Raw genomic sequence first — 115343 nt, 5'->3', positions numbered from 1 at the left:
TGTTTTAGTATATACAGCACAAAGATTGGCTAATATTTCAGGTGTTGGTGAAATTGTAGAGAAGTTTAGTCGTTGGATAATGGCTGTTATTTATATTGGTTTAGGGTTATTTATTATTATTGAAAATAATACAATTCAAACAATAATATCAATAATATGAATGATACGGGCATTTGAGTATCTGACAAACCTTCGGCTTGCTTCTTCAATACAAGATACAACCCTGTCCGCCCAATAAATCCATATCCGAAAGCATCTTCATGCAGAATTAAGCCAAACCATGAATAAGTTTTTCACCCACCCCATGCGGCCGTTTTTCGTCGGTGCGGCGGTGCTTGCTATACTCGGCGCGTTGGTGTTTTTCATCAGCTCCGGTGCCGTCATTTTGAAATGAAACCAAATCAAAGCTGATTGAACCGTCGTCCACTTGGGTACGACCATCACGTCCGCCAGTTGCTGTTGCTGATGTTTTGTAGAAAATTTTCATAATGTTTTCCTCATTTAATGTTGGTTAATATGGTTTGGCGTACCGCCGTTGAAAGTGAGTTCATTATATTGAACGGCAATATTAAGTGTTATATGATTTATCCAAATTACTTGCCTATTCCTACAAAATTATGTTCTCAACTGAAATGATAGAACGATTATTAAAGGTTATTCCACATAACGAACTCTATTCATCATCGATTAAAGGCTTATTTCTTCGCCATTCAGATCAACCATTTTGTTACGAAGGTATTATTCAAGAGCCGAGCATTTGCATCGTGTTAAGCGGAGAACATGAAGTGCAGCTAGGCGAACAATGCTACCGATTTGATAATCAACATTTTATGTTTTGCCCAGTAAACATACCGATGCGTGGCGAGATTAAATATGCAGAGCCGTAAAAGCCGTTTTTAGTGATGTCGATGAAAATTGATATTGAAAGCGTTAGCAAGATTTTATTAGCAAATCCAAACCTTGCAGATGATGTCCAACAGGGCGACGAGGGTTTTGCACAATGGCATTTGGATGAATCTCTCAAAAATGCTGTTGAACGCTTATTACTCTTGCACGAAAATCCAAAAGATATTGAGTTTCTTGTACCCCTTATCCAACAAGAAATATATTATCGACTCCTTACAGGCGAACAAGGTGGCAAATTTAAAGCCATGGTAAGCAATGGATCAAATACCAAAAAAATCGCCCAAGCCACCTACTATCTGCAACAACATTTTAGTGAAACCATCACCGTGGAAACCTTGGCAAATCTATGTGGTATGTCGCTATCTGGCTTTCATAGTCATTTTAAGAAGATAACGAGCCTTTCACCGCTGCAATACCAAAAATCCTTACGTCTAATGGAAGCCAGACGACTGATCGCACAAGAAGGACGAGGTATTACCGAAGCCGCTTACCAAGTCGGCTACGAATCACCTAGTCAATTCAGTCGTGAATACAAACGGTATTTCGGGCATGCGCCGAAAGGGGATATTCAATAGATGTAGATTAAAGATAGATTTAAAAACACCTAAAAATCTGACCGCACTTATTTGATTTCCTTAATCACCTTCGCGGGTACGCCGCCGACCACAACCATGGGCGGTATGTCTTTATTCACTAGCGCACCAGCGGCAATTACGGCACCATCACCAATAGTTACGCCTGCCAAAATGGTCGCGTTTGAGCCGATCCAGACATTTTTGCCAATTCGCACAGGCGCGGGGTAAGTTATGGGGCGTGTGTCCAAACTCAAACCGTGGTTGAGCGTGGCGATATTGACGTTCATGCCTATCATTGTGCCATCGTCGATAAAAATACCACCACGATCTTGAAAAGAACAACCTGTATTGAAAAACACGTTTTTGCCGATATGAATGTTTTTGCCAAAATCTGTGTGAAATGGTGGAAAGCAAATAAAACTGTCGTCCACTGGTAAATCAGTTAATTCACGAAAAAGTGCCACAATTTCCGCTTGGGTGTGAAATTCGCTATTGAGCTTTTGGGTGATTTTTTGTGCCTCAAAGGAGCATTCCAGCAGAGGATTAATCTACTCGGGAATACGCGCATCAAAGGCGTTGCCTTGGCGGCAAAATTTAATAAAGGCTTGTTTGTCTATTATTCCTCCCGTTCAAATTTAATTTGGTTGGATTTCACAAGAGCGGTTAAATCACCTTCAAATTTACCCATATAAATTAAGCTTAGACCTTGTGCATCGTTGTCTAAAAACATGGCAATATTGCCCCTCGGCGCATAATAGGTGATGCCGCCTATGTGCCCTGTATATGCCAGGAGCATTGGGATGTTGACTGCCACCGCTTTTATGCGTGGGTTAGATACCGCTCCGCTGCATTCAAGATAAATCCGCCCCAGCTGAATACATTAAAAATCCCGATTTCATCACAATTGACATTATCTAAAGAGCCTAAAAAATCTATCGCTGTCGAGAAATCTTCGGTGTTGGTTTCTGGCGATTGTACATTGCGTAGTACGCCAGACGTTTACTCTTTCACTGCACCAAATGGATCAATTACAGCAATCGCAGGCAATTTACCTTTTGATACTTTGAGGTACACATTCATAAATGTGATTCCATAATTTCTAAAATGGAATTGTGTAAGGATTCTATATAAGTCTTATATATCAAGAAAATCTATAACATGTTAAAATAACAGTATTTAATCATGCTAATAGGGTAATAGTTATGGCGATAATGGAAGTACAAGATTGGGGCGGAGGTTTAACTCAACATGAGGTTGAGGCCATTGAAAAAATCAAACAGGCTTTTCAAGCTTCTGAAAATAACAAGAAAGTAAAAGGACAGGGATTTGACACATTAAAATCCCTCAAATCAATTTTTCCTTGGAAAGGATACTCGGGCTTTCGTTTTGCTGATGTGAAAGAACGTAAAGAAGGTGAGTTTGATTTAGTTATTGTTACCCATTGCAATGTACTGATTATTGAATTGAAACATTGGAATGGAACAATTATTTGCCGTCAAGATAAATGGTATTTGAACGATAAAAATATGGGGCGTTCTCCTGTTTCTATTACTCGAAGCAAACAATTTATGCTGGAAAAGAAATTGGATCAATTCAAACAACAATTTACCAATAAAGGCTTTCGTCCGCAGATCCATTTTTTGATTGTAATGACGGGCAATGCAGATTTTAGCCAACTACCGGACAATGAAAAATTGCACGTTGTAACATTAGCTGATTTTTTGCAATTAAAAGATGAAAAACAATTTAACGCACGCTTCCGTCCACATCCTGATAGCAAAACTTTAAACCAGGATTTTGAATTGTTTGATAAAAAAATCTTTGGCAGTAATACCATTAAACCGAAAAATATCAGCATTGACGGATATTATGCAGAAGACACGCCTATTTTTTCTCACCCAAAACATATTTATCAAGAATATCTTGCCCAAACCGAAAATAAAAAGCACCAAGACCAAGCCTTATTACGCCGTTGGGATTTCACTAAAATCAACCGCTCTGAAGCTCAAACACCTGACGGGCGTTATCGCCTAGTCAGCCGTGAATACGATGTATTGCACCATATTAAATTAAAAAATAAAGACTTGTATCACGCTTGCTTGAATTACAAATCTACCCCGCCGCAAAAAGGTGAAATCACTGCGGAACATATTGATTTATTTGAGCTGTTTCCACAACAGAAACGTTTTGACCAATTTGTCGGCGGATGCAATGGTGAAAATTTAAGTACGGAACGCCGTTTGGGATTAGTGCAATTATTGTTGGATAAATTTGCCCAGTTACACAAAATCGGTATTGCTCATCGTGATTTGGGCAATCACAGCATTTGGCTGTCGGCAGATGACAAAATTACGCTATCGGGGTTTGCAACCGCCTATTTTTCATCTGAAGAAACGGTTGGCGACATTCGTGAGATTTTGGAAGTCTCCGGCGATTTGGCAAAATCTCATTTTCCACTTTCTGACGGCATCAAACTCACACCATACCAATATGACCTACGTTCTTTGGCAGTTTTAGCATGGCATATCATTCAGGCTAAGCGCATTTCACAAGTCAGTCTTGATGAAATGAAAAATAAATTAGCAAATGAAACCGCATGGTATGCTGAAATTTTGCGTGAGGCATTGTCTGATATACCTTTTAAAAGTGCGGTGGATTTTTTAGATAAATTTAATCAAGCCAAACCTGAACAGGCGGTGGATTTTTCATTTGATTTTACAAAATTAGCGCCATTCACACATGACATCAACCATTCCCGTGCTTATCGTGAAGATGATAATTTTATTTTAGAAACCAGTGAGAAAGAAGTTTACCGTTCCAATGGTTTGTTGGTTAAAGTATGGCTGAACGCAGACCCGCAAACCGATAATTCAAAAGCCAGAGTGGTTTTGAATTGGTTGGAAAATATGGCAAAACTGGCAAATTTGTCGCCTGATTATGTACCGAAAATCCGAGAATTCGGTATTGCAAAAAAATCAGGTTGTCTGTTTGCGGTGAGTGATTTTATTGACGGGCATACTTGGCAAGATATTTGCAAACTTGATTTATTGGATAAACAAAAACAGGCTCTTATCCATCAATTTATTCAAAATATTGAGCATTTGCACAGTTTGGGTTTCACGCATGGTGATTTGAAACCTGACAATGTGCTGGTAACGATTGAAGATGATTCTGTTCAACTGCATATTTTGGATATATTGGATTTTTCGCCAAGTGGGCAAAGCCAGTTCAATACCGAATATTCGCCGGAATTCGATCATCCTACCGAGAAACAACGCGATAATTTTGCCGTGATGAAAATGGCGTGCGAATTATTGGGTGTTGAATGGAATAGGCCGTCTGAAAGTTTTGCTGATATTTCCAAAGCCGTACAGCAAGAATGTTCAGATAGCCAAACTGCGTTTATTTCATTGGCACGTTTTAAAGAGGCTCTCAATCCCAAACCGGCTACGCCAATTATTGATATTACAGTGGGCGGGCGCGAACCTTTTCCATCGATTGAAATTCATCCTGAAAATGGTGAATTGTTTGTTCAATTTGAAAAGAGCAAGCAAGGTGATGTACTGGTGCAATTTATCGGTTTTGGCGGTGTATTAAAAGCATTTTATTCAGTAGAAGATAAACAATTTACTCATGCGTTAGCTCCGATTAGCCGTGATTACATTAGCAAGCGAGATAGAGATAATAGTGTAATGAGCCTAACGCTGGGCTTAAATATCACTTATGGTTCTTATAGTGAAATGGCTTCATTAAACCATTCACTAAAAACTAACGAGCAGTTTATCCATACTATCAACCAATTTATTACTAAACATATTTCCAAACAACCCGAAGAAGGACATATTGAAAAATTTGAAGTTTCTGAAACTGAGATTGTTGATGCTGAAATTGTAGTGCCGGTTATCGAACAACGCCCTAGTATTCAAAAACTTTGGCAGGCAATTTTAGAGACTGAAACCGAAGCTTTACCTTCTATTACTGCCAGCGAAGCATTGCAAAAAACAGAAAATGGGGGCTGTTATATTCCCTATGATGGTGAAATCAGTCCACTAGATCAATTCAAACGGGATGAAGTTGTTGAAGCTATTGGGAAAAGTGAAGATGGAGAAAGAACCTTTAAATATGGTGTGGTAGATATTGCTAAAAGTCAATTGAATGAATTACACATCAAATCCAAAAGTTTGACCAATTATGCAAATAATATTCAAGCAGATACGCCTATTTATTTGCAAAGTAAACAGAACAAGGCTTCTTATACCCGTCGAAAAAACGCATTACAACGTATTTTAGACGGTGAAAGTGCGGTGGAAAATCTAGTGCATTATTTTGATGAACATTGCAACTTGCCGTCTGAAAAATATGAGATTCATGTCAGCGATGAAGAATTTAAACGCTATGACCAGCCTGAAAAAAATGTAAGCCTTAATGAAGCACAACGTATTGCCTTTCAACGTTTGATTGCCAATGGACCATTATCTTTATTACAAGGTCCGCCGGGAACAGGGAAAACAGAATTTATTGCCGCATTTGTACATTATTTATTTGATGTGCAAAAGGTGCGGAATATTCTACTGGTCAGCCAATCACATGAAGCAGTCAATACTGCTGCCGAACGTATCCGTAAACACTGTCAGCGTTTGGGAACAGACTTGCAACTGGTGCGGTTTAGTAATCGCGAAATTGCCGATTCCGAAATATTGGAAGATGTCTTTTCACCCAATTTGGTCGGGCAAAAAAGAGCTCAGTTAAATGTAAACAAGATTAGCAATATCTGTCAGCTTGGTCGTAGCATGAGCCTGCCTGAAAGATATTTGCGCGAGCGAGCCGAATTAGCGTTTGATATTGGCATACAGATCCGCCGTTATCAAAAAATTGTCAATTCATCAAAAAATGAAAACATTGATGAAGATGAAAAACGCTTACGCAAAAAATTAGAAAAAAGCATTAAAGAACAAGCCCAAGAAATGGGGTTGCGTGAATTGCTTGAAATTGACGAGATTCTGCCGAAATTTATCAGTGAATTGGATCATAAACATAATATTCAGCCGATTGAAAATATCCAAGCAGGTAAACTGATTGATTTAACCCAAGATATGCTGGAAGCCCTATCCAACGAACGCACCAATTATGATGAATTTTTGGCTCGTTCCCGTCAGCTTGTGATTGGCACTTGCGTAGGTATCGGACAACGCCATATCGGCATTGCCGATAATCTTTATGACTGGGTGATTGTGGACGAAGCCGCACGTTCTATTTCCAGTGAATTGGCGATTGCCATGCAGTCTGGTACGCGTATTTTGCTTGTAGGTGACCATAAACAACTACCGCCTTTGTATTCAGAAGAGCATAAAAACGCACTTGCCCGCCGATTAGGGATTTCCAAGCGCGGTGAGGAATTAGACCAAGCATTAGGGAGTGATTTTGAACGCGTTTTCCTATCCGAATATGGAAAGCAAACTTGCGCCACACTCAAAACACAATACCGTATGGCTCCAGCAATTGGCAGTTTGGTATCAGAATGTTTTTATGAAAATGTTTTGGAAAACGGCAAAACCGCTAATGATGTGCCAAATATTTATTCTAAGTTACCTGAAAAACTCAAATCTTGCGTAACGTGGTTGGATACGACTTCACTACCGAATGCGTATCATAAAGAAGAAAAAAAAGGTAGTTTATTCAATCGTGCCGAAGCCAAAGAAATTATTAGCTTGCTGCAAAGTTTTCAGAATGACAAAACTTTTATAAACAGTGAAATAATACGAAATTGTTTGGCAAGAAATGAACAAGCTATCGGCGTAATCTGTATGTATGGCGCACAGAAAAAACTGATTCGCGATTTGTTTAATCAAAACAGTTGGAACGATAATTTCCACCGTTTAGTTAAAATAGACAGCGTGGATAGTTATCAAGGAAAAGAAAACCGCGTGATTATTTTGTCGTTAACTCGTCATGATAAAGCATGTAGCACAGGCTTTTTGCATCTACCAAACCGTATTAACGTAGCCCTATCTCGAGCTATGGATAAACTTATTATTGTTGGAGCAAAAACCATGTGGGAACACCCAAAAAACAGCAAAACTCCATTGGCAAAAGTTTTACGTTTTATACAAAAGCAAAATAATCCGCAAGATTACGCAATTAAGATATTAAAAAACGGAGCGAAAAATGAGTAAACAAAACATAACTTACAATCAAATTGATTTTGTGGTTAAGGCTCCGCGTTTTCGCATTGTGTTTTCCTATATGAGCGATAAAGGCGTGGCATTTGTGAGAGAATATTTGCTTCGCTTATTAAAAATCACGCCATGCAAACCTGCACAAATTGCCCAATATTTAGGATTTAACCAATACGAAACCGAAGTTGCCCTCGCTGATTTGGAACAACATAAATGGATTATTTGGCAGGATGACGGCTTGATTGCATTATCGGCAGAAGGGCAGAGACTGTTTCAAGACAGCCAAGACTCTCCCCACATTCCCACTTTAAAAGAATGTGGTGGTGAATATCGTATGGAATTATTAGATAGTAATTTTCTGAAAAAAAACGACTGTGATAAAAATCGCCAGCAAGCCATAGAGTTAGTTGTCGAATCGAAAGTGTTATCAGAAAGTAGTGAAATTGCACGAAAAACATTTCAAAATCGCTTTCGGCAGCTAATGGAAGATGACATCATCAATTTAGATGAGAAAGATATTTCTTTGTATAAAATTGATGCTATTGAACTCAAAGGCGTGCCTGATTATTTCCGTTTTACGCAACAATTTGAATTGCTGCCTGAAACAGGCGAAGCTAAAGAACGCCATGATGTACCGACAGTTACTCACCAAGAAAATATTCAGCAAGCCATTACTGCACAACTGGAGCGATTTGGTCATCATGATAATTTGCGTGAACTGCGTAATAGTATGGCAGAAATTAGTGATGACGATACTTTGAAAGTGCTATTCGGCGGAACATTGGACTTTAACGAATATTTAAAAGTTTATCAGAAGCATGAACAACAAAATGGCTTGTATTTTCTAGGGCAAATTTATCATCAAGAAACCTTGTTCCAACAAATCAATAAAATTTTAGATAAATTAAACAAAAAATCATCTAAAAAACTCTATTGGTTGGCTCCAAGCGATATTTACTGGGGAAAACAACGGAAAATTCATGACAAAATTCAAAATCTAATAGATAAACAAAAAAATGGCTATGATTTCCGTTTATACCTACCTTTGCCTTCCGAACGAAATCGCCATGAAAAACAAGAATGGCTAAATCAGTTTAGGGGTATATCAGATAAAGAACTTTATGGATTCTGTGAAGGTTTTTTAAATGGAAATACTGAAATTCTATTTCTAGAAGATCAATTTGCTGTGGTTTGTTACCATACCAAACTATCGACTTATCCTGTTACATTGCCTATTGGATTTATGACCACACAAAAAAATACAATAAAAAGTATTATTAGTTTGGTAGAGAATTATCTTAAGTCGCCATTATTTGAATATAATGAAGATAGAACTAAGGATTTTGGGTTACTTCATACTTGACTATTACATTAATAACATTTTTTTATAATAATTATGAACAACCGCTTTATTTGGAGAAAGCATGGAACATAAACTTGAGGACATCATTGCGATTTTTAATCAATGTTTTGAAGAAGAATATAATACTCGATTGGTTAAAGGCGGTGATGAACCGATTTATTTACCCGTAAATGATGAAGTGCCTTATAACGCGATTTATTTTGCGCGAGGCTTTTACAGCAGTGCATTACATGAAATTGCCCATTGGTTAGTGGCGGGGAAAGAACGCCGTAAATTAGAAGATTTTGGCTATTGGTATGAGCCGGATGGGCGTTCAGAAGATCGTCAGCGTGATTTTGAAAAGGTGGAAGTGAAGCCTCAAGCATTGGAATGGATTTTAGCCACTGCGGCGGGATTTCGTTATTTTGCCAGTGCGGATAATTTGAATGGTAATCCAGGCGATACGCAACCATTTAAGCAAGCGGTATATGAACAAGTAAAAACCTATGCAGAAAAAGGCTTACCAAAACGTGCCGAAACCTTGCGTCATGCCTTGGCTCAATTTTATGGCACAGAAGATCGAATTGATTTAGCGAAATTTGATGTTACTCGCATCTAAAGTGCGGTCATTTTTAGGCAAATTTTGCGTCTGTCAATTTTTCTTAAAATCGGCTAAAATAGGCCGATTTTATTTTTGGCTTTAACTTTATAAAAATATGAAAGATTCTATTATTGCAAAACTTGAAAGTTTAAAAGAACGTTATGAAGAATTAGAGGCATTGCTAGGCGATGCGTCGGTAATTTCGGATCAGGATAAATTCCGTGCGTATTCTAAAGAATATTCACAACTTGAAGATGTGGTGAAATGTTTTAATCGTTGGAATCAGCTTAATTCTAACATTGCTGAAGCAGAATTGATGTTAGATGATCCTGAAATGAAAGAAATGGCCGAAATGGAAATTGAAGAATCCAAAGCCGAAATTGAAGAAGTGGAGCAACAACTTCAAATTCTTTTATTACCGAAAGATCCAAATGATGAATATAACTGTTATTTAGAAATTCGTGCGGGAACAGGCGGTGATGAAGCGGGCATCTTTGCCGGCGATTTATTCCGTATGTACAGCCGTTATGCTGAAAGTAAACGCTGGCGTGTTGAAATGCTCAGCGCAAATGAAAGCGAGCAGGGCGGTTATAAAGAAGTGATCGTGAAAGTAAGCGGTGATGGCGTGTATGGTCAGTTAAAATTTGAATCAGGTGGCCACCGTGTACAACGTGTACCAAAAACAGAAAGCCAAGGTCGTATTCATACTTCTGCTTGTACTGTTGCCGTTATGCCTGAATTACCTGAATCTGAAATGCCTGAAATCAATCCAGCAGATTTACGTATTGACACCTACCGTTCATCTGGTGCAGGCGGTCAGCACGTTAATACCACAGACTCAGCGGTACGTATTACCCATATTCCAACAGGTATTGTGGTGGAATGTCAGGATGAGCGTTCACAACATAAAAATAAAGCTAAAGCGATGTCTGTATTGGCTTCACGTATTGTTCAAGCGGAGCAAGAACGTCAAGCCGCAGAGCAAGCAGATACCCGCCGTAACTTATTAGGTTCAGGCGACCGTTCCGATAAAATTCGTACTTATAACTACCCACAAGGTCGTGTAACAGATCACCGTATCAACTTAACGCTCTATCGCTTAGATGAAGTGATGAACGGCAAAATTGACGAGCTTATTCAGCCGATTATCACTGAATATCAGGCAGATCAATTAGCGGCGTTATCTGAGAGTAATTAATGACCTATCAACAATGGCTTGCCGATGCTGTGCAAGCCTTAAATCAGGTAAATCCGCCAGAGAATGGCAAAGTTGATGCGTTAGTGCTACTGCAACACGCAACGGGCAAATCGAGAACGCAAATTTTAGCTTTCGATGAGACGGAAATTGATGAAAAAGTGCGGTTAAAATTGACCGCACTTTTAGATCGTCGTTTAAAAGGCGAACCTATCGCTTATATCCTCGGTGAAAAAGAATTCTGGTCCTTGCCTTTAAATGTATCTGAAGGAACATTGATTCCTCGCCCTGATACCGAAATTCTCGTAGAAAAAGCATTGCAAATTGCGTTAGAAAAACTGGAAGAAAATCCACCTCACTTTCGTATTCTTGATCTTGGCACAGGCACGGGTGCTATTGCGTTGGCGTTGGCTTCTGAGCTTTTTCCTATTTGTCAAAAAAAGCATATTCAATTGGATGTTATTGGTGTTGATTTAATGCCAGATGTCGTCAAATTAGCGCAATCCAATGCAGAAAAAAATCAGCTTGATGTGCAATTCTTGCAGAGTCGTTGGTTTGAACATGTTGAAGGGCAGTTTGATATTATCGTCAGTAATCCGCCTTATATTGATGAAACTGATGAACACCTTTCTCAAGGTGATGTGCGTTTCGAGCCTCGTTCGGCGTTGGTGGCGGGTGAAAATGGTTTAGCTGATTTACGTCATCTTATTGAGCAGTCACCAAGATATTTAAAAGATAACGGCTATTTATTGTTAGAGCACGGCTGGAAACAGGGCGAAGAAGTGCGGTCAATTTTCTGGCAAAATCATTGGCAAGGGGTTGCAACCATACGGGATTATGGCGACAATGAGCGCGTAACGTTGGGATATTGGAAGCAGTAATGAAATACGATCAAAAAGCCTTATATGCTGAACTGACTCATTTTTATTTGAGCATTTGTGAGAAAGAGCAACTTGATGAGCCTCGTATAAGAGGGCTTGTAGGTAGCTTAGTGCGTAGAGCTCGCCAAGCTATTCCAGAAGAATGGGATGATAAAGCTAAAATTCATCAATTATTACAGCTATTTTACGGTGACTGGGGCTTTCATTGCGATGCGGACAATTATTTCTATGCCCGCAATTTGTACCTTCCGTATGTTTTAGAAGAGCGTGAAGGCATGCCGGTGAGCCTTGGCGCCTTAATACTTTATTTAGCTGCAAGTTTAAAATTACCGATTTATCCCGTGAATTTCCCGACCCAACTGATTTTACGTGCAGAAGTAGAGGGTGAAGTAGCATTTATTGATCCTTGGAGCGGAAAATATATTTCAGTGGATGAATTGAAAAAACTCTATGAAGGCGCCTTTGGTTTTGGGGCTCAAATTCAACCAGAGGATTTAGCCCGAGCAGATATTCCGATGCTGACCGCACGTTTCCGTCAGCTCGCCAAGAATGCCTTAATTCGTGAAGAGCAAAACGATTTGGCTTTTAATTATATCCAATTCTTGTTAGCGGGAAGAAAAGATCCTTATGATATTCGCGATCGTGGCTTAGTGTTGGCGCAAATGGGCGCTTATCCTTCAGCCATTGAGGATTTAGAATATTTTGTGGATCAATGTCCAAATGATCCCACTTCTTCTCTGTTAAAAACTCAACTTTTAGAACTGAAAGGCGAAGCATTGAAAGATGCCAATGCCATCCATTAAAAAGGAAATATTATGCAAAATAAAATTGTAAAAATTGGCAATATTGATGTCGCAAATGACAAACCCTTTGTGCTTTTCGGCGGGATGAATGTGCTTGAAAGTCGCGATATGGCGATGCAAGTTTGTGAAGCTTACGTGAAAGTGACTGAAAAGTTGGGCGTTCCTTATGTTTTTAAGGCATCTTTCGATAAAGCTAACCGTTCTTCAATTCATTCTTACCGTGGTCCAGGTATGGAAGAAGGTTTAAAAATTTTCCAAGAGATAAAAGAAACCTTTGGCGTGAAAGTAATTACCGATGTGCACGAAATCTATCAATGTCAGCCTGTTGCCGATGTGGTGGATGTGATTCAGTTACCAGCATTCTTAGCTCGTCAAACTGATTTAGTCGAAGCCATGGCAAAAACCGGTGCGGTAATTAACGTGAAAAAACCACAATTCTTAAGCCCAGGTCAAATGGGGAACATTGTAGATAAGTTTGAAGAATGTGGTAACGATAAAATTATCCTTTGTGATCGTGGTTCAAACTTCGGTTACGATAATTTAGTGGTAGATATGTTAGGTTTTGGCGTAATGAAAAAAGTATCTAAAGGTAGTCCAGTTATTTTTGACGTGACCCATTCATTACAATGTCGTGATCCGTTTGGTGCTGCTTCAGGCGGTCGTCGTGAACAAGTGACTGAATTAGCCCGTTCTGGTTTAGCAATTGGCATTGCAGGCTTATTCTTAGAAGCTCACCCAAATCCAAATCAGGCAAAATGTGATGGCCCTTCTGCATTGCCACTTTCGGCATTAGAAGGTTTTGTTTCACAGATGAAAGCCATTGATGATTTAGTGAAATCTTTCCCTGAATTGGATACGTCTATCTAATAGAGAAGTGCGGTTGAAAACAGCGTTGTTTTTGACCGCACTTTTGTTCTGTAAAAGGAGAAAACAATGAATATCGTATTTTTAGACAGCACGGCAATTCCGAAACATATTCCTATTCCTCGTCCAAGCTTTCCGCATAACTGGGTAGAGTATGAATATACTTCCGCAGATCAAACCATTGAGCGAGCCAAAGACGCGGATATTATTATCACCAGTAAAGTGATTTTAAGCCGTGAGGTGTTGCAACAATTACCTAAATTAAAATTAATTGCTATCACCGCAACGGGCACCAATAACGTGGATTTAGACGCAGCAAAAGAATTGGGTGTGGCAGTTAAAAATGTGACAGGTTATTCTGCCACGACGGTACCAGAGCATGTGTTGGGCATGATTTTTGCGTTAAAACACAGCTTGGCTGGCTGGCAACGCGATCAAATCACCGGCAAATGGACTGAGAGTAAACAATTCTGTTATTTTGATTATCCCATTACAGATGTTAAAGGTTCAACGTTAGGCGTGTTTGGAAAAGGCTGTTTAGGCACAGAAGTAGGACGTTTAGCGGAGCTTTTAGGCATGAAAGTCCTTTATGCTGAACATCGAAATGCCACAACTTGTCGTGAAGGTTACACACCTTTTGAAGAGGTGCTAAAACAGGCCGATATTCTGACATTGCATTGTGCATTGACTGAAACAACTAAAAATTTAATCAATCAAGAAACCTTGTCACTTTGTAAAAAAGGTGCGTATTTAATCAATACTGGTCGTGGTCCATTGATTGACGAGCAAGCAGTTTGTGACGCATTAAAATCAGGGCAGTTAGGTGGTGCCGCATTAGATGTGTTAGTTAAAGAACCGCCAGAGAAAAACAATCCACTGATTGAATTAGCGAAAACGATGCCGAATTTAATTATCACCCCGCATATTGCTTGGGCGAGTGATAGTGCGGTAACCACGCTAACGAAAAAAGTGACGCAAAATATTGAAGATTTCGTTCAACAATTAAATCAAAAATAATGAATTTACCTATTTCTTTATATGTCGCTCTGCGATATTGGCGCGCTAAAAGCGCTGATCGTTTTGGGCGACTTGTTGCTAATTTGGCAAGCTTTGGCATCGTATTAGGTGTGATGGCGTTGATTATTGTGCTTTCTGTCATGAATGGATTAGAAGGCTATCAAAAACAGCAGGTGCTTTCGAGCATTCCACACGCGATTGTTAGCCAAGAAACGCCTATTTCAGCAGAAAAAATGCTTGAAAATACGCCGCACTTTGTGCAAAAAGCCGTGCCAATTAATACGACAAATGTTGTGTTTCAAACATCAAAAGGCGTGAGTGCAGGACAAGTAATTGGTATTCAGTCTTTTTCAGATGATCCTTTACTGGAAGGTTTCGATCCTAGCCAATTTAATCAACTTTTACCGCAAGGTGAGTTTAAGTTGATCATTGGTGATAATCTGGCTCAAAAATTAGGTTTAGCAGTGGGCGATAAAGTTCGCTTAATGATTACTGAAAATAGCCAATATACGCCATTTGGTCGTGTACCGATGCAGCGTTTATTTACTGTGAGTGAGATTTACTATGATTATGGCGAAGCGTCAGGCTATGAGGTTTTTGCTAATTTAGCGGATATTGGTCGCCTAATGCGTATTCAACCAGGTGAGGCTCAAGGCTATCGTTTATTTCTGGATGATCCTTTCCAAATCACAGAATTGCCGAGTTATTTTAAAGAGAGTCATATCAGCGATTGGCGTGTCCAAAAAGGGGAGTTTTTCCAAGCAGTTCGTATGGAAAAAAATATGATGGGCTTGTTGATTAGCCTAATTATTGTTGTTGCGATTTCCAATATTGTGACCTCATTAAGTTTAATGGTGGTGGATAAACAAGGAGAAATCGCTATTTTGCAAACGCAAGGTGTCACTAAATCCCAAGTACGTTCGATCTTTATTTATCAAGGTTTATTGGTTGGACTAGTGGGCACATTGATTGGTGCTGTACTGGGCGTATTAATTACCTTAAACCTTGGGGCAATTTTAAGTGCGGTCAATCCTAACGGTGTTTTCTTGCCGACAGAATTGTCCTTTATTCAAATGATGTTTGTCATTGGATTTTCCTTGTTGCTTTCTTTACTTTCTACACTTTACCCCGCTTATCGGGCGGCGAAAGTAGAACCTGCAGATGCCTTGAGATACGAGTAAGTTTTAATGGTAAATGAATGATGGATGAACAATCACTTTTAGCTTTTGATACACAACATATTTGGCATCCTTATTCTTCAGTTTCTTCTGATATGCCGCTTTATGCGGTAGAGCGTGCTGATGGAGTGATAATAACCTTAAGAGATGGTCGTCGTTTGATTGATGGCATGTCTTCTTGGTGGGCGGCGTTGCATGGTTATAATCATCCTCGTTTAAATGCGGCTGCACAGAATCAGTTGGCAAAAATGAGCCATATTATGTTTGGCGGTTTTACTCATGAACCCGCGGTGGAATTAGCTCAATTATTGGTACAAATTTTACCAAATGGATTAGATAAGATCTTTTTTGCTGATAGTGGTTCTGTTGCTGTGGAAGTAGCGATGAAAATGGCTATTCAATATCAGCACGCTAAAGGGGAAGTACAACGGCAAAAATTCGCCACCATTCGTTCTGGTTATCATGGTGATACTTGGAATGCGATGTCAGTGTGTGATCCAACCACGGGTATGCATCATTTATTTCATCATAGTCTGCCTGTACAATATTTTCTTCCTCAACCCAACATTCCATTTAATGAATCTTGGAATGATTGTGTGATGGAACCTTTAGCTGATTTACTTAAGAAAAAAGGTAGCGAAATCGCCGCACTTATTTTAGAACCTATTGTGCAAGGTGCGGGTGGTATGTATTTTTATTCACCAATTTATTTAGTGAAAGCGCAAGCGCTTTGTAAGCAATATGGTGTATTGCTAATTTTTGATGAAATTGCCACGGGTTTTGGCCGTACAGGGAAATTATTTGCAGCTGAGCATGCTGGGATTTCGCCAGATATTATGTGTATCGGTAAAGCCTTAACGGGTGGTTATTTAACTTTATCGGCAACCATTACGACTACTGAAATTGCACAAACTATTTGTCGCGGTGAGGCTAAATGCTTTATGCACGGCCCCACTTTTATGGCAAATCCATTGGCTTGTGCGATTGCGGCAGAATCTATCCATTTATTATTGGAAAGCCCTTGGCAGCAAAATATTCATCGAATTGAGTCTTCCTTAAAACAACAGCTTTCGCCTTTAGCTGAAAAAGATTACGTCAAAGACGTTCGCGTATTAGGGGCGATTGGGGTGGTTGAAATGACAAGTGCGGTAAATATGAAAACTTTAGTCCCACGTTTTGTGGAACAAGGTGTTTGGATTCGACCTTTCGGAAAATTGGTTTATGTGATGCCTCCATTTGTGATTAAAGATGATGAACTTCAGAAATTAACGGAAGGCATGATTCTGGCTTTAACGCAGGAATATGAACATTAGGATGAAAAATGGATGCTTTTAAACAGCAACTGGAAAAGCTTAGCGCGCAAAATCAATATCGTTCAATTCCAGACTTAGTTCATCAAGGACGATATATTACGCGAGAAAATCGCAAAATGCTGAATATGTCATCTAATGATTATTTAGGTTTGGCATCCAATGAAAATTTGCGCCAGTCTTTTTTACAGCGATATGGCGATAATTTCCCTTCTTTTACCAGTTCTTCGTCTCGTTTATTAACGGGAAATTTTCCTGTTTATACCGATCTTGAACAGCTTATTGCTCAACGTTTCCAACGAGAAAGCGCTTTATTATTTAACAGTGGCTATCACGCCAATCTTGGTATTTTACCGGTATTGACGACAACAAAAAGTTTAATTTTGGCAGATAAATTAGTGCATGCCAGCATGATTGATGGCATTCGTTTAAGCCAATGTGAGTTCTTTCGTTATCGTCATAATGATTATGAACATCTAAAGAGTCTGCTCGAAAAAAATGCCGGAAAATTTGACCGCACTTTTATTGTGACGGAATCGGTTTTTAGTATGGATGGCGATGTAGCTGATTTGAAGTATCTTGCTCAATTAAAAAAACAGTTTCCCAATACTTATCTTTATGTGGATGAGGCCCATGCAATAGGCGTTTACGGTAAAAACGGATTAGGTATTGCCGAACGAGATAATGTGATAGCTGATATAGATTTATTGGTTGGCACTTTTGGCAAAGCCTTAGCTTCAATGGGGGCTTATGTCGTCTGTGATCAAATATTAAAAGAGTGTTTAATTAATCAAATGCGTCCATTGATTTTTTCAACCGCACTTCCGCCGTTTAATGTGGCGTGGACTCATTTTATTTTTGAACAATTACCACAACTTTCAAAAGAAAGAACGCATCTTGATCAGTTAAGTGCATTTTTACGCCAAGAAGTGGAGCATAGAACGCAAATAATGCCAAGCCAAACTTGCATTGTTCCCTATATTTTAGGTGAGAACGAAGCAACCCTTACCAAGGCGAAAGATCTGCAAGAACAAGGTTATTATTGCTTGCCGATTAGACCACCGACAGTACCAAAAGGTACATCCAGAATACGATTGTCTTTGACGGCAGATATGACAATAGATGAAGTAAAGCAGTTTGTGGCATGCTTATAAGGAATAATGTGAAAACGAAATTTTATGATCATCAAGGTGAGAATTTAATAGTTTATTTTGCTGGCTGGGGGACACCTCTTGATGCTGTGGCTCATTTGATTTTGCCAACAGATCATGATTTATTAATTTGCTACGATTATCAAGATTTGAAGTTAGATTTTGATTTTTCTGCCTATCAGCAAATTCGTGTAGTGGCATGGTCAATGGGTGTTTGGGTGGCAGAGCGAGTATTACAAGGAATCACCTTACAATCTGCCACAGCAGTGAATGGAACAGGTTTACCTTGTGATGATAGCTTCGGTATTCCTTATATTATTTTTAAAGGTACGCTAGAGAATCTCGCAGAAAATACTCGTTCAAAGTTTGAACGTAGAATCTGTGGTGATAAAGTATCTTTTGAACGTTATCAACAATTTTATGCACGACCATTTAACGAAATTTATCAAGAACTCACCGCACTTTTTGCGATGATTCAGCAGGATAAACGCACAGATCTTATTCACTGGACAAATGCATGGATTAGTTCTCGCGATAAAATTTTTATGCCGGCTAATCAGCACCAATATTGGGTATTGCGTTGTGCGGTTCAGGAAATAGAGGGTGAGCATTATGTGTTTTCAAGATTTACCCACTGGTCGGCATTATGGAATCATTAACTTCCGTAGATAAATCGCGCATTAAACACGCCTTCCAAAAAGCCTTAAATAGCTATGATGAACATGCGTTAATTCAACAAAAAATGAATATTAAATTAATGATGCATTTGCAAGACTATTTGCCAAATGGGTCACTAGATAGCGTTTTGGAACTTGGTTGCGGGTCTGGTATGTTGAGTGCATTGTTGCAAAAACAGATTTCAGCCAATTATTGGTTATTTAATGATTTGTGCGATGTGCGCGCTCTACTCGCTGAAAAGCTGATTCAACCTTTTGATTTTTATTGTGGTGATGCAGAGAACTTTCCTTTTCAACGACAATTTGATTTGATTGCTAGTGCATCAGCTGTGCAGTGGTTCCATCATCCTGTTAATTTTATTTCCCATTGTAAAACAGGATTGAAACTTAATGGTTTATTGGCGATTACGACCTTTGGTGAAGATAATTTAAAGGAGATTCGCCAAATGACGAATGTGGGGTTAAGTTATCCGAATTTATCTCAATGGCAAAATTGGTTAGCCAATGATTTTGATCTTTTATGGCATGACGATGTTAATGTAATACTAGAGTTTGATACGCCATTGGATGTACTCAAACATCTGAAATATACCGGTGTAACAGCGACTAACCAGAAAAATTGGACAAGAAAAAATCTCAACAAATTTATTGATGATTACTTACAGGCTTTTAGGTTGCCATCGGGTAAAGTGCAGTTAACTTATCATCCATTGTTTTTTATCGCACGTTATTCTGGTGCTGGAAATTAGTAAGGCGTATTTATGGGCAAGGTTATTTTTGTATCGGGCATTGATACCGATGTAGGTAAAACGGTTGCAACAGGCATTTATGCTAAAAAGTTGATGGAACAAGGCTTTTCCGTTATTACACAAAAAATGATTCAAACAGGCTGTAAAAATATTGCTGATGATTTGCTTGTACATCGAAAGATTCAAGGCATTGATTTGACGGAAGAAGATTTACAAGGCGACACCAGTCCTTATCTTTTTGAATACCCTTGTTCTCCTCATTTAGCGGCAAAGCTCGAGGGGCGAGAAATTAATGAAAAAATTATTGAAAAATCCACCGCACTTTTGGCAGAAAAATATGATTATGTATTGTTGGAGGGGGCGGGAGGATTAATGGTGCCTTATTGTGACGATGCGACGACGTTAGATTATATCCAGTCAAACAATTACCCTTTGATTTTAGTGACATCGGGAAAATTAGGTAGCATAAACCATACATTATTAAGTTTGGAGGCTTGTCGTTCTCATGGGGTATCAGTGTTAAGCGTAATGTATAACGGTTATCCAGAATACGATCCTATCATTAGTCAAGAGACGCAAGGCTATTTAAAGGGTTATCTTAAAAAATATTTTCCTGAAACGGGATTTGAATGCTTTGGGCGCATTGAAATTTAAGCTCAGGGAAAAGTGTGATAGACTTGAGCAAGTTTTTAATGAGATGATTTGCTGCTAAAGTGCGGTTAAAACGAGTAAAAAATGAATAACTATTTATTAAAATGCGAAAATATCAATAAATTTTATCAAGAAGGTGAAAATCAAACGCAAGTGTTAAAAGGTGTTTCTTTTTCTATGGAACCCGCAGAGTTGGTTGCGATTGTAGGAAGCTCAGGTTCAGGGAAAAGTACTTTATTGCATACTTTAGGGGGACTTGATCAGCCAAGTAGCGGGGAAGTGTTTATTAATGGACAATCCTTACAAAAAACATCGGCTAATGAATTATCTGCTTTGCGTAATCGTTATTTAGGATTTGTGTATCAATTCCATCATTTAATGGCGGATTTTACCGCACTTGAAAATGTGATGATGCCGATGTTGATTGGTCATCAAAATAAAACAGAAGCGAAAGATCGTGCCGAAAAAATGCTAAGTGCGGTGGGATTAAGTCATCGCATTACTCACCGTCCATCAGCACTTTCGGGTGGTGAACGTCAACGTGTCGCGATTGCCCGTGCTTTAGTGAATAATCCATCATTAGTTTTAGCGGATGAGCCCACAGGGAATCTCGATCACAAGACTACAGAAAGCATTTTTGAACTCATTCAACAACTTAACCAAGAGCAAAATATCGCTTTTTTATTAGTCACTCACGACATGGGGCTTGCTGAAAAATTATCACGTCGTTTAGTCATGCAAGATGGTATTTTGAAGGAAGGTGTATAATGAATACGCCATTTTTTATTAGCTGGCGTTATCAACGTGGTAAGCAGAAAAATCCTTTAGTTGCGTTAATTTCAAAATTCTCTGCAATTGGTATCGCCCTTGGTGTAGCAGTGTTGATTGTGGGGTTAAGTGCCATGAATGGGTTTGAGCGTGAATTAAACTCGCGCATTTTGGCTGTCGTGCCGCATGTAGAAATTACAGTAAATCCACAGGGTAATGACCCCACATTAAATCATTGGCAGAAGTTAGCCGAACGTCTAAAAACGAACAAAAAAATTACCGCACTTTCACCTTTTGTGAGTTTTACTGCCTTAGTTGAAAATGGCAATAAACTTAAAGTTGTACAAGTGAAAGGGGTCGATAAACAAGCTGAAGATCAAGTGAGTTCTCTTAGTAAGTTTGTGGAAGGCGATGGCTGGCAAAAATTCGCAGAAGAAGGCGGATTGGTGCTGGGTTCAGGTATTGCCAAAGAATTAGATGTTAAAGCGGGCGATTGGGTGTCGTTATTAATCTCTCAACCAAATGACGAAGATCAAATGGCGCAACCTAATCGTGAGCGTGTTCAAGTGACCGCTATTTTACGTTTAGATGGTCAGTTAGACCATAGCTATGCCTTACTGGCATTACCTCAAGCACAAGAATTAATGGGGTATCGCGAAGATCAAATTACCGGTGTTGAATTGAAAGTGGATGATCCATTCAAAGTACAAGACATGGATTATTCGATGCTAAATGATTATCCTCAACTGCTTTATATCCAAAACTGGGTGGCAAAATTTGGCTATATGTATCGTGATATTCAGCTTATTCGTACGGTGATGTATATCGCTATGGTGCTTGTAATTGGGGTAGCATGTTTTAATATTGTTTCTACCTTAATTATGGCAGTAAAAGACAAGCAAGGTGATATTGCGATTATGCGAACCCTGGGGGCGAATAATGGCTTTATTAAACAGATCTTTATTTGGTATGGTTTGCTTGCAGGGATGAAAGGGTGTTTGATTGGTATTGTGTTAGGTGTCTTACTTGCACTGAATCTCACGCCGATTATTCAAGGCGTCGAGACATTACTCGGAAAGAAACTGTTATCAGATGGCATTTATTTCGTTGATTTCTTACCAAGTGAATTACATTGGTTTGATGTTGTATTAGTTCTCGTGGCGGCATTGGTATTGAGTTTACTCGCCAGTCTTTATCCAGCCAGTCGAGCCGCGAAGTTACAACCGGCTCAAGTGTTGAGTAATCATTAATAAAAAATCAGGGATTAAGTATTTAATCCCTGATTTTTTTATTGTTCAACCATTAATTATTATTGGTTTTCTTTATCTGTTTTTAATAAGCCAGATGAACCTTCGGAATAATCGCGTGGTGGTTCTTCTGATTTACTTTCTGATGAGGCGGTCACTAGCTGTTGAGTAAATAAACCTTTATTGGCAGGTTTATTACCGAGTAAAGCTTCAGAGGAAACCGCGTAATGACGATACAGTTTTTGATAATCACCAATTAAGGTTTTAAATAATTCTGCACTTTCTGCGAAATGTTTTTCAAGTTGTGCTTGTTTATCGCTTAATTGTGTTTTTACTTCTTTTAGTTCAGCTTCGGTTTGAACTTGTTTTTTAACAGACCCTTTTGTTAAACGTAATAACACATAGCCTAAGATTACGCCAACCACAAGCCCAATCACAGCGGCTTGCCATATTTCTGGTATCCATGATTGCATACATTACTCCTTCTTTTGAATTCAGTGTTTAGTGTAAAGGAAAACCGAAAAACTTTCTTTGCGGTTGATCACATTTTGAAAAAGCTGTGCTTACACGGCTGCAATAATAACGATTTCAACTTTCCAATCAGGATCCGCAAGTTTTGCTTCTACCGTTGCTCGGCTTGGTGGATTTTGGCTATCGACCCATTCATCCCATGCTTGGTTAAGTTGAGCATAGTCTGCCATATCTGCAAGGAAGATTTGCGTGGTAAGGATTTTGCTTTTTTCAGAACCAATTTCTGACAATAATTTATCGATCAGTGAAAGGACTTCTTTGGTTTGTTCGTAAGCATTTTCTTTAACTGTTTTTTTCGGTACTTGGCCGGCAAAATAGGCAGTATTGTTATGAATGACTACTTCAGAAAAGCGTTTGCTTGGTTGAATGCGTTGAATCGACATAATGGCTCCTTTTTGATGAAGATAATTCCATTCTAAAGGCGGTTTTAGACTTTGTAAATCAAGAAATTGTGGGATAAAATAACTGAGAATTTTTATCAACTAAAGAGAACTATGAAACTCCTGATTTCGAATCAATATGGCGCTATTGTGATGGCATTATTGCCTTTTGTTTACGGTATGTTATTAGCTTCACCTGTTTGGGCGCATTTCTTTTTGCTTTTAGCTTGGTTCACCATGTATTTGCTGAGTTACCCAATGCTTAGTCTCTTTAAAGGCAAAAATATGGCGGAATATAAAAAGTGGACCGTTATCTATGGTGTTGCAGCTTTTTTATTTGCGCTTCCTGCCATTTTTTATAATTGGCAAATTCTTTTCTTTATTGCCGCCATGTTTCCTTTTGTATTGGTGAGTATCTATTACACTAAGAAAAAAGATGAACGCAATCTTCTCAATGATTTAGCGGGTATTGCGATTTTTGCACTTGCAGGCATGGGATCCTATTATTTTTCTGACCGCACTTTTGACGAGAAAATTTGGTGGGTAGCACTGTATCCAAGTCTCTTTTTTATAGGCACGACGCTTTACGTCAAATCAATGATGCGTGAACGTAAAAATCCGCTTTATCTCAAAGCCTCTATTATTTTTCATGTGCTTTGCGTGCTTGGTTACTTGTTTACTCAACAATATGTCTTGTCACTTGCTTTTGTGCCGGCGTTAATTCGTGCGATTTATTTACCCACCAAGAAACTTTCCGTGAAGCAAGTCGGTCTAATAGAATTCGGAACATCCGCCATTTTTTTGATTATTTTATTGATAGCGACGTTATAAGATGAAGAAATTAGCCAAACTTTTAGTCCTCACCACGCTCACCTTAAGCAGTTCAGTATTTGCCATGAAAACCATTGATTTGGTCGATAAAGCGCAAATGACGGATCAGCAAAAAATGGATCAGGCACAAAAACTGGCTGAGAAACAAGATTGGAAAGCCGTTTTTGAAATTATGTATCCTCTTGCGCTGGAAGGTAATTTACAAGCGCAAAGTAATTTAGGGATGCTTTATAATTTAGGTCGCGGAGTGGATGAAAATAAAGAGTTGGCTTATTGGTGGTTTAGCGAAGCTGCTGAGCGAGGCAGCATTAAGGCTATCAATAATTTGGCAGTGATGTATTTCAACGGCAACAACTATGTGAAACAAGATACCGCTCAAGCGATTAAATTATTTGAAACCAGTGCGACAAAAGATCCTGATGCCATGCTTACATTAGGAGATATATATACCAATCAGAAAGAATTTACCAAAGCTTTTGAATGGTTTCAAAAGGCCGCAAATGCGGGTAGTAATGAAGGAAAATTCCGTTTAGCTCGTTTGTATGAAGAAGGGATTGGAACACAAGTCAACATTGGTTTGGCCAAATTGCTTTATTTGGAAATTATGAATACGGCGAAAAAGGATGAAATCAAAGAAATCGCCAGACAGCGATTACAACGTTTAAGCTTGTATTAAGAAAAAGTGCGGTTGATTTTAACCGCACTTTTTTTATTTCACCTCTGCACCTTTCAACCAGCGTCTGACCCAACTGCGGTTTGGCATCAAATTGTGAATCAGATCTTCGCTCATTGGTAAGGGCTCGCCATAAATTAAGGAAGCCAGTGTTTCACCCAAAAGTGGCGCAGAGGTTAATCCTCGTGAGCCTAATGCGCCGATTAAATAGAGGTTAGGGTAGTTTTCAGCTTGTTCTACTGGTTGTTTACGGCGTCGTAAATTAAACAAATTTTGATATTGTGTTTGCTGAGCAGAAAAATGAGGAACAGCCGCCATCATTGGGGTGAGATCACGTACTGAACAACGCACGCCGATTCGAGCAAGGTTACCCGATGTATCCACTTCTTTTGTCCACTCTTCAGGGATATTTTGCTGAATTTTTTGTTGGTTTTCTTGTTGTTCAGTTAGGCTAAATTCACGAGTCGCATTATCACGAACATGACTTGCGCCAATACAATGACTGGTTTTTGCTTGATCTGCTGGCGTAAGATAGCCGTCATAGCACAACACGGTTTTGAGTTTAAGCAAGTTTTCTGATGTCGGAATTTGGCTCACTTGTCCGCGGACAGGATAGAGTAGGAGTTTTTGTGTTTGCTCGAATTCCGTGAGTTTATGCCCATTTGCTAAAACAACCACTTCATGGCAGAAAGTTTCATTTTCAGCTGTGGTGATTTGCCAACCATTTTTTGTTTGAGAAAGTGCGGTTACTTTTTGTGATGTTTTAATCTGGACGCCTTGTTTCTCCAAAAAGGCAAATGCATGCTGAACTAACTGACGAGGGGCAAGCCAAGCGCCTTGAGGAATAAAACCACCACCAAAAGGTAACGGTAAACCTACTTTTTCGCTTAATTCAGTTTGGCTTAAGGACTGATATAAATCAGAAGGCAAATTCAGCTCAGCGATTTTATTTAATTTACTTTCTGTTTTCTCATTGTAAGCACAAAGCGCGACACCACAGAACTCATGTTCAAATTCGATTTTGTGCTGAATTGCCCATTGTAGGAATTGATGACCATAGGCAAAGGCATGAATATAAAAACGAATATTGCGATCGTTATCATCGCTCAGTTGCGGATAAAAAGCGCCTTGTTTATTGCCGGATGCATTGAGAGCGGTTTGCTCATCTTCGCAATAAATTGTGATTTTAGCCCCACGTTTAACCAATGAAATGGCTGTACAAAGCGAAGCAATTCCACCACCAATAATGGCAATATCTTGCTTGTTTAGATTGGCTGGCTGACTATGAAACCAGGGTGCTGAAAGTGCGGTCAGTTTTTCGTAAGTTTTTTGCCCAGAAAGACATTCTCGCTTTTTACCAAAGCCTTTTCGTTTCGTAATATTAAAGCCTGCATTTTCTAAGCCTTTTCTAACCGCACTTGCCGCAGTAAATGTCGCAAAGGTGCCTTGTGGTTTGGTAAAACGAAACATTTGCTGGTAAAGCTGCTCGTTCCACATATCGGGGTTTTTACTCGGGGCAAAACCATCTAAAAACCAGGCATCAATTTTATCATTCATATAATCGCCAAGCTGTGGCAGATTTTCAGCCACATCACCAAACCAAAGATCTAACGTGGTTTCATTAAAATGAAAACGGTAGCAACCCTGAATGGGATTAAGCCAATGCTGCTGTAACTGCTGAGCAAGGTGAGAAAATTGAGTGTAGGCTATATGGGCTTGTTGTAACGCATCGAGTGGCAAAGGGTATTTTTCAAAAGAGATAAAATAAAGGCGTTTTAAAGGTGAATCTGGATATTTCTGACGAAACTCACGGAATAGCGTGGTCACCGCAAAGAAATTTAATCCAGTGCCAAACCCAGTTTCAGTAATAACAAAGTGGACTTCTTGATAATTAACCCAGCGTTCCCACAACTGATTACCTTCTAAAAACACATAATGGGTTTCTGCTAAACCATCTTGATTAGAAAAATATACGTCATCGAATTTATCCGAAACAGGGGTATTCTCTTCGTTAAAATGAATTTTTGCGTGCTGAATGGTGAACATGTGTTAGCCCTTTTTTGCCTTATCAAACTCTTTTATAATAGCACGGAAATTTTGAGACGGTTAAAACTTAACTGGTCGAACAAATGAATTATTGCTTGCAATATTTTTATTTCATAGTAAATTGCGTTCAGCTAACAACTGTAAGTTGAATTAAATTTCCCCTAAATCATAAGGAATAAAGAATGAAAAGAGCTGTAATTACTGGTTTTGGTATTATTTCAAGTATCGGTAACAACAAAGAAGAAGTTTTGGCTTCATTAAAAGCAGGTAAATCTGGTATTGAAGTAGTGCCTGAGTTTGTTGAAATGAAAATGCGTAGCCATGTTGCGGGCACAATCAAACTTGATCCAAGCGAGCACATCGATCGTAAAGTATATCGTTTTATGGGTGATGCGGCAGCTTATGCATACCTTTCTATGCGTGAAGCGATTGAAGATTCAGGTTTAACAGAAGATCAAGTTTCAAATGATCGTACAGGTCTTGTAATCGGTGCAGGTACCGGTTCAGCGCACAACCAATTAGTCGCTTGTGATGCAGTGCGTGGTCCACGCGGTGTGAAAGCAATTGGTCCTTATGCAGTAACTAAAACCATGGCTTCAAGCGTATCAGCTTGTTTAGCAACCCCTTACAAAATCCGTGGTGTGAACTACTCAATCAGTTCCGCTTGTGCAACGTCTGCACACTGTATCGGTCACGCAGTTGAATTAATTCAATTGGGTAAACAAGATGTGGTTTTCGCGGGTGGTGCGGAAGAATTATCTTGGGAATGTGCAACTGAATTCGATGCAATGGGTGCGGTTTCAACTAAATACAATGATACCCCAGAAAAAGCGTCTCGTGCTTACGATGCAGACCGTGATGGTTTCGTTATCGCAGGTGGTGGTGCAGTTGTAGTGGTTGAAGAATTAGAACACGCATTAGCACGTGGCGCAAAAATCTACGCAGAAATCGTGGGCTACGGTGCAACCTCTGATGGTTACGACATGGTAGCACCAAGTGGTGAAGGTGCTGAGCGTTGTATGAAACAAGCAATGGCAACTGTGGATACCCCAATTGATTACATCAACGTACACGGTACATCAACACCGGTTGGTGATGTAAAAGAATTAGGTGCAATCAAAAATGTATTTGGTGACAAAATCCCTGCTATTTCTTCAACCAAATCAATGACCGGTCACTCTTTAGGTGCTGCCGGTGCACACGAAGCAATCTATACCTTATTAATGTTACACAATGACTTTATTGCACCAAGCATTAATATCGAAACATTAGACGAAGCGGCAGAAGGCTGCAATATCGTGACTGAAACAAAAGAAAATGCTGGTTTACAAACTGTAATGTCAAACAGCTTTGGTTTCGGTGGTACAAACGCAACTTTAGTGTTCAAACGCTATAACGGCTAATTAAAAAACTCATAAAATCTAACCGCACTTTGGGGCTTCCAAGTGCGGTTTTTTCTTATCATCAATTCTTTTCCTTCCACTCCTAAGAGAAAACAACATTTAAAATGTGATCTAGTTCAAATTTCTGAACAAAAGAATAAAATTTTTTTATTTTTATAAAACTCTATATAAAAATGCAATTCTCTTTATTTTTTTACTTTAATCTTTATTTAAAACTTTATTTTTTAATTTGTGTAGATTTTAATGCTTTTAAATTTGTTTTTTTAGACTTTTGCAATGCTAGACAAGTTATTTTCTTTCGGTATGATGTTTCCATTGTTTTGACAACGAATCGTAGTAATAAAAGTGCGGTCAGTTTTAGGAGTAGAATATGAAGAAATTATCCGGTGCGGAAATGGTGGTTCAGTCTTTGCGTGATGAAGGCGTTGAGTATTTATTTGGTTATCCAGGCGGTGCCGTATTGGATATTTATGATGCAATCCATACCCTTGGTGGGATTGAACATATTTTAGTCCGTCATGAGCAAGCTGCGGTACATATGGCTGATGGTTATGCACGAGCGACAGGTAAAGTAGGTTGTGTGCTAGTGACATCTGGTCCAGGTGCAACCAATGCGATTACGGGGATTTTGACCGCTTATACTGACTCGGTGCCAATGGTGATCATTTCAGGTCAGGTAATGAGTAGCTTAATCGGTCGTGACGCATTCCAAGAATGTGATATGGTGGGGATTTCTCGCCCAGTGGTTAAACACAGCTTTATCGTTAAAAAAGCAGAAGACATTCCGGGGATCTTGAAAAAAGCCTTTTATATTGCTTCAACAGGCCGTCCAGGTCCCGTTGTCGTAGATATTCCAAAAGATACGGTAAATCCAACTTTAAAATATCCTTACGAATATCCAAAATCTGTTGAGCTTCGTTCTTATAATCCAACGGTAAATGGTCACAAAGGTCAAATTAAGAAAGCGTTAAAAGCATTATTAGTGGCTAAAAAACCGGTTTTATTTGTGGGTGGTGGTGCAATTGCGGCAGGCTGTCATGAAGAATTAACACAATTCGCACAACGTTTAAATTTACCGGTTACCTCTTCATTAATGGGTTTAGGTGTGTATCCAAGTACCGATAAACAATTCTTAGGTATGCTTGGGATGCACGGGACTTATGAAGCCAATACAGCCATGCATGAAAGTGATTTAATCCTTGGTGTTGGGGTGCGTTTTGATGACCGTACCACTAACAACTTAGATAAATATTGCCCGAATGCAAAAGTGATTCAGATTGATATTGACCCAACCTCTATTTCTAAAAACGTCCCTGTTGCGATTCCAATTGTAGGTAACGCTAAAAATGTATTGGATGAGTTCTTAAGCTTATTAGGTGAAGAAATTGGTTCGCGTCCTCAAAACCAATTAGAAGATTGGTGGAAACAAATTGATGAATGGAAAGTGAAAAAATGCTTGGATTTCGACCGCACTTCAGGTGTCATCAAACCACAGCAAGTGATGGAAGCCGTGTATCGCATTACAAAAGGTCAAGCTTATGTGGCATCGGATGTAGGCCAACACCAAATGTTTGCCGCATTACATTATCCGTTTGATTTACCACGCCGTTGGATCAATTCAGGTGGTGCAGGTACCATGGGTTTCGGTTTACCGGCTGCATTAGGGGTAAAACTTGCGCATCCTGAAGCTACAGTGGTTTGTGTAACGGGCGATGGCAGTATTCAAATGAATATCCAAGAGCTTTCAACAGCGACACAATATGGTATTCCTGTTGTGGTGATTTGTTTGAACAACCACTTCTTAGGCATGGTAAAACAATGGCAAGATTTGATTTACTCTGGCCGCCATTCTCAAACTTATATGAATTCTTTACCGGATTTCGTGAAGTTAGCCGAATCTTATGGTCACGTGGGGATTCAAATTTCGACACCAGATGAATTAGAAAGCAAATTACAAGAAGCCTTCAGCATTAAAAATAAATTGGTCTTTGTTGATATTAACGTTGATGAAACCGAACACGTTTACCCAATGCAAGTTCGCGGCGGGGCGATGAATGAGATGATTTTAAGCAAACCACAAGAGGAGAACGAATAATGCGTAGAATTTTATCTGTTTTATTAGAAAATGAATCCGGTGCATTATCTCGAGTGGTCGGCTTATTTTCCCAACGTGCATTTAACATTGAAAGCTTAACCGTAGCACCTACGGACGATCCAACCCTTTCTCGTATGACGATTGAAGCGGTAGGAGATGAGCAAGTGCTTGAGCAAATTGAAAAGCAACTTCACAAATTAGTGGACGTGTTTAAAGTCATCAATTTGAGTGAACATGATCACGTAGAGCGTGAAGTGTTATTAGTGAAAGTGCGAGCAACGGGTTCATCACGTGATGAATTAAAACGTTTAGCCGACATCTTCCGTGGTCAGATTGTGGATATAACAACAAAATCTTACACTATTCAATTAACGGGTACAAAAGACAAATTAGATGCTTTTGTTGAGGCTGTGAAAGAAGAAAGTACATTACTTGAGATTGTTCGTTCAGGGTTAATCAGTCTTTCTCGTGGAGAGAAGAATATTCTTTAATGATCTCGAAAGTGCGGTTAAAAATGACCGCACATTTTTTAAATGCAAAAAAGGAAGTCATAATGGACTTCCTTTTTGTTTATTCTAAATGAATGTTAAGCTTCTGATTTATTGGTTAATGCGATATATAAGCAAACAACAAAGGAAGGTATTGTAGAAAGAGTTGAAAAATAAAGAAAGTTTATTTTTTTGAAATTGTGAGCGGGATCAATTAATTGATATTAGTAACTTTTAAATCCATCTTCCCAAATGCAATTCCACAATATCAACTAAATGTCGAAGGAATGTGGTGTCTTGGTCGTTGTGGAAACGGTCTGTGTCTCGAGATTTGAAGAGTAAAAGTGCGGTTGGTTTTTGCGGTGTTCCACCTAAACGGCAAATCGCCACAGAGCCGATAGGGAGCTCTTCAGGAAGGAACATCAGGGCTTTTTCTTTATTGGAGAGATCGCCTAAATAGAATTGGCGTAAGCCCATACGCTCTAAGCGAATGAGTTCAAAGGCTTTTCTGTCTAACCAATGTTGTTCAGGAATAGTGCTATTTTTTTTCCAGCTGTCTGTAAAAAGTAAGATTTTGGCACCTTCTAGCTCATAACCTTTTGCCCATTCATCTAACTTTTCATTGATGACGATAAAGTCTTCTGTTTGAAATAGTTTTTTCTGCAAAGGCAGAAGAGCAAAGAAGATATCCGCTTCTTGATGAGCAAGCAGATGAAATTTTTCGAGGAGTTGAGTAAGCGTTTTGATTTGTTCTCGTTGCTGAGCAAGTTGTGCTTCGACTAATGAAATTGTCCCTTCTTCATGGCTATGTGGAATGGTAAGCTGTTGAAGTAGTTCAGGACGATGGATAAAAAAATCAGGGTGATTTTTTAGGTAGTCAGCAATATCTTGTTCAGTCATCAAAAACTCCTTAAAAAATAACCGCACTTGGCTGTGCCAAAGTGCGGTTTATTTTTATGCTATTTTAGGCCGTAAATGGATCGCGTAAAATCATAGTTTGTACACGATCTGGACCTGTTGAAAGGATAGCCACTGGTACGCCAGTTACTTCTTCGATACGTTTGATGTAATCACGGCAAGTTTGCGGTAATTTATTTACATCAGTCACACCAAAGGTGTTTTCTTTCCAACCAGGTAAGGTCTCGTAAATTGGCTCTACGCCTTCCCAATCTTTTGCTGCTAATGGTGCATATTCAACGATTTCGCCATTTGGCATTTTGTAAGCTGTACAGATTTTCACTTCATCAAAGCCATCTAATACGTCTAATTTGGTCATGCAGAAACCAGAAATTGAGTTAAGCTGAATCGCACGGCGAATCGCTACAGCATCAAACCAACCACAACGACGTGGACGACCAGTTACTGCACCAAATTCGTTACCTTTACGGGCAATTTCAGCACCGGTTTCATCGAATAATTCTGTGGTGAATGGACCGCCACCAACGCGTGTACAGTATGCTTTGATGATACCTAACACATAATCAAGGTTACGAGGACCGAAACCAGAACCAGTTGCTACGCCGCCTGCTGTGGTGTTCGAACTGGTTACATACGGATAGGTTCCGTGGTCGATATCAAGCATGGTGCCTTGTGCACCTTCGAATAGGATGTTGTCACCATTTTTACGAGCGGTGTCTAAGATGGTTGTGATATCTGCCACCATGCCAGTAATAATATCGGCTACTGCGAATACATCATTTAATGTTTTTTGATAATCAACAGGTTCTACTTTGTAGTAGTTCACCAATTGGAAATTATAGTATTCAAGGATATTTTTTAATTTTTCAGCAAAGGCTTCGCGATTGAATAAATCGCCCACACGTAAACCACGACGAGCGACTTTATCTTCATAAGCTGGACCGATACCACGACCGGTTGTACCAATAGCTTTTTTACCTAATGCGGCTTCACGCGCGTGATCCATTGCAACGTGATAAGGTAGGATTAATGGACAAGCTTCTGAAATTAATAAACGTTCACGTACTTTTACGCCACGGCTTTCTAATTCGCCCATTTCTTGCATTAATGCAGCAGGAGAAAGCACGACGCCATTACCGATTAAACAGGTCACGTTATCACGTAAAATACCTGATGGAATTAAGCGTAATACGGTTTTTTCACCATTAATAATTAAAGTGTGACCTGCGTTGTGACCACCTTGGTAACGCACCACATATTTAACGCGATCTGTTAATAAATCAACGATCTTGCCTTTCCCTTCATCGCCCCACTGAGCGCCAAGAACAACAACACTTTTTCCCATAATTTCCGCCTTAAGTTTGCGTAAGTTTATAAATCAGACAAACGACTACTTTACTCTTTTTTAGCCGTAATCTCAAATTTTAAACGTAAAAAAGTGCGGTTATTTTTAACCGCACTTTTAGTAAATTTTTTATTCAAACAACGATTTATGTAATGAACGAACCACGTCATCTGCTTTGTCGCTCATTGCGAGCATACAAATGTTATTGGTGCTTGCGCCATAGCTAATCATGCGAATATTATAGCCTTCAAGAGTATCAAAAATACGTTTTGCCACACCTGAAGCAAGGTGTAAATCATTTCCAATTAATGCGACAAGAGATAAGCCTGTATCAACTTTCACAGTGCAGTATTGACTTAATTCTTCTAATAATTCCGGAGAAAGTAATTCTACACCAGATGACGCTGAGCCCGTTTTATCTAAGGTTAATGCAATGCTTACTTCAGAGGTTGTGATCGTATCCACAGAAATTTTATATTTCGCTAAGATAGTGAATACATTCGCTAGGAAGCCTTGTGCATGTAGCATACTGAGACTTGAAAGCGTTAGTAGGGTTTGATCGCGACGTAATGCAATTGCACGGAATGTTGGGCGAGGTTGTGGATCTCGTGTTACCCAAGTACCACCAGCTTCAGGTGCTTTACTTGAACCCACATAAACAGGGATATTACTACGCACAGCAGGAAGCAATGTCGCAGGGTGTAATACTTTCGCCCCAAAGGTTGCCATTTCGGCTGCTTCAGCAAAGCTCATGGTATCAATACGTTGTGCATTTGGTACGATACGTGGGTCAGTCGTATAAATACCCGCTACATCAGTCCAAATTAAGACATCTTTTGCGTTTAATACTTCTGCTAAAAGTGCAGCAGAGTAGTCGCTACCACCACGGCCTAAAGTAGTCGTTTTACCGCCTGGTTCACGCCCGATAAAGCCTTGAGTTATAACTAATTCACCTCGATCGATTAATGGTTTTAATAAATTATCACAGTTCGCTTGAGTTTGTGCATCATCTGGTGCGGCTTTACCAAAGTTATCATTAGTTGCCACTAAAGTACGTACATCAACCCAGGTTGCAGATGTCTGTAATTCTCTTAATACTTCAATGAAAATTTGCGTTGACATCATTTCACCATGACTAATGAGCTCATCAGTTAAAGCAAGTGATGTCGCAAGGCTAGCGGCTTCAGAAAGTGCGGTAATATTTTCTAAGTATTTTTCAATGGCAGGGCGAACACGGCTGTCGTCTTTTAATTCATTTAAAATATTTTCTTGAATTTGGCGGACTTCACCAATTAATTTTGCGCGTTCTTCAGCTTCTACGCCATTGGCTAAGGCAACTAATAAGTTTGTTACACCAGCAGAGGCAGAAAGCACGACAACGCGAGTATTAGGATCTGCAATAACGATTTTGGCACAAGCTTGCATAGCGGAATAGTTAGCGACGGATGTACCACCAAATTTTGCTACCGATAAATGAGACATACGATAATCCTCTAAAATGAAAAAGTAAGATGTTGTGTTTTATGATGGCTATTAGAAATAGCGATTTAAGTAAAAATTGTCAAATAAATATGATAAAAAATCGTATAAAAATCTTTTTATTTAGATCTTTTTTGATTAAACAGGGTAAAAATTAAAGAATAATTAACTATTCAGTAGGCATTGGCAGCGGTTCAGGTGTGCCAAGAAAGTAAGGTTTTACCCCGATAATTAAGTCTAATACAGCTTTTACGCGAGCAAACATTTCGCGGACACGTGTCCCAAAATAAACTTCTGGCTGTTTTGCGGTGAAACAAATGGCATCAATATCGTAATGTTTAGCAATAAGCAGCGCGCGTTCACAATGGAATTTTTGACTGATGATCGTAAAGGAAGGAACTTGGAAAACTTTATTTGCTCGCACAACAGAGTCTAAGGTGCGGAATCCTGCAAAATCTTTAAACATGACGCTTTCAGACACGCCCATTTTACGTAGATCCAAAAACATGGTACGTGGTTCGTTGTATTGAATAGTGCGGTTATCGCCACTTAGCAGTAGATAATCGACTTTATCTTGATCGATTAAGAGTTTTGATGCCTCTAAGCGATAGTCATAATATTTATTGGTTTTTCCTTTGGCGACATATTTGGATGTACCGAGTACTAGTGCATAGTGGCGATGTGGGAGTGTTTCAATGTCTTCATATACGCGATCCTGTACATAGAAACTCACGGCACGATCAATTATGAAACAACTTATTAATGCAACCAAAGAGAACCCCAAGACATAGCTAAGGAGCTTTTTTAAAGGAAGGCTTAACGGACCTAAGAGTGCGGTCATTTTTGATAGCATTTGAGAGAGTAGTTGCATCTAACCAACATACTTAAAAATTAAAGTAAGTTCAAGTGCAATTTATCTAGGAAATGGATAGAATAAAATTTGGCCGTCTAAACGGCTAAAATTTCTTGACAAAAAAAATAAGCTGTTGATAATTGGCGAATCACCAATTTAAAAGGTTATTATTTCAATGGCTGTGCAAAATGCCGTGCTTTTTCAAGACAATCCCCTCCAATTAATATTGGGTGGGCAGCTTTCGCCTATTAATGTCGCGTATCAAACTTACGGTACTTTAAATGCAGATAAAAGCAATGCTGTATTGATTTGTCATGCCTTAACAGGAGATGCTGAACCTTATTTTTATGAACCGAATAAAGATGGTTGGTGGCAAAATTTTATGGGGGATGGTCTCGCATTTGATACATCTAAATACTTTTTTATTTGTTCAAATGTATTAGGCGGGTGTAAAGGAACCACGGGACCAAGCTCAATTAATCCCACTACGGGAAAACCTTATGGCAGTCAGTTCCCGAATATTATTGTTCAAGATATTATTAAAGTACAAAAAGCGTTACTTGACTATCTTGGCATAGCGCATTTAAAAGCAATAGTGGGTGGCTCTTTTGGCGGTATGCAAGCCACACAATGGGCAATTGATTATCCGGATTTTATGGATAACATTGTGAACCTTTGCTCTTCAATTTTCTTCAGTGCAGAAGCCATTGGGTTTAATCATGTGATGCGTCAGGCTGTCATTAATGATCCGAATTTTAATAATGGCGATTATTATGAAGGGACACCGCCTAATCAAGGTCTTTCTATTGCTCGTATGTTGGGAATGTTAACTTATCGGACAGATGTGCAGTTAGCTAAGGCATTTGGACGAGCGACTAAATCTGAAAGACAATTTTGGGGTGATCACTTCCAAGTGGAATCCTATTTGAGTTATCAAGGTAAAAAATTCTTAGAGCGCTTTGATGCCAACACCTATTTGCATTTATTGCGAGCTCTCGATCTGTATGATCCTAGCGTAGGGTATACGGATGTAAAAAAAGCCTTATCTCGAATTAAAGCCTGCTATACATTGGTTTCAGTGACAACAGATCAACTATTTAAATCCATTGATTTGCATAAAAGTAAACAGCTTTTAGAGCAAGCTGGCGTGGATTTAAGATTCTACGAGTTCCCATCGGATTATGGTCACGATGCATTTTTAGTGGACTATACAGCGTTTGAAAATAAAATCCGAAGTGGATTAGAAGGCGAGTTTGAATAAGAACAATAGAAAAGGCGGAAATCTCCGCCTTTTTTGATCTTTATAGATGGCTCACGAAACGTGATAAATCTTTTGGTTTACAGTCTCTTTCTAATTTTTCAGCCGCTGTACCAATTTGTAATAAGGCAACGATCTTATCATTTTTGTCACAACCAAATGCTTCACGTAATTCACGTCCCTCAACGAGAGGACCAGTTGCCCAAAAACTTTCAAAACCAAGAGCATTACCCGTAAGTTGAATCGCATAAGTTGCAGCACCTGCAGTAAGCATTTGTTCCCAACCCGGTACTTTTTTCACTTCATGATTAATTTTAGCAATCACTGCAATGACCATCGGCGCACGGCGTGCAAAATTCTCTGCTTTTTTTAATCGCTCTTCACCTAAATCAAATTCAGTCACCGCTGCTTTGAGTAAGCTTTCCAATTTACTTAAACCTGTGCCTTGGATTACTACAAAATGATAAGGTTCAAGTTTACCATGATCAGGAGCATGTAAAGCGGCTTGAAACATTTGTTCTAATTGCACTTGGCTAGGTGCAGGCGCGGTTAATTTTTTATTCGATTTGCGTTGTGTTAAAAGGGTTAATGCATCCATAGTATTTTCCTTCTTCTAGTTAAGTGCGGTTGATTATAGCATAGTTTTTCATAGGACTTTATGATAGGCTACGCACAATTTTTATTTCTGTTCTAAAGGTTTAATTTCGCATGAATGTCATCTTAAGCGTATTGAAATTTTGTTGTAAAGCGCTCAATTTTATCCGAAATCTTGTGATAAATTTTGTGTTCTTACTGTTTGTTTTAGCATTGATTGTGCTTGTCAGCCTTTTTAGTGATGGTAAGAAAAGTCAAGTTTTATCGGGCGATCAAGGCGCATTATATTTAAATTTAACAGGCTATCTTGCAGATAACACGGAAGATATGCTGAGTTGGCAAGAGGAATTTCAACGTTTAAATAATGAAAAGGTTTCGTATAAATATTCCACGTTTGATGTGGTACAAAGTATTTTATCTGCGAAAGATGATGAACGAATTCGTGGTTTAGTACTGAATTTAAATGACTTTGAAGGGGGCGATCTTCCATCATTAGAGTATGTAGGAAAAGCGATTCAAAGTTTTAAAGAGTCAGAAAAGCCAGTTATTGCTTATGCCGATAATTACACGCAGGCACAATATTTCCTTGCGAGTTTTGCGGATGACATTTATCTCAGTACGATTGGGCAAGTCGGTATTCAAGGTTTGCGTCAGGAAAATCTTTACTTTAAATCTATGCTCGAAAAACTTGAAATCACACCTCATATTTTCCGTGTAGGGACTTATAAGTCCGCGGTAGAACCGTTCTTGCGTGATGATATGTCGCCAGAAGCAAAAGCGAACATGGAAAAATGGCTTGGTGGCATGTGGCAGAATTATATGCAAACATTAATGATTAATCGCCATATTACAGCCAATGATGTGTTGCCGAGTGCACAAAAATATATTAGCGATTTAAAAGCATTAAAAGGTGATGAAACGGCTTATGTGAAGAAACGTCAGTTAGTGACGCAGTTTGCAACAAGATTGGATTTAGATAAAAAATTGACCGCACTTTTTGGTCAAGGTGAAGAGGGCAAAGCCAAATTAGTGGATTTTGAAGATTATTTATCTGATTTAGGCGATCGTTTTTCTGTGGATCCAAATGAAAAAAATATCGTTGCGGTAGTGAATGTCGAAGGGACCATTATTGATGGTGAAAGCGATGAAGAATCAGCTGGTGGCGATACCATCGCGAAGTTATTAAGACAGGCCTACGATAACGAGAAAGTGAAGGCGGTTGTTCTGCGCGTTAACTCACCGGGAGGCAGTGCGTTTGCCTCTGAAATTATTCGCCAAGAAACTGAAAACCTTCAGAAAGCAGGTAAACCTGTTGTGGTATCCATGGGGGGCATGGCAGCCTCTGGCGGTTATTGGATTTCTTCAACTGCCGACTATATCGTGGCAGATAAAAATACGATTACGGGTTCAATCGGGATTTTTGCATTATTCCCAACCTTTGAAAATACAATCAAAAAAATGGGAATGAGTACTGATGGCGTAGCGACAACGGATCTCGCGGAAACGTCAGCTTTAAGTTCATTGGGTAAAAATACACAGGATATTTATCAACTTAGTATCGAAAATGGTTATGATCGTTTCCTAGAGGTGGTAAGCCGTGGTCGTCAATTATCAAAAGATAAAGTGGATAAAATTGCTCAGGGCCAAGTTTGGTTAGGGCAAGATGCACAGAAAAATGGCTTAGTGGATGAATTAGGCGATATTGATGTAGCCATTGATAAAGTGGCCGCACTAGTCAATCAACATCCTGATAAATACATGGATAATTTTAGTGTGCAATGGTTGGTGGATGAAGATAATAGTTTCTTTGCTAAATTAGATCGCAAGCTTAAACAAAAAGGTCAAGCGTTACTGATAAATTGGTTGGGACTGCCACAGGAAGTGTATCAAGTGAAAAAACAACTGAATGTGTTAAGTCAATTTAATGATCCAAAAGGGCAGTATTTATATTGTTTAAATTGTGGTTCAGTTAAGTAATTCGTAAAGTATAAAAAAGGGCGGAATGTAATTTCCGCCCTTTATTTTTATCCAATTAGTTTATTTTTCATTTTTGATATTGGAGAAAATATTTGCCAAAATTGGACCCGATACATTGTGCCAGAAACTAAATAAAGCACTTGGTACTGCGGCAATTGGGTTGAAATGAGCGGCTGCCAGTGCAGCACCTAAACCTGAGTTTTGCATGCCTACTTCAATTGCCACCGCTTTGCTATCTGCAGTATTAAGTTTAAATAATTTCGCTGCAAAGTAACCAATTAAATAGCCTAAGCAGTTATGTAAAACCACTACGCTGAAAATTAATAGGCCTGATTCTACGATTTTATCTTTACTTACTGCTACAACAGCCGCCAAGATTAAGACAATAGAAATAACAGAGACTAATGGCATAGTTTGGCTTGCTTGCTCCACCTGTTTTTTGAAGAGCGCACGAACAACTAAACCTAAGAAAATTGGGAACAATACCATTTTTAATACAGACATAAACATCGCGCCGGCATCAATATCTAACCATTGACTTGCTAATACATAGAAAATAGCAGGGGTTAATACTGGTGAAAGTAAGGTTGAGATTGTCGTACAAGCAACAGAAAGCGCGGTGTTACCTTTCGCTAAATAAGTCATTACGTTTGATGACGTACCACCCGGGCAAGAACCTACAAGAATCACACCAACCGCTAAATCAGCTGGCAAATCAAAGGCTTTTGCTAATCCAAATGCGATGGCCGGCATAATGATAAATTGACCTGCAACACCAATGAATACCGATTTAGGATGTTTAGCTACTTCACTGAAATCAGCAAAAGTTAAGGTAATTCCCATGCCAAACATCACCAAACCTAAAAGGTAAGGAATGTAGGGGGCAAAAATTTTGAATTGCTCAGGGAAGAGAAAGGCGAGAAGAGCAAAAACAATCGCCCATAATGCGAAAGTTTTGCTCACAAAGTTAGTGAGTTTTAATAACGCTTGCATAGTTGCTTTCCTATTTTGTTAAAAAGAATGAAAAGAGCGGTCAATTTTAAAGACGTTTTTTTGAGATGTCTATGCCTAACTTGTTTGACAGAGAATTAGGAAGTCGTTGTTTGCCAAGCATTTTCATCAAGCAATTGACCAAAATGGCTTTCTACAAGTAGGCGAGTAATATTATTTTGAGGATTGGTAAAGATCTCTCTCGGAGTGCCAGACTCGATAATCTCACCTTCATCCATTACTAAAACTTGATCGGCTATATGTTTGATAATGCCTAAATTTTGTCCAACATAAATATAGGAAATGCCTAAATGTTCTTGTAAATCTAAAATCAGATTAAGCAATTGAATACGCACAGAGGCATCTAATGTACTCAATGCATCATCAATAATAATGATCTCAGGTTGAAGAATCAGCGCACGAGCTAAGGCGATACGCTGTTTTTGACTGACCGAAAGGTGTTTAATTTTCAGATTCGTATAATCAGGATAAAGCCCTACCAATGAGAGCGTTTCAAAGATCTTTTCATTGCGAGCCTCTTCATCCCAATCGGTAATTAATCGTAGTGGTGCATCTAAGGCTTGTCCAATATTTAAACGCGGGTTAAACGCTGAATTCGCATCTTGGAAAACCATTCGAATATGCTGTGCGCGATAGTGAAAATCTTCGAATTGTAATGGTAAATCATTAAATAAGATTTTTCCTGAAGCAGGGGGAGTTATCCCTGCGATCATTTTTACTAAGGTCGATTTACCCGAACCATTTTTACCGATAATCGCAAGCGTTTCTTTACGGTTAAGCGTAAAGCTGACGTCTTTTACCGCATAAAATTGCTCAAAACCAAAAAGTTTTGCGGGTTCATCAAAGGTTTTACTGAGATTTTCCACTTGTAATAATGGCATTATTCGTTTCCTTTTGATTCGGTATTTAGCGTAAGCGGTGAAGTTGCAATTTTATCTTTAAACTGCCGTTCTCGAAGATTAATCGGATGATGGCAGGAAAACTCATGCTGTTTAATGCGATATCGGCTTGGCTTTTGAATACATTCACGCTGAGCAAAAGGGCAGCGAGGTCCTAAACGACAGCCAATCGGCATTTGTTCTAAAATCGGCACAGTGCCTTCTAATGTCCCTAATTTGCTTTTAAAACCTAAAGGGCGACTAAAATCGGGAACAGAGTAAAGCAATGCTTGTGTATAAGGATGATGAGGCATTTCTAATATTTGGTCGGTCGGCCCAGACTCTGTATTTTGCCCACAATAAAGAACGGAAATGCTATCACACCATTCACTGATACTTTTAAGATCGTTACTGGCTAATAAAATTGTTGTACCTTGGTTTTGGTTCATACTTGAAAGCAAACGGAAAATTTGCAATGCCGTAATGGACTCCAAAGAATTAGTGGGTTCATCCGCAATTAATAATCGAGGTTGATTCGCCACTGCTACGGCAATCATCACTTTTTGGCCTTCACCTTCAGTGAGCTCATTAGGATAACTCGCCATAATATCTTGGTGGTCTTTAATTCCTACACGGTGCAGTAATTCAATCGCACGACGTTTTTTCCAACCAAACCACTGCCACCAACGGCCTTTAAAGGTCCAGTTTGGAATACTTTGAATAAGCTGTTTACCAATTTTTCGACTTGGATCAAGACAGCTTAATGGGTTTTGGAATATCATTGAAATTTCTTTTCCAACGATTTTTCGACGTTGATTCGGTGTCAGTTTAAGCAATTCAACATCATTAAAACGAAAACGGTCAGCGGTGACAATCCAGTTATCTTTAATGGAATTACTGATTACTTTAGCGATTAAACTTTTACCTGAACCTGATTCACCGACGAGCCCTAGAATTTCCCCTTCATTAAGCGAAAGATTGACGCCGTCCACAATTTTCATGCGACCGTTTGGTGTTTGAATTTCAATATTAAGATTGCGAATATCTAACAGCGCCATGGGTTACTCGTAATATTTATTGATTGCTTTACACAATCCGTTAGTAAAAATAATGCTTAATAAAATGGTGAAAATAATAGCAAAGCCCGGTAATAAAACTGTCCAAGGGGCAAGATAAATCAGCTCTAACGAATCTTTAATCATTGCGCCCCATTCTGGCATTGGACGTTGTGCACCAAGAGAAATAAAGCTGAGTGCCGTAATATCTAAAATAGCGACCACAAATGCACGAGAAATTTCTTGCGTATAGACGACACTAATATTCGGCAAGATTGTCGTTTTTAATAATTCCCAGTTTGAAATACCATCTAATTTCAGTAAGAGTACGTAGTCTTTCTTTAGTTCTTGCTGAATAGCTTGATAAATCGCATGTACAAAATAAGGCAAAATAGCCAACAGAGTGGCAAACATGGCATTTATTAAGCTTGGTTCCATTAACGTGGAAATAATAATAGCAATCAGCAAAATGGGGATAGATAAAAACGCATCAAAAATATGACCTAAGAAACGGGATTTAATCCCTTCTGACATACCGGCAAGAATACCTAATGCGCCGCCAATAATTGCCACAGCAATGACCACTAAAAGAGAGGAACCGAGAGTATATTGTGTCCCCATAATTAATCGACTGAGTACATCACGACCAAGATCATCCGTACCAAAGAAAAAAGCAATACGACCTTTTTCTACCCAAGATGGCGGCATGAGTTCTTCTCCGACAAACTCCATGCTTTCGCTATAAGGCATAATGAGTTTAGGAAAAAGTGCGGTCAAAATCAGAAGACAAAATAAATAGAAACAGAATAATGCCACGCGATTCTGACGGAAAAGCAACCAAATCTGAAAGAAGGAGGTGCTTTCGCGAAATTCATCAGGTTCTCTATCTTGCATACCAGCCCTTCTTATTCAATGGATCTAACACAAACATGAGCAACTTGGCGAAGGTATCAATAATAATGATACAAATACCAATTACAACTACACCGGCAGAAATACTGTTGTAATCTTGTTGGGTTACGGCATCAATCAACCAACGTCCAATTCCTGGCCAGCCTAATACCGTCTCAACCAACATACATTGCGTTAATACTAAGGTAAATACACGCGTAAGTTGTGGAATTAATAACGGAAAAGTATTGCGGAAAACATAACGTCTTAAAATCGCCCATTTTGACCAGCCACGTGTTGCGGCTGCTTTAGCATATTCTTGTTGAAGTAAATAATCTGCTCGTTGCTGAATGATGCGGATAAATTCCATGGTCGGCAGAATACAAAGCACTAATGTAGGCAAGGCTAGATGTTGTAAAACATTTTGTACGATTTTAGTTCGGTAAGGCACATCCACAAACCACACATCAATAATAGGGAAACCCGTGATAGGTTTGATTTCATAGAGTAAATTATATTGCCCAATGGCTGCGATCTCCCAGCTTTGAATCGCTGCTACATAAAGCAAAATTGGTGCAAACCAGAAAATCGGAATAGACAAACCAACATTGGATATACCCTGCAATGTACGTGAAAAAACACGTTGATTATAGACCGCACTTAATACACCGAGAGGAATACCTAAGATACAAGCTAATAAGAGCGCAGTAAAACAGAGTTCTAATGTGGGTGGTAATACCGTAAAAATTAAATCTTTTAAGGATTCTCCGCCGTTATAGGTAATCCCTAAATCGCCCTGTAACAATGATATAAGGTAATGATAATAAGCACTATAAATGTTATTTGTGACAAGATCGGCGTTGAGCGGATCTCGCATTAAAATCACAAAACTTAATACGGATAAAATCAATAATAAAATGCTTACCCAAATCACATGACGGATCGCTGAAACGAGCATTATTTATTCTCCTTATTTTTCATGAAATACAAGGTAGAAAAATTGATGCTACCAAATGGGGTCATCTCAATTCCTTTAACATTGCCGCGTGCGACCAAAAGTCGTTTGACGTTTGCAATTGGCACAATCGGCAACTCATTTAAAATAAGATCTTGCGCATGGTTATATGCTTTAGAGCGCTCATATAAATGATTGGTCGCTAGCGCACGATTCATCATCTTATCAAATTCAGGATTACACCAATTTGATAAATTCGTGATTTCATTTTGCGTATCACAACTTAAAATCGGACGCATAAAACCGTCAGGATCAAGGTTTCCAGCAAGCCAACCCGTTAAGATTAAATCGTAATCTTCAGTGCCTTTGCGTAATTGTTCGATTAAATATGTACGTGTGACTGACCGTACTTTAACATCCACGCCCGCTTTGGCTAAATCCCATTTAATGAGCTCCGCCATTTTAATTGGGGCTGGGTTATACACTTGCTCTTCATTCATCACCCACATATTTAACGTGAGTTTTTTATCGCGTAATGTTTTTTCTGCTTCTGCAGGCTGATAATCATAAGGAAAATCAGGCGTATTAATTGCAGAAGCCCAAGAAATTTCAGGAATAATGTTATTCGCCACCGTTGCTGTGTTGTGGTAAATATTTCGCACAATTCTAAAACGGTTTAAACTTTGCGAAATGGCTTGGCGAATGGTTTTATCCTGCATTAATGGCTTTTGGAAATTAAAAGCTAAATAGGCCAGGTTCATTCCATCTGTAGATTGCAGATAATAGCGATCATCTTTTTCGCTTAATAAACCGAGTTGGCTAACTTCAGGGTAAGAAGCAATTTGGCATTCATTATTAAAGAATTTTATTAAACGTCCCGTACGATCCGTAGAAAGATCCACGATGATATTTTTAATTTTAGCTTCTTTTTTCCAATAATCCTCATTACGAACCAAGCGAACATATTGGTTATAAATGTAATCTTTCACTTGATAAGGGCCCGTGCCAACAGGATGCGTATCCAATTGGGCGAGATTATCATCCGCACTTAATTGATACGCATATTCTTGCGAGAAAATAATAGAGTATTGACTGGCAAGATGGGAAAGAATAGAGGCATCGGGTTCAAACAGATCAATTTTAACCTGATAAGGATTCGTTGCTGTGATACTTTTAATTTTTTGATTCAGCTTAATACTTTCAAAATAAGGAAAGTGTACCTTTTTGGCTTGCTCATGGAAGATTCTATATTGTGGATTTTTATAGGTGACCACATCATCTGAAAGTGTTGGTAGGTAAGTATCATGCCCTAAAACACGATTAATCGAAAAGACCACATCTTCTGCATTAAAGTCACGTGTAGGGGTAAACCAAGGGGTACGATGGAATTTCACCCCTTTACGAAGATTAATGAGGATTTGTTTACCATCAGATGAAAGAGAATAGGATTGTGCTAACACCGGAACAAGCGCTGCACTATGATCTTTAATATCAAACAATTTGTTATAAATTTGTTCCGTCACCACATTCATACTGGTGCCAGCGTCAGCAGTTTGCGGGTTAAAGGAAAAACCCGATGCATTCGTGCAGTATGTTAAGCCGTTTTCTGTCAACATTTTGGGTATGCTTGGCGCGGCTTGTGCCAGATTAATTTGGCTCAACCCACACAATAAAAAACAAAAAGTGACATTTCGACGTAACATAGCTTTATTATTAAAGACCGTTTTGTGATAAATTGAGTGAATTGTAAAATATCTTGGCAAAAATGGCTAGTTATTGGATTTTTAGGATATGTTTAAATCAATTAATCGGGAAATTAATCAAATAATCAATCGTGGATTTGACCGCACTTTACGTTTGGCTGTGACAGGACTAAGTCGAAGCGGTAAAACAGCCTTCATTACAAGCTTAATTAATCAATTGTTACATATTAATCAAGAGGGAAATGCACATCTTCCTCTATTTGAGGCTGCCCGAAATCAATCTATTTTAGCGGTAAAACGTGTGCCTCAGCAGGATTTAAGTATTCCACGTTTTGATTATGAAGCGAATCTCAATGATTTAATGAATAATCCACCACAATGGTGCCAATCTACTCTAGGGGTAAGTGAAACACGTCTTGCTATTCGTTTTGAACGCCAATCGGGCTTACTTCGCCATTTTAAAGAACGTGGCACATTATATTTGGATATTTTTGATTATCCTGGTGAATGGCTATTGGATTTACCTCTGCTGAATCTAGACTTTCAACAATGGTCACTCGAACAAGCCAAAATTACATCGGGTGTTCGCCAACAGTTTGCGCAAGATTGGTTGGATAAACTGAAAAAACTCGACCTAAGTGCGGTCGTCAATGAAGATGTTTTAGCGCAGATTGCAAAATCTTATACTGATTATTTACTTGCCTGCAAAGCAGAAGGAATGCAATTTATTCAACCAGGTAGATTTGTCTTGCCTGGAGAATTAGAAGGTGCACCTGTATTACAATTTTTCCCGTTATTGCATTTGTCCGAGGAGCAATGGCAAAAACTAAAAAGAGAGGCGAAATCCAATAGCTATTTTGCCGTGCTAAATAAGCGATATGATTATTATCGTAATAAGGTGGTGAAAGGCTTTTATGAAAATTATTTTTCTACTTTTGATCGCCAAGTGATTCTAGCGGATTGCTTAACGCCACTGAATCATAGCCAACAAGCTTTTATTGATATGCAAACAGGGCTTAATCAGCTTTTCAAAAATTTCCATTATGGCAAACGCAATTTACTTAATCGCTTGTTTTCCCCGAATATTGATAAGCTCATGTTTGTGGCAACAAAAGCCGATCATATCACGACAGATCAAATTCAAAACTTAATTAGCCTGATGCGCCAATTGGTGCAAGAAGGCGGTCGTCATGTAGAATTTGAAGGAATTGATACAGAATACACAGCAATTGCTGCGATTCGAGCGACAAAGCAAGTTTTAGTTAATCAAAACGGTAAACAAATCAGAGCCATTCAAGGTGTACGTTCTTTAGATAAGCAGCTGATTACACTTTATCCAGGATCTGTACCAAGTAAACTACCTAGTGCAGAGTTCTGGTCAAAACAATCTTTTGATTTTGATTCCTTTGAACCTCAAGTTTTACAGCAAGGTGAAAGCATCCCGCATTTAAGAATGGATGCGGTATTGCAGTTTTTATTGGCGGATAGGTTTGATTGATAGAAAAATCAAATCAATTTAATTGTCAAATACTTAATATAAACCACTATTTTTTTACTGGTATTTAGGTAGAATCAATTCGAGTCTTTCTAAAGTAAAGGAGCTTATGATGAAAATGAAAACTCTCTTAGCATTAGCAATCAGCGGAATTTGTGCTGCTGGCGTGGCAAATGCACATGACCATATGGCAAAACCAGCAGGTCCTTCAATCGAAGTAAAAGTACAACAATTAGATCCTGCAAATGGTAACAAAGATGTAGGGACTGTAACTATTACTGAATCAAATTATGGTTTAGTTTTTACACCAAATCTACAAGGTTTAGCTGAAGGTTTACATGGTTTCCACATTCATGAAAATCCAAGCTGTGATCCAAAAGAAAAAGACGGCAAATTAACAGCGGGTTTAGCGGCTGGCGGTCACTGGGATCCTAAAGGTGCGAAACAACACGGTTATCCATGGCAAGATGATGCTCACTTAGGTGACTTACCAGCTTTAACTGTATTACATGATGGTACAGCAACTAACCCTGTTTTAGCACCACGTCTTAAAAAATTAGATGAAGTTCGTGGTCATTCTATTATGATCCATGCGGGTGGTGACAACCACTCAGATCATCCAGCTCCACTTGGCGGTGGCGGCCCACGTATGGCATGTGGCGTGATTAAATAAGTCGATTCTTAAAGACAAAAAAGTGCGGTCAATTTTGACTGCACTTTTATTTTTTACCGTTTTATTTAACCACTTCCGCAGTATATTCCAATTTGTGAATTGCATTAATCAATTGCTCATCTGCAACTTTCGAATCTTCAACAACAGTCACAGTTCTATCTTTAATGGAGGCTTTAGTGGAAATCACGCCATCAATATTGCGTAACTCTTTATTCACTAAATAAGCACAAAGCTGACAGTTCATTTCTTTTACTTTTAGCACAACTTGCTTTGTTTCTTCCGCCTGTGCGACAGAGAAGGTGAATAATGAAAGCAAAAGTGCGGTCGTTAATTTCTTCATTTTTTGTTCCTAATTAGAAAGCTCTAAAATCCATGGTAAAATTATTGGGTAAGTTAAGAAAAAGATCATGACGATAAATACAATCCAATACAAAACAATGAGCTTTTTACGGGAAATGTATTTGCTGCAAATGATTTTTTTGGAAAACATTAGCAACCAAAAACCGTAGGCAAAGGCACATAATGAAATGATAAGCATCGGAATGCGTAAATAATCATACTCACCTAAGCCTATCAACCAGGTGGATGACACGCCAAATACCAAATAGATTAAAGGCGCAATACAGCACAAGGTTGATGCCACCGCAGCACTTAGCGCGGTGGCAATCGCAACCCAAAAAGATTTATTAGAGCTTTTTAGAGACGTAGTCATATTTAAATTCTTTTGGATTAAATGAATTTAACGGGTCACCAGCGATTTCGGCATACGGATAGCCAAAGTTATTGAGTGGGGCAAGTTCTGGTTGCGGATATAAATCGAAGTCACGCGCATGGTTAAAGCCTACCCAGTTTGCTTCCCAGTTACCGAATAAATATTTAGCAACGGCTTGTGTATCCTTATCGTCAACAGATTTTTTCTCTGCTAAACGCATTTTTGCCACGTCTGCAGAATCAACAGGCACCCAGCCGAATCCAGCAAGGTAGAATTCCGCACGACAATGCTGACCACCGCTTACGTTCGCTACGCCATGTTCATCCGCACTACCGAAAGCACCTTTGGAATATTTGCCCATTTTATCCGCTGCACCTAAACGAATACCAAAAATTTCACGAGCAGGAATACCGCTGGCTCGAGCAAGTGCAACGAAAACAGAGTTAATATCGGTACATTTGCCTTTTAACACACCAGTGGTCAGAATTTTTTCTACATCACCATCGCCACAGCCTAAAACAGAATTATCACGTTCCATATTGTTGACGATCCATTGGTGAATCAACTCAGCTTTTTTCAATGGATTTGTTTCAGTGCCTACAATCTTATCGGCGAACTGTTTCACGATACCATCAGTTTTAATATGTTGAGTGGGTTTCAAATATTCTTGTACATCAACAGAGTAGTGAACATCTTTTGGTGGCTTGTAATTCGTTAATGCACCTTTAACCATAGGTTCACGATCTTTGGTTTCAATCACCATTGTGATTTTTAAATCGCGTTTTTGTGCATCTTTATCCCAAGTTGCAAAGAGCGTTTTCGCACCATATTTGTTGTTTTCTGTCACATAGGCATCCAAATAGTTACCTTCAAAATGGATAGATTTTACCTGTTGATACTCACCATTAAATGGTAAAGGCACCCACAGATTCGCTTGTCCTTGCGAACCTTTTGGCGCAACTAAGTCATAAGTTTGAGTGAATTCATACAGATGAGAATCGGTATTGTAGTTTGGAATGTCGGTATTGGCGTAAGCCATGGAACATGCGGAGAGTACCGCAGTGGCGATAAGTTTCTTCATGAAAAGATCCTTCTTAGTTAACAGTTAAAACTTAACACATTAGATAAACTAATTGTGGACATGACTATAGTAGCTCATTTTATTTTCTAGTCAATATTGCTTTTTTATTTCAGCCATTTAAGATTTGCTAAAGAAATTCGAAGTAAAATACCGTTTCTATTTTTATTGGAAAGAATAATGACAAAACAAATTTTCACACAATCTCAACAACCAGAAGAGGAAGAAATTCTGCCTAAGCAGGAATTTTATAATGTTGAAACAACCATCGATAATGAACCTTTAGAAGGGGAGTTATTGGACGAGCAATTTGAACAAATAGTGAAGCCAAAAGCGAGTGGTTGGAAAACGGTTTTAAAATTGACCGCACTTTTATTTTTAGGGGCGACGGTTGCACAATCTGTTCAATGGATTTGGGACAGTTATCAGAACCAACAATGGATTTACCTTGCTTTTGCGTTAGTGAGTTTTGTGGTAGTGCTGTTTGGTTTATCTGAAATTATCGCAGAATGGCGACGTTTAGTGAAACTCAAAAAGCGTTTGAATTTACAAGAACAAAGTCAGCGATTAATAGGTGAAAGTGCGGTTAAAAATCATCAAGTTTTTTCTGAACAGGATAGCGAGAAAGGAAAAGCCTTGTGTTTATCGATTGCTGATACCTTAAAATTGGATTCGCAACATCCCTCAATTGTCCAATGGGAAAAACAGCTGAATGAAAGTTATTCTGCTCGCGAAGTCACCCATTTATTCAGTAAGACGGTGTTACAGTCTTTTGATCAAAAAGCGAAAAAACTGATTACAAAAATGTCGGCAGAATCTGCTGTGATTGTGGCAATTAGTCCTTTGGCCGTTATTGATATGTTTTTTATTGCGTGGCGAAATATTCGTTTAATCAATAAAATTGCAGCGATTTATGGGATTGAGCTTGGGTATTTTACCCGTCTTCGTTTGCTCAGAATGGTGTTAGTGAATCTTGCTTTTGCCGGTGCGACTGAAATCGTGCAAGATTTAGGGATGGATTGGCTTTCGCAAGATATTACCGCAAAACTTTCTGCACGAGCTGCACAGGGGATCGGCGTGGGAGTATTGACAGCTCGATTAGGCATTAAGGCTATGGAGTTTTGTCGTCCACTGGCATTTGATAAAGCAGAAAAGCCAAAACTTTCTCATGTTCAAAAAGAATTGCTCACGGTAATGAAAGATACGGTGCTAGGCAAGAATAAACTGAAAGAAAAAGAAGAAGTGTAATAAAAAAGTGCGGTTAAAATTGACCGCACTTTTTTGTATAAAAGAGATGATTAAAGTCCCGCTTTCAAGCTGGCCTCAATAAAGCGATCAAGATCGCCATCTAGTACGGCTTGCGTATTACGATTTTCAACGCCTGTACGGAGATCCTTAATACGTGCATCATCTAGCACATAAGAACGAATTTGGCTGCCCCAACCGATATCCGATTTATTATCTTCCATCGCTTGTTTGTCCGCATTTTTCTTTTGTAACTCAAGCTCATACAATTTCGCTTTTAACTGCTTCATAGCTTGATCTTTATTCTTGTGTTGAGAACGATCGTTTTGACATTGCACAACAATCCCACTTGGCATGTGAGTAATTCGCACCGCACTTTCAGTTTTATTGACGTGCTGACCACCCGCACCAGATGCACGATAAACGTCAATACGTAAATCAGCCGGATTGATTTCAATATCAATATCGTCATCAATTTCTGGATAAACGAAAGCCGCTGCAAATGATGTATGGCGGCGATTGTTGGAGTCAAATGGGCTTTTACGTACTAAACGATGAATCCCTGTTTCTGTGCGTAACCAACCGAAAGCATATTCACCACTAACACGAATCGTCGCTGATTTTAAACCCGCCACATCACCATCGGATACTTCCATTAATTCTGTTTTAAAGCCTTTGCTTTCAGCCCAGCGAAGGTACATGCGAAGTAACATTTCTGTCCAGTCCTGCGCTTCTGTACCACCGGAACCTGCTTGTAAATCGACATAACAATCGCACGCATCATGTTCACCGCTAAACATACGGCGGAATTCTAATTTTGCAAGTTGTTGTTCAAGTTCGTCTAATTCAGCAACGGCTTCATTGAAGGTCTCTTCATCTTCAGCTTCAACGGCTAATTCAAGCAGCCCTTCAACATCCTCTAAACCTTGTTCTAAATTCTTGATGGTATCAACCACTTGTTCAAGTGAAACGCGTTCTTTCCCAAGCGCTTGAGCTTTTTCAGGATCGTTCCACACATCGGGTTGTTCTAATTCGGCATTAACTTCTTCTAAACGCTCAACTTTTGCATCGAAGTCAAAGATACCCCCGAAGCACAGATGTGCGCTCGGAAAGGTCGGCGATTTTGTTTTTGATTGGATTAATTTCAAACATAATAAATAAACCTCTATAAGCGGCAGAAGTATAAGTCATTTTCAGTTTTTTGGGTAGTTTGGCTTGCACAAATCATCGATCCATTTATAATTCTAATCTTTGTTGTTTAGATATTTAGGAATAAAAATGAAAAAATTACTGACCGCACTTTTAATCACTGCTTCTGCCACTGCGATGGCGACTGATGCTGAGATTAAATCGAAATTACAAGCATTAGGTGCGAAAAATATTGAAGTGAAAGATTCACCGGTAAAAGGCCTTAAAACAGCGGTGACTGATCAAGGCATTTTATATGTAAGTGAAAATGGTCAATATGTTTTGCAAGGCAAAATGTATGAATTAACAAATAAAGGCCCAGTTGATGTGGCAGGTAAACTTTTAGCGGATAAAGTGAATGCGTTAAAAAACGAAATGATCATTTATCCGGCAAAAAATGAAAAATATGTTGTGACCGTATTCATGGATATTACTTGTCATTATTGCCATATCCTTCATCAACAAGTGAAAGAATATAATGATTTAGGTATTACCGTTCGTTATCTTGCATTCCCACGTGCTGGAATGAATGAAACAGCTCGCCAAATGGAAGCCATTTGGACAGCGAAAGATCCTGTATTTGCATTGAACGAAGCAGAAAAAGGTAACTTACCAAAAGAATTGAAAACACCTAACATTGTGAAAAAACAGTATGATTTAGGTGTACAACTTGGTGTGAAAGGTACGCCAAGTATTGTGACTTCAACAGGTGAAATGCTTGGGGGATATTTAAAACCTCAAGATTTATTAGCTGTGTTACAAGAATCAGCACAATAATTGTTAGTAGTGAGGGCGTATGATATACGCCCTTAAAATATTCATATCATCAAAGCACATATCGAATGTTCCTTTAGTGGTCATTTTTAATAACAAAATACTGTGAAAAAACTCATCAAACGTCGTGAAATTCCTGCCGGAAATCCTGTTTCAGATAATGCATTACTCGATCGTCTCTATCGTTCTCGTCATATCAAAAATAGCCAAGAATTAGACCGCACTTTGCAATCAATGCTGAACCCTAATAAATTATACGGTATTCAACAAGCCGTGGATTTATTGTTTGAAGCTTATCAACAGCAACAAAAGATTGTTATCGTCGGTGATTTTGATGCCGATGGAGCAACCAGTACGGCACTTTCAGTATTAGCTTTGCGTATGCTTGGCTTTACTGATGTGGAATATCTTGTGCCAAATCGTTTTGAGCAAGGGTATGGATTGAGTGTGCCAGTTGCTGAAATGGCAATGGAAAAAGGCGTGCAGTTATTGATGACGGTAGATAACGGAGTATCCTCCTTTGAGGGCGTGGCGTATTTAAAAGAGCAAGGGGTGAAGGTGTTGATTACCGATCATCACTTACCGCCAGAAATACTGCCAAATGCTGATGCCATTGTTAATCCAAATTTGCAACAATGTGATTTCCCTTCAAAATGTTTAGCCGGCGTAGGCGTGGCGTTTTATTTAATGCTCGCTTTGCGTGCTAAATTTCGCGAATTGGGTATTTTTACGGCAGAAACACAACCTAATTTTACTGAGTTACTGGATTTAGTCGCGCTCGGCACAATTGCAGACGTTGTTCCTCTTGATCAAAATAACCGTATTTTAGCTTATCAAGGGTTGATGCGAATTCGTGCGAAGCGTTGTCGTCCAGGAATCATAGCTCTCGCCGAAGTGGCTAATCGGGAAGTTGAAAAACTTTGTTCGGCTGATTTAGGCTTTGCGATTGCACCCCGTTTAAACGCTGCTGGTCGATTAGATAATATGTCTGTTGGTGTGGAGTTATTACTTGCAGAAAGTATGCAAGAGGCTAGAGCGCAAGCCTTAGATTTGGATAGTTTAAATCAAGCTCGAAAAGAAATTGAGCAAGGCATGAAGTTGGAAGCCTTAGAAATTTGCCGAAATCTCACCGCTCTTTCTGATGAATTACCGATGGGGATCGCCTTATTCCAGCCAGATTGGCATCAAGGCGTATTAGGTATTGTGGCTTCTCGTATTAAAGATCAATACCATCGACCCGTTATTGCTTTTGCACAAGATCAAGAAGGTATTTTAAAAGGTTCTGCACGTTCAATTGAAGGCTTGCATATGCGCGATGTATTAGAGCGCATTCATTCCCAACATCCAGATATGATTTTAAAATTTGGCGGTCATGCCATGGCGGCAGGACTAAGCATTAAAGAAAGCTTTTTCCCTGAGTTTCAAAAGATTTTTAATCAAACGGTGCAAGATTGGTTAAATGAAGATCAATTACAAGGTGTGATTTGGACGGATGGCGAACTTCAAGCAAATGAATTTAGTATTGAAACAGCAGAAGTGATAAAATCTGGCGGACCTTGGGGACAAGCTTTTCCTGAGCCTGTTTTTGATGGTGAATTTAAAATTTTTGAGCAACGCGCGATCGGGCAAAATCAAAACCATTTAAAAATGCTCGTAGAGCCTAAAAATGGTGGTCCATTATTAGATGCCATTGCGTTTAATATCGATACTCGGTATTATCCCGATTTATCGATTAAGCAGGCTAAATTTGCTTATAAGTTAGAGATTAATGAGTTTCGTGGAAATCGAAACGTCCAATTATTAGTCGATTATATTGAACCAATTGGTTAATTTATGAAAAAAGTTTGGCAGAATAAATTATTAAAAGGATCCTTTGCAATGATATTGCTGAGTGTGACGAATGTCGCATTCGGTGAAGTCAATGCAAAGGATTTTTCTGCCAAAAATCCACCGCACTTACCACCAGCGAATGTGGCTCAGTTTGAAGATGGTCGAGATTATTTTTCATATCAAGAACCGATTGAACAAGCCAAAAGAAGCGATCGTAAAATTCCTATCCAATTTTTCTTTGATTACGACTGCCGAGTTTGTTCTTCCGCTCAAGATATTTTGCAACTTTATAGCCAAATTCGTCCAAATAAAGTGGCATTAGATGAATACCCGGTTGCTACGAATGAAGCAAAATTTTCAGCGACAATATTTTATACCTTACAGCGTTTAAAAGTAGGTGAGTTATCAGATACGCTGTTATTTGAAACCTCTGAAAAGGCACGTTATACCGAATTATCGTCATTAGATAAGATGCGTGAATGGATAGTCTCGCAAGGAATCAATAAAGCTGAATTTAATAAAGTCGTGCATTCTGCTGAAGTAAAAGAAGATGTGAATAATGCCATTAATTTAACAGAAGAATATGGTGTATTTACGTTCCCTTATGTGGTGGTGGGCGGAAAATATGTTCTCACCGCAAGTACATTATATAACGATGATTATGGCGTCGCGGTATTAGATTTCTTAGTGAATAAACTTGAGCAAGAAAGGAAAAAATAATGAAAATCGGGATTGTTGGTGCGATGGCACAAGAAGTGGAAATTTTATCCCAATTAATGACAGATAAAAAAGAAACGAAAATCGCAAGTGCGGTCATTTTTGAAGGCAAAATTAATGGTAAAGAAGTCGCATTATTGCAATCAGGGATTGGCAAAGTTGCGGCAGCTATTGGCACTACCGCTTTATTGCAATTGGCTAAACCTGATGTGGTTTTAAATACGGGCTCAGCAGGCGGTGTCGCAAAAGGTTTAAAAGTTGGGGATATCGTTATTTCCGATGAAACCCGCTATCACGATGCTGATGTGACGGCATTTGGCTATGAAAAAGGTCAATTACCCGCGAATCCAGCGGCTTTTCTTTCAGATAAACAATTAGCGGATTTAGCAGATGAAATTGCCCAATCACAAGGGCAAAATGTGAAACGTGGTTTAATTTGCTCGGGAGATAGCTTTATTAATAGTGAAGAAAAAATTGCTCAAATTAAAGTGGATTTCCCTAATGTAACAGCAGTAGAAATGGAAGCAACAGCGATTGCACAAGTTTGTCATGCCTTTAACGCACCTTTTGTGGTCGTTCGAGCTATTTCAGATGCAGGTGATGGCGAAGCGAGTATGTCATTTGAAGAGTTTTTACCCTTGGCTGCAAAGCAGTCTTCGGCGTTAGTGTTGGCAATGATAGATAGACTATAGTGCTTTATAATCTGTAAATAAGATGATTAATTTTTGAATAAAACAACAAACATTGTTTAAAAAGGCATAGTTAACTAACTATGCCTTTTATATAAACCCATTAGAATTTATAGTTTAAACTGAGAATATAAGTTCTTCCTCGTGCAAAATTGTAAAGTACAGATTTATCTTTTATTCCGTTTTCGCAAGTATCATTTTTGCTACAAATGGAATCATTTAAGCTTGAATAATATCGTTGAGATGCCGCATCGTTGCCAGAATCTAAAGGATCAACATAACGTTTATCTAGTAGGTTTTGTACTTCTGCTTTGATAATCAAATCTTTGATAGGTTCGTAACTTATATGCAAATCTAAAATAATCGGTTGTTTATTAATTTCCTCTGTTTTCTTAATTGCATAATAAGTTCTTTCATGACTAGTATTTAATTCAAATTCAGAACCGTTAATATAGTCTTCTTGAATGGTTGCCCGTTTGCTTTTCCCATAGTAACGAGCAGCAATACCAACAGTTAATTTTTGATCAAACCAGCGAGAGCCAAGTTCTAATCTTCCATAATCTTTAGGTAACATTGAGATACGAGATAGACCATAACCTTGTTTTAGAATGTCATCTTTTGATGCGTTGTTAGGACGTGGGCTTGCATCTGCATAATTGGTTGGTTGATTTGTTCGTTGATATGAATAAGACAGATTTGCAAAGAAACGTCCCATGTCATAGTTAATTTCTAACTCAACACCGCTTTTTTTCACAATAGGCTTATAATTTTGATGAGCAATGGTAAATCTAAATCCATTATTAGCTGCCCAGTCAGGAACAACACCATCTCTCCACCATACACCATATACATTATGAATATAATTTTTGATGAAACTGCGATATCCCACTAGTTTTAAACCTAGAACATCTTCTTCTGTAAAAACAGCTTTTTTATAGGTATTAAACCCAAGTTGATAGGTTTCAGCTCGCTCAGGTTTTAATGCTGTATTTACGCCAACATCAGAGACTTGAGAGAAGAACATTTCTTGAATATTTGGCATTCTATGTGTGCGCGAATAGGTGAAAAACGGCATAAAATAATCATTGATATCTGCACTAAGTGTTGCTGAGTGATTTATCGCTGTTTTATGTCCTGATTTATGCAAAATCGGTTCATTAATTTGTGTCGGTGTATTTTCGTAACCTACATACTCACCGTTAAATGCATAATGCGTAAAATTGACACTATAATCTAAATGGTAAATTCCTTTAGAAAGTGCGGTATCAAAATAAACAGTTTTAAATTTTTGTTTACCAGAAGGTTGTAAGATCACTGAACGTTGTGGTAATCCGCTTTTGCTCCCTTGGAAGCGGCCTAAATAACTATAGTTTCCTTGAGAGTGTGATTCATTGTTATAAAACAAACTTAATTCTTCTGGAAAACGGTTTTTACTATACTCATTAATAAAGTAGTTAAAGCCCAATGTGGTTTTTAAATCGATTTCTTTTGGCAATAAAAAAGTATAGCTATTGTTAATATCAATAATATTTGCCACATTCTTTGTAATTAATTTATCTTCTACTTGCCAACCAGAAAAGAATGCACCTTTAGGATAAATGGTTTTACCCAAGTTGTGTGCTACCATCAAATTGAGATCAAGATAGCGATTATTATTAAAATTATAATTTAATTGATAATTACGATTTTCAATTTTTCGAGAACCAATTTTATTATCGAGAGTACGAATTTGTGCACCTAAATTATGGCGATCATCACCATATTCAAATTTTAATAAATGGCTACGAGAACGAGATTGCAAACTGCCAGGCTCAATAGGGGCAACACTGTATTGATCCTTATTACGTTCAAATGAGTTATTTGTTGAATCCACATCATTTTGTAATTCGGGGATATCTTTGGGAGGCACACCATTTTCTAATTCTCTCAGAATTTTTTTTCTAGTTTCATTTTTATAAGTATTAAGTTGATAGCTAGATGTATTGTAACGAGGTTCGTTAGGCGTATCTTCTTCACTAATATAATCATAATTTTCTTCTTTTCTTTCTACTCGAGTAATACATCCTGGTGTTCTTGTTTCAGTCACTCCAGTCAATTCATCTGTAGTTGTAATTGGATCTGTATTTCCGTTAAATGTTGGGGTTGGCGCATTGCAAGACCAATGATTTTTGTTTAAATCGGGTGTCCATTGTCCAGCTGAATTTAAAACATAACCTGCATTGTGAAAATAGGCTTCTTTTTCTTTGGCAAGAATATCCTGTCCTAGCGAAGACAATCGTTCTCTTCCACCGATACGATAATCTTGAGAAACCTCTCGTTGACTATAGCCATACACCACACCGACATAACCGCCATTATCAAGCCATTTTCTGCCTGCAGCCGTAGTCATGAAATTTGATTTAGTTTCATTATTACCGGTCATACCTTTTACAATAAGCCCAAATGGTTTGTCATCGGTGATAATATCATTAATGCCTAGTGTTCTAAAATTGGCACTACCAGATAAAGTATTTATACCTGTGGAACCTGAAAAATTACTTTTATTGATATCCACACCGGCAATAAAATTAGGATCTATCGCAGCACCAAATTGAGAGTTACCGCCTGATTGACCTGAATCCATTGAGGTAGAATAAAAAGTTTGCGTTACGCCATCAACCATAGTATTGACTCGACCTAACCCATTTTCACCGCGAATATTAACAGAAACTACACCTGACCCTTTATCTTGTTGAGTAAAAGCACCAGGGATACTTCGAATAACTTGATCGATAGTTTGAGTATTCTTAAATATATGCTCCCTTGTACTTTTAGCTTTTGCTTCTGTGAATGGTTTCTTATCATTAGCCACATTTTTTTCGACCACATTTATTTGATCGAGTATTTCTTCTGTTTGAGCTTCAGCAATATTAATATTCATTGCATTTATTAGGCAAAATGTAACTAAGTTTAATTTTATTTCTTTCTTCATTTATTATCCCCTTGTTTTTTTGAGAAAGATTCTCATTATCCTCTTTTCGGTAAGAGAATTCAAGGGATGAGATCATGAAATTAATATAAGAATTAAAGAATAATTTTCATGTTATATATGATGAAATTTTTAATTCTTCTTTTTTGTTGAAAACATAATAACGATTATTGAAGTTTTTCTTTTTATCGGTAGAGTTTACCTTGACATTATAGGAGAGGATTAAGAGCTGATATTTTTTCTTTAAATTTTATATGAATTATCAATGTTTATTTAGAACTGTGATAGGTGATTATTTTTAACATTTGGCAAAAGAATCTTTAGTGAAATAAATTATTTATGTCTATAATATATCGGTTTTTGAAAAGTAAAAGGATAGAGATGATGGGGATAATTATCACCGTTGATGGTCCAAGTGGGGCAGGGAAAGGAACACTTTGTTACGCATTGGCAGAAAAGTTAGGTTTTACATTGTTAGATAGTGGTGCAATTTATCGCGTGACGGCATTGGCTGCGTTGAAACGTCATGCTGACTTAACCGATGAAGAAGGATTAGCGGAGTTAGCACGTCATTTAGATATTCAGTTTATCCCGAAAAATGGAGAAGTCAATGTGCTTCTTGGTGGGATGGATGTGAGCCATTTAATCCGTACACAAGAAGTGGCGGAAGCTGCGTCAAAAGTGGCAGTTTTTCCTAAAGTGCGGTCAGCTTTACTACAGCTTCAGCAGGATTTTGGCAAAAATGATGGACTGATTGCTGATGGACGAGATATGGGAACCGTGGTTTTCCCAAATGCACAAGTTAAACTGTTTTTAGATGCAAGTGCGGAAGAACGTGCAAAAAGACGTTATAAACAGTTGCAAAATAAGGGAATTAATGGTAACTTTGCGCAGATTTTAGCCGAGATACAAGAACGTGATTTTCGTGATAGAAATCGTGAGGTTGCGCCATTGAAGCCGGCTGATGATGCTTTATTGTTAGATAGTACAACATTGAGTATTGATGAGGTTATTGCTCAAGCGTTAGTTTATATTCAACAAAAAACGTCAATTTCGATTTAACTGTTTATTCAAGGAAGAATAGACATTTATCCTCAACCCCGCATTTTATGGATCTTAATGTGGATGTTATTAACTTAAATTAAGAAGATTATTTATATGTCAGAATCTTTTGCTCAACTCTTTGAAGAATCATTAAAAGGCCTTGAAACCCGTCAAGGTTCAATCGTTAGCGGTACTGTTGTTGCTATTCAAAAAGGCTTTGTACTTGTTGATGCAGGCTTAAAATCTGAATCTGCAATTCCTGTTGCTGAATTCCAAAACGCTCAAGGTGAACTTGAAGTTAAAGTTGGCGACACAGTAAACGTAGCTTTAGATGCAGTTGAAGATGGTTACGGCGAAACTAAACTTTCTCGTGAGAAAGCTGTTCGTCACGAATCTTGGATTGAATTAGAAAAAGCTTACGAAGATAAAGCGACCGTTATCGGTTTAATCAACGGTAAAGTGAAAGGCGGTTTCACAGTTGAGTTAAACGGTGTTCGTGCATTCTTACCAGGTTCATTAGTTGACACTCGTCCAGCACGTGAAGCAGATCACTTACTTGGTAAAGAATTAGAATTCAAAGTAATCAAATTAGATCAAAAACGTAACAACGTTGTTGTTTCTCGTCGTGCAGTGATCGAATCTGAAAACAGCCAAGAACGTGAACAAATCCTTGAGAACCTAGCTGAAGGTTCAGAAGTTAAAGGTATCGTTAAAAACTTAACTGACTACGGTGCATTCGTAGATTTAGGTGGCGTTGACGGTTTATTACACATCACTGATATGGCTTGGAAACGTGTTAAACACCCAAGCGAAATCGTGAATGTAGGCGACGAAGTAACTGTTAAAGTATTAAAATTTGACAAAGATCGTACTCGCGTATCTTTAGGCTTAAAACAATTAGGTCAAGATCCTTGGGTTGCTATTGCTGAAAACCACCCAGTAAACAGCAAATTAACAGGTAAAGTAACTAACTTAACAGACTACGGCTGTTTCGTTGAAATCTTAGATGGTGTTGAAGGTTTAGTTCACGTTTCTGAAATGGATTGGACTAACAAAAACATCCACCCATCTAAAGTTGTAAGCCTTGGCGATACTGTTGAAGTAATGGTATTAGAAGTTGACGAAGAACGTCGTCGTATTTCTTTAGGTTTAAAACAATGCAAACCTAACCCATGGACTCAATTCGCTGAAACTCACAACAAAGGCGACAAAGTTACTGGTAAAATCAAATCAATCACTGATTTCGGTATCTTCATCGGTCTTGAAGGTGGTATCGACGGTTTAGTTCACTTATCTGACATTTCTTGGAATGTTGCAGGTGAAGAAGCAGTTCGTAACTACAAAAAAGGTGACGAAGTTTCTGCAGTAGTATTAGCAGTAGATGCAGTGAAAGAACGTATTTCTTTAGGTATCAAACAACTTGAAGATGATCCATTCAACAACTTCGTAGCTGTTAACAAGAAGGGCGCAGTAGTTTCTGCAACTGTTGTTGAAGCTGACGCTAAAGGTGCTAAAGTTGAATTAGCAGGTGGCGTTGAAGGTTATATCCGTGCAGCAGACTTAACAAATGAAGTTGCAGCAGGTGATGTAGTTGAAGCGAAATATACCGGTGTTGATCGTAAAGCACGTATCGTTCACTTATCTGTAAAAGCGAAAGATCAAGCTGAAGAAGCAGCTGCAGTTGCAAATGTGAATAACAAACAAGAAGATGTTGCTATTCCAAACGCAATGGCTGAAGCTTTCAAAGCGGCTAAAGGTGAATAATTAATTCACATCAATAAGGCTGGGTCATTGACTCAGCCTTATTACTACCAGCTATAATTAACAAGGATTTAGCGGTAATTTATTATGAACTAATGCATTACCTGTAAGTCTTAATAACAAGTTTAAGTATAAATTTAAAGGAGAGTTGACGATGACGAAATCTGAACTAATTGAAAATCTATCAACAAAGCACCCAACTTTATCCGCAAAAGAAGTAGAAGGTATTGTAAAGGATATTCTTGAACTCATTGCACAATCTTTAGAAGAGGGTAATCGTATTGAAGTTCGTGGTTTTGGTAGCTTCTCTTTACACCATCGTCAACCTCGAGTAGGTCGTAATCCTAAAACCGGTGATTCTGTAAAATTAGATGCTAAATCTGTACCGCACTTTAAAGCGGGTAAAGAATTAAAAGATCGCGTAAATGTTTTTGCTTAAACATTCAATCGATATCAATAAAACGACACTTAGGTGTCGTTTTTTATTACAAATTTTGGCATAATGAACCTATTCTTAACAAAGGAGATTGTGATGATTAAATATATTCTTGGGCTCATTATTGTATTGGCTATCGTACTTGTTGCGGTAACTATAGGAGCAAATAATGATCAAGTAATCACCTTTAACTACATTGTTGCTGAAAGCCAATTCCAACTTTCAACATTAGTTGCCATTTTATTTGGCTTTGGATTAATTTTAGGTTGGTTAATTACCGGATTCTTTTACTTAAAATTAAAATTCAAAAATATGTCGTTAGCGCGTCAAGTTAAACGTCAAACATTACAGATTAACGAATTAACGACTACTCGCGATAAGGCAGTATAATGCTCGAATTACTCTTTCTGCTTCTGCCAATAGCCGCCGCTTATGGTTGGTATATGGGGCATCGGAGTGCCAAGAAAGATCAGGAAGATATGAGTAATAAACTCTCCCGTGATTATGTCACGGGGGTCAATTTTTTGCTTTCTAATCAAACGGATAAAGCCGTTGATTTGTTTCTTGATATGTTGCAAAAACAAGAAACAGAAAATGAAATTGAAAGCAACTCTCAATTTGAAGCTGAGCTAACGCTCGGTAACCTTTTCCGTTCTCGAGGCGAAGTGGATCGTGCTTTAAGAATCCATCAAGCCCTTGATCGTAGTCCCAATTATTCTTTCGAACAAAAGTTATTAGCTAAACAGCAACTCGCTAAGGATTTCATGGCGGTGGGTTTTTATGACCGCGCTGAAGCGCTTTACATTATTATGGTAGATGAGCCAGAGTTTGCTGAAAATGCACTGCAACAGCTTTTGGTGATTTACCAAAAAACAAAAGAATGGAAAAAAGCCGTTAATATCGCAGAGAAGCTTGCCAAGATCTCACCTAAAGAAAATAATGTGGAATTAGCACAATGTTATTGTGAATATGCCTTAAGCGGTGAACTTGAAAGTACGGTTGAAAAACGCAGTATTTTACAAAAAGCGCTAAATGTATCTCCAACCAGTGTGAGAGCATCAATGCTGCTTGCTGATTTAAAAATGGCTAATAAAAACTATCGTCAAGCCATTCACTTTTTAGAGAATATTCTTGATCAAAATCCAATTTATATTGGTGAAGTGCTGAAAACGCTCAAATATTGTTATGATGAATTAGGAGAGAGAGATAACTTTGAGTTATTCTTGATTCGAGCAAGTCAGCAGATTAACAATACTAAAGTCGATTTAATGTTAGCAAGCGTGATTGAAGAGAAAGATGGCAAGAGTGCCGCACAATCAAAACTTTATCAACAACTTACTAAACATCCAAGTACATCTATTTTCCACCGCTTTATTCAATTCCAAATTGATGATGCAGAGGAAGGGCGAGGTAAAGAAAGCTTAATTTTGCTACATAAAATGGTCGGTGAGAGAATTAAGCAAAGCTTTGGTTATCGTTGCTCAAATTGCGGTTATCAAACCCATAAATTAATGTGGAATTGTCCTTCTTGCAAACAGTGGGAATCCATCAAACCAGAACATAATTAATTGACACAGTGAGGTAAAATTATGAATAGCAAAGTAATCGTTGCATTGGATTACGAAACGGAAGCACAAGCGCTATCCCTCGTGGATCAAATTGATCCAAGCTTATGCCGTTTAAAAGTGGGTAAAGAAATGTTTACTACACTAGGAACCAGTTTCGTTAAGCAATTGCACGAGCGTCAATTTGATGTTTTCCTCGATCTTAAATTTCATGATATTCCGAATACTGTGGCAAGAGCAGTGCGTTCTGCGGCTGATTTAGGGGTATGGATGGTTGATGTCCATGCTAGCGGTGGTCTGAAAATGATGGAAGAGGCGAAGAAAATTCTCGAGCCTTATGGAAAAGATGCGCCGTTATTAATCGCGGTAACCGTATTAACAAGTATGGAAGATTTAGATTTGTTGCAAATTGGTATTAATTCCTCGCCACTTGAACACGTTTTGCGTCTTGCAAATTTAACACAGCGTGCGGGATTAGATGGAGTTGTTTGTTCGCCACAAGAAGTGGAGATTTTACGTAATACTTGTGGTCCTGATTTTAAATTAGTCACCCCAGGGATTCGTCCAATTGGTAGTGATTTTGGTGATCAGCGTCGCGTCATGACACCAGCAGCAGCTATTCGTTCTGGTTCTGATTATTTAGTAATCGGTCGTCCAATTACTCAAGCTGAAAACCCAGCTGAAGTGCTTCGTTCAATTAATGCATCAATTGAGTAATATGACTGAGAGTACATTAGTTTATTCTACCGAAATTGGTCGAATTAAAGCGCAAAAAGAGCCGGTACAACGCCCTAAGGGTGATGGTGTGGTTCGCATCCAAAAACAGACCAGTGGTCGAAAAGGTGCGGGCGTCTCAGTGATTACTGGGCTAGATTTATCCGATGATGAATTAAAAAAATTAGCCACTGAACTTAAAAAACGTTGTGGTTGTGGTGGTTCAGTAAAAGACGGCAATATTGAGATTCAAGGCGAAAAACGTGATTTACTAAAACAACTTTTAGAACAAAAAGGGTTTAAAGTAAAATTAGCGGGTGGCTAAGATAAAACAAAAAATCCATCTTCAATTGAAGATGGATTTTTTTATGATTAACTTTCCATGAAGTCTGGTTGGTAAGCAAAGAAAATTGCACCCAAGAAACTTAATACAGCAAATACCAGAAATACATTATTTGGATTTGTAGCTTTGCGACTAAAATATTTAGCCGAGAAGAAGATATAAAGCACAAGCATGATGATTTTTATGACCAACCAGCTTTGTAGCTGATAACCGACCAAGAAGAAAATCGTTAAGCCGCTTGCAATTAAAAGTGTATCAACTAAGTGCGGTAAAATTTTTAGCAGTTTAATTGCTTGCCAATCTTTCCCACTTAATTGCATTCCCCCACGGATTATTAATAATCCTAAACTTAAAAATGCACAAACAATGTGCAAATAAACTAACATAATCACTCCAGATGTAAAAAGGAAAGTGCGGTCAAAAGTGACCGCACTTTAATTTCTTATTTTGCAATACGCTTATATTTAATACGATGTGGTTGTGTTGCGGCTTCACCTAAGGTTTTCTTTTTCCACTCTTCGTAGTCAGAGAAGTTACCTTCATAGAAAGTCACTTTACCTTCATCACCGTAATCTAAAATATGAGTTGCAATACGGTCTAAGAACCAACGGTCATGGGATATCACCATGGCACAGCCTGGGAATTCTAAGATCGCATTTTCTAACGCACGTAAAGTTTCAACGTCTAAGTCATTGGTCGGTTCGTCTAATAACAGTACGTTACCACCACGTTGTAGAAGTTTCGCTAAGTGTAAACGACCACGTTCACCACCTGATAATTCGCCCACACGTTTTTGTTGATCTACGCCTTTGAAGTTAAAGCGGCCAACATAGGCACGGCTTGGAATTTCAAAGTTACCAATAGTGAGAACATCTTGTCCATTAGACACTTCTTCCCAAACGGTTTTCTTGTCATCCATTGAATCACGGAATTGATCCACAGAAGCAAGTACAACAGTTTCACCCATTGTAATTGATCCGCTATCGGGTTGTTCTTGGCCTGAAAGCATACGGAATAGGGTCGATTTACCCGCACCATTTGGTCCAATAATACCCACGATAGCCCCTTTTGGAATGCTAAATGATAAATCATCAATTAAAGTACGGTCACCGTAAGATTTAGTGAGATGTTCTACCTCAATAACCTTATCACCTAAACGAGGACCAGGTGGAATAAAGAGTTCGTTGGTCTCGTTACGTTTTTGGTATTCGCCAGAGTTCAGCTCATCGAAGCGTGCCATACGAGCTTTGCTTTTCGCTTGACGACCTTTAGGGTTTTGGCGTACCCATTCTAATTCTTTCGCAATGGATTTTTGACGCGCATTTTCAGCCGCTTGTTCTTGCTCTAATCGTTTCTCTTTTTGCTCTAACCAAGAAGAGTAGTTACCTTCCCAAGGAATACCTTCACCACGGTCAAGCTCTAAGATCCAGCCAGCTACATTATCTAAGAAGTAACGGTCGTGGGTAATCGCCACAACAGTACCTTCGTAGTCATGTAAGAAGCGTTCTAACCATGCCACAGATTCCGCATCTAAGTGGTTGGTTGGCTCGTCTAATAAGAGCATGTCTGGTTTTTCGAGCAATAAACGACAAAGCGCCACACGACGACGTTCACCACCAGATAAATGTTCGATTTTGGCATCCCAATCTGGTAAACGTAATGCATCTGCTGCACGTTCTAATTGGTTATCTAAATTGTGACCATCGTGTGCTTGAATAATCGCTTCAAGGTTTGCTTGTTCTGCAGCTAGTTTATCGAAATCCGCATCAGGATCCGCATAAAGTGCATACACTTCATCTAAACGAGTCAGTGCATTTTTCACTTCTGAAACCGCTTCTTCTACCGCTTCACGCACAGTTTGTTGCGGATCAAGTTTTGGTTCCTGTGGAAGATAACCAATCTTAATACCTGGTTGTGGACGCGCTTCACCTTCGAACTCTTTATCCACGCCCGCCATAATGCGCAAAAGGGTTGATTTACCCGCACCATTTAAGCCGAGCACCCCGATTTTTGCACCAGGGAAGAAGCTTAAAGAAATATCTTTCAAAATATGGCGCTTCGGTGGCACGACTTTGCCGACACGATGCATCGTATATACAAATTGCGTTGACATAATTCTCTCGATGTTATGAATAAAAGTGCGGTTATTTTACTTGATGTTTAGGGAATAAGCTATTTGAAAGGCAAAAAAAACCACCCATATAGGGTGGTAGGAAAGTAGTTTAGCTATATTTATGATTATTTTATTTAGGAACTTTATGAATATCAAGCAATCACTTGACGAAACAGATAGTACATAAATTTCAGTTATAAGGGAAATGCGAATGAATCATTTTTTGATAAAAATCAATAAAATCATAGGATTTTTTACTTTTAGACTGATTTTTATTCGATTTTGATTGGGAACTGCTTGTGATAAAATCTGTCTATTCAATCATTTAGCCACTCTTTTTTCTTATTTATGTTTAAAAAATTACCTCTTGGATTATTGCTGATTTCGCCTTTTTCAGCGCTAGCGCATCCTCACGCATTCATCGATATGCAAACGAAACCCTTAGTGAAAGATAATCAATTAATTGGTTTCTCGACGCAGTGGTTACTTGATGAAGCCAGTTCTTCAGCTGTCCTGTATGATGTGAAACAGGCAAAAGGGGATAAGGCTGCCCAACAGAAATTAGTTGATGAAGTCATGGCGAACGTTGTGAATGAACATTACTTTAGTTATGTCTTTGATAAAGAAAATCATAAAATTAAATACACAAAACACCCTGAAAATTACGGTATGCGTGTGAAAGGGAACGAGGTGGAATATTATTTTGATTTTCTTTTAGCTCAGCCACAGGCCTTGCAAAATAATGAATTTACGCTGATGACTTATGACCGCACTTATTATGTGGCAATGCGGTATGCAGAAACTGGCAAAAGAGCGGTTGATTTTTCATCACTTCCTGCAAACTGCAAAGGCGAGGTGCTGGAACCTAATGTCGATGAAAAAATTCAATCTTACGCATCATCATTGGATAAATCGCAAAAAAATGAAGATGATTCTCTTGGTGTATTGTTTGCGCAGAAAGTAAAAATTAAGTGTGAATAAAAATGAAGTTAAAACTGACCGCACTTTTTATTGGTTTATTAGCGATTATCTTCGCATTATTACCTTGGTTGTTTGTGCAAGTTGCTGATTGGCAAAAAGCCTTTAATCAGTTGATTTCTGAAAATCTCCATCAGATTCAAGCACATTCATCAACGGCAAGATTGTGGTTGATTTTTGCCGCCTTTTCTTATGGTGTATTACATGCATTAGGGCCTGGGCATGGCAAATTTATTATTGCTAGTTATCTTTCTACGCACGAAAGCCAACTTAAAACCAGCGTACGCTTAAGTTTGCTTTCCTCTCTCATGCAAGGTTTTGTCGCAGTTGCAGCAACCTCCATTGTGGTGGTGATACTTAATCTTTCCTCTAAATATTTTAAACTTAGCCAGTTATGGCTGGAACGTAGCGCTCTAATTTTATTAGTGTTGTTAGGGATTTATTGGATTGCTCAAGGCTTGAAAGGTTTAAAGAAAAAACAATCTTTTCGTATTACATCGATCCAATCATTACCAAAACAGATTGGAACAGCTTCGCCTTTTCGATATGAGCAAGGAAAAGTAAGTCAGACACAGTGTAGTTGTGGGCATCAACATTTGCCCAATCATCAACAGCTTAAGCAGTCGGGAGATTTAAAATCTCAGTTATTAGTGATTTTGACTATTGGCATGCGACCATGCAGTGGGGCTATTTTCGTGCTCTTTCTTGCCTATATGCTAGATCTGTATTGGTGGGGAATTTTAGCTACGTTTGCCATGTCTTTGGGTACGGGATTAATGCTTTCGCTTTTTGCAGCGTTAGTACGCTATGCGAGAAATGTTGCGATTCGATTAGGCCATTGGTATGGTTTAGCGGGGTCTAATCAAAAAGGTGAGGAGGCCATGATCAAATGTATTGCGGGCGCAATTATGATCTTTTTTGCACTAAGCTTGTTATATAGCACGATGGAGGCTGTAACAGGTGGCGCAGCCTTGTTTGGTGGGTAAAGAAAAGGGCAGCGTTTGCTGCCCATTTATTTGAAAATAGATTATTCAACCCAAGTAACGATTTCTTCAATTGGTCTACGAGATTTTTTGGTAATGTCTCTCGCACGATAACCAAATGTTGCTGCCACAGATACGCCCCATTCATTTGGATCAAAGAGCCCTTCAGCGGCTAAAACTTCATTCATTTTATCGTAGTTAAAGCCTTCAATCGGGCAAGAATCTACACCAATAGCGGCAGCACCAGTTAGCATATTGGCTAATGCAATGTAGGTTTGTTTGCTTGTCCAGTCAAATAATGCACGCTCGCTTTCTGCGGTTTTCATTTCAACTTCTTGTAAGCCTTTATATTTTGCCAAGGCTTTTTCTAACTGCTCACCTTGTAAACCTCTACGCTCCGCTACATCACGGAAGAAAGGTGTATCATATCGCGCATTTTTCTTAGCAAGAATGATCACTAAATGGCTACAATCATCTAATTGATATTGCATACCCCAGCTAAAAGGTTTGAGTTTATCGCGTAATGCTTTATTTTGAATCACTAAGAACTTCCATGGCTCAGAGCCGACAGAGCTTGGTGATAAACGAGCAAATTCTAAAATTGCCGCGAAATCTTCTTGGCTAATTTTTTTATTCGGATCGTAATAACGTGTGGAGCAGCGATTTTCGAATACCTGAAGCATTTGTTCGCGTGTAATTTGACTCATGTTTTCTTCCTCTTAACATTATCTAATTTGTGATCTTTTGACCGCACTTTAGCGCTCTTTCCAATATCCAATCCACTCTTTGAGTAATTGCATATTTTTCGTAATGGCGCCACCTTGCGGAATAAAATGCATCATATTGAGTCCATAACTGTCAGGCGTAATGCCTTCACCTACACTCGCAGGTAACACATCAAAACCTTGTTGTTGGAACAATAATTTTGCACGCTGCATATGCCATTCATTAGTGACTAAAATAATTTTGTGAATAGCTTCTTTTTCCAACATTTGTTTGGTGAAAAGCGCATTTTCTTTAGTAGTAAGGGCTTTAGGTTCAATCCATTTGGTTGGCACATTAAAGAAGTTTTGGAGTTCTTTTGCAGCAATTTTTGCCTCAATAGCGCCTGTTGGACTCGCCCCTGTAATTAATAATGGCAAGTGTGTTTCTTTTTGCAAGAATGCGGCATAGCGTAAGCGTTCAAGTTGAATACCTGTTGAAGCTAATGGTGCATAAAGCTCTTTGCTATCACGTAAACCACCGCCAAGTAAAACGATCGCTTGAGCTTGTTGATAATCTTGCAGTGTTAAATGATCTTCAGTAATGAGACTGTCTTTAAGTACTTGAGCAGTGTAAGGAATGCTTAAAAGATAGAGTAGAGAGAAACCAAGTGCGGTCGAAATTCGGCTTAATTTTTTGAAATTGAATTTAGCTAGAATAAGTGAAAGTCCCCATAAAATTAAAATATTAAATGGGGGAAGAATCATGGCTGTAATCAGTTTTTTCAATTCAAACATTATTTATCCAATTCAACAAAATCTAGCTCTTTGGTCCATAATTTGGCATAGCTACTATTTTTACCATAAGAGTTATCGCAAACACGATTTGGAATTTCTAACAAGCAAGAGAAAATATGACCATGTAAGCGAGTTGTGGTGACTTTATCATTCGCTAAGAATACTTGTGCAACACGTTTTACAATGCGTAGAGTATAGGCATACCAGAATTGATGGCAAAGATCTTTCGGCCAACCCAGACCAAATTTATTGGCTATTTTACTCATTCGCCAGCTTAATGCTAAAACCACATCATCTTCTGTTGAAAGAATATCTTCCCAGTCTTTTACATTGCTGTTAGCAGACAGTTGAGCAAGGATATTTTTCTCGATATCACTCGCTTCAATATCTTTACGCAAGAAATAAAGTTGTTCGCCAGTTGTGCCTTGTTTCGTTTCCATGGTGCCATAAAGCTGATGCGCCATGTCCGGTGATAAATAAACATGATCAGAAAATTGGGCAAATAGATTCGCGGTTCTTTCGTCACGAGCCAGTAAATGACAATCACTGTGGCTACGGAAAAGTGCGGCTGATTTTTGCAGATTTTCTTCGTGTTTAAAATAAGCAGTTTGTGGCAGCACAATAATGCGATTATTCGGGAAATGCGTCACCATTTCTTCACGGATTTTTTGATGCTGCGGATAAAGATCACCAAAGTTACCGCCACCATGTAAAAGGATGGTGGTGTTTGGTGTAATTTTCGCTTTAACTTCTTCAAGATCTAAATCATATTCGCAACGTTTTAAGGTCACATTAATATGGTGATCTTTAAAAAATTGCTCGGTTCCGTGATAAATCAGCAAATCGCCCACGTTCAAATGAAGTGGGTAGTCGAAATAAAATACGTCGTTTTTATCTTTGATCAGTTCGACAATAGGATTCAGTTTGTTTTTTAAATCAATAAGGAGTTGATTCATTTTTTACTCTTTTCTTTAAATAGCTAAACAAGAAATTTTTTTCTGCTGTGTTTAATCCGAAGATTAAAATGACACAGATTAATACCATTTCTAAAATGATGGATTGTCCAATAAATTCCAATAAAGAATAGCTGCGGGTAGTATCGGATATATAGATGGTACCTAATAGCAGGCCAAACACCACGCCGACATTCACTAAATATGAGACAAATTCTTTGTGGTTAAATTTAATTTTTTTATTAATAAAATATAATCGATAGAGTTGTGAGATGACCATCGTACTAAATTTACCCACAAAGGCAAATACTGGATTATAACCTAGTGTGAACAAATAATAAGCCAAAGGCACCGTACAAAGATCGATTAATGCGACGATGATATTGTATTGTTTTACGGTGGATGTGCCAATGGCTAATGCACTCATCCAAAATGCCCCTGCCATTGCACTGATTAATAAGCAAGCAATAATAGCTTGTACGAGTTGCTCAGTATATTGCGGAAGATGATCACCTAGCCAAAATGTCAGTAAGGTATGGGTGAAATACAATACAGGGGCAGAGAGAATCGCCATTAAATAAAGTGAGTATTTTGAAATACCAAGAATTAATTGGCGATTGCGATCGTAATCTTTTGCCGCATAAGACTGAACCAACTGCGGATTAGCTGCCATTTGGAAATTATTCACAAAGCTGTAAACAGCACCTTCTACTTGTGTTGCAATGGCAACAGCGGCGTTGACTGCCACACCAAAGAATAAGTTTGATACCATATTCAAGCCTTGGGTCGAACCCACATAGGCAACTTGTCCCATGAGCATCCAACCGGAAAAACTCACCATTTCTTTGGTTTTGCTTAAATCTTTATATAAACGGAAATGCGCAGCCTCTTTGAAATAATATTTAGTGAATAACACATAAAGAGAGAGCACAATTAAGCTGACTGAAAGCAATAAGCAGCTATAAGTAACCAACTTATCGTAATGTGTGATATGACTTAAGATAAAGACAGAAGTCAGTTTTAAGATGGTTTCACCTAATCCCAACCAAGCATAGAATCCCATTTTCTCATGAGCAACAATCATGGCATTGAATGGCACCTTGATGATTTCAACGAGGGCAATAATTAACGCTAATTGGTAAACGATGTTCGCAGCTTGCAAGCGTTCAGTGGGAATCACCAATTTGTGATTTAAAAACCATAAACCGACGGTTTCAGCTAACACGAATACGATAAAAATAATGAGTAAGTGATTTAAGATGCTAATATTAAAGACTTTATTGACGCGTTGAATGTCATTCGAGGCTTTTTCTACGTTAATAAAACGTTGAGTAGTGGCGGTCATTGTGCCATTAAAAAAGGAAAACAAGACTACCACACCCATCACAATGTTGTAGATACCAAAATCTTCTACACCCAATACCTGTAATACCACACGAGAGATATACAGCATGGCCCCCATGTTGAAGAGCATTCGGATATAAAGAAATAGCGTATTTTTAGCAATGGTTTTATTTGACATTGTGAAAATGAAATTAGAAAAATTGGGGGAATTATAGGGGGGATTGGGGTGTGTAGCAAGCATTGTGCAAGTTCTAGGCAGTTGTATAAGACTACCAAAAAGAAAAGGCTAAATATAATTTAGCCTTTTGTTATTTAGACGATGCAGACAGCCAAATCCAATTGCTTGTTATGGAACTGATGCAATGTGCCACGATGGCCCACACTCAGAATGATCATATTGGGTAACCGTTCTTTAATCGTTTTATAAAGGATATACTCGGTTGGCTCATCAAGTGCTGATGTGGTTTCATCTAAAAAGACCACTTCAGGCTTCGTCAGTAAAATCCGAATAAATGCCACACGTTGTAATTCACCCGGTGACAAAATTGCTTGCCAATCATTATCCACATCAAGGCTGTGAAGATATTTATCCAAACAACAATCTGCCAGTATTTTTTCCAATTCAGGATGATAAGGATCAATATCTGGATAGCAAATCGCTTCACGTAACGTACCTTGTGGCATATAAGGGCGTTGCGGTAGGAACAAACTGGTCACACAAGGATGCTCCACCAGACCAACTGTTTCAAAAGGATAAATTCCTGCCATCGCTTTTAAGAGCGATGTTTTCCCAGTGCCAGATGGACCTTGAATTAATAAAGCATCACCATTTTTTAACTCAATATTTAAGTTATTAAGCAACAATCTGCCTTGGTCATCTTTAATACCAAAATTTGATAACGCTACACGGTTAGAACATTTCATGGGTTGATGAACCTCTGAATGATCTAATTCATCCAATTTAGTCATAAAACCATAAAGACGATTTAAGCGCGCTTGATAGAGCGTAAATTCTTCATAGAACAAACGGAAGAAAGAAAGTGCGGTCATTAATCGGTTAAATGCTTGCACAGTTTGGTGCATATCGCCCAGTTTAATTTGTCCGGTAAAAAAACGAGGGGCTTGTAGCATTAACGGTAAGAGTTTTGCAACGCGCGTGACACTTCCATTAAAGCCGTCTAATCCCAACATTCTTAATACAATTGCCCAACGGTTATGAATGATTTGAGCGAATTTGTTTTTCAATAAGTGTTGTTCTTGCAGTTCGCCTTGATAGAAAGCGATACTTTCCGCATTATCTCGCACTCGAATCAAAGAATAACGGTAGTCACCATTAAGTTTTTCTTTGTTAAAGTTCAACTTGATCAACGGGTGACCAATCCATACAGACATTAATGTTGCCAGGATAATAAAGGCGTAAATAAAGAAGACAACACCTTTTTCGATATTTAATCCGAAAAGACTTAACACGCCAGAAAGAGACCAAAGGATGATAGTAAATTCAATAGTGGTCAGAACAGAATTAATCATGCCACGTACAATAGTGACAGTGCTACTGATGAATTCACGAGCATCTTGTTCAATACGTTGGTCAATATTATCGGGTAGCTCTTTTTCGTATTTAAGACGATAGTATTTTTTATTTTCTAACCAGCGTTTAACAAGGACTTTATTTAAGCTTTCCAACCAACGAATTTCAAATACTTGCTGCAAGAAATAATCAGCGATGGAGTGGATAACTTGTACTAATACTAAGAGGGCATTCAGTTTTGCAAAGAACCAAAACTTATCCGCATCTAATTCCTGCATGGAGCTATAAAGCCCATTATAGAAAAAAGAGTTGAGCACGCTGAAGCGCACTTCTAGCAAAATCATCGTAAACAACACCAATAGCATAAGGATGATTTTGATGCTGTTACGACGATTAATCGAAGGGGATGCAATATGCCAAAACTTTTGACCAAATGAGGTTTGCTTTAGCGCTATCATTACCACGCTAAAGCATAAAACTACCCAGAAAAGTGCGGTCAAAATCCAGCTTAAACTTGAGTTAAGTTCAGTTTGCCAATTCATTGATTATCCATAAAGTAAAAAACGAAAAAAGGGCGAAATGATTCGCCCTCGTATTGTGCGCTCAATTAAAACTCAACTTTAGTGTTGAAGATAAATTCACGTCCATAACCTAATGCAACAGGAATTAAAGTATTTGTCGCAATACCAGAGGTAGATGGATAGTAAGTTTTATCTGTTAAGTTTTTACCGTTAAGTTGGAAAGAGACTTTTTTGCCAGAGATTTTGGTATCGTAAGCAATAAAGGCGTCATATACCACGGCATGAGGCAATTTGTATGCTTTTGTATAAGTATCGTTGTAAGCATACCATGAGCCTAAATAACGAGCCCCCCCACCAATACGGATGTTACCAAAATCAAATTCACCTACGTTATAAGCTAGGAACAGAGATGCTTGATGTTTTGGCACACCTGAAAGTTGTTTACCCACTGATTCTTTGGTTTTAGGATTATCATTTTCAAGTGATTTTACCTTAGTGTATGTATAGTTAGCTGCTACACTTAGGTTATCTGTAATTTGACCATTAAGATCAAATTCCATACCTCGAGAACGTTGTTTACCGACGATATTTAATTGTGCATTTGAACCTGAACCAACGGTTTCAGCCACATTACGTTTACTGATATTGAATAATGCAAGTGTCGCATTAAAGCCTGAGTTTTCGTATTTTGCACCAATTTCAAAAGATTTACCTTGTTCTGGTTTTAAATCTCCGCTAACAGGTGTTGCCACACTCATTTGTGGACGGAAAGACTCAGAGTAGTTTGCAAAGGTCGCAATATGTGGCGTAAATTTATATACGGCACCTAATTGATACAATAATTTACCATCGTGCTGATCGGTATTACCAGTTTTCGTGCCATTCAAACCGTGACGTCCTGCAAATTGATCAAAATACTCATAACGTAAACCGCCCGTCATAATAAAGTTATCTGTAAAGTAGGCGGTATCTTGAATATAAACACCAACAGTTTTGAGATAGTTATATTGGTAGGCATTGCCATTACCATTTTTATGTTTCGCAACAGGGTTGGTGTAGATTGGATTATCAATATTAATATCCGAATTTGTAATACCTTTGTTATAAATCGGTCCAAGATCACGAATATTACGCATTGCATCAATACCGGCTACAAATCGGTTAGCAATATCACCAATACCAAATTCACCGACAATATTTAATGTGCCACTATGAACACGCTGGTCACCTTGTTGCTGTTCAATCTCTCGGCGGGCTGTACGAGTTTTCACGTTAATATTTGTTATACGAGCTTGATCGTAGAAGTATTTGTAACGAGCATAGCTATAACCCGCATTTAATTTCCAACCGTCACTCAATTTGTGTTCAATTTTGAAATCAATGTTATCGGTTTTTGCTGTAGTTTCATTATTTGGTTCATCTAAACGACGTGATACAGGGATATCCGGTAATGCATTAGTTGCCGTTAAAAGATTTGTACCACGATCAAATGGCTCAAGAATATCTTTATGTTCATAAGAAAGAAGCACTTTAGTTTTATCATTTTCCCAAGAAAGTGATGGTGCGTAAGTGGTATTCTTCACTTTACCAAAATTACGCCAGTAGTCTTTTTCTTGTTTGTCATAGATAAAGCGGTAAGCAAAACCATTTCCTAAGCCACCAGTGAAATCTAACTGTGTTCCCCATAGGCTATGATTACCTAAAGTTCCTCCGATAACATAGCGTGGTGTTTGTTGTGGTTTTTTAGTAATGATATTAACCACACCACCTGGATCTTGAATACCATAAAGTACAGATGCAGGCCCTTTTAACACTTCAACGGTTTCAGTTGTCGCGCTAAAGTTTTTTGCTGGGCCAGCTTGTAAACCGTTACGCATAATTGAGTTGTCACGGTTTCCACCAAAACCACGTTTTTGGATGGCATCAAACATACCACCTAGCGTATTGGCTTGGCTTACACCACTGACGTTATAAAGCGCATCAATGAGTGATTCAGGTTTACGATCTTCTAATAATTTAGTCGAAAGGATATTGACAGTATTTGGCGTATCGAATACAGGCACTTCAGCTTTTGATACAACGGATGTCCCTGTTGTTTGATAACCATTTTGTTTAATACCTGTATCTTGAACATTAATTTGTTCAAGCGTTTCAGTGTTTGCTTTTACAGGTTGTTCAGTTTCCGCAAATGCCGAAACAGAAAAACTGGTTAAAAGTGCGGTTGAAATGAGGCTTAATTTAAAATTCATAATCGCTATCCCGATAGATAATAAAAGAGGCGCAAGTATAGCGAAAACGTTTTCGTCGATTAATGAAAATTATTTTCATTTGTGTGGTTGGTTTATTTAGAAAGTATTCATTCAAATTAAGAGGGGGATAAAAGGAAAAAATCCCAAGCTAAAAAGCTTGGGATTGTAATATGGTGCGACTAGCTGGACTCGAACCAGTGACCCCCACCATGTCAAGGTGGTGCTCTAACCAACTGAGCTATAGTCGCGTAAAAGATGTGGCAGATGATAAACAGTTTTAAGAATGAAAACAAGAGAATTTGTTTTAAGTTAAATTTAGCTGCTAAAAAAATAACCAAAAATTGATTTAAAAAGTCTCAGTAGTTATTTTGATTTTATGCAGGTTTAAGCGTATAATGCCCAGCGTTTTTTATCTCGGATTAGCCGAAATTTAAAAAAGCTTTAGTAAATTGTAACCATTTGTGGAGTTTAGATAATGTCTAGAAAATTAAGAAGAACAAAGATTGTATGTACAATGGGTCCTGCAACAGACCGCGATAACAATCTTGAAAAAATTATCGCAGCAGGCGCTAATGTTGTGCGTATGAACTTTTCTCACGGTACACCTGATGATCATATTGAGCGTGCTGAGCGTGTTCGTGCGATCGCGAAGAAATTAGGTAAAACCGTGGCAATTTTAGGTGACTTACAAGGTCCTAAAATTCGTGTTTCTACTTTTAAAGACGGCAAAATTTTCTTAAATGTTGGTGATAAATTTATTCTTGATGCGGAATTACCAAAAGGTGAAGGTAATCAAGAAGCCGTTGGTTTAGACTATAAAACACTTCCACAAGATGTTGTGCCAGGCGATATTCTTTTATTAGATGACGGCCGTGTTCAATTAAAAGTACTTTCTACTGAAGGTGCAAAAGTATTTACTGAAGTGACTGTTGGTGGTCCATTATCAAACAATAAAGGGATCAACAAATTAGGTGGTGGTTTATCTGCAGATGCATTAACTGAAAAAGATAAAGCAGATATCATCACTGCAGCTCGTATCGGTGTAGATTACTTAGCGGTATCTTTCCCACGTTCAAGTGCAGACTTGAACTATGCACGTGAGTTAGCAAAACAAGCTGGTTTAGATGCGAAAATCGTTGCTAAAGTTGAACGTGCTGAAACCGTAGTTGATGATGCATCAATGGACGATATCATTCTTGCTTCTGATGTAATTATGGTTGCACGTGGTGACTTAGGTGTTGAAATCGGTGACCCTGAATTAGTTGGCGTACAGAAAAAATTAATTCGTCGTTCACGTCAATTAAACCGTGCGGTAATTACTGCAACTCAAATGATGGAATCCATGATTAGTAACCCAATGCCAACTCGTGCAGAAGTAATGGACGTGGCAAATGCGGTATTAGATGGTACTGATGCGGTAATGCTTTCAGCAGAAACAGCAGCAGGTCAATATCCAGCTGAAACTGTAGCGACAATGGCGCGTGTATGTTTAGGTGCAGAAAAAATGCCTAGCATCAATGTTTCTCATCACCGTTTAGATCGTGAGTTCAGAGATATTGAAGAATCTGTAGCAATGTCTGCGATGTATGCTGCGAACCACTTAAGCGGTATTGCAGCAATCATTACATTAAGCCACTCCGGTCGTACACCATTATTAATGTCACGTATTAGCTCAGGTTTACCAATTTTTGCACTTTCACGTGTTCAAGAAACATTAAACCGTTGTGCATTATACCGCGGTGTAACACCAGTTCATTTTGATGGTGAATCTCGTAGCTCTGCAGGTGCAAAAGCCGCGATTAACCTATTAAAAGAAAAAGGTTATTTAGTTTCAGGTGATCTTGTTTTATTAACACAAGGTGATGAATCTGAAGGTACAACTAACGTATGTCGTACTTTAACGGTTGAATAATCAACATTCCTGAATGAAAAAGAGCGGTGGATTTTTCCACCGTTTTTTTTATGTCTAAAATATTGAAAATATTGACCGCACTTTTTTCTTAAAACCACCTCGTATTTGCGGTATCATAAGCACAGTTTTTTAGTTTAAATTGAAATCCTTATGGCATCACAACGACAAATCCAATCTTCCGATAAGAAAACTGAACAAGTTAGCATCCCACCTCATTCCACTGAAGCAGAACAAGCCGTTCTTGGCGGTATTATGTTGAGTAATCAGCATTGGGATGGCATTGCTGAAAGAGTCATTGCTGAGGATTTCTATACTTTTGCGCATAAAGCGATCTTCCAAACCATGGAAGAATTAATGCGTAATCAAACGCCGATTGATTTAATCACCCTTGATCAAGCTCTTAAAGCGAAAGGTATTAGCGATTCTGTAGGCGGTTTTGCTTATTTAGCGGATCTTTCTAATAACACCCCAAATGCTATTAACATTTTGGCTTATGCCGAAATCGTACGTGAAAAAGCGATTTTACGTGAGCTTATTGCCGTGGGAAATCGTATTGCAGAAAACAGTTATTCGCCCAAAGGCAAAGATATCAAAATGGTGCTGGATGAAGCTGAAAGGGAAGTCTTTGCGATCGCTGAAAAACGCAGTTCTTCAACGGAAGGACCACAAAATGTGATCAGCGTATTGGAAAGTACTATTGCTCGAATCGATACCTTAAGTAAGCTTGAAAATCATAGTGGTGTGACAGGGGTCACAACAGGCTTTGTTGACTTAGATAAGAAAACAGCAGGTTTACAGCCTTCGGATCTCATCATTGTTGCAGCGCGTCCTTCCATGGGTAAAACCACATTTGCAATGAACCTTTGTGAAAATGCGGCTATGGCAAGTGATAAGCCAGTATTAGTATTCAGTTTAGAGATGCCGGCAGAACAAATTATGATGCGTATGATTGCCTCTCTTGCTCGGGTAGATCAAACCAAAATTCGTACAGGTCAAAACTTGGATGAAACGGAATGGAGCAAAATTGCCAGTGTGTTTGGAATGTTTAAGCAAAAAAACAATCTTTATATTGATGACTCATCAGGTTTAACCCCAACAGAATTGCGTTCGCGTGCGCGTCGTGTATATCGTGAAAATGGAGGTTTGAGCATGATTATGGTGGATTACCTTCAATTAATGCGCGCGCCCGCATTTTCAGATAACCGTACCTTAGAGATTGCTGAGATTTCTCGTTCTTTAAAAGCATTAGCGAAAGAATTAGAAGTCCCGGTTATTGCGCTTTCCCAGCTTAACCGTACGTTGGAACAACGTGCAGATAAACGTCCGGTAAACTCAGACTTGCGTGAATCAGGCTCTATTGAGCAGGATGCTGACTTAATTATGTTTATTTATCGTGACGAAGTGTATAACGATAATTCTGAAGATAAAGGGGTTGCTGAAATTATTATTGGTAAACAACGTAACGGTCCGATTGGTCGTGTACGTTTAGCATTTAACGGTCAATTCTCACGCTTTGATAACCTTGCCGAACAGCGTGAATACAGAGATGATTATTAGGCAAGATAGAACGGATTAGAAAAATGAACGTAAAACCGGCAACAGCGAAAATTAGTTCGCTTGCCTTAAAACATAATTTACAAGTTATTAAAGAAAAGGCGCCACATAGCAAAATTATTGCCGTGGTAAAAGCAAATGCATATGGTCACGGGGTGGTATTTGTGTCATCTGCTTTAGAAAGCATGGTGGACTGCTTTGCCGTAGCGCGTTTAGAAGAGGCGTTATCGTTACGCTCTAACGGTATTATTAAACCGATCTTATTGCTAGAAGGCTTTTTTGATGAAAAAGATTTACCGATTATTGCGGTAAATAACATTGAAACGGTGGTACATAACCGTGAACAGCTTGAAGCATTAAAACGAGCTGTAGTACCAAGTCCAATCAAAGTCTGGTTGAAGATTGATACGGGGATGCACCGTTTAGGTGTATCGCTTGATGAAGTGGACTATTTTTATCAAGAGCTGAAAAAACTCCCTCAAATTCAACCGCACTTAGGTTTTGTGAGTCATTTTAGTCGAGCAGATGAATTAGATTCTGATTATACTCAAGTTCAGCTTGATCGTTTCCTTCAAGCGACAAAAGATAAAGGTGGAGAGCGAACCATTGCGGCATCGGGCGGGATTTTATTCTGGCCTGAAGCACATTTAGATTGTATTCGACCAGGGATTATTATGTACGGCATTTCACCAACGGATACTGTCGGCGCTGAATTTGGTTTAATTCCCGTGATGAATTTAACATCATCTTTGCTTGCTGTACGTGAACATAAAAAAGGTGAACCTGTTGGCTATGGTGGCATTTGGACCAGTCCGAAAGATACCAAAATTGGTATTGTCGCTATTGGATACGGTGATGGATATCCGCGTGATGTGCCGGAAGGTACGCCAGTTTATCTAAACGGTCGAATTGTTCCTATTGTCGGCCGCGTCTCAATGGATATGCTAACGGTAGACTTAGGTGCAGATAGCCAAGATAAAGTAGGTGATGAAGTAATTTTATGGGGTAAGGAATTACCAATTGAAACGGTAGCTAAATACAGTGGTATTTTAAGCTATGAATTGATTACAAAATTAACCCCTCGTGTTATAACAGAATATGTCGATTAATTGTTTTTGCAAGAAAGCAAAAATGTAAAGAATTCAATTTTTAAAAGGAAATATTCATGAAAAACATCAATCCAACCAATACACAAGCGTGGAAAGCGCTTGAAACTCACCAATCTCAACTGGCTCATACCACGATTGCTGATTTGTTTAAGCAAGAACAAAATCGTTTTAATGATTATTCTTTAACTTTTGAAAATCAAATCTTAGTGGATTTTTCAAAAAATAAAATTAATCAAGAAACTCTCAAATTGCTTCGTCAATTAGCCAAAGAATCTGCATTAGATGAAGCGATTAATGCCATGTTTACAGGCGAGAAAATTAATCGTACAGAAAATCGAGCAGTATTACATACCGCACTTCGTAACCGTTCAAATACACCTGTGTATGTAGATGGCAAAGATGTGATGCCGGAAGTGAATGCGGTACTAGCGAAAATGAGCGCATTTTGCGATCGTGTGATTTCAGGAGAATGGAAAGGTTATACCGGAAAAGCGATTACTGATGTGGTGAATATCGGTATCGGTGGTTCGGACTTAGGCCCTTATATGGTGACCGAAGCGCTTCGTCCTTATAAAAACCACTTGAACATGCACTTTGTTTCAAACGTAGATGGTACACATATCGCTGAAACGTTGAAAAAAGTAAATCCTGAAACGACACTTTTCTTAGTGGCGTCTAAAACCTTTACCACACAAGAAACCATGACCAATGCGAATTCTGCACGTGATTGGTTATTAGCGGCAGCGAAAGATAATAGCGCGGTGGCAAAACACTTCGCAGCGCTTTCGACCAATGGTAAAGCGGTAGCGGAATTTGGTATTGATACTAACAATATGTTTGAGTTCTGGGATTGGGTTGGTGGCCGTTATTCTTTATGGTCTGCAATCGGTCTTTCTATCGCACTTTCAATCGGCTTTGATAATTTTGAAGCGTTATTAAGTGGTGCACATGAAATGGATAAACATTTCCGTACTGCGCCATTAGAAAAAAATATCCCTGCAACATTAGCGTTAGTAGGCTTATGGAATACCAACTTCCTTGGTGCACAAACTGAAGCAATTTTACCTTATGACCAATATTTACACCGTTTTGCGGCTTATTTCCAACAAGGTAACATGGAATCAAACGGTAAATATGTCGATCGTAATGGCAATGTTATTCGTGATTATCAAACCGGCCCAATTATTTGGGGCGAACCAGGTACAAACGGTCAACATGCGTTCTACCAGTTGATTCACCAAGGTACGATGTTAATCCCTTGTGACTTTATCGCGCCGGCACAAAGTCATAATCCATTAGGTGATCACCACAGCAAATTGTTATCAAACTTCTTTGCACAAACTGAAGCACTTGCTTTCGGTAAAACCAAAGAAGAAGTCGAAGCCGAGTTTGTGAAAGCGGGTAAATCGTTGGATGAGGTAAAAGACATTGTGCCATTCAAAGTCTTTACCGGTAACAAACCGACCAACTCTATTTTAGTGCAAAAAATTACACCATTTGTTCTTGGCGCATTAATTGCGATGTATGAACACAAAATTTTTACACAAGGTGTGATTTTCAATATCTTCAGTTTTGACCAATGGGGCGTGGAATTAGGTAAACAACTAGCGAACCGAATTCTTCTTGAATTGGCAGACAAAGAGAATGTTTCAAGCCATGATAGCTCAACCAATGGATTGATTAATCAATTTAAAGCGTGGCGATAAGATAATGGAAAACAAAAGAGCGGTCAAAATTGACCGCTCTTTTTTATTTTTACTAAACTGATTTAACTTTCCACATACAGCCTACGCTGATAAAAATTAACGCCACTGCGACATAAAAAACAGAATTGTAATGCCAGATTTCCGCAATAATACCGGCGATCGGTCCTCCGATAATCCAGCTACTTTTTGCCGCATTACTGAATAGCGTAGTGGCTGTGCCCATTTTAGTCGGCATTAAGTCTTGGAAATACACCATCCCAATCGTGGCTGTAATACCGATAAAAATCGCATTAAGTATTTGTAATCCGATAAGCTGCCAAGTTTGCTCAGCGAATAATAAGCTTGAATAGAAAGCGAGCCCTGAAACTAAAGCAATCACAATCAAGCGCTTTTTAGTAAAATATTTGGTGAGATAGCCCGCTAATATCATCACAGGAATTTCCAATCCTGCAGCCGTTCCCATTAATGTTCCCGCCAATTCTTTGTCTAAATGTAATTCATTAATTACAAATAATGGCATATTAATGAGATACATGCTGTTACAGGTCCAAAGCAATAGATTAGCGATGAACAAGTAAATCACACTTTTTCTTGGTGGCGTATTGTCTAAAATCTCTTGATTTTTAACCGCACTTTGACGAGGAATTTTCGGCAATAATTTGCTGACGCCTGCACACAGTAAAAAGGCAGAACCTGCCACCAAATACATGTAATCAAAGCCCCAGTTTAACGCAATGAAAAAAGAAAGTGGTGGCCCAACAATCCAAGCCAATGAGATTTGAGTTCGCATAATTGTGGTGAACATCACCGCTTCACGATGACTACTTTCAGCATATTCTCGCGCTAAAGCAAAAGATTGCGGATTAGCGGATGAACCTAGCCCTAATAGCGTTGTGCCGATAATAATTAACACATAATAATTTCGGCTATAAGCAAAAATCAGACAGCCAAGCACGGCAATTAAGCAGCATACAATCATCACTTTGCGACGATCATCTTGCTTATCAGAATATTTCGCCAGAATTTGGCTCAAGATAATGCCAATAATGGCATTCACTGAGTAGAATAAGCCCACAAAAAAAGGTGAAACTTGAATCTCTTGAGAGAGATACAAACTTAAGGTCGGCGTTTGAAACGCAGATGCAATTCCCGTTAAAAAGGCAATCAATAGAAAATTGAAAGCCACAAGATTAGATGGTGTTGAGTTTTGTTGTTGAACAAACATAGTCATTAATTTTAATAAAAGAGCGTAGTGGGAAATAAAAGTGCGGTTAATTTTAACCGCACTTTCATTCATGTTCTCTATTTTGTTGTGTTAGAACGTTTATCTAATTCGGCTTTGATCTTAGCCATATTTTCTTGCGTGAAGAAATTATCAATATTTTTCCAAACAGAATGATAGCCGTAAGGACCTTGTTGCATTTCACGTTTGGCTTCATTGAGATCCCAATGTTGATAAATCACACGGTAGCTTGCAACAATTAAGCCTGTTCTGTCAGCGCCATGATAACAATGCACTAAAACCGCACCATTTTTTTTGTATTGTTTGATTTGCCACAGAATATCAGCCACTTCATCTGGACTGATTGACCAAGTAAGTAATGGGGTATTAATCAAGTTGATCTTAGTATGACCAAATGCTTGTTTATCATCATTACGGTCAAAAAAGCGTAAATTTACAATCGTGTGAATATTCAACTTATTTAATAATGTTTCAGATTGCGGCTCTAATTGCTCACTACGGTAAAATTTATTATCAATCTGATATAAATTTTCCTGTTCGCTGATTAAAGTTGCCCAATGTTCTGTATTTTTTGGCGGTTCACTTGGTGTTGTCGTACAGGCGACTAATGAAAAAGCCGTTAAAGCAAAAAGGACATTTTTGCTCATCTTGTATAAATTGAAATGAGTTTGTTGCATAAAAACCTTTTAAATATATTGAATAGCCGGTAAATAACCGATCATTAAATCTAACGGGCGATTGCTGGTTATTGTATTCTCTCTGTTCTCAATGAAAAATCTTGATGTCATGACTTTTTCACCGTGATTCAAGAAAATTTCAATAATTGAGCGATCAAAGAAAATTTCAACAGTCTGCAGATTTTCAATTTCGCAGAAGCGTTTTGTATCGAATTTCTCCATTAATTCCGTTTGTTCGCTTTGACTGCGATCTAAGCAGATCAAGCCATTTTCATAAGATAGGCGCAGTGATTGTCCTTTTTCATTTTGGAAGAAGGTTAAGTCAAAGGCTTGGTTATTTGCCTCAAATTTTACATAAGCACGATCTAAATTAGCAATATCCGCTTTTTCATCAAGATGAAGCACTGAAAGTGCGGTTAGATTTTCGTCTATTTTAGCAATCGGACGTTGATAAATTTTTGTCCCTTCTAAGCGCAAGTCTCTTGGCAAGGTTAAAGCAGAATGCCATTTAAATTTATCTGTTGGGTAAGTTAAATCTGGCAAACCAATCCAACCGAAAAGCACAGTACAAGTTTGATTATCTAAGCCGCCAAACGTTTGTGGTGCGTAGAAATCAAAACCCTGATCTAATTCGCCGATATATTCTGCTTCAAAGGTTAAATCCGTTAATTTACCCACAGCATAAGTCGCATGATAATTATTTTGGAATTGATGTGCTTCTTGATCTTTACCTTGTGGCGACCAAATAAACACATCTTTATCACTGAGTTTCAATAGGTCAGGGCATTCCCACATAAACACGTTTTTGTTGTCAAAAGCAGGCAAGGAAAGCTCACCTAATAAACGAGGCGTATCTTCAAGATTGTCCATTTCAAAAATAATCGCCGTGCCGGTGAGATTTTCCCGTTGGGCACCGCAGATAAAACGGATTTTACCGTTTTCGGTGAAATAAGGTTTCGGGTCGCGAACATGCTCCGTATAACCTTCAGGCGCATTTTCAATTAACGGACGTTTGCTAAGCAATTTCCCATTAAGATTGAAAATTGCTAAATTTTGATAAGGCACGCGTTGATTATCACTTGGTCGACGAGTATTGCCGGTATAGAACATGGCCAATTTGTCACCAACTTTCAAAGCGCCACCAGAATAACAGCCGTGAGACTCAAAAAGCTCGCAAGGAATCAGATCATCTGCTGATTGATAATGTTGGAAATCTTTCGTGATTAAATGCTTCCAATGCTTCATCCCGTGAATTGCATCGAATGGAAACCATTGATAGAACAGATGATATTTCTCTCCATCGAAGATCAAACCATTCGGATCATTCATCAAGCCAGTTGGTGGGGCAATATGAAAGTGCGGTCGAAAATCCTTGTCTTTTTGCACAGTTTCAGTAATTTTTGTGAGTTCACCCGCTTCTGCGGCTAGGATACTTTTGTATTTGCCATTATTGAAAATAATCATAATTTAATTTTATTTGGGTAAAGTATTTTTTAAGCAATCATAGCGTTGATTCATTGCTTCAGCCCATGCTTTTAATGATTTGATGGTTGCATGTTGTGAAGCATGAGTCCAAGCATCGCGGAATAGTAGGAAATCAATCGCACATACAGCATTCAATGTACCGATATTTAATTGTTCACCAAAGATATCAATGGCTTTTTGGAGCTCGATTAAGCTTCGTTCTGTACGGTCAAAAATCTGTTGATGACGTTCAAGCCACCATTGTTCTTGTGGACGAAGGCATTTTTCAGGTGCTACGGATATTTCATTCTCTAAAATACCATCTGCTAAATAATGTAAACGGAGAATTTCCCAACGTGTCTCTTTGTTCCCATAAAGTGAAGGTTGAGTACCGATGTTATCAAGATATTCTGCAATCAGAGAACTATTATAAAGCCACTCACCATTTTCTCGTTGTAATGCAGGTAAACGACCAAGAGGATTGTCTAAATTATGTGGTGAATTCTTATCTAAACCACTTGTCGTGAGAAGTAATTCAACATGATCTTGTAATTGATGATATTGTACTACGGCACGGGCTTTTCTTGCATAAGGGCTAGAGTTGGAATACCAAAGTTTCATAAATATCTCCTAAATTATCTTCATAAATAAAAGGTGCAATAATTTGCACCTTTGATCCTTAGTCGGCTAGGAACGCTGCTAATTGAGCTTTATTTGGTAGCGCAGACATTGCCCCTTTTGCTGTCGTAGCAAGGGCTCCACAGGCATTGGCTTGACGGATAATTTGCACAAGCACATCATTTTCCTTCCAGTTTGGATGCTGTGAAAGATCTGCAAGCAGACCACCAACGAAGGCATCACCTGCGCCAGTTGTATCAACCGGTTGTAAGGCTTTTCCGGCAATTACATCTTTCTTACCTTTTAAGTGATAGAGCGCGCCATCTTTACCTAGAGTCACGATAATCAATTTTTCAGGATAAAGTGCGGTCACTTTTTCAAAGGCTTTTTCAAGGCTGTCAGTATTGGTTAAAAGCGTTAATTCTTCTTCAGAGAATTTTAATACGTCAGCTAATGCAACGGCTTCCATGACCACGGTTTTCATTTCTTCTAAGCTTGACCAAAGTGATTCACGTAGATTTGGATCGAAAGAGAAGAAACCACCAGCAGCTTTAATACGACGAATTGCTTCAAAGGTGGCTTCGCGAGATGGATTATTAATCAGCGCAATAGAGCAGCAATGTAGCCATTCACCTTGTTGGAAAGGCGGTAAATCGCCTGCTTGTAAGAACTGATCCGCACTTGGGTTTACCATAAAGGTAAAGCTGCGTTCGCCATTATCTAAGCCGACTACAACTGTAGAGGTACGATGTTGCGGATCTAAAATCATATGTTGTGTATTCACATTTTCCGCATTTAAGGTGTCTTGCATAAATTGGCCAAGGGGATCATTACCTACACGACCAATAAAGGCACTTGGGCTGCCTAAGCGTGCTACGCCAACAGCCACATTTGCAGGGGCGCCACCGGCACAACGTAAATAATGATTTTCACCGTCAGGAATAAGATCAACCACTGCATCACCCAGTACCCAGATTTTTTGGCTCATATTATTTTCCTTCTATTGTGGATATCAGTTAAAAAATAACCGCACTTAAAAAGAGCGGTCATTTTCATAGGTGTTTTATGCGATGGTTACGCGTGCAAACTTACGTTTACCGACTTGGTAAACATTTGTACCTTTTGGCGCATTGGCTTTCATGTCTTCGACTTTTTCGCCATTGATTTTCACACCGCCTTGTTTAGCTGAACGAATCGCTTCTGAAGTTGAAGGAACCAGGCCCGCTTCTTTTAATAAGGTTGCTAAACCAATTTCGCCTTCAAAGGTGAATTCAGGCATTTCATCCGGCATTGCACCTTTTTGGAAACGGTTAATAAATTCTTGCTCAGCCGCCTCTGCAGCCGCTTCATCATGGAAACGTGCGATGATTTCTTTGGCTAATAAAATCTTAACATCACGTGGGTTTTTACCATTTTCTACTTCTGCTTTTAATTCCGCAATTTCAGTGAGTGGACGGAAAGAAAGCAAGTTGTACCAATCCCACATTAAGTCATCCGAGATCGACATGATTTTACCGAACATATCGCTTGGAGCATCTGTCACGCCTATGTAGTTGCCTAATGATTTAGACATTTTCTTCTCACCGTCTAAACCAACAAGTAATGGAAGCGTAATCGCTACTTGAGGTTTTTGACCGGCTGATTTTTGTAATTCACGACCAACAAGTAAGTTGAATTTTTGGTCTGTACCACCAAGTTCTACGTCTGCTTCTAAAGCAACAGAGTCATGACCTTGTAATAAAGGATAAATAAATTCGTGAATTGCGATAGGTTGATTGTTACCAAAACGTTTTTTGAAGTCATCACGTTCTAGCATACGCGCTACGGTGTAGTTACTTGCTAAACGGATCATCCCTTCAGTACCCAATTTACCCAACCATTCAGAGTTGAATACAATTTTCGTTTTTTGTGGGTCTAGAATTTTGTAAATCTGTTCTTTATAGGTTTCCGCATTGCGAAGCACGTCTTCACGGCTAAGCGGTGGGCGAGTGGTATTTTTACCAGATGGGTCACCGACCATACCCGTGAAATCACCAATTAAGAAATAGACTTCGTGGCCTAATTGTTGGAATTGACGAAGTTTGTTTAATACCACGGTATGCCCTAAGTGAATATCCGGAGCAGTAGGGTCTGCACCAAGTTTAATTTTAAGTGGGCGATTCTCTTTCAGTTTCTCGATTAAATCTGCTTCAGAAAGAATCTCATCAGTACCGCGTTTTAGTTCTGCGAGAACGGTATTAATATCAGTCATTCTATTTCCTAATGTTATTTTAATATTAAAGGCTACATTATAGAGAATATGGCTGAAATGAAAAGATTGAGATGAAAAAAAACGCCTATTTGTGGGGAAATAGGCGTGAAGTTGGAGTGATTATCTGTTTGTTTTTGGAATAGTTAGATGATAACCATTCTCAAATACCTTGTCAACAACAAAATGAAAATAATTCTCAATTATTTTTTTAATCGATGTAAGGTACACTTTCTGTGAGAGAAAGTGCGGTCGGAATGCCATCTGAAATGTCAAATTTTCCCGCATAAGCATAAGCTTCAACACCCTGAGATTTGGCGTCTTTTAAAAGTCGATCATATTCAGGATCTACAAACTCAGCGATTTTAAAACGATCGAAGCCATCATGTAATCCGACAAAGAGAACAACGGCGCGATGTCCTTGTTTTTTCATGGTCAAAAGCTCACGAACATGTTTTTGACCACGAGTAGTCACCGCATCGGGAAACATTCCTAATGTACCTTTTACGAAGGTGATTGATTTCACTTCAACATAACAATCTGGTAAGCCTTCACCTTTAAGCAAGAAGTCGATACGGCTATTTTCTTCACCATATTTCACCTCAGGATAAATTTCATCGTACATAGCCAGTTCTTTGATTTGTTTGTTTTGCAAGGCTTCAAAGACTAACTGGTTGGATCTGTGCGTGTTAATGCAAACAAGTTGGCCATTTGCTAATTGTGTTAATTCCCAACTATGCGGATATTTGCGAGTTTGGCTATCAGAATGAGAGTACCAAACGGTATCACCTTTTTCACCACAGCCAGTCATTGCACCGGTATTTGCACAATGAATGGTGATCACTTCGCCATTTGGTAATTCAATATCGGTCAAAAAGCGTTTATAGCGACGAATTAATTTTGCGGATTGTAGAGTAGGGAGTTGCATGTGGGCCTTAAGACAAGTTTTTGTTTTATGTTATTTTTTTTAAATGATAATCTATTTTTTACAATATTAATCATTTTCTGTGTAATATAGTGTTGTACCACATGTTCTACATACATGAGCCAAAGCATATGGTTTCTTGGAATCATCTGGAGCATATTTATAAACTATAACAATAGCACTCCCACCACATACATTACATTTTACATGGCCGTCTTTTACTAGAGTTGGGTTGTTTTCTTTATAATTAAAAAAGGAATTCAGTTTAATTTTTTCTATAAATTTTTTCTTCTCATTATGCTCGTTTAAAAATATCATAAAAAAAGAGAATGCTATGATTAAACCTATTATGATAAAAGGTAAAATTTCTCTCATTATAAGCTCCTATTTTTTTACATGTTAAGTTATTTCTATTTTTAATAATTTATTAAAACAAAAATATTAGTTAGCATGTAATGGATTGATATGTATTGGGTGTTTTATAAAAAATAAATAAGAATTTAAGTTTGATTACGCTAGCTAATAAAGATTAGATATTTTATAGTTAACGACAGTTATTAGTATAACTTATATGTTATAAACTGCCGTACTTGCTTTTATTAGCATTTAGTAAATATTAAAACAATTATTCAATGGCATATTCAATAGTGACGACTAAGCGCGCTTTTTTCTCAATAGTGCTAGTGTCGTAGCTACCAGTGTAATCGCTAGAGTCATCGGCATCAGGATTTGGCGCTTGAATGTAGAATGGCCCTTGTGAAGCGGATTTTAATACGCCAACTTTTACATTACTGGTTTTCGCAAACTCTTCAGCACGAACATGTGCATCTTGTGTGGCTTTTGAAATTAATTCACGTTTAATTTGTTCAAGATTTTCTAAGTAATAGTTTGGATCACCAAAACTAATGTCTTGGTTGTTGGCAACTAATTGGTGAATATTGGTGAGTGCTTTTTGTAACTTAGTCAGTTCTTTGGTTGAAATTCTGATTGCTCTTGATGCATCAAAGCCATTGTCTCTACTTTTGGTTTCGCCTTTTTCATTTTCATAATAGTCAGTATGAGTAGATACATCTAATTCGGTGATTTCTCGATTTTCATCAGCGAAACCTTGTGCTTTAAGGAAACGAACGGCTTCATTCAAGTTTTTTTGATTCGCTGCCATTGCATCATTATATGTTGGACCCCAACCGCTTACACGAATAACCCATGTACCTTGTGTTGAGGTGTAATGACTTTCTGCCAAGCCCTTAACTGAAATAGAGCCGGTCTGGCGTAAATTTTTAAATTGATTACCTAAGATAAACGCTGATGCCATCAATCCAACTGCGAGAATGATGCCAAAAATAGCGAGATAAGATTTTTTGCTGTTCATATAATGTCCATGATGTGGAGTAAATAGAATGCTCATTATAATGTAATTCAGCTTGTTGAGTAAGTTAATTTATTCACTATAACGCATATAAAAAATAACTTTAAAAGTTGACCGCACTTTTACCTTCCTAAATTTAAAAATTAAAACAAATTCTTGATTTACCATTGACTTTTTGACCTGTAGCCCTTACTTTACGGATTGATGTTTCATCAACTTTATTCTTTGTAAAATAAGGAGCTTTTATGCAATCTCGCATTGTTGTTAATTCACAGGAAGAATCACTACTTAGCACACACAAAGTGCTACGTAATACCTATTTCTTATTGGGATTAACGATGGCATTTTCGGCAGTTGTTGCTTATATCTCTATGAGCTTAAACTTGCCTTATCCAAACCTTATCGTATTGCTCGTGGGCTTTTACGGTTTACTTTTTGTGACAAACCGTTTAGCAAATAGTGCGTGGGGAATCTTGGCTGCATTCGCGTTCACTGGGTTTATGGGCTATACCATCGGGCCAATTTTAAATATGTATGTGGCGAGAGGAATGGAAGATTTGATTATGCTTGCCTTCTCTGGTACAGCCATCGTCTTCTTTGCTTGTTCAGCTTACGTGCTAACAACGAAGAAAGATATGTCTTTCCTTTCTACCGCAATTTTCTCATTATTTATCGTGTTATTGTTAGGGATTGTGGCAAGCTTCTTCTTCCAAATTCCAGCACTAGCGGTAGGGATCAGTGCATTGTTTGTGGTATTCTCAACAATGACAATCCTCTATGAAACCAGCAATATTATTCACGGTGGCGAAACAAACTACATTCGTGCAACAGTGAGTATTTATGTGTCAATTTACAACTTATTCATTAGCTTATTAAGATTACTTTCTATCTTCTCAAGCGATGATTAGTCAGCATTAAATTTAAAGACGCTCCTTATTAGGGGCGTTTTTTTGTTTTGAACTAATTTTCTTAAGATAAGTCTTAGCATACAGGTTCGCTTGTCGAGCCCATTAATAACAAAACAGGAGTTTTTATGAAATCTTTAAAATCACTTTTAACATTAACATCACTTGCATTAGCCGTATCTGGTTCTGCATTGGCAACGAATACATCTGTATTACCAACAAAAGAATCAGTCGTAACTAATTCAAAATCAATGGTTGAAAGTACAAAAGCTGACGTGAAAAATGCGGCAAATGATAAGCTTAAATCAATGAGTGATAGTGCGAGCTCAACGAAATCAAGCGCATTAGATAAAGTTAATGCAGCTAAAGAAAAAGCAACTTCCGCGAAAGATGCAGTGAAAGATAAAGCAACTTCTGCAAAAGATGCGGTAAAAGAGAAAGCATCTGCTTTAAAAGAAAAAGCGACTGAGAATAATCAACCGTCAATTAAAGACAAAGCCACTGAAAAATTCAATTCAGTTAAAGATAATGCGAAAGAAAAAGCATCTGAAGCAAAAACAAAAGCCGCAGATAAAGTAAAAGAAGTGAAAGAAAAAGCGACTTCAACAAAAGAGTCAGCAAAAGAGAAAGTGGCTTCTTCTGCAAAAGTAAACATCAATAAAGCGGATGCAGAAACATTACAAAAACTTTCTGGCATCGGTGAGAAAAAAGCACAAGCGATTATTGATTACCGTAACAAAGTGGGCAAAATCAAAAGTGCTGCCGAGCTTTCAAATATTGATGGTATCGGTGAAGCTACAATTGAAAAAATCACCCCATTCTTAAGTTTCTAAGAAAACTCAGATAAAACAGACCGCACTTTATGTGCAGTTTTTTTATTGAAGTAGATCACAAAATTGTAACAAAGTGTGATTTGAGGATTATTTCTTTTTTTATCCTATGTATAATGGGCAGATAACATCATGTAATACAAGGGGTAGATATGCAGCATTACAATGCCTTTGATGAATGGTTGGCTTCAACCGCTTTAGGTGGTTCTAATCAATCGTATATTGAGGAATTATACGAACGTTATTTAGAAGACCCATCTTCAGTCGATGAAAGCTGGCGTGCCACATTTGATGCATTGCCGAAAACAACCGCAGTAGAGCAACCACATTCACCAGTCCGTGATTATTTCCGTCGTTTAGCGCGAGAAAATACAGCAGAAGCCGTGACGGTTATCGATCCAGAAGCCAGTGCAAAATTAGTCAAAGTCCTCCAATTTATCAACGCTTATCGCTTCCGCGGTCATTTAGAAGCAAAACTAGACCCAATCAATTATTATCGCTGGAAAGTATCCACCGTACCTGAATTGGATTACCGTTATCACGGTTTTACCGAACAAGATCTCAATGAAACCTTCAATATTAATCACTACGTCTATCATCGCGATAACATCAAATTAGGTGATTTAGCTGAAATGCTGAAAGAGACCTATTGTGGCTCAATTGGTCTTGAGTTTATGCATGTTCAGGATATGGAGCAAAAAAGTTGGCTACAAAGTAAATTAGAAAGCCAATTAAATAAACCGCTCTTTACCAAAGAAGAAAAAATTAACTTATTAAGTGAGTTGACCGCTGCAGATGGCTTAGAGCGTTATCTCGGTGCAAAATTCCCAGGGGCAAAACGTTTCTCTTTAGAGGGAAGTGATGCCTTTATTCCATTGATGAAAGAAATTATTCGTCATGCGAGCAAACAAGGTGTACAAGATGTGATGTTTGGTATGGCACACCGTGGTCGTTTAAACATGTTAGTAAACGTGCTCGGTAAGAAACCAGAAGATCTTTTCGACGAGTTTGCGGGTAAACATTCAGGCGAGCGTACAGGTGACGTGAAATACCACCAAGGTTTCTCTTCTGACTTTGCTGTAGATGATCGTCGCGTGCATTTAACCCTTGCATTTAACCCATCCCATTTAGAAATTGTTAGCCCAGTAGTTATTGGTGCGGTACGTTCTCGTCAAACGAAAAAGAACGATACAGAGCGTAATCAAGTATTAGCGGTTACTGTTCATGGAGATTCCGCGGTAGCGGGACAAGGTGTTGTACAAGAAACCTTGAATATGTCTAATGCGCGTGGTTATACCGTTGGTGGCACAATCCGTATTGTGATTAATAACCAAATTGGTTTTACCACCTCTAACCCAAATGACACCCGTTCAACAGAATACTGTACAGATATTGCGAAAATGATTCAGGCACCGATTATTCATGTGAATGGTGATGATCCTGAAGCAGTGGCTTTTGCGGCGAGAATGGCGGTGGAATATCGCAATTTATTCAAACGCGATATTTTCATTGATCTGATTTCTTATCGTCGTCATGGTCATAATGAGGCTGATGAACCATTAGCCACTCAACCAATGATGTATAGCATCATTAAAAAACATCCAACGCCACGTAAAGTCTATGCAGATCGTTTAATTGCTGAAGGGGTGATTACCGAAGAAGAAGCCATTGAAATGATGAATCTCTATCGTGATGCTTTAGATAACGGCGATCGTGTAGTGAAAGAATGGCGAGAAATGGATATCGCCCAAATGGACTGGTTGCAATATCTCAACTATGACTGGACATCCCCTTACGAAAGCAAATTCCCACAAGAACGCTTCCAAACTTTAGCGGAGCGTGTCAGTGAATATCCAGAAACCTTGCGTGCACATCCTCGTGTAGAAAAAATCTATGCTGATCGCCGTGAAATGGCAAAAGGCGAGAAATTGCTCGATTGGGGTATGGCAGAGACTATGGCATACGCAACCTTATTAGATGAAGGTGCTAATGTTCGTTTATCGGGTGAAGATGCGGGACGTGGTACGTTCTTCCATCGACATGCTGTTGTGCATAACCAAAATGACGGTACAGGTTATGTGCCATTAACACATTTACATGCCAACCAAGGTCGTTTTGAGGTGTGGGATTCAGTATTATCTGAAGAAGCCGTATTGGCTTTTGAATATGGTTATGCGACGACAGATCCAAAAACATTAACCATTTGGGAAGCACAGTTTGGTGACTTCGCAAACGGCGCACAAATCGTGATTGACCAATTTATTAGTTCTGGCGAACAAAAATGGGGCAGAATGTGTGGCTTGGTGATGTTATTACCACATGGTTATGAAGGCCAAGGCCCAGAGCACTCATCCGCTCGTTTAGAACGTTATTTACAACTTTGTGCAGAACAGAATATGCAAGTGTGTATTCCATCTACTCCAGCCCAGGTTTACCACATGTTACGTCGTCAAGCGATCCGTAAAATGCGTCGTCCATTAATTGGTATTTCACCAAAATCTTTATTACGTCATCCACTTGCAGTCTCAAGCTTAGATGAATTAGTAAATGGCACATTCCAAACGGTAATTGGTGAAATTGATAATATCGATCCAAAACAAGTTAAACGCGTAGTCCTATGCTCAGGTAAAGTGTATTACGATCTCTTGGAACAACGTCGAGCGAATAACCAAACAGATGTGGCGATTATTCGTATTGAGCAGCTTTATCCGTATCCACATGAAGATGTGAAGAAAGCCCTAGAGCCTTATTCTCATGTGACAGATTTTGTGTGGTGTCAAGAAGAGCCATTAAACCAAGGGGCTTGGTATTGCAGTAAACATAACTTTGACAGCTCAATTCCTGAGCATGTGAAGTTAAAATATGCAGGTCGTCCTGCCTCTGCTTCACCAGCGGTAGGTTACATGTCTTTACACACTAAACAGCAAAAACAATTGGTAGAAGATGCACTGACACTGTAAAAGTGCGGTCAAAATTTTAGTAATTTTTAAAGAAAGAATAATTTAAAGGAAAATAAAATGACAATCGAAATTCTTGTTCCAGATTTACCGGAATCCGTTGCGGATGCAACTGTTGCAACATGGCATAAAAAAGTTGGTGAGACGGTAAAACGTGACGAAGTATTAGTGGAAATCGAAACAGATAAAGTGGTACTTGAAGTGCCCGCATTAAACGATGGCGTAGTGGCTGAAATTCTTCAAGAAGAAGGTGCAACCGTGGTAAGTAAACAGCTTTTAGGTAAACTTTCTACCCAACAGGCTGGGGATATTTCATCTGAAACAGTGAAAGGCAATGAGCCAACACCAGCCGATCGTCAAAGAGCCGCCATTGAAAATAGCCATAATAATTCAGCAGATCAAGGTCCAGCTATTCGTCGTTTATTAGCTGAACATGATTTAGATGCAGAGAAAATTCAAGGCTCTGGTGTGGGAGGCCGTATTACCCGTGAAGATATTGCTCGCGAAGTAGCAAGACGTGATGCTCAAAAAGCGAAACAAGATGTAGCGACAGAGCAGAATACCATTAGCACCGTGGCATATAGCTCTCGTTCAGAAAAACGCGTACCAATGACCCGTTTACGTAAACGTATTGCGGAACGTTTATTGGAAGCGAAAAATACCACCGCAATGCTCACTACATTCAATGAAGTGGATATGCAGCCGATTATGAAATTACGTAAAACATACGGCGAGAAATTTGAGAAACAACATGGTGTACGTTTAGGCTTTATGTCTTTTTACATTAAAGCCGTAGTTGAAGCATTAAAACGTTATCCAGAGGTGAATGCTTCAATTGACGGTGATGACATTGTGTATCACAACTATTTTGATATTAGTATTGCCGTTTCAACCCCACGTGGTTTAGTGACTCCAGTATTACGCAATTGCGACAAACTCAGCATGGCGGATATTGAGAAACAAATTAAATCACTAGCAGAAAAAGGCCGTGATGGTAAATTAACTGTTGAAGATTTAACAGGCGGTAACTTCACCATTACTAATGGCGGTGTATTTGGTTCTTTAATGTCTACACCAATTATCAATCCACCACAAAGTGCAATTTTAGGTATGCATGCCATCAAAGAACGCCCGGTTGCGGTAGATGGCCAAGTGGTGATTCGCCCAATGATGTATTTGGCATTATCTTATGACCACCGCTTAATTGATGGTCGTGAATCAGTAGGCTTCTTAGTGGCGATTAAAGACTTATTAGAAGATCCAACTCGTTTATTATTAGAAATCTAAGCACATAGGCTTTTCTCTTTTGAGGGAAAAGCCTTTTTTACATTGATATGAATAAAAGGGCGGGAACAATGCCCGCCTTTCTATAGTTAAAACCCGATCTTTATTTAGCTATTTTGCGTACTAAGATTGCTAAGATAAAGGTAATGATGATAACAGGGAAAGTCAGACCTAAATCGGTTTCCCAACCTTTTGTCATGAGGAAACGATAGAGTACGAAGCCGACAAACCAAACGCCGAGTCCGATACTATCAACAGATTTTTTAACATCATGCTGTTTAAGCACAAAGAAATCAGCGATAAGCACAGCGATCATTGGCGCGAATACTGAACCAATAAAGAACAAGAAATGTTCGTATTCTGTCACTGGTAAGGTTGAGGCTAATATAATGCCTACAATCACGGTAAGTACGGAGATTGGCGTGACTTTTAATTGAGGGGAAATGTTGTTTAAACTCATGCCGGTGGAATAGGCGGGAAGTGCAGTGTTAATCATGGTAGAGGCGATGACAATTAATACACCAATAACACTTACACCAGCAAGGGAAAGAATTTGTGAGATTTCAGATTTACCGGTCACTAATGCGGCACCTAAGCCGAGAGCATACATCCAGCAGCTGGTCGCGGTATAAGTTAGCGTTGAAAGTGCGGTCGTTTTAAATGGTGTTTCGCTGTTCTTTGTGTGGTCAGATACTACTGGTAACCAAGAAAGTGGCATGACGGCAGCAATTTCTACAGCAGTACCAAATTTAATATTTTGTGCAACATCCATGGTAATAAATGGCTTATTAGCTACTTGAATACTTAGCCACAGCATCAGTAAAAACATGGTGACAAGTGAGAGGCTTTTGAAGATACCTAATTTAGTGAAGCCGAGTAGTAGCCAAAGTATGATGAGTATGCCTAAGCCAAGTGTAAGGAATGGAAAGATGGAAGCATCAGCTGTTTGATTTAAGATAGAAATGACTTCAGCCCCCATATAAATCATGACAGCAGTCCATCCCATCAGTTGCATGGCATTGAGTAAAGAGAAAAGCGCAGAACCTTTTTCACCAAATGATATTTGTACCGTTTGCATGGCACTTTTTTGGGTTTTTGCACCGATGTAACCTGCACAGAAAAACATCGAACCACCAATAAAGTGTCCAACGACGATGGCAATTAAACCTTGTTGCCACCCTAGTGGCGCAAACCAAGTACCAGTGAGAATTTCTGCCATTGAAATAGCAGCAGTAAACCAAATGAGCGCAATCGCAAGATTGCTTGATTTTTTTGTTTGCATGTTGTTATCCTTAACATGGATTGTGGTTATTCTAGCTCAGTATATAACTCAATATGTAAAGAGCAAGCCCAGAATTTAAAATAAAATAAAGTGCGGTCAAATTTTTGTTTGTTTCGCTAAACAACATCAAAAATAGGAAGGAAATATGAATTTACATGAGTACCAAGCTAAGCAGCTTTTTAAGCAATATAATCTGCCTGTGAGCGAAGGTGTCGTATGTCAAACAGCAGATGAAGCTGAAATGGCGCTCTTTCAGCTGAATGGCGATGTTTGGATAGCGAAATGTCAAGTTCACGCAGGTGGACGCGGAAAAGCCGGTGGTGTGAAGCTCGTGCATAATGCAGAAGAAGCGCGTGCTTTTGCACATAAATGGCTTGGCCAACATTTAGTCACCTTCCAAACCGATAAAAAAGGCCAACCCGTTAATAGCATTTATATCGAAGAAACTAGCCAGATTGATAAGGAGCTTTATTTAGGTGCGGTGATTGATCGTGCTTCACAGAAAGTTGTTTTTATGGCGTCTTCAGCGGGAGGCATGAATATTGAAGATGTGGCAAGAGAAACACCTGAGCTAATTCATAAAGTCGCCATTGATCCTTTGGTTGGTGGAATGCCATATCAAGGTCGTGAATTAGCCTTTAAACTAGGTTTAAGTGGCGAGCAAAATAAGCAATTTGCTGATATTTTTGTGAAATTATCGCAGCTTTTTATCGAAAAAGATTTTTCTTTAGTTGAAGTGAATCCACTCGTGGTGACGAAAGAAGGTCACTTAATTTGTCTCGATGCGAAAGTAGGCATTGATGATAACTCACTTTATCGTCATCCTGATTTGCTAGCCTTACGCGATTTAAGTCAAAGTGATTCTCGTGAAGCAGAAGCTGAAAAATATCAGCTTAACTATGTCGCCTTGGAAGGTGATATCGGCTGTATGGTTAATGGCGCCGGACTAGCCATGGGAACCATGGATATCGTGAAATTATATGGCGGTAATCCAGCAAACTTCCTTGATGTTGGTGGTGGTGCAACGAAAGAGCGTGTAGCTGAAGCCTTCAAAATTATTCTCACGGATAAAAATGTGAAATCTGTTTTAGTGAATATTTTTGGTGGAATCGTACGTTGCGATCTTATTGCTGAAGGGGTCGTTGCGGCGATTCAAGAAATCGGTGTAAAAGTGCCTGTTGTGGTTCGATTAGAAGGAACCAATGCCCCACAAGGCAGAGCAATTTTAGCAGAAAGTGGTGTAAATTTAATTGCAGCACATACATTACAGGAAGCTGCACAAGCGGCAGTGAAAGCAGCAAAAGGAGAATAATCATGGCGATTTTAATTAATAAAGAGACAAAAGTAATTTGCCAAGGTTTCACCGGTGCGCAAGGGACATTTCACTGCGAGCAAGCATTGGCTTATGGCACAAAGTTAGTTGGTGGGATTTCACCGAATAAAGGCGGAACTACTCACTTAGGTTTACCAGTATTTAATACAGTACGTGAAGCAGTAAAAGCGACAGGTGCTACGGCAACCATGATTTATGTGCCCGCACCATTTTGCAAAGATGCCATTTTAGAAGCTATTGATGCTGGTATTCAGTTGGTAGTCTGTATTACAGAAGGCATCCCAACATTGGATATGCTGTTGGTAAAACAAAAATTAAATGAAACGGGTGTGGTGATGATTGGGCCGAATTGCCCAGGCGTGATTACACCGGATGAATCTAAGATTGGGATTATGCCAGGCAACATCCATAAAAAAGGCAGAGTAGGGATTGTTTCTCGTTCAGGTACTTTAACCTATGAGGCGGTACAACAGACAACAGATGAGGGGTTTGGTCAATCTACTTGCGTAGGGATCGGCGGCGATCCTATTCCAGGATCTAACTTCATTGATATTCTCAAACGTTTCCAAGAAGATCCTGAAACTGAAGCTATCGTGATGATTGGTGAAATCGGTGGCTCTGCGGAAGAAGAAGCGGCAGCATTCATTAAATCTTATGTGACAAAACCTGTGGTGGCTTATATCGCAGGTGTGACAGCACCGAAAGGTAAGCGTATGGGACACGCTGGAGCGATTATCAGTGGTGGAAAAGGAACGGCAGAAGATAAAATTGCTGCACTTGAAGCAGCTGGCGTGAAAACGGTGAGAAGTCTTGCTGAAATCGGTTCAGCCCTCCGTGAATTATTGAAATAAAATACTTAAAAAATGGACCGCACTTTGGATTAGTTTTCAAAGTGCGGTCGTTTTTTATAACAAATTCTTATAACTACATCTAAATCGGTGTATAATCTCGTCAGTTTTTTAAGGACAAAATTATGAGCCAATTTTTCTATATCCACCCTGAAAATCCGCAAGTGCGTTTGATTAATCAAGCGGTAGAAATCTTGCGTAAAGGTGGTGTCATTGTGTACCCGACAGATTCGGGCTATGCCTTAGGCTGTATGATCGGCGATAAACATGCGATGGATCGTATCGTGGCGATTCGTAAATTGCCAGAAGGGCATAATTTTACGTTGGTATGTAGCGATTTATCCGAGCTTTCAACCTACGCAACGGTGAGCAATTCGGCTTATCGTTTAATTAAAAATAATACACCGGGGCGTTATACTTTTATTTTGACGGCAACGAAAGAACTTCCACGCCGATTAATGACCTCAAAACGCAAGACCATTGGATTACGTGTGCCGGATAACCAAATCGCTTTGGATTTATTGAATGCATTAGGTGAGCCGATTCTATCTTGCTCACTGATGTTGCCTGATAATGAACATATGACTTATTCCGATCCAGAAGAGATTCGTGAATGTTTAGAACGTCAAGTGGATTTAATTATTCATGGTGGCTATTTAGGTCAAGAGCCAACAACGGTGGTAGATTTAACGGAAGAATCGCCAGTAATTTTACGTGAAGGAAGTGGTAGTACCGATCCTTTCATTTAACTTATTTTAGACGCTTGGGAAAGCGACAAAGGAAAACAGATGAAACCTATTCAAAAATCAGTCAGACAAGAACGTGAAAAACAAGCGGGAAAGCAACCGCACTTTGAGCGTAAAGAACGTAAAAGTGCGGTCAATTCTGACATCAAATCAACCCCTAAAGCTAAGGTAGCTAGACCATCGCGTCAATCTACTGTAGAAGGTGAAAAATTACAGAAAGTGCTTGCGCGTGCAGGGCAAGGCTCTCGTCGTGAAATTGAAGCGATGATTGCTGAAAACCGTGTGAGTGTCGATGGCAAAATGGCGACTCTTGGCGATCGTATTGATGTACATTCTGGTGTAAAAGTGCGTATTGATGGTCGAATCATCAACCTTCAACAAGCACAAAAAGAAGTATGCCGTGTATTAATGTATTACAAACCAGAAGGCGAACTTTGTACCCGCAGCGATCCTGAAGGTCGTGCAACTGTATTTGATCGTTTACCACGCTTAAATGGCGCAAGATGGATTGCAGTCGGTCGTTTAGATATTAATACTTCGGGCTTATTACTTTTCACGACAGATGGTGAATTAGCTAACCGTTTAATGCACCCAAGCCGTGAAGTTGAACGTGAATATTCCGTGCGTGTATTTGGTCAAGTGGACGATGCCATGTTAGCGCGTTTACGTAAAGGCGTACAGTTGGAAGATGGACTAGCTAATTTCAAAGAAATCAAATTTGCGGGCGGTATTGGGATTAACCAATGGTACGACGTGACCTTAATGGAAGGTCGTAACCGTGAAGTGCGTCGTCTGTGGGAATCTCAAGGTATTCAGGTGAGCCGCTTAATTCGTATTCGTTACGGCAACATTAAGCTAATGAAAGGCTTACCGCGTGGTGGCTGGGAAGAAATGGATCTGGAAAACGTCAACTATTTACGTGAATTAGTGGGCTTGCCACCTGAAACAGAAACTAAATTAGACGTGACGAAACCTCGTCGTCGACCAAAATCAGGTCAAATTCGTAAAGCAGTAAAACGTTATACTGAGTTAAGTAAACGCTATAAAAAATAGGTGGTATTCGCGATGAAAATGCAGCAACTTCGCTACATTGTTGAGATTGTAAACCAAAATTTAAATGTGACTGAAGCCGCGAATGCGCTTTATACCTCTCAGCCAGGTATCAGTAAACAAGTTCGCTTGTTAGAAGATGAATTAGGTTTAGAGATTTTTGAGCGTAATGGTAAACACATTAAATCCATTACGCCAGCGGGTAAAAAGATCGTCGCTATTGCTCGTGAGCTTTTAGTGAAAGCCCAAAGCATTAAATCAGTGGCTAATGAATATACTTGCCCGAATCATGGTGTGTTACGTATTGCGACAACTAATACGCAAGCGCGTTATATGTTGCCGGCTGTGGTGGAGCGTTTCTCTAAACAATATCCGGATGTGAGTTTACATATTCATCAAGGTTCACCGACGCAAATCCATGATGCATTGATTTCGGGCGAAGTGGATTTAGCGATCACAACAGAAGCGCCGTATCTTTTTGATGATTTGATTCAACTGCCTTGCTATTTGTGGAATCGTTCGGTGATTGTTAAACCGGACCATCCTTTAGCAAAAGTGAAAAATCTTACTGTTGAGGAGTTGGGTAAATATCCGTTAGTCACTTATACCTTTGGTTTTACCGGTGTGTCTGATTTGGACTATGCGTTTAACCGCGCGGGGATTCTGCCGAATATTGTGTTTACCGCAACGGATGCAGATGTGATTAAAACTTATGTGCGTTTAGGATTAGGTGTGGGCATTATGGCATCTATGGCGCATACTCCAGCAGATAAGGATTTAGTGGCGATTGATGCAGGGCATTTGTTCCGTGCGAGTATGACGCAAATTGCGTTTAAACACAGCACTTTCTTACGCAACTATATGTATGACTTTATTGAGTTTTTCTCTCCGCACTTAACGCGTCCAATGGTTGAAAAAGCGGAGAAATTGCGTGATAACAGCGCGGTGAAGAAATTGTTTGATAATGTTGAATTAGAAGTGAAATAAGTATAGAAAAATATAAAAGCGCGGTCAGAATTTAATGTGAATTCTGACCGTTTCTTTTTTTACAATAAAAATAAATGTGGCACTAAGTTCATGACGATAACAGTTGTGATAGAAAGCAATAATCGTGATGAACCAAAGATAAAACCTCGGTTTGTACCATTATCAAATTTTACTAATAAATTTGCCATCGCGGTTAAAGCATAGACTTCAATCACCGTGAAAATGACTAAGTAAATATAAGCAGAAACCAAAGAAATATATTTTAACGTAATAAACCAAGGCAGGATAATACCAATAGCCAAGATAGGTGCCACCCATAGGGTTTGTTTAATCGTTAAATTAATTTTTCGAGAAAAATAACTTTGTAGCGATACAGTCAACAAACCATTTACAAAAAGTGCAATGGGGGAGTGTTCCGGCATGCCTAATTTGTTATCAAATAGGAACGGGAAGATCACAAAGAATGAGGTTGCAATGGAAAGTGGAATAAACAGCATCAAATGCACAAATAAAAATTCTTTGGTGATGATTTCTTTAATTTGGGCAAAGCGAAATTTCACTAAGGTTTGCAAAGTTTGAATTTGATAAAACGGTTTAACCATTAAGGCAAAGAGAATCGCTTCCATTGCAAAGCAGACCCAAATCAACCATTCAATGTGATTGTATTTGATAAATGGAATCACCAACAACGGCGCAAACATAGACGACATGGAGGTGACTTTTAAATATTTTCCCTGTAATCGGGTTTTCTCTTTGTATTCTTCACCTGCGAGTACCAATAGGCAGGCTTTCGCATTGGTACCAAACAAACAGCTACCTAAGCCAAAACAGGTAGTGGCAATTAAAAGTAGAATGTAATTGTCAGCAGAGAGAAAGAAAATATAGGCGATCACATCTAAAAAGCATCCGAGTAACATCATTTTAGCCAGTCCAAAACGGTCACCCCAGATACCGGCTAAAATAGCCAATGCTTGGTTGCAGAAAAAAAGCAACGAGAGCGAAAAGGCAATTTCACTGTTGCTTAATCCTTTTCCTTGTAAATAGATGAAAAATACCGTTTGCATGGAAAAGAATGCAAGGGTAGAAAAGAAACGACGAGTCAGTAAAAGTTTTTGTAAATTCATTGTTTTATTAAAAAAAGAAAAGCACGCGTTAAGAACGCGCGCCAGCAATTTGTTAAGTGCGGTCAAAATTCACGACGATTTTTAACCGCACTTGAGATTAAAAAGAATCGTGATATTTCACTAAATCTTCGCGGCTAATAGCAAATACACCCAGGCCACCATTTTTTAGTTCAACCCATTCAAATGGTACATCTGGATATTGTTCAATTAGACTTACCATGCTGTTGCCCACTTCACAAACGAGTATGCCATTTGGTGTTAAATAATCCGGCGCTTGTTTTAAAATTTGTTTTGTAATTTCTAACCCATCAACACCTGAACCTAAGGCTAACTCAGGTTCATAGTGGAATTCTTCCGGCATATCTGCCAAATCTTCTTCATCCACATAAGGCGGATTGGTGACGATTAAATCATATTGTTGACCGAAGAGATTTTGGAATAAATCTGATTGAATCGGGAAAACACGATGTTCTAATTGGTGGCGTGCAATATTGATTTCAGCCACATTTAATGCATCCACAGAAAGATCGACCGCATCTACTTCCGCTTCAGGAAAGGCTTCAGCTGTTGCGATTGCAATACAACCACTGCCAGTACAAAGATCTAAAATACGTTTGGGTTCAGATTTTAAAAGCGGAGCAAATTTATCTTGGATTAATGCGCTAATTGGTGAGCGAGGAATAATTGTGCGCTCATCCACATAAAACTCTAATCCGCAGAACCACGCACTATTCGTTAAATAAGCGACTGGCACACGTTGTTCGATACGACTTAAAACTAATTGTACTAAAGTTTCTTTTTCTGAATGAGTAAGTTTACTGTTAAACAAATCTTGTGGTAAATCGAGCGGTAATTGAAGCCCCGCAAGGACTAATTGAAGGCTTTCATCCCACGCATTGTCATGGCCTTGCCCGTAGTAAATATCAGAACGGTTAAATGTGCTGTATGTCCAGCGTAAAAAATCTTGAATAGTTGTTAATTCACTTGCCACATTATCTTCTAAAATTGTCGCAACAAGTTCTTGATTGTGTAAGGTTTCCATTTTGTGCCTCAATAAAAATTTTGGCTAGTTATACCATAGAATAGATGTGCTATCATTAAGCAAAATAACAAATTGAGAAAAATAATGACAGAACCAGATGATTTTGATCTTTTTCGGGCAGAAACCAAAGGGATCAAACCTATTAAGCAAGATACCTTTGTGGCACCTCGTCAAAAGAGCGGTCAAAAAAAATCCCATTTACGTGATATTCGAGAAAAAGAAGATACGCTTTTCTATTTTTCTGATGAGTATGAACCCTTGCTAAATGAACATGATGGTGTCATCAAATATTTACGCGAAGGGGAAGATAGCCATTTATTGAAACAACTTCGTCGTGGCGATTTTTCACCTGAATTATTTTTGGATTTACATGGTTTAACCCGTGAGCAAGCTAAAATGGAATTGGCAGCACTGTTGTTAGCTTGTGAAGATGAGCATGTTTATTGCGCGAGCATAATGACGGGCTATGGAACCTTTACGTTGAAAAAACAAATTCCATGTTGGTTAGTTCAGCATCCTAAAGTACGAGCATTACACCAAGCACCAAAAGAATGGGGCGGAGAAGCGGCGATACTTATTTTAGTGGATGTATAAAGAAAAAGTACGGTCGAAATTGACCGCACTTTTTTACATTTTTTCGATTGTCTTAATGCCTAATAACTCTAAACCTTGTTTTAAGGTTTTCTCTGTAAGAGAAGCAAGTTTTAAACGGCTCAATTTTACGTTTTCATCTTCTGCATTTAAGATTGGGCAGTGTTCATAGAATGAGGAGAACACTCCTGCCAACTCATATAAATAAGCACAGAGCACATGCGGTGTCCCTTCTTTGCCCACCGTTTGAACGGCTTCCTCAAATTGAAGCAATTTGATCGCTAATGCACGTTCTTTTTCATCTGAAAGCTGAATTTTCGCTTCTGCAAGAGCGGTTGGATTCACGTCTGCTTTATTAAAGATTGAACGAATACGCGTATAAGCATATTGCATATAAGGCGCGGTATTACCTTCAAAACTGAGCATATTATCCCAATCAAACACATAGTCAGTCGTGCGGTTTTTAGAAAGATCCGCATATTTCACCGAGCCAATACCCACCGCTTCAATAACCGCAGTTTTTTCTTCATCAGATAAGTTGGTATTTTTCTCGTTGATTAATACAGTTGCACGCTCAATCGCTTCATCTAATAAATCTGCTAATTTTACGGTGCCGCCAGTACGAGTTTTGAATGGTTTACCATCTTTACCCAACATCATACCGAAGTTTTTATGTTCAAGTGAGAAGCTATCTGGTACATAACCGGCTTTACGCGTAATTAACCACGCTTGTTGCATGTGTTGGCTTTGACGTGTATCAGAGAATACTAATGCGCGATCCGCTTTTAAGGTTTCATAACGGTATTTCGCCGCCGCAATATCGGTAGTGGTATAAAGGAAACCGCCATCTTTCTTCTGAACGATAACGCCCATCGGTTCGCCTTCTTTGTTTTTGAATTCATCAAGATAAACGACCAATGCACCTTCATCTTCAACGGCTAAACCTTGTTTTTTCAGATCTTCAACGATAGCAGGTAACATCGGGTTATAAAGACTTTCACCCATCACATCTTTTTCAGTCAATGTGACATTCAAACGATCGTAGTTACGTTGGTTTTGTTGCATGGTGATATCGACTAATTTTTTCCACATTGTGCGGCAATATTCATCTCCACCTTGCAATTTCACTACATAGTTACGGGCTTTTTCAGCGAAAGCCTCATCTTCATCGTAGTGTTTTTTCGCTTCGCGATAGAATGCTTCAAGATCTTGAAGTTCCATTTCGCTTGCGTGTTCGTTTTCCATTTTTTCAAGATAAGCAATGAGCATACCGAATTGGGTACCCCAGTCACCCACGTGATTCGCACGAATAACGTTGTGGCCTAAAAATTCAAGGGTACGAACAACGGCATCACCGATGATGGTAGAACGTAAGTGACCTACGTGCATTTCTTTCGCAACGTTTGGTGAAGAATAATCAATCACGATGGTTTGTTTTTCATTTGCGCTGACACCAAGATTTTGATCTTTTAATGCAGCAGAAACATTATTTGCTAACCAAGTAGGATTTAAGAAAATATTAATAAAACCTGGACCAGCAATTTCAGTTTTTTCAGCAACATCAGAAAGATCAGCATGATCTAATACTTTTTGTGCAAATTCACGTGGATTTAAACCTAGTTTTTTTGCAGCAGCCATAATGCCGTTTGCTTGGTAGTCGCCAAATTGTGGTTTACCTGATTGGCGAATAAGCGCATCACATTGTTCATCTGCGCCAGCAGTAATCATCGCTTGTTTAATTTTATCGGATAAAATAGATTGAATATTCACGGTTTTTCCTAATCTTGAAATTGAATAATGAAAATAATCGGCTATGATACCGTTGTTTATAGATTTCTCAAAGTAAGAGCAGGAGAAAATGTCAAATTTAATGGAAAAATCGACCGCACTTTATCAAGAGTTGCCTTTATTTCAGGAAAAAATTCAGCAATTAGCTGCCGTCATGAAAGTGAACTTAGCGGATTATCAAATTGATCATTTAGCTTTAAGAGCAAATACTGAAGAAAAAGCAAAAAATTGGCTGACAGAGTTATTAAAGTGCGGTAGAATTTTAAGCGATAATATCGTCAATGGGCGTCCTATCTATTTGATTGAATTAGATGAGCCAGTTGATTTCATTGGTCAGCCTGTCGATGTTATTGAATTACCGTTTCCTAAAAATAAACAATATCCCCAAGAAACTTGGGAACATATTGAAATTGTAATGCCGTTTTTATCTCATGAATCTGTTGAGGATTGGGTTAATCGAATTTGCAATACATTTTTATGGAAGGAACTAACTCAATTAACCATGAAGGTGAGCGAACCTAAGGTGGAAGGGGAGCAATTGCCCAATCCATCCATTGCAGTGAGTTTTGTTGATAAAACAGAAAATCACGTTTGCATAAAGGTTCATCCTTATACAATAAAGAAAATACTCGAGGTTTAGTGTAATGAAAAAAATTACCTTAGCATTAACTGTCTTATTAAGTTTAGGTTTATCAGCTTGTTCATCTCAATCACAAAAAGATGAAAGCGCTTATAAAGGTCAAGTTATCTTCACTGAATTCCAAGGTGATGATGTAAAATTAACCGTTCGTAAAAACGACTGTTCATACAAACAAGAAGGTGAAACAGAAGTTATCGTTCACAAATACGATTCAACTTTAGTAACCGGTGCTTGTGTGAAAGTATCTGATAACGGTCAAGGCGTGAAAAACGTTTCTACTTGGTCTCCAAGAAACCCAATCTAATTTATTTTTAGAAGGTTAGTTTTATGAAAAAAGTAACAGTAGCATTAGCACTTATGATGTCTATTGGCTTAACCGGTTGTGCAAATACCGATATTTTTAGCGGTGATGTATATGAAGCGGGACAAGCAAAAGAAGCACGTTCAATTAGCTATGGCACTATTGTTTCTGTTCGTCCGGTCAAAATTCAAGCAGATAATCCAGGTGTAATTGGTACAGTTGGTGGTGGTGCTTTAGGTGGTATCGCGGGTAGTGCAATTGGTGGTGGCACAGGACAAGCTATTGCAACAGCAGTAGGTGCGATTGGTGGTGCGATTATTGGTAGCAAAACTGAAGAGAAAATGAGCCAAGTTAATGGTGCAGAACTTGTTATCAGAAAAGATAATAGAGAAGAGATCGTCGTTGTTCAAAAAGCGGATCCTAGCTTTAAAGCAGGTCGCCGCGTAAGAATTGTTGGCGGTTCATCATTAAATGTTTCTGTTATTAACTAACTCAAACAAAAAATAGAAAAAAGCGAACCATTAGGTTCGCTTTTTTTATGTTTAAAAACAAAAGAAAGTGCGGTTGTTTTTTGCTTGAAAGTCAAAAATATGATACAACTATCAACCGTTATTTCACATCAACAATAGGAAGCAAAATGTCAAATTTACAACAAGTTATTGAAGCTGCATTTGAAAAACGTGCGGAAATTACCCCTAAAACAGTTGATGCACAAACTCGTGCAGCAATCGAAGAAGTGATCGAAGGATTAGATAGCGGTAAATACCGTGTTGCAGAAAAGATTGATGGTGAATGGGTGACTCACCAATGGTTGAAAAAAGCAGTATTATTATCTTTCCGTATCAATGATAACCAAATCATTGATGGTGCAGAAACAAAATACTATGACAAAGTGGCATTGAAATTTGCTGACTATACCGAAGAGCGTTTTGCTCAAGAAGGTTTCCGTGTCGTACCTTCTGCAACCGTACGTAAAGGTGCATACATTTCTAAAAACTGTGTATTAATGCCATCTTATGTAAATATCGGTGCATATGTGGGTGAAGGTACTATGGTTGATACATGGGCAACTGTTGGTTCATGTGCGCAAATTGGTAAAAATGTACACTTATCTGGTGGTGTAGGTATCGGTGGTGTATTAGAGCCATTACAAGCAAACCCAACCATTATTGGTGATAACTGTTTCATCGGTGCACGTTCTGAAGTGGTTGAAGGCGTTATTGTTGAAGATGGTTGCGTGATTTCTATGGGCGTATTCATCGGTCAATCAACGAAGATTTACGATCGTGAAACGGGCGAAGTATTCTATGGTCGTGTACCTGCTGGTTCTGTAGTGGTTTCTGGTAGCCTCCCATCAAAATGTGGTAAATACAGCTTATACTGTGCAGTGATCGTGAAAAAAGTTGATGCAAAAACTTTAGGTAAAGTAGGTATCAACGAATTATTACGCTCTATTGAAGAGTAATTAAGATCTTATAGAAAAAAACCGCACTTTGAAATAACTTAGTGCGGTTTTATTTATTATAGATATTAGATAATAATGGTTAAAAAGTTTATTTTTGTTGTTTTCATATTTTTTTCTATTTGGGGAATGAAAAGCCAATCAGAAAAAAGATGGGATTCTCTTAAGCACCAAAATGATATTTTATCGGTATTCAATAAAGAATTTGCTCAGTTTATTGATTCTATAAACAATAACACTAAAATTTCTTCCTATATCATAATTAATTTTAAAGAAAATACGAAAATATCTCTAATTAAGGATACCTTGGCAAAGACTGGATTTATTTTTCAAAATGATAGATATTGTAAGGGAGCAGAAGAAATAGATCTCTTTATAAGTACTAAAATAAACCTCGTTTATCGTTATCCATCTAAAGATTGTGAAATCCCTAAAAAATGACCGCACTTGATAGACAAAGCGCGGTCATTTTCTTTTCTAAATTAGCGAATTATTTTTTTCTTGCTAACATTGTCGCAAATTTTAACTTGATGCGATTACCATTTTCATCGGTTTTATGTAATTCACCCATATTTTCGTTATATTCTAAGAATTCCCAATCTTTATAATATTCTTTCAATTCACCTTCAGAGAATGTAAATGAGAACGGAAGTGGACAAGGTACTTCAGGCGTAGACATTGCGGCTACAATTAAATTATAACCGCCTGGGTTGGTGTGTTCTTGCATATTCTTAATAATGGCAGGAATTCGCTCATGATTTAAGAACATAAATACCACGGTTGATACAATAAAGTCATAGTTTTCTTGAATATTAGCGGTGTTAATATCATAAACAGCAGTTTTAATATTCAAGTTTTCTTTATCTTTGGTTTCGTTTAAGAAGGCGATGCTGTTTTCATTGTGATCCCAAGAGGTTACATCATAGCCTTTTAAACTTAAATAAAGCGAATTACGACCTTGTCCGCAGCCTAAATCTAGCACTTTACAAGGTTTGATAATTTTAGCTGCATCAACCACATCACCATGCGTTGCAGTCATATTATATTTTTTGCTGAAGTAATCTTCTTTTGTGCAATAAAAACCAAGCGTACATTCTAAGTCATCAGAAAGGGCTTCAACTCTGTGCCAGGCTTGTGGCTCGACAAATGGAATGTTACTTTCAGGCGTGAAAATATGCTCAGCAATAACACCACCATCTTCAGTTAGCTCATAAAACTTAAGCTTACCTTTCAATACTGTAAGTTTGCCCCAAGTACCCACTTTAGTATTGTGTTTTTCTTGGAACATTTTAGGTAGTTTATCTTTTGTCCAAACCGGCATTTGTTTATAGCAGATAAGTTCGTTTGTCATAATGAATTCCTTTTAATTTGCGTGATAAATAACTGATTGATATGGTAGGGTATTTAACTCTACTTGGCAATAAAAAAGGCGACCGAAGTCGCCTAAATATTAAATTATTTTACTTGCATACCGGCAGTGACACCGCTATCAGCTGAAAGTAAGAATAAATCACTTCCACCGGTACCAGCAGAAAGAATCATCCCTTCTGATACGCCGAATTTCATTTTACGCGGTGCAAGGTTTGCAACCACAATAACAAAACGACCTTCTAATTCTTCAGGTTTGTTGTAAGCCGCTTTAATACCAGAGAACACTTGGCGAGTATGGTCACCTAAATCTAATTCAAAACGTAAGAGTTTGTTTGATTCTGGTACTGCTTCGCATTTCAGTACTTTTGCCACACGCATATCGATTTTAGCAAAATCATCAATGGTAATAGTGTCAGCAATTGGTTCAACATTTGAAAGTACGGTCGCTTTTGCCGCTGTTTTTTCTGTCGCTTTGTTTGCTTCGGCGAAAAGTGCTTTAGTTTCTTCTACAACAGCATCAATTTGTTTTTTCTCTAAACGAGAGAAAAGCGCTTTAAATGGAGTAAGTTGATGACTTAATAAAGGCTGTGCAATATTATTCCAAGTTAGTTCTGTTTGTAAGAACGCTTCTGCACGTTCAGCCAGTTTTGGGAGAACCGGTTTTAAGTAAGACATTAATACACGGAAAAGCTCGATACCCATTGAGCAAACCGCTTGTAATTCAGCTTCTTTGCCTTCTTCTTTTGCAATTACCCAAGGCGCTTTTTCATCAATATATTTATTCGCCTTATCGGTTAATGTCATGATTTCACGAATTGCTTTGTTATATTCGCGGCTTTCATAATAAGTAGCGATTTGTTCAGCTTGTGCAGTAAATTCAGCAAAAAGTGCTTCATCTTCTAATTTATCTGCTAATTTGCCTTCAAAGCGTTTTGTGATAAAGCCTGCATTACGAGAAGCTAAATTAACTAATTTATTAACGATATCCGTATTGACACGTTGAACGAAATCTTCCAAATTGAAATCGAGATCTTCGATGCGATCGTTTAATTTTGCTGCGTAGTAATAACGTAAACATTCCGGATCAATGTGATTTAGATAGGTGCTGGCTTGGATAAATGTACCGCGTGATTTTGACATTTTGGCGCCATCTACGGTGACATAACCGTGAGCAAACACATTGGTTGGTTTGCGGTATTCGCTCCCTTCTAACATTGCAGGCCAGAATAGACTGTGGAAATACACGATATCTTTACCAATAAAGTGATAAAGTTCTGCATCGCTGTTTTCGTCCCAAAATTCATTAAAATCAATGCCTTCACGATCGCAGAGATTTTTGAAAGAAGCTATGTAGCCAATTGGCGCATCCAACCAAACATAGAAGAATTTATCTTTTGCACCTGGAATTTCAAAACCAAAATAAGGTGCATCACGAGAGATATCCCATTGTTGTAAACCACTTTCAAACCATTCTTGCATTTTGTTTGCAATTTCAGGTTGAAGTGAACCAGAGCGAGTCCATTCTTTTAACATCCCTTCAAAAGCAGGCAAGTCAAAGAAGAAATGTTCAGATTCTTTGATGATTGGTGTTGCACCTGATACAGCTGAACGAGGATTAATTAAATCCATCGGGCTATAAGTCGAAGCACAAACTTCGCAGTTATCACCGTATTGATCTTCAGCTTTACATTTTGGGCAAGTCCCTTTGACGAAACGATCCGGTAAGAACATATTCTTTTCAGGATCGAATAATTGAGAAATGACTTTGGTTTTAATGAAGCCTTTCGCTTTTAACTTATTGTAAATTTCAGCGGTGATTTGTTTATTTTCTTCACTGTGAGTAGAGTGATAGTTATCAAAACTGATATTAAAACCAGCAAAATCACGTACGTGATCGGCTTTTGCTTTTGCGATTAATTCTTCTGGTGTAATGCCTAATTTATCAGCATTAAGCATGATTGGTGTGCCGTGCGCGTCATCTGCACAGACAAAATGAATTTTATTGCCACGCATACGTTGGAAACGCACCCAAATATCTGCTTGAATGTGTTCTAACATATGGCCTAAATGAATGGCGCCATTTGCATAAGGTAATGCACAAGTGACTAAAATTTTACGAGGTTGAGTTGTCATTATTTTTCTCTTATTCTTTTTGCAAAAATTGCGAGTATGTTACCCGATTAGTGTGATTTTTTCTAGTTTAGTTATACTTTTAACTTAACATTTGAGGTGTAAAAGGGGTAGAATATCCCTGACAAATTTACTCTACTACCTACTACTATTAAAGGAATATTATGGCAACTGCTTTTTCTGAAAATTTAACGGCAGAACAACAATCTCAGGTTTTGCAACTTTTCCAACAATTTCAACACCCAACCTTACAAAAAGACTTAATCGAATTAAAAACTTTGAAGAAAGTTGAAAAAGGCGGTGACGTATTACGTATTGAATTACAATTGCCTTTTGCATGGAACACTGGCGTAGAGCAAGTGAAACAACAGCTTTCGGATACCTTATTAAAAGCGACCCATAGTAAAGAAATCAAATGGGTGGTGAATTATCAAATCGCAACCTTAAAACGTGCAAATAATCAACCTGCTGTTAAAGGCGTGAAGAACATCATTGCGGTGACTTCAGGTAAAGGTGGGGTAGGAAAATCCTCTGTTTCGGTGAATCTTGCGCTTGCTTTACAAGCTCAGGGGGCTCGTGTGGGTATTTTAGACGCGGATATTTATGGCCCATCTGTTCCGCATATGTTAGGCGCCCCACATCAACGCCCAACTTCACCAGATAACCAACATATCACACCGATTAAAGCACATGGTTTATCTGCAAACTCGATCGGTTTCTTAATGGATGAAGATAATGCAACTATTTGGCGTGGTCCAATGGCGAGTAGTGCATTAAGTCAGCTTTTAAATGAAACCTTATGGGATAGCTTAGATTACTTAGTGATCGATATGCCACCGGGTACAGGTGATATCCAATTAACGCTTTCACAACAAATCCCAGTAACGGGTGCGGTAGTGGTCACAACACCACAAGACATCGCGTTATTAGATGCGGTGAAAGGTGTATCGATGTTTGAACGTGTGTCTGTACCAGTGCTAGGTATTGTG

Annotated in this window: 105 protein-coding genes, 1 tRNA gene and 2 pseudogenes (2 of these 108 cut by a window edge); 61 read left to right on the top strand and 47 right to left on the bottom strand. The window is 38.6% G+C overall.

The annotated features are described in order from the left end of the window. On the top strand, positions 1-160 hold the final stretch of the coding sequence (locus tag DPV95_RS01060) for a CadD family cadmium resistance transporter (RefSeq protein ID WP_165818915.1). 455 nt of this gene lie to the left of the window's left edge; the window shows 160 of its 615 coding nt (coding positions 456-615); the start codon falls outside the window, past its left edge; the stop codon is at positions 158-160. A gap of 108 nt (positions 161-268) precedes the next feature. On the opposite strand, the gene DPV95_RS01055 is transcribed toward DPV95_RS01060, so the two are convergent. Beyond that, on the bottom strand, positions 269-487 hold the full coding sequence (locus DPV95_RS01055; RefSeq protein ID WP_111406478.1) for an OsmC family protein: 219 nt from the start codon (positions 485-487) through the stop codon (positions 269-271). Between the two features lie 130 nt (positions 488-617). On the opposite strand from DPV95_RS01055, the pseudogene DPV95_RS01050 reads away from it, so the two are divergent. Further along, positions 618-1481: pseudogene (locus DPV95_RS01050) on the top strand (AraC family transcriptional regulator N-terminal domain-containing protein). 47 nt (positions 1482-1528) lie between these two features. On the opposite strand, the gene DPV95_RS10670 reads toward DPV95_RS01050, so the two are convergent. From DPV95_RS10670 to DPV95_RS10700, 3 genes and pseudogenes are all read right to left on the bottom strand, one after another. Next, on the bottom strand, positions 1529-1945 hold the full coding sequence (locus tag DPV95_RS10670) for a DapH/DapD/GlmU-related protein (RefSeq protein ID WP_207974258.1): 417 nt from the start codon (positions 1943-1945) through the stop codon (positions 1529-1531). A gap of 152 nt (positions 1946-2097) precedes the next feature. After that, on the bottom strand, positions 2098-2295 hold the full coding sequence (locus DPV95_RS10400) for a cyclophilin-like fold protein (protein ID WP_243583140.1): 198 nt from the start codon (positions 2293-2295) through the stop codon (positions 2098-2100). After that, positions 2284-2585 (bottom strand): annotated as a pseudogene (locus DPV95_RS10700) (alpha/beta hydrolase); the annotation flags it as partial. The pseudogene DPV95_RS10700 and the gene DPV95_RS10400, both read right to left, overlap by 12 nt. A 98-nt stretch (positions 2586-2683) precedes the next feature. Between DPV95_RS10700 and DPV95_RS01035 the strand changes: the two are divergent. From DPV95_RS01035 to lolE, 16 genes are all read left to right on the top strand, one after another. Further along, positions 2684-7654 carry an AAA domain-containing protein gene (locus tag DPV95_RS01035; protein WP_243583139.1) on the top strand — a complete coding sequence of 1657 codons (4971 nt, stop codon included), beginning with the start codon at positions 2684-2686 and terminating at the stop codon, positions 7652-7654. Further along, positions 7647-9020 (top strand): hypothetical protein, encoded by a 1374-nt coding sequence (locus tag DPV95_RS01030; RefSeq protein ID WP_049355567.1) that lies wholly within the window; start codon positions 7647-7649, stop codon positions 9018-9020. The genes DPV95_RS01035 and DPV95_RS01030 overlap by 8 nt, the downstream gene beginning before the upstream one ends. A gap of 61 nt (positions 9021-9081) precedes the next feature. Beyond that, complete coding sequence (locus DPV95_RS01025; protein ID WP_111406477.1) at positions 9082-9618, top strand: elongation factor P hydroxylase; 537 nt, start codon at positions 9082-9084, stop codon at positions 9616-9618. Between the two features lie 97 nt (positions 9619-9715). Further along, entirely contained in the window at positions 9716-10798 is a 1083-nt protein-coding gene (gene prfA, locus DPV95_RS01020; RefSeq protein WP_005698533.1) for a peptide chain release factor 1, read from the top strand. Continuing rightward, positions 10798-11676, top strand: coding sequence for a peptide chain release factor N(5)-glutamine methyltransferase (gene prmC, locus DPV95_RS01015; RefSeq protein WP_111406476.1), 879 nt, complete (start codon positions 10798-10800; stop codon positions 11674-11676). Before prfA ends, prmC begins: the two co-directional genes overlap by 1 nt. Continuing rightward, positions 11676-12479, top strand: a complete 804-nt coding sequence (locus DPV95_RS01010; RefSeq protein ID WP_111406475.1) for a SirB1 family protein — start codon at positions 11676-11678, stop codon at positions 12477-12479. The genes prmC and DPV95_RS01010 overlap by 1 nt, the downstream gene beginning before the upstream one ends. Before the next feature lie 12 nt (positions 12480-12491). Then, positions 12492-13346 carry a 3-deoxy-8-phosphooctulonate synthase gene (kdsA, locus tag DPV95_RS01005; RefSeq protein WP_005695859.1) on the top strand — a complete coding sequence of 285 codons (855 nt, stop codon included), beginning with the start codon at positions 12492-12494 and terminating at the stop codon, positions 13344-13346. Between the two features lie 66 nt (positions 13347-13412). Beyond that, positions 13413-14360: a 2-hydroxyacid dehydrogenase gene (locus DPV95_RS01000; RefSeq protein ID WP_111406474.1), complete on the top strand. Its 948-nt coding sequence runs from the start codon at positions 13413-13415 to the stop codon at positions 14358-14360. Next, positions 14360-15541 (top strand): lipoprotein-releasing ABC transporter permease subunit, encoded by a 1182-nt coding sequence (locus DPV95_RS00995; RefSeq protein WP_111406473.1) that lies wholly within the window; start codon positions 14360-14362, stop codon positions 15539-15541. The genes DPV95_RS01000 and DPV95_RS00995 overlap by 1 nt, the downstream gene beginning before the upstream one ends. 20 nt (positions 15542-15561) lie before the next feature. Then, positions 15562-16851 (top strand): adenosylmethionine--8-amino-7-oxononanoate transaminase, encoded by a 1290-nt coding sequence (gene bioA / locus DPV95_RS00990; protein ID WP_165818919.1) that lies wholly within the window; start codon positions 15562-15564, stop codon positions 16849-16851. Between the two features lie 8 nt (positions 16852-16859). Beyond that, positions 16860-18002, top strand: coding sequence for an 8-amino-7-oxononanoate synthase (bioF, locus tag DPV95_RS00985; RefSeq protein WP_111406471.1), 1143 nt, complete (start codon positions 16860-16862; stop codon positions 18000-18002). An 8-nt stretch (positions 18003-18010) separates the two neighbouring features. Beyond that, entirely contained in the window at positions 18011-18658 is a 648-nt protein-coding gene (locus tag DPV95_RS00980; RefSeq protein WP_111406470.1) for a DUF452 family protein, read from the top strand. Further along, a complete protein-coding gene (gene bioC, locus DPV95_RS00975; RefSeq protein ID WP_111406469.1) occupies positions 18646-19425 on the top strand; it encodes a malonyl-ACP O-methyltransferase BioC in 780 nt (259 codons plus the stop codon). Before DPV95_RS00980 ends, bioC begins: the two co-directional genes overlap by 13 nt. A 12-nt stretch (positions 19426-19437) precedes the next feature. Further along, complete coding sequence (gene bioD / locus DPV95_RS00970) at positions 19438-20079, top strand: dethiobiotin synthase (protein ID WP_111406468.1); 642 nt, start codon at positions 19438-19440, stop codon at positions 20077-20079. Positions 20080-20160: 81 nt separating this feature from the next. Beyond that, positions 20161-20844 carry a lipoprotein-releasing ABC transporter ATP-binding protein LolD gene (gene lolD, locus DPV95_RS00965; protein WP_005695869.1) on the top strand — a complete coding sequence of 228 codons (684 nt, stop codon included), beginning with the start codon at positions 20161-20163 and terminating at the stop codon, positions 20842-20844. Beyond that, positions 20844-22094 (top strand): lipoprotein-releasing ABC transporter permease subunit LolE, encoded by a 1251-nt coding sequence (gene lolE / locus DPV95_RS00960; RefSeq protein WP_111406467.1) that lies wholly within the window; start codon positions 20844-20846, stop codon positions 22092-22094. Before lolD ends, lolE begins: the two co-directional genes overlap by 1 nt. 59 nt (positions 22095-22153) lie before the next feature. On the opposite strand, the gene DPV95_RS00955 is transcribed toward lolE, so the two are convergent. Further along, positions 22154-22564, bottom strand: a complete 411-nt coding sequence (locus DPV95_RS00955) for a Z-ring associated ZapG family protein (protein ID WP_111406466.1) — start codon at positions 22562-22564, stop codon at positions 22154-22156. Between the two features lie 90 nt (positions 22565-22654). Next, positions 22655-23005 carry a RidA family protein gene (locus DPV95_RS00950; protein WP_111406465.1) on the bottom strand — a complete coding sequence of 117 codons (351 nt, stop codon included), beginning with the start codon at positions 23003-23005 and terminating at the stop codon, positions 22655-22657. A gap of 111 nt (positions 23006-23116) precedes the next feature. Here DPV95_RS00950 and DPV95_RS00945 point away from each other — a divergent pair, with 111 nt between their 5' ends. Next, on the top strand, positions 23117-23833 hold the full coding sequence (locus tag DPV95_RS00945; protein ID WP_111406464.1) for a YwiC-like family protein: 717 nt from the start codon (positions 23117-23119) through the stop codon (positions 23831-23833). Position 23834: 1 nt separating this feature from the next. Continuing rightward, complete coding sequence (locus DPV95_RS00940) at positions 23835-24509, top strand: tetratricopeptide repeat protein (RefSeq protein ID WP_111328117.1); 675 nt, start codon at positions 23835-23837, stop codon at positions 24507-24509. Positions 24510-24542: 33 nt separating this feature from the next. Here DPV95_RS00940 and mnmC read toward each other — a convergent pair whose 3' ends face one another. Then, complete coding sequence (mnmC, locus tag DPV95_RS00935) at positions 24543-26552, bottom strand: bifunctional tRNA (5-methylaminomethyl-2-thiouridine)(34)-methyltransferase MnmC2/FAD-dependent 5-carboxymethylaminomethyl-2-thiouridine(34) oxidoreductase MnmC1 (protein WP_111406463.1); 2010 nt, start codon at positions 26550-26552, stop codon at positions 24543-24545. Positions 26553-26734: 182 nt separating this feature from the next. On the opposite strand from mnmC, the gene fabB reads away from it, so the two are divergent. From fabB to ilvN, 3 genes are all read left to right on the top strand, one after another. Further along, the gene (gene fabB / locus DPV95_RS00930; RefSeq protein ID WP_111406462.1) at positions 26735-27955 is read left to right on the top strand and encodes a beta-ketoacyl-ACP synthase I; all 1221 of its coding nucleotides are present in this window, start codon (positions 26735-26737) and stop codon (positions 27953-27955) included. A gap of 370 nt (positions 27956-28325) precedes the next feature. Next, positions 28326-30050: an acetolactate synthase 3 large subunit gene (locus DPV95_RS00925; protein ID WP_111406461.1), complete on the top strand. Its 1725-nt coding sequence runs from the start codon at positions 28326-28328 to the stop codon at positions 30048-30050. After that, positions 30050-30541, top strand: coding sequence for an acetolactate synthase small subunit (ilvN, locus tag DPV95_RS00920; RefSeq protein WP_111406460.1), 492 nt, complete (start codon positions 30050-30052; stop codon positions 30539-30541). The genes DPV95_RS00925 and ilvN overlap by 1 nt, the downstream gene beginning before the upstream one ends. 231 nt (positions 30542-30772) lie before the next feature. On the opposite strand, the gene DPV95_RS00915 is transcribed toward ilvN, so the two are convergent. From DPV95_RS00915 to DPV95_RS00900, 4 genes are all read right to left on the bottom strand, one after another. Continuing rightward, positions 30773-31438, bottom strand: coding sequence for a DUF484 family protein (locus DPV95_RS00915; protein ID WP_111406459.1), 666 nt, complete (start codon positions 31436-31438; stop codon positions 30773-30775). 64 nt (positions 31439-31502) lie between these two features. Beyond that, positions 31503-32801, bottom strand: coding sequence for an adenylosuccinate synthase (gene purA / locus DPV95_RS00910; protein WP_111406458.1), 1299 nt, complete (start codon positions 32799-32801; stop codon positions 31503-31505). A gap of 129 nt (positions 32802-32930) precedes the next feature. Next, the gene (gene lysC, locus DPV95_RS00905; RefSeq protein WP_111406457.1) at positions 32931-34283 is read right to left on the bottom strand and encodes a lysine-sensitive aspartokinase 3; all 1353 of its coding nucleotides are present in this window, start codon (positions 34281-34283) and stop codon (positions 32931-32933) included. A gap of 166 nt (positions 34284-34449) precedes the next feature. Next, positions 34450-35151, bottom strand: a complete 702-nt coding sequence (locus tag DPV95_RS00900) for a SanA/YdcF family protein (protein WP_111406456.1) — start codon at positions 35149-35151, stop codon at positions 34450-34452. A 157-nt stretch (positions 35152-35308) separates the two neighbouring features. On the opposite strand from DPV95_RS00900, the gene metX reads away from it, so the two are divergent. Then, positions 35309-36394 (top strand): homoserine O-acetyltransferase MetX, encoded by a 1086-nt coding sequence (gene metX / locus DPV95_RS00895; protein ID WP_111406455.1) that lies wholly within the window; start codon positions 35309-35311, stop codon positions 36392-36394. A gap of 40 nt (positions 36395-36434) precedes the next feature. Here metX and DPV95_RS00890 read toward each other — a convergent pair whose 3' ends face one another. After that, positions 36435-36989 (bottom strand): nitroreductase family protein, encoded by a 555-nt coding sequence (locus tag DPV95_RS00890; RefSeq protein ID WP_049367510.1) that lies wholly within the window; start codon positions 36987-36989, stop codon positions 36435-36437. A 110-nt stretch (positions 36990-37099) separates the two neighbouring features. On the opposite strand from DPV95_RS00890, the gene sppA reads away from it, so the two are divergent. Then, the gene (gene sppA, locus DPV95_RS00885) at positions 37100-38962 is read left to right on the top strand and encodes a signal peptide peptidase SppA (RefSeq protein ID WP_111406454.1); all 1863 of its coding nucleotides are present in this window, start codon (positions 37100-37102) and stop codon (positions 38960-38962) included. Positions 38963-39022: 60 nt separating this feature from the next. On the opposite strand, the gene DPV95_RS00880 is transcribed toward sppA, so the two are convergent. From DPV95_RS00880 to DPV95_RS00855, 6 genes are all read right to left on the bottom strand, one after another. Next, positions 39023-39955, bottom strand: coding sequence for a bile acid:sodium symporter family protein (locus tag DPV95_RS00880; protein ID WP_049365906.1), 933 nt, complete (start codon positions 39953-39955; stop codon positions 39023-39025). Positions 39956-40050: 95 nt separating this feature from the next. Further along, the gene (locus DPV95_RS00875; RefSeq protein ID WP_065243706.1) at positions 40051-40854 is read right to left on the bottom strand and encodes a peptide ABC transporter ATP-binding protein; all 804 of its coding nucleotides are present in this window, start codon (positions 40852-40854) and stop codon (positions 40051-40053) included. Next, a complete protein-coding gene (locus DPV95_RS00870; RefSeq protein WP_049365904.1) occupies positions 40854-41909 on the bottom strand; it encodes a peptide ABC transporter ATP-binding protein in 1056 nt (351 codons plus the stop codon). The genes DPV95_RS00875 and DPV95_RS00870 overlap by 1 nt, the downstream gene beginning before the upstream one ends. Positions 41910-41912: 3 nt before the next feature. Continuing rightward, positions 41913-42800 (bottom strand): ABC transporter permease subunit, encoded by an 888-nt coding sequence (locus DPV95_RS00865; RefSeq protein ID WP_111386292.1) that lies wholly within the window; start codon positions 42798-42800, stop codon positions 41913-41915. After that, on the bottom strand, positions 42790-43755 hold the full coding sequence (locus tag DPV95_RS00860; RefSeq protein WP_049367515.1) for an ABC transporter permease: 966 nt from the start codon (positions 43753-43755) through the stop codon (positions 42790-42792). The genes DPV95_RS00865 and DPV95_RS00860 overlap by 11 nt, the downstream gene beginning before the upstream one ends. Continuing rightward, positions 43755-45455 (bottom strand): ABC transporter substrate-binding protein, encoded by a 1701-nt coding sequence (locus tag DPV95_RS00855; protein WP_049367516.1) that lies wholly within the window; start codon positions 45453-45455, stop codon positions 43755-43757. Before DPV95_RS00855 ends, DPV95_RS00860 begins: the two co-directional genes overlap by 1 nt. An 88-nt stretch (positions 45456-45543) precedes the next feature. Here DPV95_RS00855 and DPV95_RS00850 point away from each other — a divergent pair, with 88 nt between their 5' ends. After that, on the top strand, positions 45544-46953 hold the full coding sequence (locus DPV95_RS00850) for a YcjX family GTP-binding protein (protein ID WP_049367517.1): 1410 nt from the start codon (positions 45544-45546) through the stop codon (positions 46951-46953). A gap of 109 nt (positions 46954-47062) precedes the next feature. Continuing rightward, positions 47063-47623, top strand: a complete 561-nt coding sequence (gene sodC, locus DPV95_RS00845; RefSeq protein WP_005695896.1) for a superoxide dismutase family protein — start codon at positions 47063-47065, stop codon at positions 47621-47623. Between the two features lie 61 nt (positions 47624-47684). Here the strand turns inward: sodC and DPV95_RS00840 are convergent, their stop codons facing one another. Genes DPV95_RS00840 through DPV95_RS00830 form a run of 3 tightly spaced genes read right to left on the bottom strand, consistent with a single transcriptional unit; the run spans position 47685 to position 49416 of the window. Continuing rightward, positions 47685-47963: a heavy-metal-associated domain-containing protein gene (locus DPV95_RS00840; protein WP_049367519.1), complete on the bottom strand. Its 279-nt coding sequence runs from the start codon at positions 47961-47963 to the stop codon at positions 47685-47687. 9 nt (positions 47964-47972) lie between these two features. Continuing rightward, positions 47973-48335 carry a mercuric transporter MerT family protein gene (locus DPV95_RS00835; RefSeq protein WP_049367520.1) on the bottom strand — a complete coding sequence of 121 codons (363 nt, stop codon included), beginning with the start codon at positions 48333-48335 and terminating at the stop codon, positions 47973-47975. Continuing rightward, positions 48310-49416, bottom strand: a complete 1107-nt coding sequence (locus tag DPV95_RS00830; RefSeq protein WP_049367521.1) for a transglutaminase-like domain-containing protein — start codon at positions 49414-49416, stop codon at positions 48310-48312. The genes DPV95_RS00835 and DPV95_RS00830 overlap by 26 nt, the downstream gene beginning before the upstream one ends. Positions 49417-49593: 177 nt before the next feature. On the opposite strand from DPV95_RS00830, the gene DPV95_RS00825 reads away from it, so the two are divergent. After that, positions 49594-50661 (top strand): TIGR01620 family protein, encoded by a 1068-nt coding sequence (locus DPV95_RS00825; RefSeq protein WP_049369016.1) that lies wholly within the window; start codon positions 49594-49596, stop codon positions 50659-50661. A 50-nt stretch (positions 50662-50711) separates the two neighbouring features. Here DPV95_RS00825 and prfB read toward each other — a convergent pair. Continuing rightward, a protein-coding gene (gene prfB, locus DPV95_RS00820) for a peptide chain release factor 2 (RefSeq protein WP_111406587.1) occupies positions 50712-51810 on the bottom strand; the annotation gives its coding sequence in 2 pieces (ribosomal slippage) (positions 50712-51734 and positions 51736-51810; 1098 coding nt in all). Positions 51811-51936: 126 nt separating this feature from the next. Between prfB and dsbC the strand changes: the two genes are divergently transcribed. From dsbC to mtnN, 4 genes are all read left to right on the top strand, one after another. Further along, entirely contained in the window at positions 51937-52623 is a 687-nt protein-coding gene (gene dsbC / locus DPV95_RS00815) for a bifunctional protein-disulfide isomerase/oxidoreductase DsbC (protein ID WP_049369018.1), read from the top strand. A gap of 102 nt (positions 52624-52725) precedes the next feature. Next, positions 52726-54450 (top strand): single-stranded-DNA-specific exonuclease RecJ, encoded by a 1725-nt coding sequence (gene recJ, locus DPV95_RS00810; protein ID WP_111406453.1) that lies wholly within the window; start codon positions 52726-52728, stop codon positions 54448-54450. Positions 54451-54498: 48 nt separating this feature from the next. Continuing rightward, positions 54499-55170, top strand: coding sequence for a thiol:disulfide interchange protein DsbA/DsbL (locus tag DPV95_RS00805; protein WP_243583138.1), 672 nt, complete (start codon positions 54499-54501; stop codon positions 55168-55170). Beyond that, positions 55170-55859, top strand: coding sequence for a 5'-methylthioadenosine/S-adenosylhomocysteine nucleosidase (mtnN, locus tag DPV95_RS00800; RefSeq protein ID WP_111406451.1), 690 nt, complete (start codon positions 55170-55172; stop codon positions 55857-55859). Before DPV95_RS00805 ends, mtnN begins: the two co-directional genes overlap by 1 nt. Positions 55860-55959: 100 nt before the next feature. Here mtnN and DPV95_RS00795 read toward each other — a convergent pair whose 3' ends face one another. Continuing rightward, positions 55960-58827, bottom strand: a complete 2868-nt coding sequence (locus DPV95_RS00795) for a TonB-dependent receptor domain-containing protein (RefSeq protein ID WP_111406450.1) — start codon at positions 58825-58827, stop codon at positions 55960-55962. A gap of 381 nt (positions 58828-59208) precedes the next feature. Here DPV95_RS00795 and cmk point away from each other — a divergent pair, with 381 nt between their 5' ends. The 7 genes from cmk (at position 59209) to yciH (ending at position 64669) form a co-directional block, all read left to right on the top strand. Next, entirely contained in the window at positions 59209-59886 is a 678-nt protein-coding gene (gene cmk / locus DPV95_RS00790) for a (d)CMP kinase (protein WP_102704096.1), read from the top strand. Between the two features lie 96 nt (positions 59887-59982). After that, positions 59983-61632, top strand: a complete 1650-nt coding sequence (gene rpsA, locus DPV95_RS00785; protein WP_005699413.1) for a 30S ribosomal protein S1 — start codon at positions 59983-59985, stop codon at positions 61630-61632. A gap of 145 nt (positions 61633-61777) precedes the next feature. After that, entirely contained in the window at positions 61778-62068 is a 291-nt protein-coding gene (locus DPV95_RS00780; RefSeq protein ID WP_279386107.1) for an integration host factor subunit beta, read from the top strand. A gap of 93 nt (positions 62069-62161) precedes the next feature. Next, a complete protein-coding gene (locus tag DPV95_RS00775) occupies positions 62162-62455 on the top strand; it encodes a LapA family protein (RefSeq protein ID WP_005699471.1) in 294 nt (97 codons plus the stop codon). Beyond that, positions 62455-63633, top strand: coding sequence for a lipopolysaccharide assembly protein LapB (lapB, locus tag DPV95_RS00770; protein WP_111406449.1), 1179 nt, complete (start codon positions 62455-62457; stop codon positions 63631-63633). The genes DPV95_RS00775 and lapB overlap by 1 nt, the downstream gene beginning before the upstream one ends. Positions 63634-63654: 21 nt before the next feature. Continuing rightward, a complete protein-coding gene (gene pyrF, locus DPV95_RS00765; RefSeq protein ID WP_049371159.1) occupies positions 63655-64347 on the top strand; it encodes an orotidine-5'-phosphate decarboxylase in 693 nt (230 codons plus the stop codon). A gap of 1 nt (position 64348) precedes the next feature. Further along, entirely contained in the window at positions 64349-64669 is a 321-nt protein-coding gene (gene yciH, locus DPV95_RS00760) for a stress response translation initiation inhibitor YciH (RefSeq protein ID WP_049371157.1), read from the top strand. A 47-nt stretch (positions 64670-64716) separates the two neighbouring features. Here the strand turns inward: yciH and DPV95_RS00755 are convergent, their stop codons facing one another. Together DPV95_RS00755 and ettA are read right to left on the bottom strand one after the other, a co-directional pair. After that, positions 64717-65073 carry a SirB2 family protein gene (locus DPV95_RS00755; RefSeq protein ID WP_165818914.1) on the bottom strand — a complete coding sequence of 119 codons (357 nt, stop codon included), beginning with the start codon at positions 65071-65073 and terminating at the stop codon, positions 64717-64719. Between the two features lie 56 nt (positions 65074-65129). Continuing rightward, on the bottom strand, positions 65130-66800 hold the full coding sequence (gene ettA, locus DPV95_RS00750; RefSeq protein ID WP_049371154.1) for an energy-dependent translational throttle protein EttA: 1671 nt from the start codon (positions 66798-66800) through the stop codon (positions 65130-65132). 348 nt (positions 66801-67148) lie between these two features. Here ettA and zevA point away from each other — a divergent pair, with 348 nt between their 5' ends. Both zevA and zevB read left to right on the top strand, forming a co-directional pair. Continuing rightward, positions 67149-67781 carry a zinc transporter binding subunit ZevA gene (zevA, locus tag DPV95_RS00745; protein WP_111406447.1) on the top strand — a complete coding sequence of 211 codons (633 nt, stop codon included), beginning with the start codon at positions 67149-67151 and terminating at the stop codon, positions 67779-67781. A gap of 2 nt (positions 67782-67783) precedes the next feature. After that, positions 67784-68764 (top strand): zinc transporter permease subunit ZevB, encoded by a 981-nt coding sequence (gene zevB / locus DPV95_RS00740; RefSeq protein ID WP_111406446.1) that lies wholly within the window; start codon positions 67784-67786, stop codon positions 68762-68764. 41 nt (positions 68765-68805) lie between these two features. On the opposite strand, the gene DPV95_RS00735 is transcribed toward zevB, so the two are convergent. From DPV95_RS00735 to DPV95_RS00705, 7 genes are all read right to left on the bottom strand, one after another. Then, positions 68806-69468, bottom strand: a complete 663-nt coding sequence (locus DPV95_RS00735; protein ID WP_049366899.1) for an NAD(P)H-dependent oxidoreductase — start codon at positions 69466-69468, stop codon at positions 68806-68808. A gap of 48 nt (positions 69469-69516) precedes the next feature. Further along, entirely contained in the window at positions 69517-70260 is a 744-nt protein-coding gene (locus DPV95_RS00730) for a YdcF family protein (protein WP_049366900.1), read from the bottom strand. Then, on the bottom strand, positions 70260-71216 hold the full coding sequence (locus DPV95_RS00725; RefSeq protein WP_111406445.1) for a polysaccharide pyruvyl transferase family protein: 957 nt from the start codon (positions 71214-71216) through the stop codon (positions 70260-70262). Before DPV95_RS00725 ends, DPV95_RS00730 begins: the two co-directional genes overlap by 1 nt. Beyond that, the gene (locus tag DPV95_RS00720) at positions 71197-72735 is read right to left on the bottom strand and encodes a lipopolysaccharide biosynthesis protein (protein WP_111406444.1); all 1539 of its coding nucleotides are present in this window, start codon (positions 72733-72735) and stop codon (positions 71197-71199) included. Before DPV95_RS00720 ends, DPV95_RS00725 begins: the two co-directional genes overlap by 20 nt. 134 nt (positions 72736-72869) lie before the next feature. Next, on the bottom strand, positions 72870-74630 hold the full coding sequence (locus DPV95_RS00715; protein WP_049384245.1) for an ABC transporter ATP-binding protein/permease: 1761 nt from the start codon (positions 74628-74630) through the stop codon (positions 72870-72872). Between the two features lie 65 nt (positions 74631-74695). After that, positions 74696-76858, bottom strand: coding sequence for a TonB-dependent siderophore receptor (locus DPV95_RS00710; RefSeq protein ID WP_111406443.1), 2163 nt, complete (start codon positions 76856-76858; stop codon positions 74696-74698). Positions 76859-77029: 171 nt separating this feature from the next. Beyond that, positions 77030-77106, bottom strand: a tRNA-Val gene (locus tag DPV95_RS00705). Between the two features lie 227 nt (positions 77107-77333). On the opposite strand from DPV95_RS00705, the gene pyk reads away from it, so the two are divergent. The 4 genes from pyk to pgi all read left to right on the top strand — a co-directional run bounded on the left by pyk (position 77334) and on the right by pgi (position 83139). After that, positions 77334-78770: a pyruvate kinase gene (gene pyk, locus DPV95_RS00700; RefSeq protein WP_070867947.1), complete on the top strand. Its 1437-nt coding sequence runs from the start codon at positions 77334-77336 to the stop codon at positions 78768-78770. Between the two features lie 150 nt (positions 78771-78920). After that, complete coding sequence (locus tag DPV95_RS00695; protein ID WP_049366909.1) at positions 78921-80327, top strand: replicative DNA helicase; 1407 nt, start codon at positions 78921-78923, stop codon at positions 80325-80327. Between the two features lie 23 nt (positions 80328-80350). Then, positions 80351-81433 (top strand): alanine racemase, encoded by a 1083-nt coding sequence (alr, locus tag DPV95_RS00690; RefSeq protein WP_111406442.1) that lies wholly within the window; start codon positions 80351-80353, stop codon positions 81431-81433. A gap of 56 nt (positions 81434-81489) precedes the next feature. Beyond that, positions 81490-83139, top strand: a complete 1650-nt coding sequence (gene pgi / locus DPV95_RS00685; RefSeq protein WP_111406441.1) for a glucose-6-phosphate isomerase — start codon at positions 81490-81492, stop codon at positions 83137-83139. Between the two features lie 52 nt (positions 83140-83191). On the opposite strand, the gene DPV95_RS00680 is transcribed toward pgi, so the two are convergent. From DPV95_RS00680 to DPV95_RS00640, 9 genes are all read right to left on the bottom strand, one after another. Beyond that, positions 83192-84436: an MFS transporter gene (locus tag DPV95_RS00680; RefSeq protein ID WP_049366914.1), complete on the bottom strand. Its 1245-nt coding sequence runs from the start codon at positions 84434-84436 to the stop codon at positions 83192-83194. A 5-nt stretch (positions 84437-84441) separates the two neighbouring features. Beyond that, on the bottom strand, positions 84442-85059 hold the full coding sequence (locus tag DPV95_RS00675) for a fused DSP-PTPase phosphatase/NAD kinase-like protein (RefSeq protein WP_049366915.1): 618 nt from the start codon (positions 85057-85059) through the stop codon (positions 84442-84444). A 9-nt stretch (positions 85060-85068) separates the two neighbouring features. Further along, a complete protein-coding gene (locus DPV95_RS00670) occupies positions 85069-86523 on the bottom strand; it encodes a glycoside hydrolase family 32 protein (RefSeq protein WP_049366917.1) in 1455 nt (484 codons plus the stop codon). Between the two features lie 9 nt (positions 86524-86532). Continuing rightward, complete coding sequence (locus DPV95_RS00665) at positions 86533-87144, bottom strand: glutathione S-transferase N-terminal domain-containing protein (RefSeq protein ID WP_049366918.1); 612 nt, start codon at positions 87142-87144, stop codon at positions 86533-86535. 58 nt (positions 87145-87202) lie between these two features. Then, entirely contained in the window at positions 87203-88129 is a 927-nt protein-coding gene (gene cscK, locus DPV95_RS00660) for a fructokinase (RefSeq protein ID WP_049366920.1), read from the bottom strand. 75 nt (positions 88130-88204) lie between these two features. Beyond that, positions 88205-89392: a tyrosine--tRNA ligase gene (gene tyrS / locus DPV95_RS00655; protein WP_049384254.1), complete on the bottom strand. Its 1188-nt coding sequence runs from the start codon at positions 89390-89392 to the stop codon at positions 88205-88207. 208 nt (positions 89393-89600) lie between these two features. Beyond that, complete coding sequence (sfsA, locus tag DPV95_RS00650; RefSeq protein ID WP_111406440.1) at positions 89601-90317, bottom strand: DNA/RNA nuclease SfsA; 717 nt, start codon at positions 90315-90317, stop codon at positions 89601-89603. A gap of 66 nt (positions 90318-90383) precedes the next feature. Continuing rightward, the gene (locus DPV95_RS00645) at positions 90384-90689 is read right to left on the bottom strand and encodes a hypothetical protein (RefSeq protein WP_049366924.1); all 306 of its coding nucleotides are present in this window, start codon (positions 90687-90689) and stop codon (positions 90384-90386) included. Between the two features lie 250 nt (positions 90690-90939). Then, entirely contained in the window at positions 90940-91686 is a 747-nt protein-coding gene (locus tag DPV95_RS00640) for an SIMPL domain-containing protein (protein ID WP_049366926.1), read from the bottom strand. Between the two features lie 242 nt (positions 91687-91928). Between DPV95_RS00640 and DPV95_RS00635 the strand changes: the two genes are divergently transcribed. The 4 genes from DPV95_RS00635 (at position 91929) to odhB (ending at position 97662) form a co-directional block, all read left to right on the top strand. Next, positions 91929-92591 carry a Bax inhibitor-1/YccA family protein gene (locus tag DPV95_RS00635; protein WP_049366927.1) on the top strand — a complete coding sequence of 221 codons (663 nt, stop codon included), beginning with the start codon at positions 91929-91931 and terminating at the stop codon, positions 92589-92591. A gap of 125 nt (positions 92592-92716) precedes the next feature. Next, positions 92717-93421, top strand: a complete 705-nt coding sequence (locus DPV95_RS00630; protein WP_049366929.1) for a ComEA family DNA-binding protein — start codon at positions 92717-92719, stop codon at positions 93419-93421. Positions 93422-93570: 149 nt separating this feature from the next. Next, on the top strand, positions 93571-96378 hold the full coding sequence (gene sucA, locus DPV95_RS00625; RefSeq protein ID WP_049366930.1) for a 2-oxoglutarate dehydrogenase E1 component: 2808 nt from the start codon (positions 93571-93573) through the stop codon (positions 96376-96378). A 57-nt stretch (positions 96379-96435) separates the two neighbouring features. After that, positions 96436-97662 (top strand): 2-oxoglutarate dehydrogenase complex dihydrolipoyllysine-residue succinyltransferase, encoded by a 1227-nt coding sequence (gene odhB, locus DPV95_RS00620; RefSeq protein WP_049366932.1) that lies wholly within the window; start codon positions 96436-96438, stop codon positions 97660-97662. A gap of 100 nt (positions 97663-97762) precedes the next feature. On the opposite strand, the gene cytX is transcribed toward odhB, so the two are convergent. Next, on the bottom strand, positions 97763-98941 hold the full coding sequence (gene cytX / locus DPV95_RS00615) for a putative hydroxymethylpyrimidine transporter CytX (RefSeq protein ID WP_049366933.1): 1179 nt from the start codon (positions 98939-98941) through the stop codon (positions 97763-97765). Between the two features lie 145 nt (positions 98942-99086). Here cytX and sucC point away from each other — a divergent pair, with 145 nt between their 5' ends. From sucC to cysB, 5 genes are all read left to right on the top strand, one after another. Beyond that, a complete protein-coding gene (gene sucC, locus DPV95_RS00610) occupies positions 99087-100253 on the top strand; it encodes an ADP-forming succinate--CoA ligase subunit beta (RefSeq protein WP_049366935.1) in 1167 nt (388 codons plus the stop codon). A 2-nt stretch (positions 100254-100255) separates the two neighbouring features. Next, on the top strand, positions 100256-101125 hold the full coding sequence (sucD, locus tag DPV95_RS00605) for a succinate--CoA ligase subunit alpha (RefSeq protein ID WP_049366936.1): 870 nt from the start codon (positions 100256-100258) through the stop codon (positions 101123-101125). Positions 101126-101247: 122 nt separating this feature from the next. After that, positions 101248-101871 carry an L-threonylcarbamoyladenylate synthase gene (locus DPV95_RS00600; RefSeq protein ID WP_049366937.1) on the top strand — a complete coding sequence of 208 codons (624 nt, stop codon included), beginning with the start codon at positions 101248-101250 and terminating at the stop codon, positions 101869-101871. A 39-nt stretch (positions 101872-101910) separates the two neighbouring features. Continuing rightward, positions 101911-102921 carry a 23S rRNA pseudouridine(2605) synthase RluB gene (rluB, locus tag DPV95_RS00595; protein ID WP_111406439.1) on the top strand — a complete coding sequence of 337 codons (1011 nt, stop codon included), beginning with the start codon at positions 101911-101913 and terminating at the stop codon, positions 102919-102921. Positions 102922-102933: 12 nt separating this feature from the next. Continuing rightward, complete coding sequence (gene cysB, locus DPV95_RS00590; protein WP_049366941.1) at positions 102934-103905, top strand: HTH-type transcriptional regulator CysB; 972 nt, start codon at positions 102934-102936, stop codon at positions 103903-103905. Between the two features lie 59 nt (positions 103906-103964). On the opposite strand, the gene DPV95_RS00585 is transcribed toward cysB, so the two are convergent. Together DPV95_RS00585 and prmB are read right to left on the bottom strand one after the other, a co-directional pair. Beyond that, positions 103965-105029 (bottom strand): MFS transporter, encoded by a 1065-nt coding sequence (locus DPV95_RS00585; protein WP_049366943.1) that lies wholly within the window; start codon positions 105027-105029, stop codon positions 103965-103967. Between the two features lie 97 nt (positions 105030-105126). Continuing rightward, entirely contained in the window at positions 105127-106071 is a 945-nt protein-coding gene (gene prmB, locus DPV95_RS00580; RefSeq protein WP_049366945.1) for a 50S ribosomal protein L3 N(5)-glutamine methyltransferase, read from the bottom strand. Positions 106072-106155: 84 nt separating this feature from the next. On the opposite strand from prmB, the gene smrB reads away from it, so the two are divergent. Continuing rightward, positions 106156-106665, top strand: a complete 510-nt coding sequence (gene smrB, locus DPV95_RS00575; protein WP_049366946.1) for an endonuclease SmrB — start codon at positions 106156-106158, stop codon at positions 106663-106665. A 33-nt stretch (positions 106666-106698) separates the two neighbouring features. Here the strand turns inward: smrB and argS are convergent, their stop codons facing one another. After that, the gene (gene argS, locus DPV95_RS00570; protein WP_049366948.1) at positions 106699-108432 is read right to left on the bottom strand and encodes an arginine--tRNA ligase; all 1734 of its coding nucleotides are present in this window, start codon (positions 108430-108432) and stop codon (positions 106699-106701) included. Between the two features lie 88 nt (positions 108433-108520). Between argS and DPV95_RS00565 the strand changes: the two genes are divergently transcribed. The 5 genes from DPV95_RS00565 (at position 108521) to DPV95_RS00545 (ending at position 111294) form a co-directional block, all read left to right on the top strand. Next, on the top strand, positions 108521-109090 hold the full coding sequence (locus tag DPV95_RS00565) for a VOC family protein (protein ID WP_049366949.1): 570 nt from the start codon (positions 108521-108523) through the stop codon (positions 109088-109090). 4 nt (positions 109091-109094) lie between these two features. Beyond that, on the top strand, positions 109095-109394 hold the full coding sequence (locus DPV95_RS00560; RefSeq protein ID WP_005695975.1) for a hypothetical protein: 300 nt from the start codon (positions 109095-109097) through the stop codon (positions 109392-109394). 23 nt (positions 109395-109417) lie between these two features. Continuing rightward, positions 109418-109882, top strand: a complete 465-nt coding sequence (locus tag DPV95_RS00555) for an outer membrane lipoprotein (protein ID WP_005699022.1) — start codon at positions 109418-109420, stop codon at positions 109880-109882. Positions 109883-110028: 146 nt separating this feature from the next. Beyond that, the gene (gene dapD, locus DPV95_RS00550) at positions 110029-110856 is read left to right on the top strand and encodes a 2,3,4,5-tetrahydropyridine-2,6-dicarboxylate N-succinyltransferase (protein ID WP_005695977.1); all 828 of its coding nucleotides are present in this window, start codon (positions 110029-110031) and stop codon (positions 110854-110856) included. A 126-nt stretch (positions 110857-110982) separates the two neighbouring features. Beyond that, on the top strand, positions 110983-111294 hold the full coding sequence (locus DPV95_RS00545) for a hypothetical protein (protein ID WP_133252829.1): 312 nt from the start codon (positions 110983-110985) through the stop codon (positions 111292-111294). 49 nt (positions 111295-111343) lie between these two features. Here the strand turns inward: DPV95_RS00545 and tehB are convergent, their stop codons facing one another. Together tehB and metG are read right to left on the bottom strand one after the other, a co-directional pair. After that, the gene (gene tehB / locus DPV95_RS00540; protein WP_049366953.1) at positions 111344-112204 is read right to left on the bottom strand and encodes an SAM-dependent methyltransferase TehB; all 861 of its coding nucleotides are present in this window, start codon (positions 112202-112204) and stop codon (positions 111344-111346) included. A gap of 104 nt (positions 112205-112308) precedes the next feature. Further along, a complete protein-coding gene (gene metG, locus DPV95_RS00535; protein ID WP_049366954.1) occupies positions 112309-114357 on the bottom strand; it encodes a methionine--tRNA ligase in 2049 nt (682 codons plus the stop codon). Positions 114358-114518: 161 nt separating this feature from the next. Here metG and apbC point away from each other — a divergent pair, with 161 nt between their 5' ends. Further along, positions 114519-115343 carry the 5' portion of an iron-sulfur cluster carrier protein ApbC gene (apbC, locus tag DPV95_RS00530; RefSeq protein WP_049366956.1) on the top strand. It continues 288 nt past the right edge of the window, so 825 of the gene's 1113 nt are visible here — the first part of the coding sequence; the start codon lies at positions 114519-114521; its stop codon lies off the right edge, out of view.

Origin of the sequence: Haemophilus parainfluenzae (assembly GCF_003252755.1) — a bacterium.
Taxonomy (GTDB): domain Bacteria; phylum Pseudomonadota; class Gammaproteobacteria; order Enterobacterales; family Pasteurellaceae; genus Haemophilus_D; species Haemophilus_D parainfluenzae_N.
The sequence above is the reverse complement of the archived record's forward strand: the minus strand, read 5'-3'. Positions and strand labels throughout refer to the sequence as shown.

Bases quoted from the DNA above. Each gene is read 5' to 3' on its own strand.
- DPV95_RS01055 (WP_111406478.1), bottom strand. From the start codon at position 487: ATGAAAATTTTCTACAAAACATCAGCAACAGCAACTGGCGGACGTGAT.
- DPV95_RS01035 (WP_243583139.1), top strand. From the start codon at position 2,684: ATGGCGATAATGGAAGTACAAGATTGGGGCGGAGGTTTAACTCAACAT.
- DPV95_RS01030 (WP_049355567.1), top strand. From the start codon at position 7,647: ATGAGTAAACAAAACATAACTTACAATCAAATTGATTTTGTGGTTAAG.
- DPV95_RS01025 (WP_111406477.1), top strand. From the start codon at position 9,082: ATGGAACATAAACTTGAGGACATCATTGCGATTTTTAATCAATGTTTT.
- prfA (WP_005698533.1), top strand. From the start codon at position 9,716: ATGAAAGATTCTATTATTGCAAAACTTGAAAGTTTAAAAGAACGTTAT.
- prmC (WP_111406476.1), top strand. From the start codon at position 10,798: ATGACCTATCAACAATGGCTTGCCGATGCTGTGCAAGCCTTAAATCAG.
- DPV95_RS01010 (WP_111406475.1), top strand. From the start codon at position 11,676: ATGAAATACGATCAAAAAGCCTTATATGCTGAACTGACTCATTTTTAT.
- kdsA (WP_005695859.1), top strand. From the start codon at position 12,492: ATGCAAAATAAAATTGTAAAAATTGGCAATATTGATGTCGCAAATGAC.
- DPV95_RS01000 (WP_111406474.1), top strand. From the start codon at position 13,413: ATGAATATCGTATTTTTAGACAGCACGGCAATTCCGAAACATATTCCT.
- DPV95_RS00995 (WP_111406473.1), top strand. From the start codon at position 14,360: ATGAATTTACCTATTTCTTTATATGTCGCTCTGCGATATTGGCGCGCT.
- bioA (WP_165818919.1), top strand. From the start codon at position 15,562: ATGGATGAACAATCACTTTTAGCTTTTGATACACAACATATTTGGCAT.
- bioF (WP_111406471.1), top strand. From the start codon at position 16,860: ATGGATGCTTTTAAACAGCAACTGGAAAAGCTTAGCGCGCAAAATCAA.
- bioC (WP_111406469.1), top strand. From the start codon at position 18,646: ATGGAATCATTAACTTCCGTAGATAAATCGCGCATTAAACACGCCTTC.
- bioD (WP_111406468.1), top strand. From the start codon at position 19,438: ATGGGCAAGGTTATTTTTGTATCGGGCATTGATACCGATGTAGGTAAA.
- lolD (WP_005695869.1), top strand. From the start codon at position 20,161: ATGAATAACTATTTATTAAAATGCGAAAATATCAATAAATTTTATCAA.
- lolE (WP_111406467.1), top strand. From the start codon at position 20,844: ATGAATACGCCATTTTTTATTAGCTGGCGTTATCAACGTGGTAAGCAG.
- DPV95_RS00955 (WP_111406466.1), bottom strand. From the start codon at position 22,564: ATGCAATCATGGATACCAGAAATATGGCAAGCCGCTGTGATTGGGCTT.
- DPV95_RS00950 (WP_111406465.1), bottom strand. From the start codon at position 23,005: ATGTCGATTCAACGCATTCAACCAAGCAAACGCTTTTCTGAAGTAGTC.
- DPV95_RS00945 (WP_111406464.1), top strand. From the start codon at position 23,117: ATGAAACTCCTGATTTCGAATCAATATGGCGCTATTGTGATGGCATTA.
- DPV95_RS00940 (WP_111328117.1), top strand. From the start codon at position 23,835: ATGAAGAAATTAGCCAAACTTTTAGTCCTCACCACGCTCACCTTAAGC.
- mnmC (WP_111406463.1), bottom strand. From the start codon at position 26,552: ATGTTCACCATTCAGCACGCAAAAATTCATTTTAACGAAGAGAATACC.
- fabB (WP_111406462.1), top strand. From the start codon at position 26,735: ATGAAAAGAGCTGTAATTACTGGTTTTGGTATTATTTCAAGTATCGGT.
- DPV95_RS00925 (WP_111406461.1), top strand. From the start codon at position 28,326: ATGAAGAAATTATCCGGTGCGGAAATGGTGGTTCAGTCTTTGCGTGAT.
- ilvN (WP_111406460.1), top strand. From the start codon at position 30,050: ATGCGTAGAATTTTATCTGTTTTATTAGAAAATGAATCCGGTGCATTA.
- DPV95_RS00915 (WP_111406459.1), bottom strand. From the start codon at position 31,438: ATGACTGAACAAGATATTGCTGACTACCTAAAAAATCACCCTGATTTT.
- purA (WP_111406458.1), bottom strand. From the start codon at position 32,801: ATGGGAAAAAGTGTTGTTGTTCTTGGCGCTCAGTGGGGCGATGAAGGG.
- lysC (WP_111406457.1), bottom strand. From the start codon at position 34,283: ATGTCTCATTTATCGGTAGCAAAATTTGGTGGTACATCCGTCGCTAAC.
- DPV95_RS00900 (WP_111406456.1), bottom strand. From the start codon at position 35,151: ATGCAACTACTCTCTCAAATGCTATCAAAAATGACCGCACTCTTAGGT.
- metX (WP_111406455.1), top strand. From the start codon at position 35,309: ATGGCTGTGCAAAATGCCGTGCTTTTTCAAGACAATCCCCTCCAATTA.
- DPV95_RS00890 (WP_049367510.1), bottom strand. From the start codon at position 36,989: ATGGATGCATTAACCCTTTTAACACAACGCAAATCGAATAAAAAATTA.
- sppA (WP_111406454.1), top strand. From the start codon at position 37,100: ATGAATGTCATCTTAAGCGTATTGAAATTTTGTTGTAAAGCGCTCAAT.
- DPV95_RS00880 (WP_049365906.1), bottom strand. From the start codon at position 39,955: ATGCAAGCGTTATTAAAACTCACTAACTTTGTGAGCAAAACTTTCGCA.
- DPV95_RS00875 (WP_065243706.1), bottom strand. From the start codon at position 40,854: ATGCCATTATTACAAGTGGAAAATCTCAGTAAAACCTTTGATGAACCC.
- DPV95_RS00870 (WP_049365904.1), bottom strand. From the start codon at position 41,909: ATGGCGCTGTTAGATATTCGCAATCTTAATATTGAAATTCAAACACCA.
- DPV95_RS00865 (WP_111386292.1), bottom strand. From the start codon at position 42,800: ATGCAAGATAGAGAACCTGATGAATTTCGCGAAAGCACCTCCTTCTTT.
- DPV95_RS00860 (WP_049367515.1), bottom strand. From the start codon at position 43,755: ATGCTCGTTTCAGCGATCCGTCATGTGATTTGGGTAAGCATTTTATTA.
- DPV95_RS00855 (WP_049367516.1), bottom strand. From the start codon at position 45,455: ATGTTACGTCGAAATGTCACTTTTTGTTTTTTATTGTGTGGGTTGAGC.
- DPV95_RS00850 (WP_049367517.1), top strand. From the start codon at position 45,544: ATGTTTAAATCAATTAATCGGGAAATTAATCAAATAATCAATCGTGGA.
- sodC (WP_005695896.1), top strand. From the start codon at position 47,063: ATGAAAATGAAAACTCTCTTAGCATTAGCAATCAGCGGAATTTGTGCT.
- DPV95_RS00840 (WP_049367519.1), bottom strand. From the start codon at position 47,963: ATGAAGAAATTAACGACCGCACTTTTGCTTTCATTATTCACCTTCTCT.
- DPV95_RS00835 (WP_049367520.1), bottom strand. From the start codon at position 48,335: ATGACTACGTCTCTAAAAAGCTCTAATAAATCTTTTTGGGTTGCGATT.
- DPV95_RS00830 (WP_049367521.1), bottom strand. From the start codon at position 49,416: ATGAAGAAACTTATCGCCACTGCGGTACTCTCCGCATGTTCCATGGCT.
- DPV95_RS00825 (WP_049369016.1), top strand. From the start codon at position 49,594: ATGACAAAACAAATTTTCACACAATCTCAACAACCAGAAGAGGAAGAA.
- dsbC (WP_049369018.1), top strand. From the start codon at position 51,937: ATGAAAAAATTACTGACCGCACTTTTAATCACTGCTTCTGCCACTGCG.
- DPV95_RS00805 (WP_243583138.1), top strand. From the start codon at position 54,499: ATGATATTGCTGAGTGTGACGAATGTCGCATTCGGTGAAGTCAATGCA.
- mtnN (WP_111406451.1), top strand. From the start codon at position 55,170: ATGAAAATCGGGATTGTTGGTGCGATGGCACAAGAAGTGGAAATTTTA.
- DPV95_RS00795 (WP_111406450.1), bottom strand. From the start codon at position 58,827: ATGAAGAAAGAAATAAAATTAAACTTAGTTACATTTTGCCTAATAAAT.
- cmk (WP_102704096.1), top strand. From the start codon at position 59,209: ATGGGGATAATTATCACCGTTGATGGTCCAAGTGGGGCAGGGAAAGGA.
- rpsA (WP_005699413.1), top strand. From the start codon at position 59,983: ATGTCAGAATCTTTTGCTCAACTCTTTGAAGAATCATTAAAAGGCCTT.
- DPV95_RS00775 (WP_005699471.1), top strand. From the start codon at position 62,162: ATGATTAAATATATTCTTGGGCTCATTATTGTATTGGCTATCGTACTT.
- lapB (WP_111406449.1), top strand. From the start codon at position 62,455: ATGCTCGAATTACTCTTTCTGCTTCTGCCAATAGCCGCCGCTTATGGT.
- pyrF (WP_049371159.1), top strand. From the start codon at position 63,655: ATGAATAGCAAAGTAATCGTTGCATTGGATTACGAAACGGAAGCACAA.
- yciH (WP_049371157.1), top strand. From the start codon at position 64,349: ATGACTGAGAGTACATTAGTTTATTCTACCGAAATTGGTCGAATTAAA.
- DPV95_RS00755 (WP_165818914.1), bottom strand. From the start codon at position 65,073: ATGTTAGTTTATTTGCACATTGTTTGTGCATTTTTAAGTTTAGGATTA.
- ettA (WP_049371154.1), bottom strand. From the start codon at position 66,800: ATGTCAACGCAATTTGTATATACGATGCATCGTGTCGGCAAAGTCGTG.
- zevA (WP_111406447.1), top strand. From the start codon at position 67,149: ATGTTTAAAAAATTACCTCTTGGATTATTGCTGATTTCGCCTTTTTCA.
- zevB (WP_111406446.1), top strand. From the start codon at position 67,784: ATGAAGTTAAAACTGACCGCACTTTTTATTGGTTTATTAGCGATTATC.
- DPV95_RS00735 (WP_049366899.1), bottom strand. From the start codon at position 69,468: ATGAGTCAAATTACACGCGAACAAATGCTTCAGGTATTCGAAAATCGC.
- DPV95_RS00730 (WP_049366900.1), bottom strand. From the start codon at position 70,260: ATGTTTGAATTGAAAAAACTGATTACAGCCATGATTCTTCCCCCATTT.
- DPV95_RS00725 (WP_111406445.1), bottom strand. From the start codon at position 71,216: ATGAATCAACTCCTTATTGATTTAAAAAACAAACTGAATCCTATTGTC.
- DPV95_RS00720 (WP_111406444.1), bottom strand. From the start codon at position 72,735: ATGTCAAATAAAACCATTGCTAAAAATACGCTATTTCTTTATATCCGA.
- DPV95_RS00715 (WP_049384245.1), bottom strand. From the start codon at position 74,630: ATGAATTGGCAAACTGAACTTAACTCAAGTTTAAGCTGGATTTTGACC.
- DPV95_RS00710 (WP_111406443.1), bottom strand. From the start codon at position 76,858: ATGAATTTTAAATTAAGCCTCATTTCAACCGCACTTTTAACCAGTTTT.
- pyk (WP_070867947.1), top strand. From the start codon at position 77,334: ATGTCTAGAAAATTAAGAAGAACAAAGATTGTATGTACAATGGGTCCT.
- DPV95_RS00695 (WP_049366909.1), top strand. From the start codon at position 78,921: ATGGCATCACAACGACAAATCCAATCTTCCGATAAGAAAACTGAACAA.
- alr (WP_111406442.1), top strand. From the start codon at position 80,351: ATGAACGTAAAACCGGCAACAGCGAAAATTAGTTCGCTTGCCTTAAAA.
- pgi (WP_111406441.1), top strand. From the start codon at position 81,490: ATGAAAAACATCAATCCAACCAATACACAAGCGTGGAAAGCGCTTGAA.
- DPV95_RS00680 (WP_049366914.1), bottom strand. From the start codon at position 84,436: ATGAATGAAAGTGCGGTTAAAATTAACCGCACTTTTATTTCCCACTAC.
- DPV95_RS00675 (WP_049366915.1), bottom strand. From the start codon at position 85,059: ATGCAACAAACTCATTTCAATTTATACAAGATGAGCAAAAATGTCCTT.
- DPV95_RS00670 (WP_049366917.1), bottom strand. From the start codon at position 86,523: ATGATTATTTTCAATAATGGCAAATACAAAAGTATCCTAGCCGCAGAA.
- DPV95_RS00665 (WP_049366918.1), bottom strand. From the start codon at position 87,144: ATGAAACTTTGGTATTCCAACTCTAGCCCTTATGCAAGAAAAGCCCGT.
- cscK (WP_049366920.1), bottom strand. From the start codon at position 88,129: ATGAGCCAAAAAATCTGGGTACTGGGTGATGCAGTGGTTGATCTTATT.
- tyrS (WP_049384254.1), bottom strand. From the start codon at position 89,392: ATGACTGATATTAATACCGTTCTCGCAGAACTAAAACGCGGTACTGAT.
- sfsA (WP_111406440.1), bottom strand. From the start codon at position 90,317: ATGCAACTCCCTACTCTACAATCCGCAAAATTAATTCGTCGCTATAAA.
- DPV95_RS00645 (WP_049366924.1), bottom strand. From the start codon at position 90,689: ATGAGAGAAATTTTACCTTTTATCATAATAGGTTTAATCATAGCATTC.
- DPV95_RS00640 (WP_049366926.1), bottom strand. From the start codon at position 91,686: ATGAACAGCAAAAAATCTTATCTCGCTATTTTTGGCATCATTCTCGCA.
- DPV95_RS00635 (WP_049366927.1), top strand. From the start codon at position 91,929: ATGCAATCTCGCATTGTTGTTAATTCACAGGAAGAATCACTACTTAGC.
- DPV95_RS00630 (WP_049366929.1), top strand. From the start codon at position 92,717: ATGAAATCTTTAAAATCACTTTTAACATTAACATCACTTGCATTAGCC.
- sucA (WP_049366930.1), top strand. From the start codon at position 93,571: ATGCAGCATTACAATGCCTTTGATGAATGGTTGGCTTCAACCGCTTTA.
- odhB (WP_049366932.1), top strand. From the start codon at position 96,436: ATGACAATCGAAATTCTTGTTCCAGATTTACCGGAATCCGTTGCGGAT.
- cytX (WP_049366933.1), bottom strand. From the start codon at position 98,941: ATGCAAACAAAAAAATCAAGCAATCTTGCGATTGCGCTCATTTGGTTT.
- sucC (WP_049366935.1), top strand. From the start codon at position 99,087: ATGAATTTACATGAGTACCAAGCTAAGCAGCTTTTTAAGCAATATAAT.
- sucD (WP_049366936.1), top strand. From the start codon at position 100,256: ATGGCGATTTTAATTAATAAAGAGACAAAAGTAATTTGCCAAGGTTTC.
- DPV95_RS00600 (WP_049366937.1), top strand. From the start codon at position 101,248: ATGAGCCAATTTTTCTATATCCACCCTGAAAATCCGCAAGTGCGTTTG.
- rluB (WP_111406439.1), top strand. From the start codon at position 101,911: ATGAAACCTATTCAAAAATCAGTCAGACAAGAACGTGAAAAACAAGCG.
- cysB (WP_049366941.1), top strand. From the start codon at position 102,934: ATGAAAATGCAGCAACTTCGCTACATTGTTGAGATTGTAAACCAAAAT.
- DPV95_RS00585 (WP_049366943.1), bottom strand. From the start codon at position 105,029: ATGAATTTACAAAAACTTTTACTGACTCGTCGTTTCTTTTCTACCCTT.
- prmB (WP_049366945.1), bottom strand. From the start codon at position 106,071: ATGGAAACCTTACACAATCAAGAACTTGTTGCGACAATTTTAGAAGAT.
- smrB (WP_049366946.1), top strand. From the start codon at position 106,156: ATGACAGAACCAGATGATTTTGATCTTTTTCGGGCAGAAACCAAAGGG.
- DPV95_RS00565 (WP_049366949.1), top strand. From the start codon at position 108,521: ATGTCAAATTTAATGGAAAAATCGACCGCACTTTATCAAGAGTTGCCT.
- DPV95_RS00560 (WP_005695975.1), top strand. From the start codon at position 109,095: ATGAAAAAAATTACCTTAGCATTAACTGTCTTATTAAGTTTAGGTTTA.
- DPV95_RS00555 (WP_005699022.1), top strand. From the start codon at position 109,418: ATGAAAAAAGTAACAGTAGCATTAGCACTTATGATGTCTATTGGCTTA.
- dapD (WP_005695977.1), top strand. From the start codon at position 110,029: ATGTCAAATTTACAACAAGTTATTGAAGCTGCATTTGAAAAACGTGCG.
- DPV95_RS00545 (WP_133252829.1), top strand. From the start codon at position 110,983: ATGAAAAGCCAATCAGAAAAAAGATGGGATTCTCTTAAGCACCAAAAT.
- tehB (WP_049366953.1), bottom strand. From the start codon at position 112,204: ATGACAAACGAACTTATCTGCTATAAACAAATGCCGGTTTGGACAAAA.
- metG (WP_049366954.1), bottom strand. From the start codon at position 114,357: ATGACAACTCAACCTCGTAAAATTTTAGTCACTTGTGCATTACCTTAT.